This window comes from Paenibacillus lacisediminis (assembly GCF_046567315.2).
The window spans coordinates 346,028-461,370 of sequence record NZ_JBKIAX020000004.1 but is presented as its reverse complement, the minus strand read 5'-3'; the positions used below and the strand labels follow the sequence as shown (position 1 = coordinate 461,370).

Genomic DNA, 115,343 nt, shown 5'->3' with positions numbered 1-115,343 from the left:
TTGCTGGATCAGATTTTGCTTCGCCTCTGGCTGAACGAGGGAGAAACGGAGCGGCTTCCCAAGCCGGAAGGATTCGGGAGGTTTGTTGAGGACACGCTTGTGGCTGCCGCTGGGGTCCGAAAGACTTCCCAGTGCACTGACCTGATTGAGGGGGTGCTGGAAGGGGAGACGGCGATTCTGTTCGAAGGGCAGAGCTATGCGCTGCTTGCTAATTTAACAAAAATGGAGCAACGGGGCATCGAGGAACCTCCCTCCGAAAAGGTGGTGCGCGGACCGCGGGACGCTTTTACGGAAACGATCAGCGTCAACACGTCCTTGCTGCGCCGAAGAATCCACAGCTCCAAACTTAAGATGGAATCGATGTCGATCGGCCAACTGACCGGGACCGAAGTAAAGCTGATTTACATGGAGGACGTTGCCAAACCGTCGCTGGTTGAACAGGTTCGGAAACGTTTGGGCAAAATCCGTATCGATGCGCTGAATGGCTCAGGGATTTTGGAGGAGTTGATCGAAGAGCAGCCCTACTCCCCGTTTCCGGAAATCCAAAATACGGAACGGCCCGATGTGGCCGCAGGGTCGCTGCTGGAGGGCAAAGTCGTTATTTTGATGGAAAACAGCCCATTCGCCCTGATTTGTCCCATGACTTACTGGTCGGGTTTACAGTCGCCCGAAGATTATCACGAACGTTTTATCTACACCACCTTTGTCCGCTGGGTCCGTTATATTTTTGTCCATATTTCCCTGCTGCTGCCTTCCCTTTACGTCGCGCTGACGACGTTTCATCCGCAAGTACTGCCGACATCCCTGCTGGTCAGCGTAGCTTCGGCGCGGGAAGGCGTGCCGTTTCCGGCGGTATTTGAGGCGCTGCTGATGGAGTTCCTGTTCGAGGGGCTCAGGGAAGCGGGGATTCGCCTCCCCAACCAAATCGGATCGGCGGTAAGCATCGCCGGGACCTTGGTCATCGGTCAAGCGGCCGTGGAAGCGGGAATCATCTCGGCGCCGATGGTCATTATCGTGGCGACCACGGGAATCGCTTCCTTTGCGTTTCCCCGTTATAATCTGGGCACCGCCTACCGGATGCTGCGCTTCCCGCTGTTGATTGTTTCGGGGGCGTTTGGCTTCTACGGGATCGTGTTGTTTATTACCGCATTGACGATCCATTTGGTATGCCTCAATTCTTTTGGCGTCCCTTATATGACCCCGCTCGGTCCCAGCACGGTTTCCCGGGAAAGCCCCGACGATGTGCTGGTGCGGGGACCGACTTGGAAAATGCGCAAGACGCAGCAGCATTACCTAACGAGATCGAACGGGGACCCTATGCCGGACGCAAACGGTGCGGACAAGAAAGACAAGGGGTGAAACAAACATGCGTATGAAGCGGGGGATCGCTTTTTTGGCCTGCGTGTTGCTCATAACCGGCTGCTGGGACCGGCAGGAAATGAATGACCGGGCGATCATTTTGGGCTGGGGGATGGATCTGAACGGGGATGGGAGGTACGTTGCCACGGCCAATATCGTCGTTCCCGGGGCTACAAAGTCAGGAGGGACGGAGGGCGGGAAAAACCAGTATCTCATCGAGACTTCCTATGGCACTAGTGATGGCGATGCCGGTCAAAATATGCAAAAAAAGCTGCCCCGCGTCATCTTCGCCAGCCACCGGAGGAACGTGTTTATCGGCGAGGCGCTGGCCAGGCACGGGATCGCGAAAGTGCTTGACGAATATGCCCGCAATCCGCTGGTCAGGCTGCGGACGAATATTTTTGTCGTAAAGGGAGGAACGGCCCAAGAAGCCATGAACCTAAGCAGCCGGTTGGAAAAAAATCCGTCGATCAGCGTGCAAAAAATCCAGGAGGTGATGGGCGCTCCGGTGAGCCGTTCTTTGCTCGATTTTTTCATCATGGCGAATGGAGCGTCGGGAGGCAGTGTGATGCCAATCGTGGAAATCGTCTCACCCGCGCAAACGGCAAAGAAAGGCGAAAGTGAGGGCAACGCTGCCGGTTCGGAATTGGCGCTGACAGGCTCGGCGGTATTCGATCGCAATCTGAAATTGAAAGGTTATTTGGGTTATGATAACTTCTGGGTTCGTTTATGGATCACAGGAAAGCTTGACCATCGTGTGTTTACGATCCGGATGGGGGAGGAGCACGAGACGATTACGATTCCCGCAATGAGGTTCAAAAGCCGGATTGTGCCGGAGATCGCCGGCGAAAAGGTCAGCTTTAAAGTTTGGCTTAGCGGGGAGGGAGAAATCAACGAAAACAACGCAAACCTGGATCTGTCCAAGCCGGACAACGTCAAAAAGGTGGAGGATGAACTGAACCGCCGGTTGACGGAAAAGGTGGAGCAGACGGTGGACCTGGTGCAGAAGCAGTATAAGGCGGATATTTTTGAATTGGGAGAGACGCTGCATCGCAAACACCCTTATGTTTGGAAAAGGATGAAAAAGGATTGGGACAGGCAGTTCGAACACGCGGACATTGAATTTCGGGTACATATGAAAATATCTGGCACGGGGCTCACGGGAAAATCCCTGGTTCCTGGTGTGGAGGACAAGGATAACAGTGCGAATCAGCAATAGACAGCTCTTCTGGCTTGTATGGATGTTTGAATTGGGAATAAACCTGTTGATTTCTTTGAACTTTGCCATCACCGACGCCAAGCAGGATGTCTGGATTTCCATGATGATCGCCTGGTTGGCCGCGATGCTGATCGCGTATCTGGCATTTAAAGCCAGCCGGTTGTTTCCCGGCCAAACGTTGCTCCAGTTCAGCATTTCGATCTTGGGCAAATGGCCGGGCAAACTCGTCGGACTCCTGTACCTGCTTCAATGGTATTGGGTGCTGGGGATCATTTTACGCGAACAGTTTAGCTTTATCCGGCTGAGTATGCTGCAGAAAACGCCGGATTTGGTCATTGCGGTCAGTTTTCTGGCGATCGCCGTTTACGCGGTCCGCAAAGGCGGAATTGTGGGCGTCGGCCGGTTCAGCGAGCTTTGGGGTCCTGTGCTGCTGTTTGTTCTGATCCTAACCTTCGCGCTGTCGATGCGTAATTTGAACCCTAGCGCCATGCTTCCGGTTTATGCCGATACGGAGGCGCTTGCCATTCTGAAGGGCAGTCTGACGCCGATGTCCCTGCTCGGCGAAATCGCGCTCATTATGATGCTGTCCGCTTTCCTGGAAAAGCCGGACCGGAATGCCCTGCGCAGCGTATGGCTGGGGGTATCGGTCGCCTCGTTGACCTTGGCGGTTGGGGCGGTATGGGTCATTATGACCTTTGGTCCGGCATTGTCGTCCAAAATCCAGTTCCCGTTTTTTGAGATGGTCAAGCTGGTTTATCTGATGGAATTCATTCAGAATATGGATATTTTTCTAGTGGCGATCTGGCTGATCAGCGTATTTATCAAGCTGACGGTTTATTTGTTTATCGCCAGCTACGGAACGGCCCAATGGATCGGCAAACCGTCAAGCTGGAGAAACTGCATATGGTTTGTGGCCGCGGTCACGCTGGCTGTTTGTATGGCTGTCGTTCGCTTAAACCCCTCATCCAGGATGCTGCTGACCGAGGTGTGGATCAATTACGTGCTGCCGATTCATTTTTTTGCCATCCCCTTACTGCTGCTGCTTGTGGGTATGTTCAGAAAGAACAGAAAAAGGGGGGAATCGTGACCCAAACCCTCGACTCTTCCATATTAGTATGTTATCATGAGAGTCTGATAACGTATTAACGAACTAAAGCATTCAATTCGGTAGAGTTGCTAATTTATTGGGGGAGAGTCATATGAAACTGAAAAACATCGCATTAATAGGATTGGTCCTGACAGTTATGCTGACGGCGCTGGCCGGCTGCTCCGGCGCAAGCTCCGGTTCAGGCAAGGGCGGCAATACGCTGGTCATCGGGATAGACGATAAATTCGCGCCGATGGGCTTCCGCGATGAAAAGAACGAAATCGTCGGCTTCGACATTGATTACGCCAAAGCGGCTGCGGAGAAGATGGGCATGGAGGCCACCTTCCAGCCGATCGATTGGTCATCGAAGGAGTCGGAGCTGAACAGCGGCCGGATCGATCTGATCTGGAACGGCTACACCATCACCGAGGAACGGAAAGGAAAAGTGCTGTTTACGAAACCTTATCTGAAAAACAGCCAGGTGATCGTCACGCTGGCGGATTCTCCGATTGCGAGAATCGGCGATTTGGCCGGCAAAGCCGTCGGGCTCCAATCGCTGTCTTCCGCGGCGGACGCGCTGAACGCCGATCCGATTAAGTCCGAGATCAAGACGGTTACGGAGTTCCCGGACAACGTGCTGGCGCTTAGCGACTTGAAGACGAAGCGGCTTGACGCGGTCGTCATCGATGAGGTCGTGGCCAGATATTATATGGCTCAAGAAGAGGGCACTTTTAAAATTTTGGACGAGTCGCTTGCGCCGGAGGAATACGGAATCGGCGTGAAGAAAGGCAACGAAGAGCTGCTGAACAAGCTGCAGCAAGCTTTGGACGAGCTGAATCAGGACGGGACGGCCGCGCAGATTTCCGAAAAATGGTTCGGCGAAGATAAAGTGCTGAAATAAGGAACCTGAAGCGAAGAAAACGAGGGGAAACCCGGAAGCCAGAAAGCGCAAGGCGAGGACAAAACCGGATTGAACATGATCCGGTTTTTCTGATTCTTTTGGCGGTTTCTTACTTCCGTTCATGAAGGAGATGCGAGATGAGTCTGGATTATTTTATGAATATTTTAGTACCGATGCTGGAAGGCACGCGGATAACCCTGCTGTTGTTCGTGCTGGCGATTGTAACATCGATTCCGCTTGGTTTTGCGTTTACGTTTATGGTGAGAAGCCGGGTGAAGCCGGTCGCCTGGTTCGCGAACGCCTATATTTACGTCATGCGCGGAACGCCGCTGCTATTGCAGATGCTGTTTATCTGCTTTGGGCTCCCGGTCATTCCGGTTATCGGCGAATATTTGGTGATGGACCGGTTTGCGGCGGCCTGTTTGGCGTTTACTTTGAATTACGCGGCCTATTTCGCCGAGATTTTTCGCGGGGGCCTGCTCGCGATCGACAAAGGCCAATACGAAGCGGCCAAAGTGCTTGGCTTAAGCCGTTGGCAAACGACGACCCGGGTCATTTTACCGCAGATGGTGCGGATCGCGTTGCCGGCCGTTTCGAACGAATCGATCACGCTGATCAAGGATACGGCCTTGCTGTACGCCGTAGCGGTTCCGGAGCTGCTGCATTTTGCCCAAACGGCGGTGAACCGGGATTTCACGATTATGCCGTTCGTGGTCGCCGGGATCATTTATTTGCTGCTGACATTGGTGTTGACACTGCTGTTCAAGGCACTTGAACGGAAATTCAAATTCGAATAAAGGGTTGAATAAACAGGTATGAAAATCGTGGAAGTGACGAATTTGCAAAAATCGTTTGGTTCGCTGCAGGTGCTAAAGAACGTTTCCTTCACCGTGGATACGAGCGAGTTGGTGGCTGTGATCGGGCCGTCCGGCTCCGGCAAAAGCACGATGCTGCGCAGCCTGGCCCATTTGGAGGAGGCGGACGGCGGAAGCATTAGGATCGGGGACGACTACTTGGCCGAAAACGGCCGGTATGCCGGGAATGCGCAAATCAAAAAGATTACGGCGCGCATGGGCATGGTGTTCCAGCATTTCAACCTGTTCCCGCACCTGACGGTGCGCGGCAACCTGGAGCTGGCGCCGAAGCTGGTGAAACGGATGACGGGGGAGGACACGCGCCGCAGGGCTTCCGAGCTGCTGGACAAGGTCGGGTTGTTGAACAAGGCTGATGCTTACCCCGCGAATTTGTCCGGCGGCCAGAAGCAGCGGGTAGCGATCGCCCGGGCGCTGATGATGAACCCGGAAATTTTGCTGTTTGACGAACCGACCTCGGCGCTGGATCCGGAGCTGACCGGCGAGGTGCTGCAGGTGATGAAGCAGCTTGCCGAAGAGCGGATGACGATGATCGTGGTGACGCACGAGATGGGTTTTGCCCGGGAAGTGGCCGATCGCGTGATGTTCATGGCGGACGGGGAGTTCATCGAATCGGGATCGCCGGAGCAATTGTTTGGCCAGCCGCGGCATGAACGGACGCGAGCATTTTTACAGCGGGTGTTGTAGAATCATAAATGTTCGCGTACTCGCGAAATGTTGCCGAGGGGATAGAGGTGCTAGTCATGACAAAAGGGTATGCGTCAGCTACCGTAGTTTCTACGGCGGCCAACTATATTATGGACCGCGAAAAACGGTTCACGCATACGTACCGGACTTATTTTAAATTAAGGGAAAACGGCCCGCTTCAGCTCCGGTTTTGGCACAGCAATGCCGTGGACTCCACCTGGGATACCGGAACCGTGGCCAAGGGCAGCCAGCTTGGCGGAGTGTGGCGGATCGAGGCCGCTTACGTGGCCGACGGCGGCACGGAGCCGGACGGTGCGGTAGCGCCAGGTTCGCAGGTCCCTGTCACGTTTGACGGCGGAAGCGAGAAGCCGGTGGAACCGGGGGAGACGTTTTGGAGCGATCCCGTACATATCGAACTGCCGGAAGGGCATTATTTGGCATTTACCTGGACGATCACAGCGCTGGCGCCGGGAAAAACGTTCCCGTACAACGTCGAACAGATGCTGGTATCGGCTTACGATGCTCCCGGCCGCCATGCGGACGAGGAATCGGCGGAGCCGTTTGCGCGGTCCGAGAAACTGTTGGTTGCGCCCGCCTTTATCGGTTATGCCAAGCCGGTGGACAAGCAACTGATGTTTTTCGGTGATTCCATCACCCAAGGGGTCAGAACGGCGCTGGATGGTTACGAATATTGGGTGGCGCGGATCGCAAGCGGCTTAGGGGCGCAGTACGGGGTCTGGAATCTCGGCTCCGGATGGGCGAGAGCGTATGACGCCGCGGCGGATGGAGCTTGGCTGCATAAGGTAAAGCACGGACAGGTGACGCAACCGGGGTCACAGGTGATCCTGGCGCTGGGCGTGAACGACATCGACATCGGCGCCCGGACGGCCGGGCAACTGCTTCGCGACCTGGAAACGATCATATCCCTCCTGAAAAGCAACGATCCTGCCACGGAAATCATTCTTTTTACCGTACCGCCGTTTAATTTCAGCGGCGAGCGCGAGCAAGTATGGCGGAACGTCAACGCCTCGATCCGGGCCTCCTCCATCCCGGGAGTGGACCGGGTGTTCGATATGGCGGCGCTGCTGTCCCGGCTGGCCCCTGAGGAACATCGGCTGAGACCGGAATTTATGAGCCCCGGCGATGATCCGCACCCGAACGGGCTTGCCGGCAAAGTGGTGGCAGAGGCTTTTTTGAAGTGGTACCTGGGATAGGAATAAAAGCCGTCCGGTTATCGGACGGTTTTTATTTGTCGCTTAAACCGGGACGGATTTTCGCGGATTTACCGGCAAATAAGGCTTAGGCCTGGATATCGGCACATGACAATACCGGCACATGACAATACCGGCGCATGACAATACCGGCGCATGACAATACCGAAATATGGACAGCCTGCGACTGGAACGGCGAACAAGTGGCTGAGCCTGCAAAATAGCGGAACTTTTTGTGCTTATTATCCGTAGTCAGGTATGTTCATCCCCATTAGCGGCCTTTTTTGTTCTTATTCTCCTATGAAGGGCCCTAGAACGGGGGCATTTCCATGCGACCGGGGAAAATAGCGACATAAATCACCTCTATTTCTCTCAAATTGGCTGATATCGCCGAAATAACGGCCTTTTTTGTCCTTATGTTTTTCAGCTTTCTTACTTGACCCGGTATTCCCGGGGCGACAGCCCCACCTGCTTCTTGAATACTTTGCTGAAGTATTTCACGTCGTGGAATCCGACCATTTCAGCGATATCCTGCAGCTTCAGATGCGGGTTCAGCATGAGCAGCTTGGCCTTGTCGATTCGGTATTTGCCTAGGTAATCCGAAAAATTGATGCCATAGTCCTGCTTGAATTTCCGGGATACGTATTCGCGGCTTACGTAAAAACGGCTGGCGATGTCCTGCAGCGACAAATCGGATTGGTAGTTCTGCTCGATGTATTTGACGATGTCGGCGAACGTGCTTTTATCGCGCGCCTGCTGCCGGGAAAGCACTTCCGCCAGCCGGGACATGACATGCTCCGCCCAGTCGCTCCAGACATAACGCGAGAAAGTATAGCTGTCGCCAGATGGGGGAGCATGTTCGGCGTCGTCCCGCTTCAGTTCCGTCAACACACTTTCGGTCTTATCGCCAAGCGTTTCCCGGATCATTCCCGAGCGAAACGATAAAATATCGGACGTCCAAGCGGCCAGCATTTCCGGCGTTACCGTTCCCAGCCGGCACAGCTCGTCGATCCATTTCCGGCTTGCGGCGGAAATTTGTCCCGGATCCGCGCTCCTGACCGCCAGCTTCCAGTCCTCCTGTACCTTGACGAAGGTCAGGGAGGGATAGACTCCGGCAGCTGCAGCCGCAGCCGCGGCGGGAGCGTCTGCGGCCGTGCCGCGCCCGTCCATGACCATGGCGTGACCGTCCGCTTTTCCCGCGTTTAACTCATGGATATACCGGTCGGGCTCGAGCAGGTTCCGGCGTTGCAGCGCGGCGGCGGCCTCGGCATACTGCCGGGGGAGGCTTAGCGGCAGTTCCCCGGCGGACCCGAGGCCAAAATGCAGCCGGCGCTCTAGCGTGCGGTGCAGCCCTTGATTGATTTGGGCGGCACGTTCGGCAGCGCGCTCCAAATCGCCCCAGACGAGCAGCAAAATTTCCTGCGGCGCCCGCCCATGCTTAAACGCAATCCCACTGCGGCTTGGGAGCAGGAATTCATTGCAGATGTTAACCAGCGCAAAGTGCAGCAGCTCCCGATTATGGCCGAATCTTTGCTGCAGGGAAGCATCCCCGGCGTCGATCCGGGCCAGCAAAAGACGGCACAACCCCGGCTCTTCGGGGATCACGCCTTCCCGGCGCAATCGGCGCAGCGAGACGTCGGCCGAGCCCGGGTCGTCGATCAACGAGGAGAGCAGCTTTTCGTCGTAAACCGGTTTGAATTCATTAAGGCGAATGCTTTTCTGCTGCTGCTCCAACCGTTCCCGTTCTTCCCGGCGCCACTGCTCCACGGCTTTAGCGACGGCGGCGTTGATCGCTTCGGGCTCGATCGGCTTGAGGATATAATCGATACCTCCATGGCGTACGGCGCTCCGCACAAAATCGAAATCGTCATGGCCGCTGACGACGATGAATTTGATGTTTCCGGCATGCTCGCGAACCCAGGCCATCAGTTCCAGCCCGTGGCCCGATTCCATCATCATGTCCATAATGACGAGCTGCGGGCCAAAGCTTTGAATGATTCCAATTGCTTCGTTCCCTCCGCCCGCTTCTGTAATTTCCCGGATGCCGTGCTTCTCCCAATCCACCAGCAAGCGAACGGCTTTTCTGACCCGGGCTTCATCGTCGACAATTAACGCTCTCATCATTTTTCACACTCCATGTAGGGCTCATTTCCGAGATTTATTGCGGCAGAGCGAGTAGTTTTAGTATAATGCGGACTCCGGCCGGTTCCAAATTGGCCACGTTCAGATCGGCCTCACTGCCGTAAACCAGACGGAGCCGAGTCAGCACATTGATTAAGCCAATCGGCGCTACGCGGCCGTCCTGGCTCGCGGGTTCGGGACGATTTCCGTCGAGGGCTCCGGTGACTCCATCAAGCCCCTGCCGTAGATGTCTTAGCTTATCTTCCGGTATTTTCGCGCCGTTGTTCTGCACGATAATTTTGACGAAACCGTCCGGTTCCTGTACGGCCTCCAAACGGATGCATCCGTTCGCTTTCGAACGGTCGATCCCGTGCTTGAAGTAATTTTCCATGATCGGCTGCAGGATGAGCTTGGGCATTTGCACCTGGAGCAGCTCTTCCGGCACCTCGCAGTGGAAGGAAAAGCGGTTTTCGAATCGCTCTTTTTGTAGTTCGATATAAGCTTTGACGTGCTCAAGCTCGTCCTTCAAGGTCACGATCCGGTCATCGTTATGCATGCTGTAATGCATCATTTTGGCCAGCGCCGAAATCAGGGTATAGATTTGCGGGACCTTCAGCTCCAGTGCGAGCGTACCGATGATCTGCAGCGTATTGTTGAGAAAATGCGGGTTGATTTGCGCCTGCAGCGCCCGAAGCTGGTTGTTTTTGCTGGTCAACTCCAGCTTGTATTCCCTTAAGATCAAATTGTTGATCGTATCCATCATGGTGCGGAACCGCCGCATCACCGCTCCGATTTCGTCATGGCCGGCCGGCTGAATATCGACGTTCAAGTTGCCGGATTGAATCTGGTTCATATATCGGCCAAGCCGCTTGATCGGAGCGGTAATCCGCAGCGAAATAATGATCGTGGCGGCGATGATAATGATCAGCGACACTGCCAGGAGCAGCATGTTGATGCCGGCCGCGCGGTTGGCTTCCCGGGTGAGAAAGGCGACCGGGACCTGTTTGACCAGCGTCCAGTTGGCGCCGACGGTGGTAATTCGCTGATAGACAAACACGTTTCCGTCCTCTTCGAAGTTTCCGCTCGTGCTTGGCGCGGAGGCGATCCGTTCCGTATACCACTTCTCCCTGAGCGGAAGCCCCAGCTTGCCCTGCTCGTCGCTGTACACAATATCTCCGTGATCGTCGAGAATATAGATTTTCTCGCGGTTTTGTTCATACAACTGGTCGACGATATCGCTTAAGGCCGACAGTTTGACGTCGATGGAGAGATAGCCGATGATGTGGCTTGAAGGAACTTTTTCGATTTTGCGGTGGAGCGTGAATACCGGCTCGGAAGGGTACCGCGGCAATATGGCGGTAAGTCCGTACGTATGGCTCATATGGCTGCTTTGCACCCAGACGCTGGGCCGGTCGATACCCAACGCATCGCCGAAAGGCCCGATGTTGTAGTTGCGCTGCGGCGTGTTTTGGGTAACGAGCGTTGCTCTCCGGCTTTTATTTTCATAGAGATACACTTGAAAAATGTCCGGCACGGAGGTGGCAATATTGGACAATACGGCATAAACCTGCGAGTTGCTTTGCACGTCCTCATAGCCGGCCTGCAGTAAAGTTGAAATGTTATAGATATTGGAAGAGCTGCGGTTGAGATCGTCAAGCAGGCTGGTCAGGTTGCGCCCCCCCTGATACAGAAGATTGGCGTCTTCCGCGGCGACCCGTGTACGGAGCGATTGTGACGTATAGGAGTAAGTCACGACCATCGTCGCGACGATCGGGATGATCGTGGCGAGCAACATAAAGACGATCAGTCTGGTGCGGATGCTGTTCCATTTCAAGCGGATTCCCTCTCCCGATCAATAAATTACACCTGAGTGTTCACCTCAGTCGGTGTATTCGGCGATTCACCCAAGTCATAATAACAATACAACAGTTATTCGCTAGAAAGAAAGGGGGCTGCGCCATGGGTAGCAAAAGAGCGTCTGAATGGGGACTCCAGCTGTTTTTTGTGGGACCCGTGCTTTTATTTTTTGTAGTCATCATGGTGATTCCATTCTTACTCGGGATGTATTATGCATTGACCGATTGGAATGGCGTGGCGAGCACAGTCAATTGGGTAGGGCTGGATAATTTTAAAACGATATTTACGAATGACCCCGATTTTTGGTCATCCTTCTGGTTTACCTCCAAATTTACGGTGGTTGGCATCGTGCTCACCAATGTCGTCGGCTTCTTCCTTGCTTATTTTTTGACCAAAGGATTGAAGCTGCGCAACATCATGCGTACTATTTTCTTTATGCCCAACGTGATCGGCGGGCTGCTGCTGGGATTCATTTGGCAGTTTATTTTCATCAAAGGCTTTAACACCATGTATGAACTGACAGGCTGGTCCTTCTTCGGGCTTCCGTGGCTAGGGGACGAAGCAACCGGCTTCTGGGGAATTATGATCGTCTTTGTCTGGCATACGGCGGGTTACCTGATGGTCATTTACATCTCCTCGCTGACCAACGTTCCTTCGGAAGTGATCGAGGCGGCGGAGATCGACGGTGCAAACCGCTGGCAGATGCTGCGCAGCATCATTGTTCCGCTGATTATGCCTGCGGTGACCATCTGCTTGTTCCTGGCGATTTCCTGGGCGTTCAAAATGTTCGACCTCAACTTGTCGCTGACTAAAGGCGGGCCGTTCAAATCGACGGAATCCGTGGCGATGAACATTTACAACGAAGCGTTCCAGAACAACCGTTACGGGCTGGGAACGGCCAAGGCTATTCTGTTCTTCGTGATCGTGGCTGTCATTACGACGTTCCAGGTTCGCCTGACGAAGAATAAGGAGGTCGAAGCTTGATGAAAAGATACACCGGGCGCCTGCTGGCGGCGGAAATCATTACAGGCCTTGTCGCCCTGCTGTTCCTGTCGCCGTTCTATTTTCTCTTCGTCAATTCGGTCAAGCCGTTTGGCGAAATCATGTCGGATTCGGCGAGTTGGCCGCAGGTGTTTCAATGGGAGAACTATGCCAAGGCCTGGGAACTGACCAAGTTCCCGCAGGCGTTCACCAATTCGCTGATCATTACCGTGGTCAGTGTGGGGATTCTGGCGCTGATCAGCGCGATGGGCGCGTACCGGATGGTCCGCTCCAATACTTGGTTTAACCGTAGCTTGTTCATGCTGTTTATCGCTTCCATGGTCATTCCGTTCCAGACGATCATGATGCCGCTGCTGCGGGTCGTTAACGAGCTGGGAGTAAACAATACCCATTTCGGACTGGTGATGACTTATCTCGGTTTGGGGGCGCCGATGGCCGTGTTTCTGTTCCACGGGTTCGTTAAATCGATCCCGCGGGAAATTGAAGAAGCCGCCACGGTGGACGGCTGCACCGGCATCAGCGTGTTCTTCCGGATCGTGTTGCCGATGCTCAAGCCGATGCTAATGACGATCATTGTGCTGAACTGCCTGTGGGTATGGAACGACTACTTGCTGCCGTCGCTGATTTTGCAGCGGCCGGAAATGCGGACGATTCCGCTGGCCACGTTCGCTTTTTTCGGACAATATACGAAGCAGTGGGACATTGCGCTCCCGGCGCTCGTTTTGGGAATTACGCCAATCGTTATTTTCTTCTTGTTCTTGCAGCGTCACATTGTCGAGGGAATCGCAGCGGGATCGGTCAAAGGCTGACGCCGGCCGATCCGCTGTTCCAATAAATTAAACAGATTTAGGGGGAATTAGCTTATGAAGAAGGCAAAGTATTCTATCGTCTTATCCGTTCTGCTGACGATGTCGCTAATCCTGGCGGCTTGTGGCGGCGGAAATTCTGCAAACGGTACCAATAGCGGCGCCGAAGGCCAAGGCGGTGGCAAACAGGAGCAGAAGACGGTCACGATCTTCCAATTTAAAACCGAAATCGTGGAAGGGCTTAACGAGCTGAAAGTGGAATTTGAAAAAGAGTATCCGAACATCAAGCTGGATATTCAAACGGTGGGCGGAGGTGCCGATTACGACGCGGCGCTGAAAACAAAATTCGCCTCCGGCGACGCTCCGGACATCTTCTCCAACAACGGTTACGCCAAGCTGGATATGTGGCAAGAGAAGCTGGAGGACTTGTCGGATCAGCCTTGGGTGAAGGATCTGGTGCCGCTGGCCGCCGAGGCGATCACCAAAGATAGCAAAGTGTACGGCTTGCCGCTGGATCTTGAAGGCTTCGGCTACGTCTATAACAAAGATATGTTTGCCAAAGCAGGCATTACCTCCCCTCCGAAAACTTACTCGGAACTGGAGGCGGCGGCCAAAAAGTTGCAGGCTGCGGGTATCACGCCTTTTGCCAACGCTTATCAGGAATGGTGGCTGGTAGGCAGCCAAGGGATCAGCGTCGCTTTCGCGAATCAGGATGATGTCGACGGCTTTATCAAGGGCCTGAACGAAGGTACGGCTTCGATCGTCGGCAATGAGCATTTCGCCAACTGGGCGAAGCTGATGAAGCTGACGCTGGATTACGGCAACAAAAATCCGCTTACGACCGACTATAACACGCAGGTGGCGATGTTTGCGAACGGTGAGGCGGCGATGATGCAGGAAGGCAACTGGGCGCAAACGATGATCGACGGCATTAACCCGAACATGAACATCGGCGTGCTGCCGATGCCGCTCAGCGACGACGCCGCGAAAACCGGGAAAGTGACGATCGGCGTTCCGGTGAACCTGGTTGTGAACAAAGATTCCGACGCTAAGGAAGAGGCCAAAACGTTCCTGAACTGGCTGGTCACTTCCGATATCGGTAAAGAATATATCGTGAAGAAATTCAAGTTCATCCCGGCCATGACCACGATCGAAGCCACACCGGAGGATATGGGGCCGATTGCCACCGATCTGGTGAAATATGTGGAGGAAGGCAATATTTTTGCGCACCAGGCCGGCAAATACCCGGATGGCGTCGCTCAGGAATTCGGCAGTGCGATTCAGCAATATTTGGCAGGAAAAAGCGATGTCGAAACCTGGCAAAAAAATATGCAGGCCGCGTGGGACAAACTGAAGTAACGGCAGCATGAATAACGAATGAAGGAAAGCAGCCGCCTCTTAGGATTTATCCCCTTTGTGAAGGGGAAAGAGGCGGCTTTTGCCTTTTTTGGCGGAGAGGGGGAACAAACTTATGAATAAGCACCTCGATAAAGTTCAAATCGGCGTCTGCTATTATCCGGAGCAGTGGGATCCTTCCCTGTGGGAAGAGGATGTTCAGCTGATGAAGGCGACGGGCGTCCGGGTCGTCAGGCTGGCGGAGTTTGCCTGGAGCCGGCTTGAGCCGGCGGACGGCCAATTTGCCTTCGGCTGGCTGGACCAGGCGATCGATCTATTTCATAAATATCGTATCCGCGTGGTGCTGGGGACGCCGACCAATACGCCGCCGCGTTGGTTGACCGGCTTGGAGCCGGACATTTTGCCGGTGGATGCGGCGGGCAAGACCGTTCACCCGGGCGTTCGGGGGCATCGCTGCTACAACAGCGGATCGCTGCGCGCGTACGGAGCGCGGATCATTGAGGAAATGGCGAAGCGTTATGGCGGCCATCCCGCGGTGATCGGCTGGCAGACGGACAACGAGTTTTGGGTGATCGACTGCCACTGCGCCGCCTGCAACGAGCGTTTCCGGGAGTGGGTATGGGCGAAATACGGAACGCTCCAGGCCGTCAACCGGGAATGGGGAACGGTCGTATGGAGCGGGGAATACGGCGACTGGTCCCAGGTCGCCGTTCCTTACGGCGGTTCACCGCACCAGAACCCGTCGTACTTGCTCGATTTTACCCGGTTCCAATGGGATTCCATCGCCGAGTTCCAGCGCAGCCAAATCGAGATTATTCGTGAATATTGTCCGGGACACTTTGTTACCCACAACTTCCATACTTATCCGCAACGCCTGGACCTGTACCGGATCGGCGCCGACTTGGACATCGCTTCGTTCGACTATTATCCGAACACCGATCCGGACAAGCAGGCGACGGGGCCGTACAGCGGCGCCCTGGCGCTCGATGTGACGCGCGGCATTAAACGCCGCAACTTCTGGATCATGGAGCAGCTCAGCGGGTCGCCGGGCTGCTGGTTTCCGACGTGGCGGACGCCTTATCCCGGCTTTATCCGCGCGTTTGCGTGGCAGGCCATTGCCAAAGGAGCCGACACGGTGGTGCATTTCCGCTGGCGTTCGGCGTCGGCCGGCGCGGAGCAGTTCTGGCACGGCCTGATCGACCACAGCAACGTTCCCGGCCGCAGGTTTGAGGAATTTGCCAAGCTGTGCAGCGAGGTGAACGCGCTCGCCGGCAAGCTTCAAGGGACCGCGCCCCGGAATGAAGCGGCGATTTTGCTGTCGCACGAGCATTTGGAAGCATTGCGGATTCAGCCGCAGGCGGGCGGCTTTGACTATTACGAAAATGTGAAAGATTATCACCGGGCTTTGACCAAGCTTGGGATCGGGTGCGATGTGATCGAATGGACCCAGCCGCTCGCCGGGTACAAGCTGGTTGTGGCCCCGCATGTTTATCTGATGGACGAGCAGGTGGCCGAGGCGCTGGAGTCGTTTGCGGAAGCAGGCGGCACAGTGATCCTGACCAGCCGCTCCGGGGCGAAGCGGATGAACAACCAGCACGTCATGATGCCTTTGCCGGGACTTCTGGCAAAATGCGCCGGCGTGACGGTGAAGGAGTACGATCCGATCGGCCGGGCTTCGCACCGGATCGCGGACGCAAATGGGCTGCATTTTTATGGGACTGAGTGGTGCGATATCCTGAGCTTACAGGGGGCTGAAGCCATCGCCTGGTATGACGAAGACTTTTACCGCGGCGAGCCGGCGGTGACGGTAAACCGGTTCGGCCGGGGCAAAGTATACTATCTCGGCACGCATCCTGAGGAAAGTTATCTTAAGGAGTTGTTCGCCGCGCTCGCCGGGGAGCTTGAACTCGCAGCGTTTCCGGGGTTGCCGGAGGGCGTGCAGGCCGCGGTTCGAAACGGCGAATCGGGCGCCTACCTGTTTGTGCTGAACTTAAGCCGGGAACCGCACCATGTTACTTTGCCGTCAAGCTATCCCAGTGAGTTATATGGCGTCATAAGAGAGCGGACGTTTAGCCTTGCTCCGTATGAGGTGGATATTTTACGGATTTCATAGGAGCATCGCCCGCCCTTAATGGAAATACGAACCGAAATTTTTAATCCGGAAAGAACAGTGGACGCGCACCGGCATTTGGGTGTACATCTCGTGCCAAGCTGTTCTTTTCCATTCCGCATAACTCATGCTGTTGCGGACATGTTGGCCGATTCCGAGGCTGTCGGCCCCTCTTTTTTGCATGTCCTTAAGAATGCGGCCGCCTTCTTCTACGGCGTATTCGCTTAACAACTGTTCAACCTTTTTTCGCTCCGTGGTGCTGAGATCCAGATCGCCGATGTATTCATCCACCGCGCCAACGATTTTTAAATAAATATCCGCTTGATATTCTCCGTCCTTGGTTTTTGTGATTTTTATTTTGCGGTTGCTTTTTACCGAGTGGAAGGCCATGGTCTCCAGATGGGGATTGTCCGTTCTCACGTTAAACTCGCCCCGCGAAGTATTTTGATACATCACCAAAAATAAATGCAGGTCATCCGAAGTAAGCTTCCCCACCATTTGATCATTCCGGAATAAAGCGAGGCCGCTAACGGTGATATCCTTTTCCAGCTCCCTGATCATAATGGCGACCGGGTCAATGCCGTCGTCGTGATAATCCCGTACGAACTGGTGAAGCCTCGTTTGCGGGGCGCCCTGTCTGGAGAATTCCTTTTGCAGCAGTTTGTTGATATAGTTGGCCGTTTTCGTATGCCGCGGCAATTCCTGGCTAATAACGCTGCCGGCATCTCCTTCCACCACGGCTACGGTGGTTCTAAGAGAAATGGTCGGATCGCGGAAGAAGGTATCCATATGCTTCCAAATTCCCCGCCGAGCCAAAGCTTCGCCAAACATCAGCGTGCGGATCTGGCCGTTCACCATCATCCGGCTCGTTCTTAAGCTTAACGTTTTTCTTGCGTCCTTGGGACTTTTGGCGATCGTGCTCAGCAGTTCATCGGTCGTTTTCCCGTCCTTGGCGAATTGGGTGACCAGCGGAATACTGACCGTTACTTTGATATTTCCGTTAGGTACGGCATCGTAGGCGGCGGTTTCCACATAACCGATCTTTTCCAGAACCCGTTCGTCCTGGTTGCATCCGGTCAGCAGCAGGAAGGCGCACGCACACAAGCAGCCGATCCGCTTAAGCATGCTTTTTTCCCCTCCTTTGAATGAGCAGCAGCAAAATCAACAGCAGCGGAAAGCCGACGGAAAAACCGAGCTGGACTAAGGTTATATTCCGAAGCCACCCTTCCACCTCCATCAGCGTATCCGGCGTAAGACTAACCGCGATGGTAGCCGCCATAGTGAGAGCCAATAACAGCTTAGACGGAATCCGGGGGAAAACTTGCTTGACCATGCCTTTACTCGCCCAATAGTACATCGCTCCCGTGTGTACGACCGAAAACAGGAACATGCTCAATAAAAAGTTGTGAATCCGCTCGATAAACGGAAATTTTAAATAGCCGAACATGTCCAGGATAGGGAACGCCGAAAAGTTCAGTTCGCGGACATTAAAAAAGCCGAAGACCATAATCGTGATGATCAGGTAAAGCGTCAAGGAGATGGTATTCGCAAAATGAACATATTTCAGCCATCTTGTCGTTTTTTCCGCAAACGGGAACAAAAACAGCGTTAGTTCGTAGCCGAGATATGTTTGGTATACAAACAAAAAACCTTCCGCCATGTCCGTCCCCCCTTGGAACACAAACGGCGTTAATCGTACCCAATCAAAATCCGGGATGAAGAAAAAGGTTAGCGGCAATTGAACCAGAAGGATAACCACAAAAAAAATGTTGGCTTTCGACATATTGTAAATCCCCTTGGCAATATACAAAAACACCAGAATGTCCACAAACACCTTCAGCATAATGTCCGGAGTCGTCGGGAAAATCATCAGTTGGTAGATCATCGAATACTGCTTGATCACAAGACAGCCCAACATCGCAAAATTGCTTCCAATCAGCAAATAAAGCGGGTATAAAATGGCGCGCGGCAGTGAATTCCGGAGGATATCGAATACGGACGTCCCGCGCCCCAGGCGGTATACCGCCGAAATCAACATTGTGTTGAGGGCGACAAACAGGAATACGATAACGAGCGCAAGCCAACCGTTGGTCCCGAAGTGATGCGCGGTGATCCGCGGCAGCGTGAACAGGGCAATTCCGCTTTGGGTATTGAGCACCATTAACATAAGATGGAATCGATGCAGCTTTTCCTGTGCCAAGAAGGTCACCTATTTCTTCATTTTGTTGGCGTGCGCGTTAGGGGTGCGGGACTGCGTCGGACGCTTGCTCAACAACCAAAAGGGCCCGCGGATAAAAATGTCCTTCCAGTCAACGGGCTTGATCGGCGCGGCGGGAATTGTATACGGCGCCCCCAGGCTGGTCAGTTTGGAGGCGTGAATAATCATCAGAGCGATGCCGAACATAAAGCCGAAGTTGCCGTAAAGGCCGGCCAAAATAATCAGGCCAAAGCGGATGACCCGGATCGTCCCGCTCATCGTATAGCTGGGAACAACAAACGAGGCGATCGCCGACATCGCCACGGCGATAATCAGAATGTTGCTGGTAAACCCGGCTTCGACGGCGGCGGTGCCGATGACGATCCCTCCGACGATCCCGATGGTCTGTCCGATTTTGGAAGGCAGGCGGGCGCCCGCTTCCCGCAGCAGTTCAATCGTCGTTTCCATCAGCAGGGCTTCCAGAATCGGCGGAAACGGGACGCGGCTGCGCGATTCGGTTAAGGAAGCGATAAGGCTTTGCGGGATCATTTCATAATGATAGGTCGTCACCGCCACATACATGGACGTCAAGGAAAGCGTAAGCAAAAAGGCGACATACCGGAGCAACCGCAGAAACGTTCCAACCGCCCAGCGGCCATAGTAGTCGTCTGGGGAGGTGAAAAATTCGAAAATCGAAGTCGGACCGATAACGACGGTTGGGCTTTGGTCCATGAAGGCAAGAACCCGGCCTTCATTCAGTTTGGATACAGCTACGTCAGGACGCTCCGATGTCAAAAATAGCGGAAATATCGTGCTCGGAAAGTCTTCGATCGTCTGGAGGAGCATGTTGTTGTCGTATAGGCCGCTGTATTCAATGTTTTGAATTCGTTCCGCCATCCGGTTGACATGATCCATATTCGCCAATTCATCGATGTATAAAACGCATACCTTGGTTTTAAGAATTTCGCCCACTTCAAACTGTTTTACCTTCAGCCGATTGCTCTTGATCCGGCGGCGGATAATGGACAGGTTGGTGTCCAGCGATTCATTAAAAGCGTCGTGGGGTCCGACAATGACCGATTCGGTTTGCGATTGATCGACAGAGCGCGTTTCCGGCCCGTACACATGGACCAAATAAACGCCCTGCGGCACAAAAATGGCCGCATCCCCCTCGCAAATGCCCTTCACGACCGACTTGGCATCCCCCGCTTCGCTGAATTGGGATTGCCGCAGCAATGTTCCAAGCTCCTCCTGCCGGATATTTTCCAATGGCCGTAAACAATCGCGTTCAAAGACGTGCTTGTCGATCAAATGGCTGAAATAGACCAATTCCGTCTTGAGGAGCGGAAGCGAACGGCGGGTCAGATCGGAACAGCCGTTGAATTCCTCCAGCACGTTGTCGAGCGAAAGCGGTCCGGGGGCCTGAGGTTCGCTCACGTGAGGTTCTGTTTCCACCTGCTTCAGTTTTTCTTGCTGCTGGTTTGCTTTTTTCTTCAGGAATTTAAACAAGTTGAATGACACCGAAAATTCCTCCTGATGAGGCATTTTCTTCTATTGTGCCTAACCTGCGGGGGAACTATGCGAGGAGAGGGGAGGGGATTGGCGCTTTAGCGCCGGGCTTTAATCCCCAAGAAGGAGGCGGTTTATGTCTGCATAGCTGAACGCCTGCTCGTGCGGACGAAACGCCGATTCAGGTTTCGCCTGCCGATGGTTGAACCATATGGTCCGCCAGCCGGCACCGGCGGCACCTACGACGTCATTGCGCCATGAATCGCCAACATAACTGCACTGTTCCGGGGCTAAGCCAGCTTCTGCGGCAACGTGATCGAACAGCTTGCGGTCGGGTTTGGTGATGCCGATGGCTCCGGAAATATAGATCAACCCTGGCGGGATCAGGCGGTCCAGCTCCAGCGCGCGGATTTTGCGCCATTGGTGTTCCGGCGGACCGTTGGTAATTAAACCAACGAGGGTTTTGCTCGATTTTAGCTTTCCGATTAGCTCGAATGCTCCGTCAAAGGGGCGGATCCGAAACTGGAGGTCCAGATAAGCGGCCTGAACGGCGGCCGCCTGTTCCTGCGTAAGCGTGACGCCGAACTCGGCAAGCGAGCGTACGAAACGCTCCGTCCGCATCTCCTCAAGCTCCCGGCCATGGGTAGGCGTGCCGCCGGCCAGGGCGGACAGGTGGTCGCTGTAAAAGCGCATCCGGTGATAAGCGGGTTCGTAAGGAAAATCGTCCCCGGTGTTCAGCACCGCTTGCAGGGCTTCGCGAAACGGAAGCAGATGATCATAAATCGTATCGTCCAGATCGAAAAAAACGGCTGGCGTGAGTGCGGCAGATTGTACGGAATTCAAGGTTTCTCCCTCCATCATTGCTTTTATAATCTACCGTCCATTATACCGGATAACGGGGGATTCGGCAGTCGGGAACGAATTTTGCTGACGCCTGCCAGGCGGTTGGATTATATTATTGGTGGACGTTTTGCAATTTTAAGATTACAGGGAGGAGACCTTTTGAGGTGAGAAGACCGAAAAGGTGGTTCACTTTAAAAAATCAAATTTTCGTCGGCTTTATGCTTGCCATGGTCCTCGTGCTTACGCTCGCCAGCATCCTGACCTACACCCAGGGCTCCGCCCTGCTGGAGAACAACGCGGAGAAGCATATCGGCCAAACCGCACTGCAGGCCAACGGCCGGCTTGACGCTTTGCTCGCCCAGATCAAAACGCTGTCGACGCAGGTGGCGACGGATGGCAGCATTCAGCAACTGCTGCTGTCCGAAGTGGAGGGGACGAAGACGCCGTTCAGCGCGCGCCAATCCCTTCTATCGATTCTGGGAAACTACCAGTCTTACGTCACGGGGATTAAATCGCTGGAGCTGTATACGACCGATTACCGGCGGTTGTTCCCGCTGAACGATATTCCGCTGCAGGACACGATCGATCCAAAGTGGATCGCCGCAGCCGACCGGGGGAAAGGGGATCTCGTCTGGATCGGCGCCGATCCCCGCGATCCAAGCTCGGTGCTTGCGTTAAGGCGCGTCAGCCTGATTGACCGCTGGTTTTCGTCCGGGGGATATCTGATGGTGCGGATCGACCGGACCTACTTCCAGCTCCAGGAACAGATGAACGGAGGAGGCGGCGAATATATTTTGCTGGTCGACGGCAATTTGCACACGATCGCTTCCAATTTCGGCCAGTCGGCCGGAGCGCTGAATCTGTCCGAACTGCTTGCCAACGAGGGGAAAAACATTACGATCGGCGGGCAGGAATTTATTGAGGTGAAGCAAAAATCCGAGCCTACCGGCTGGACGCTTGTTTTCTTTACGCCGGTCAGCTACGTCACGAGCGGGATTTCCGCCCTGCGCACGGCCGTGCTCGTATCCGGCGCGATCGGGGTGCTGCTGTTCCTGATCATGTCGCTGCTGCTGTCGACAATGATCACCCGGCCGATTTTCAAGCTGATCAAGGCGATGCGGGGCGCGCGCTTTGGGGTGCTGCAGCCCAACCCGATGTTCTCCAACACGATGGAGATCAACGAGCTGAACAATACATACAACCAGATGGTCGACAACATGAACGAATTGATCCGCGTCGTTTACGAAAAAGAACTGCTGCAAAGCCGGACGGAGTTGAAAGCGCTTCAGGCGCAAATCAATCCGCATTTTCTGTTCAATACGCTAGAGGCCTTTTATTGGTCGCTGGAGGATAAAGGCGAAGAGGAATTGGCTGGCCTCGTCGTCAGCATGTCCAGCCTGTTCCGGTATATCATCAGCAGGCCGAATCAGGACGAATGGGTCACCGTCGAAGAAGAGCTGGAGCATGTCGAGCATTATTTACAGCTTATGGACATTCGACTGGGTGAGCGCCTGACCTGGTCGATCGAAGCCGGCTCTTTCGGGAACGTGAAAATTCCCAAGCTGCTGATCCAGCCGCTGGTGGAGAACGCGATTCTGCACGGCGTGGAGACGAAGGAAGGCCGGGGTATGGTAACGGTGAACGCATCGCCTTCCGGCCGGGAAGGTTGCGTAAAAATTACGGTTCGGGACAACGGCCCCGGCATGGACGAGGAGATGCTGCGCAAGCTGAGGCAGGCGCTGGACGGCGGTCCGGCCCTGTCGTCCAAAGGAACCGGGTTCGGCATCGTCAACGTGCAGCGCCGGCTGCGGCTTTATTTTGATAAGGAACAGGCCGCAAGGCCAGGACTGGATGTATTTAGCCGGCCGGGAGAGGGCACGGTGGTGAGCTTTGAAATTCCGAGCGAATATGGGGGAGCGGTATGATTCATTCCAAAACGATTCTGATCGTGGAAGACGAGCCGAGAACGAGGCAAGGTTTTGCCAAAACGCTGGAGGCCTGGTCCTGCGGGCGCTACCGGATCGAAGCGGCGGAGAGCGGCCAGGCGGCGCTGGCGTGGCTGGAAAACCACGCCGCCCATCTGCTGATCACGGACATCCGCATGCCGGGCATCAGCGGGCTGGAGCTCATCGAAATGCAGCAGAAGCATAAGCCGTTTAAACCGGTGGCGATCATCATTTCCGGCTACCCGGAATTCGATTATGCGCAAAAAGCGATGCAGCTTGGTGTCGTCAACTATTTGCTCAAGCCGGTGGATAAGCATAAGCTCGTGCAGGCCGTGGAGCAGGCGCTGACGATCGAGGACGACCGGCACCGGATTGAAACGCTGGAGAAGCTGGTCGACCCGCGGCTGCTGGAGACGAAGGAGACCGATACCCGGTACAATCCGTCGATCCGCGAAGCACTCAGGTTTTTGGACGGGCATTTGCACGAGCCGGTGACGTTACGTCAGATGGCCGATATGCTGCATTTGAACCCGAGTTATTTTAGCGTCTTGTTCAAGGAACAGACGGAAATGACGTTCAGCGAGTACCTCAGCCGGCTGCGAATGCTAAGGGCCAAGGAACTGCTGTTGCGCACGTCCTTACCCGTCGGCGAAATCGCCGAACGCGTCGGGTATCAAACGGACAAATATTTTATCAAGGTGTTCAAATCGTTCGAAGGCATGAGCCCAAGCAAGTACAGAAACAGCGTCAAGAACTTTTGATATATAAAGGTAGGAGAATTATATAAACTTAGCAGGAAAAGTACGGTTGTGGCAAGAAAAGCCGGAAGGGCGTTGAAAGTGTGAGGGCAGAGGAGGACGATGGGATGGGGGGCGGCAGATCAACATCCGCTATCCGGACGCTTTGCACGATTATCCCGTTTGATCAGGGAAGCAGAGAAGAAGATAAAATCAGGAGAAGAAGATAAAATCAGGAGAAAAAGATAAAATTAGGAGAAAGAGATAAAATTAGGAGAAGAAGATATATTTGTAAGAAGTAGTCATGTTCGAGATCATTAGACAGGTTTTGGCTGCAACCTGAATCCGTTTGCATCAATGCCAATATACCGTTCAAGCACTTCTATCAGGCCGCAGCCGCAAGGGGCTGATTCGGTTGGCGGGCGATCAGCCGACGGTAAGGGATCGCCGGAATCGCCACACACATGCGCAGCAACTTCTGCCGCATCGTTTCTTTCGCTCCGGGCAGGTGCAGCCGGCGGCGTCCGGTATACTCGTTGAGGTACGCCTGCAGATGCTTCGGTCCCAAGGCTATATATGTACTCTTCAGCGATTCCCACGCCTCTCTCAACACTTTCCGCAAGGGTGCATACAGACGAAAGGCTAGAGGGAACGACTGTACTGCCGATGTACGGGCATCCACATGCCCGTTGATGAACGCAGCGAGTTCGTGACGGTTTGCTCTTTGTCCGTCTCCTCTCTTATGCGGCACCAGGCGGATTTTGACCTGCTCCGGCTCACCCGACTCCGTGACCGTGCATCCCGCTATAACCGCTGTGGCATACGGATGCGAAAGCTGACACCGGGACGGATTACGCCCATACAAATCGCTGTTCACCTTCACGTCTCCGTAGAGCAGTTCCCGGGCATCGAACTCTCCGACGGCATGGCGTATTTTATGCAGCATCAACCAGGCGGTTTTGTAGGTGACCTCGATCACCTGGCTCAGCCGCAGTGCCGAGATGCCGTCCGGGAGCAGGAACAACTCCAGGGCCTCGAACCACTTGAGCAAGGGCAGATGTGTTCCTTCAAAAATCGTGCCGACCAAAGCCGACGTTTGATGCTTGCACTTTGCGCACTCGAACAAGGGGATATGCCGGGAAGTCAAACGACTGCACCGGGTGTGAGCACAGCGCGGGCAGACAAAGCCGTTCGGCCACTTCATCGCGATCAGCGCCTCCATGCAGGCCTGCTCGCTGTTAAAACGGTTGCTGAATGATTGAAGTTCTGTTCCCGCATTGACATCCATGTTCACTCGCCCTCCGAATCAAGAATTTACGAACGTGCGTTCGATTTACTTCATTATATCAAACGTACGTTCCCTTATCAAGCCGAAAATCTCACCTGAACCGCCTTATTTGTTCCTTATTAATTCCCTTACCCTAGCCCCCAAACCCTGCCCACTGAACGAAAGGGATAATGGTGCAAAGCAGCATGCAGGGACACCAAGACACGAATGCTATACATAGACAGCCACCTCAGTCTTTACATGCAGGAATATTGCTCATTTTGAACGTATTTTCATGATATGAAACAACCTAAAAAAAGTGGAATTTTAGCTAATGAGCGTGATCTTATGGGGACGAAACGAAGGTGCTAGAATTCAGGTAAAGCGGTTACATGAAACCGTAATAATGATGGGGGGATGTAACAAATGCAAATGTCCAACAAAAAGACAGCATCAATCCTTTTGATCGCGCTTTCACTGTTGCTGGTGCTCGCCGGCTGCGGCGGGAAATCAAACGGCGGTGCGGCGAGCGGCGGCGGAGGAAATGCGGGCGCCAATGCCGGCGGCGAAGCGGCCAAACCGGCGGACGGCGAGAAAGTCACCATCAAGTTCATGCATCTGTGGCCGCAGGGCAGCTCGGCCCAGCAAAATAAACTGGTCAACGAAATCATTACCCAATATCAAACCGACCATCCGAACGTGACGATTCAGCAGGAAGTGTTGGAAAACGAGCAGTACAAAAACAAGCTGAAAATTTTGTCCGCTTCCAACGAGCTTCCCGATGTCGGCGTGACCTGGGCGGCAGGGTTTATGGATCCGTACGTCAAAGGAAACCTGTTTACCCCGCTCGACGATTTGCTGGACGGTGGATTGAAGGATAAATTCGTTCCGGGCACGACAGACGCTTACGCCGTAGACGGAAAAACGTACGGTTTGCCAATCGAACTGAACATTTCGCCGATTTATTACAACAAAGCGATTTTTGATAAATACAATTTGCAAGTGCCGCAGACATACGATCAATTTTTGCAAGTCGTGAAAACGTTGTCAGATAACGGCGTGGCTCCGATTGCCCTCGGCAACAAAGACCGCTGGACCGGTTCGCTGTGGTACATGTATCTGGCGGATCGCCTCGGCGGACCGGAAACGCTCAAGAAAGCGATCGACCGCTCCGGGTCGTTTGAAGACCCTGCGCTGATCCAGGCCGCTGCGGAAATTCAAAAGCTGGTGGATATGAACGCGTTTAACAAAGGCTTTAACGGCTTATCCAACGATGAAGGCAAGTCCGAATTCATGAACGAAAAAGCGGCGATGTACCTGATGGGTACTTGGGAAATTCCGAACTTTACGTCGAATCCGGACGTGCCGCAGGAATTCAAAGACAAGGTAGGCTTCTTCAAATTCCCGACGGTAGAAGGCGGCAAAGGCGACATCAACAGTTGGGTCGGCGGTCCTGGTGTAGGCTTGTTCGTCGCCGAAAACTCCAAAGTCAAAGACGAAGCGAAAAAATTCGTGGAGTACTTCATCGGCAAATGGGGCGCGGAATCGGTCAGCACGGCGGGGGTTATTCCGGCCACGAAAGTGGACACCTCTTCCTCCGATCTTCCGCAAATGTACATCGACCTGCTGAATGAGCTGAATAATGCCAGCAACCTGACGTTGTTCGCCGACGTGCAAATGAAACCAAACGCGGCGCAAACGCACTTGAACATGATTCAGGCGCTGTTCGGCAAAGCGGTCACGCCGGAGGATTTCGCCAAGGAGCATGAAGCGGCCCTGCAAAAAGGGGAGTAAGGCATGATAAATAGAAAAGGATGATGAACCGCGGCTCGCCAAAAGAAGTTTCGAAAGTTTCGAGATGCCTAAGGCGGGCCGCTAGAAAGGAAGAAACCTTATGAACAAGGTCATGTCGAATAAATGGGTCATTGCGATGTATGTGCTGCCTTCTCTTTTGCTGATCATGGCCATGATCTATATTCCCATTGTACTGACCGGTTACTACGGGTTGATGGACTGGGACGGCATCGGAGCCATGACATTTATTGGCCTTGCCAACTACAGCACGCTCGTGAAAGATCCGATGTTTTGGCAAAGCGCCTACCATTCCTTGCTGCTGGCCGTTTTCTCCGGGTTTAGCCTGATCGGCTACCTGCTGATTGCGCTCGTCTTGTCCGGAAAGATTAAAGGAGCCAACCTGTTTCGAAAAATTTACCTGATTCCGATGCTGTTGTCCTCGGTTGCGATCGCCCAGCTGTGGCTGAAAATTTACCACCCTTCCAACGGGGTGCTCAATAGCTTCCTGACCTCGATCGGCATTACGGACGCGCCGTCCTGGCTAGCGGAGCCGTCGATGGTGCTATACGCCCTGTTCGTGCCGATCATCTGGCAGTATGCCGGCTTTTACATCCTGATCTATTACGCTGCGCTGAAGAACATCCCGGAATCGCTGGTGGAAGCGGCGCGCATCGACGGTGCGGGTGCGATGTCGATCGCTTTTCGCATCAAGCTGCCTCTGATTGTGGAAGTCATTAAAGTGACGATTGTACTCGCTATCGTAGGTTCGCTTAAATATTTCGATCTGATCTATGTCATGACCGACGGGGGACCCAACGGAGCGAGCGAAGTGATGGCCTCCTACATGTATCATCAGGCTTTCCGCGGCTTCGACTTCGGTTACGGCAGCGCGATCGGGTTCTCGCTGCTGCTGATCTGTCTGGTTGCGACCTGGCTGATCCGCAAATTAACAGCCTCGGACGACACGGTTCAATATTCCTAAGGAGGAGGGGCCACTGATGGAAATGGAAAAATCGATCCGTTTGGAACCGGCGGTGTCCGGTCCCGGTCTGCAGTTCGGCCGCAAGCTGGGGTACAGCCTGCTCTATATCGTGCTCGTCCTTGTGGCGGCGCTGCAAATTTTGCCGCTGATTTGGCTGCTGTTCTTTTCGCTAAAAAACAATCAGGAAGTTTTCAATATGCCGCCTTTCTCCATCCCGGCGCATCCCCGCTGGGAGAACTACGAAAAGGTGTGGACTCAGGGCAACATCAGCGTTTATTTCCTGAACAGCGTATGGATCACCGCCGTATCGCTTGTTTTGACCGTACTGCTGGCCAGCTTCGTCACCTTTGCCATTACCCGCATGAGATGGAAGGGCAGCTCGTTTGTCCTCGGTTTATTTATGGTTGGGATGATGATTCCCGTACACTCGACGCTGATTCCACTGTTTAGCCTGTTTTTGAAAATCGGCTTAACGGATCATCCGCTGTCGGTCATCCTTTCCTATGCCGCGTTTAACCTGCCGATTACGATTATGATTTTGCTCGGGTTTTATTACGCGCTGCCGAAGGAAGTGGAGGAGGCCGCCATTATGGACGGCTGCTCGATCCACCGGATGTTCTTCCGGATCATCCTGCCGATGACCGCTTCGGTGCTGTCGACGACGGCGATCATCAACATGATTTATAATTGGAACGAATTTATATTCGTCAACACCTTCATCAGCTCGGACCACTTCAAAACGCTGACGGTAGGCGTCCAGAACTTCATCGGCCAGTATACGACCGATTGGGGCGCGATCGGAGCGACGCTGATGATCAGCATTTTGCCGATTCTGCTCGCCTTTTTCATCATGAGCAACCGCATTGTGGAAGGAATCGCCGCGGGATCGGTCAAAGGCTGAATTCATTGCTTTATCGCGATAATGCAAAAAACAAGAGGAACTGGGAGCAAACGGGAGCATGTTTATGCCCGCTCAGCAAGTGGGCGCTTTCATGGCCCCTCTCGCTGGCATCCCCGGTCATACCGGAAGTGAAGCGGTTTTTCAGCGCACCCTCGAAACTTTTATACTTAAAAGGACTAAGCGCAAAAAGTATAAAAAGGAGTGGACAGCTTGAGTAATGGGGATGCATTTGAGCGTCGCAGCGAATTGTTGAAAAGACGGATCGGCCGAATGATTGCCAAGGAGAACCAGCACGGATTGGGGCATCAGGACACCTTCCTGCTGCAGCGGTTTATTAAGGAACTGCATCAAAACGAACAGGAACGGAACGCGAGAGCGGGCAGCTAAGAGAGATTTTTATCATATAGTTTGGATGCGATCGGCAAAATACCCCTTATTTTCGTAAGGGGTATTTTTATTTTGAATACCCTTAATTTTATATATAGATATGTCGAAATACGTAGTATAATGGCGAAAATATCACACAAAGGAGATACCACCCATCATGAAAACATTCCGCTTGAACGCTTTACGCCCCAAATTTCTCATCCTTTGTCTTTTGCTTTTGGCCGTTCCCTCACTTCTGCTTGGCTACCTGGCTTTTACTATTTCCAAGCAGCAACTGGATGTGTCGGGCCAAGCACAGTTGAAAAGCAGCGTTCGTTTGGCAATCGCCATGATCAACAATTTGGATAAAGAGGTCAAAGCGGGACATTTAACGCTTGAGCAAGCAGAGGACATGTTTCGTGAAGAGATCCTCGGACCCAAAGGCTCCGACAACAAACGGCCGATTAACCCTAAATACGTGGTTGGCCAAAGCGGTTACTTATATGCGGTCGATAAAAATGGCATCTCCGTAATGAATCCCGCCAACGAAGGAGCGGATATGAACACGGTCGTGACCAAAGATGGCGTGGAAATGGGTAAAACGATTCTCGGACTCGGTAAAGCAGGGGGAGGCTTTTATACATACATCTGGAACAATCCAATCACCGGCAAAGAGGAAACCAAAATTGCCTATGTGGAAATGGACGAAAACTGGGGGTGGATCGTAGGTTCAGGCGCTTACGCGAGCGAATTTAATCAAGGTGCCAATGAGGTGCTGCAGATTCTCATCATTACCCTGGTGATCTCTTTGGTGATCGGCGCGGTGGTCGCAGGGCTGTTCGTGAACTCGATCGTCAAGCCGATCTCCATTATGGCCGGCCAAGTGGAAAAGGTATCCAACGGCGATTTAACGATGGAGCCGCTGACGTTCAAAAATAAAGACGAAGTCGGAAGACTGGCGGAAGGTTTTAACACGATGACCGGCAACCTCAGGGAACTGATTCGTCATGTGTCGGGCAGCTCCGAGCAGGTGGCGACTTCATCCGGAGAATTAAACGAAAGCGCCCAACAAACCTCTAAAGCCACCGAACAAATTGCGCTTTCCGCCCAGGAAGTCGCGGTTGGAGCGGAGCAACAAGTCAAAACCGCAAATGATGCCAATGAGGTGGTAAGTGAAATTTCAAAAGGCATGGAGCAGGTCGCCTATTCGATTCAGGCGGTTGCCGAGGCAGCCGTAAGCGCCAACGAGGAAACCATAAAAGGCAACGAAGTGGTTAAGCAAACGGTGGAGCAGATGGGCGTGGTGCAGGAGCGGGTTGAAGCGACGGCAAACGTGATTCACTCTTTAGGGGAGAAATCCAGCGAAATCGGGGAGGTTGTTTCCCTGATTACGGAAATAGCGAACCAAACCAACCTGCTTGCCTTAAACGCGGCCATTGAGGCGGCCAGAGCCGGGGAAGAGGGCAAAGGTTTCGCCGTGGTGGCCAATGAAGTCCGTAAATTAGCCGGGCAGTCATCCGCAGCCACCGAAAAGATACGGGCGATTATTCAGGACATTCAACATGAAACACAGGGCGCGGTAATGGCCATCCAAGAGGGGACCTACGCTGTGGACGAAGGATTGAGACAGGTCCAGCAAACGGGCAACAGCTTCAAAACTATCACCAAGATGATTGAGGAAGTTTCTTCCCAGTCCCAGGAAGTTTCCGCGATCGTGCAGGAAGTAAGCGCCTCTTCCCAAAACATGGTGGCGATGATCGAAGCCGTAGCGCTGATCTCCGAACAATCCGCTGGCAACTCCCAGAGTACGGCGGCGGCTTCCGAAGAGCAACTGGCATCGATGGAGGAGATCTCGGCCTCTGCCACCACTTTGGCCAGTATGGCGGGAGAGCTGCAGAGTTTGGTCGCTAAGTTTAAAGTCTGATTTTAGTGTGAGGACGCCTGCTGGCGTCCCTTTTTTGTTCACCTTATAGAATTTATAAAATTATTCGGGCATGGTAGAAGGCGATGCGCAGGTAGAGAGGGGAGGAGAAGAGGGATGGAACTGGGGGCTAAGGGACACCAGAGCCGTTATTTTCGAAAAAACGGAGGATTGCAAAATGCAACGGACACGGAAGACCTTATTTACCTCAAATCGTCCTGGATGAACGGGTTTAGAGCGAAATAGGGTCGCCTGTGTCCGTTAGCCTGGGAAATATCCGGGAAATGGGCGGATAAGGTCGCTGGTGTCCGTTAGAGCAACGTCCAAAGTTTAGGAAGAGCCTCCAATCGCTCCAAGGTAGAAGTCAGAGATAAGTTTGCCGGAAGAAATTAATTAGTTAGTATACGTTGACATGTAAGCGCTTTTAAAATACAATAAAAACGTATTAGCAATACGTTTTAGCAAAACGATTTAGCTCTGTCTGTCTAACGTGTGCAGCGGATTTTATTGCTCTCGTCTTTAAGGGCCATGTACAATGGGGGTTAAGCTGTTTGTTTTTTCCAAGAATGATGAACGAGGTGTTATAGTCATGGCCAGTATTAAAGAAATCGCCCAACTTGCCAACGTATCGCAAGGGACGGCCTCGATGGTCCTGAACGGCAAAGGGGACAAATACCGGATATCCGCTGCAACCCAGCAGAAAATACTTGAGGCTGCCAAACAACTCAACTATCAGCCGAACATCTCGGCGCGCCGTTTGCGCAGCGGGGGGGAGACTGTCCTGCCGATCATTGCGCTGTTCTGGACGCTCGACACCCGCGCCGCTTTGGTCGGACGATTTTTGAAGGGGTTGCAGCATGCGATGAGTGAACTGGAGGATGAATACGAGCTGCTCATTCACCCTTACGTGGGCTCGAAGCTGAGCGAGGTTCAAAGCCTCGTGACCGGCACACGGTTCAACGGGGCGATTATCGCCAACTCGACGGAGGAGGACGACGAATTCCTGGAAACGGCGGATTTGAACGTGCCGGTGGTGCTGTACCAGCGGGATTCCAACAAATACGCCTCCGTCAGCGTGGACAGCTGCGAAAGCGGCGGGATGGTGGCCGAGATGCTGTATGGCCGCGGACACCGCAAGGTGGGGCTGATCGTTCCGGACGTTTCCTCCAGGGCGATCCGGCTGCGCGAGGAGGGCTTTATGGCCAAAGCCGCGGAGCTTGGGATGGATGCCGGCGAAGCATGGAGCGTTTACGGGGACTTCTCGGAACAGGGCGGTTATGAGGCGGTTAAACGCTTGAAGCCGGAGGGCGGGGCTTGGCCGTCGGCGATATTCGCCCTCAGCGACCAGATGGCCGTCGGAGCACTAAAGGCGCTGGACGAATGTGGCGTGAAGGTGCCCGAAGAGCTGGAGATCATCGGTTACGATAACGATGAGGTGACGAACTACACGATCCCAACGTTGTCGACGGTTCATCTGCCGGTTGAGGAAATGGCCGGCGAGTCTCTGAGGCTGCTGATCGAGATGATGCGGTACCAGACAAATGTAAAGGCCGCCAAACACATGGAAACACGGATCGTTATGCGCAAATCCTGCGGCGGGCCGATCGGCTAAGCAAACTTGTTCTAGAGGCAGCACCGGGGGGCGGCCCAAGGCTTCTCCCCGTTAAAAAATAAAGGTTGCAAGCCTATATATATTCAGCTCAGGAGGTGATGGCACATCCGCAACGGCACATCCGCAACGGCAAATGAGAAAGCGCTTACATTTTTAGAAACACTTATTTGCTTTGAATAGGGACGAGCAGACCGTCTACATGAAGGCTAACGGACCTAAACGACCTTATTTGCTTGAAAATTAGCCGTTTTCATTTCTAACGGACAGGAGAGCCGCTATTTGCTCGAAAAGGCTGGATATGTGCTCATAAGTGTCAAATAAGGTCTGTGGTGTCCGTTACATTTCGAAAACTGTTGATTTCACCGAAATAACGGCGCTGGTGTCCGTTAGGATTCGTTTTACGGTTGGGACATGCATACGTTATTCCCGGATCGTTCAACTAGTTAGCGATTGAATAACAATAGTTTGGATAAGGCAAACACATTGACGACGTGGAGGGAAGCACATGAATACGCAGAGTAAATCGCCGATGGCCGGTGGCGTTTGGCCGACAATGGTCACGCCATTCACGGCGGGCGGAGAAATCGACTACGAGGCGCAGGCGCGGGCCGTGGAATGGTATATCGCCCATGGCGTGGCCGGGCTGTTTGCCGTATGCCAGTCCAGCGAGATGTTCCATTTGCGTCTGGAAGAGCGGGTGAAGTTGGCCGCGTTTATCAAGCAAAAGGCGGCGGGGCGTGTACCGGTCATCGCTTCGGGACATATATCCGGCGATTTTGCCGACCAGGTCCGCGAGCTGAACGCGATGGCCGAGACGGGCATCGACGCGCTCGTGCTTATTACCAACCGGCTGGCCCGGGAAGAGGAAGGGGACGACGTGTGGCAGCACAATCTGGAGCGGCTTCTGAAGGAACTGCCGGAAGGAATACCGCTCGGCTTTTACGAATGCCCTTACCCTTACAAACGGCTCATTTCGCCCGAGTTGCTCCGCTGGAGCGCCGATACCGGCCGTTTTTGCTTCCTGAAGGACACGAGCTGCGATACGGACAATATCCGCCGCAAGCTGGAAGCCACCCAGGACAGCGACTTGAAAATATACAATGCCAACACGGCCACCTTGCTGGAAACACGGAGGCTCGGCGTGCACGGCTACAGCGGAGTCATGGCCAATTTTCAACCGGACCTGTACGTGTGGCTGCTGCAAAACTGGCGGGTACAGCCGGAGAAAGCGGAGGAACTGATCGCTTTTCTCAGTATGACTTCCCTGATCGAAAAGCAGTTGTACCCGGTGAATGCCAAGTATTATCTCATGCTGGAGACTATTTTCGACAATTACGTATGCCGGGTCAAGGACCACCGAAGCTTCACGGAAACGAACCGTTTGGAAGTCCGCCAGCTTCGTGATTTGTCCCAAAGGATGTCCGCACAACTTTTATTATAAGGAGGAGAAACAAATGAGCGTGCCCATCATAGAAAATCGCCTGGCGGGCGAGATGCCCAAAATCGGCATCCGCCCGGTTATTGACGGACGCCGGGGCGGCATCCGCGAGTCCCTGGAGGAGCCGACGATGAAGCTGGCCGAGGCCTGCGCCCGCCTGCTCTCCGGGAAGCTGCGCCACGCAAACGGGCTGCCGGTGGAATGCGTCATCGCCGACACGACGATCGGCGGTGTGGGCGAAGCGGCCAGAACGGCCGAGAAGTTCCGGCGCGAAGGGGTCGGCCTGACGATCACGGTAACGCCTTCCTGGTGTTATCCGCTGGAGACGATCGACGAAGATCCGTGGATGCCGAAAGCGATCTGGGGCTTCAACGGTACGGAGCGCCCCGGAGCGGTGTATCTGGCCGCCGCGCTGGCCGCGCATAATCAGAAGGGCCTGCCCGCGTTCAGCATTTATGGGCGCGATGTACAGGATATAGGTGACGATACCATTCCGGGTGACGTCCAGGACAAGCTGCTGCAGTTCGCGAAGGCGGGACTGGCGGTCGCTGCGATTCGCGGCAAGTCGTATTTGTCGATGGGGAGCGTTTCGATGGGGATCGCCGGCTGTATCGTTGACGAGGGCTTTTTTCAGAACTACCTTGGCATGCGTAACGAATATATCGACATGACCGAGTTCATCCGCCGGATGGAGCGGGGAATTTACGATCATGAGGAGTATGCTAGAGCTTTGGCCTGGACGAAAGCCAACTGCCGCGAGGGAGAGGATGTCAATCCCCCTGAACGGCAAAGATCGGCGGAGCAGAAGGAGAAGGATTGGGAAACCGTCGTCAAAATGTCCCTGATCGCCCGCGATCTGATGGTCGGAAATCCGCAGCTGGCGGAGATGGGTTATGGCGAGGAAGCAATAGGCCATAACGCAATCGCCGCCGGATTTCAGGGGCAGCGGGCCTGGACCGACCATCTGCCGACCGGCGATTTCATGGAAGCGGTGCTGTGCAGCTCCTTCGACTGGAACGGCATCCGCGAACCGTTTGTGCTGGCGACCGAAAACGACAACCTGAACGCGGTCACGATGCTGCTTGGACACCAGCTCAGCCAAAGCGCACAAATCTTCGCCGATGTGCGGACCTACTGGAGTCCGGAGGCGGTGGAGCGCGTCACCGGACAGCGGTTGACGGGCCGGGCGGCGGGCGGCGTGATTCATCTGATTAATTCCGGCCCGGCCGCGTTGGACGGTACGGGTGAACAGACCTTAAAAGGGCAGCCGGCGATGAAACCGTTTTGGGAGATCGGCGGGGAGGAGGTCCAGCGTTGTCTTGATGCGGTAGCCTGGTGTCCGGCGAAAGACTTTTTCCCGTCGGGCGGATTTTCCACCGATTTCACCACGCGCGGCGGCATGCCGCTGACGATCGCCCGCATTAATCTGATCCGCGGGCTGGGGCCGGTGCTGCAAATCGCCGAAGGTTATTCGGTGGAGCTGCCGCCGGAGGTGCACGAGGCGCTGGACCGCCGCTCCGACCCGACCTGGCCGACGACCTGGTTTGTCCCCAATATGACCGGTTCCGGTCCGTTCCGCGACGTTTACGCGGTGATGAGCCATTGGGGTTCCAACCATTGCGCGGCCAGCTATGGGCATATCGGGTCGGAATGGCTGACGCTTGCCGCCATGCTGCGCATCCCGGTCACCATGCACAACGTGCCCGAGGAGCGGATTTTCCGCCCGAGCGCCTGGGACGCCTTCGGCGCGAACGATCCGGTCGGCGCCGATTACCGGGCCTGCGCGGCGTTCGGTCCGCTGTACAAATAGAGAAGCGGAAAGGATGGTGATGAACATGAACAAGGAGACGGAGCCGCGTTATGTGATCGGGATTGATTTTGGCACCGCATCGGGGCGGGCGGTGCTTGTCGATGTAAGGGACGGGCGCGAGCTGGCCTGGCATGTGACCCCTTATCCGCACGGCGTGATGGAGGAGGAGCTTATCGGCTGCGGCATCCGGCTTGGCCCGGAGTGGGCGCTCCAGCATCCCGGCGATTACGTGGAGGTGCTGCGGCGATCCGTGCCGGAGGTGCTGGGAGCAGCGGGTGTTTCATCCGGGCAAGTGATCGGCATCGGTGTCGATTTCACCTCCTGCACGATGCTGCCGGTGGATGAAGCGGGAACCCCGCTGTTTTTAAAGGAAGCGTACCGCCGCGAACCGCACGCATACGTCAAGCTGTGGAAGCATCATGCCGCCCAAGGGGAAGCGGACCTAATCAACGCCGTGGCGGCTGAGCGCGGCGAAGCTTTTCTCAGCCGCTATGGCGGAAAAATCTCTTCCGAGTGGATGGTGCCCAAAGGACTGCAGGTGCTGCGTGAAGCTCCCGAAGTGTACGCTGCGGCGGATCGCTTCGTTGAAGCGGCGGACTGGGTCGTGTTTTGGATGACCGGTGAGATGAAGCGCAGCAGCGGCTGCGCCGGTTACAAAGCGCTGTGGCACTACGAGGAGGGATACCCTTCCGCCGAGTTTTACCGGGCGCTCGATCCGCGATTCGAACGTTTCGCGGAGACCAAGCTGCGCGGGGAGATCGCTCCGTTGGGCCGGGCCGCGGGCCGGTTGACGGGCGAGGCGGCCGCCGTAATGGGGCTGCACCCCGGTATCCCCGTCGCTCCGGGGATGATCGACGCCCATGCGGCGGTTCCCGGCGTTGGTGCCACCAAGCCGGGACAGATGGTCCTGTCTATGGGGACGTCGCTCTGCCACCTTCTGCTCAGCGACAAGGAGCTGGCGGTCGAAGGGATTTGCGGCGTGGCCAGGGACGGCATCATCCCCGGACTGTACGCTTATGAAGCGGGACAAGCGGCGGTCGGCGACCTGTTTGGCTGGTACGTGCAGCAGGGCGTGCCGGCGTATGTTGAACGGGCGGCTGACAACGAGGGCGTAACGGTTCACAAGTGGCTGGAGCGGCGGGCAAGCCGGCTGCGTCCGGGAGAACACGGGCTAATGGCGCTCGATTGGTGGAACGGCAACCGCTCCGTGCTCGTCAATGCCCATCTCAGCGGCCTGATCATGGGCTTGACGCTGCAAACGAAGCCCGAGGAAATTTACCGCGCGTTACTTGAAGCAACCGCCTTTGGTACCCGCAAAGTGATCGACGCGTTTGAAACAGCGGGCGTGAAGGTGCGTGAATTGTTTGCCTGCGGCGGTTTACCCGGGAAAAACCGGCTGCTGATGCAGATATTCGCCGATGTTACCGGCCGCGAGATCAAGATCGCCACCTCCGCGCAGACGCCTGCGCTTGGCGCGGCGATGCTTGGCGCGGTAGCCGCGGGCTCGCACTGCGGCGGCTATGACCGCATCGAGGAAGCGGCGGAACGAATGGCTCGCGTGCAGACGGAGACTTACCGTCCGAATCCGGCGTACAGGGCGGTGTATGACCAGCTTTACAGGGAGTATACCGAACTGCACGATCTGTTCGGGCGTGGAGGCAGCGAGGCGATGGCGCGGCTGAAGCGGCTGCAGCGGCTTTAGCGGGAGGCCGCGGCCGCAGGAGACAGCGCGATCCCGAGATGCCCGAGCAAGGCGACGGCCGCGTCAAAAGAAACGAACGCCGGTGATCGCGGGCGACATCAGGTTTTTTGAGCGGGAAAAGCAGGTGTATCCGGCGGCCGTTCGCAAGGGCTTGGAACATTTGGTTTTGGGCCGTCTCTCCGCATTGCCGGTCGGCAAGTACGAACTGGAAGGCGAGTGGATGTGTATGCGTTGGTGCAGGAAAATGTTACCCGTCCGCCCGGCTCTAGGGTGCGCATTGTTTAAAAACGCTAACGAACCGACGAGATTTAATGGGGATGCTGTACAAGAGAGTTAAGCCGTTTGCTCCCCTTAACGTTTCGCGGATTCGTTGGCGTTTTGTTTTACCCATTCTAGGAAATGGATCAACCTGGAAAAATGCCTCTTTAGAACCGTTAGATTTCCGTACTTCTTAACGCATTCGACCTCCTCTGTCAGATACCGCTTTCCAGTCCTAATCTTAGGAAATAGAGGAAAAAAAGGGAGTTATTTCTTCAGTTCAAAGGATGATGGCCAAAATAGGGGATTTTTATGGCGCTATTGTTCGGCGAGAGCGGCTTAATGGCGACTTTCCAAGGGGAGGAGGAAGAATAGACGCAAAAATTACCGCTATTGTCCGAAGAAGGGGGAAAGCGTCAAAATAGCGGAAAAAGTTACCGTTATGCAGAGCGGCATGTCCGGGTCACACCAATAAGGGCTGGCGAACGAGTACAACTCGGAGCTACTTGTGCCGTTTCCAATGGTGCAGCCGAGCGTCGCAATTGAATCATGCAGACAGCGCGCCGATCGCCCCTGTCGGGAGCAGCAAGCGCCGCGCCGATCTCCCCCGGTCGGTCGCTGCAACCGCCCGCTGCTGCCGCTGTCAGCCCACGTATTTGGTGAGCGAAATCAGCGCCGTCATCGTCACGATGTTCAACAAGGTGGAGATAAGCACGGATTGCGAGGCGAAATCGGGCTCATTGTCGTATTCCTCGGCCAGAATCGTGCTGTTCACGCCGGTCGGCATGCCGGAGGCGAGCAGCAGCGCCTGGGCGGGGATGCCTTTCAGCCCCAGCAGCAGAATTAAACCGAAGCCGACCGCCGGGCCAATCAGCAAGCGAAGAGCTACGCTGATATAGACATCGAAACGGTCAAGCCGCAGCGGGTATTTGATGATTTGCGCTCCAAGCGTCAGCAGCGCGATGGCGACCATGGAGTCGGCGATATATCCCATCGGCTTCGAGACAAAGTCCGGCAAAGGAAGATCCAGAATATGCAAAGCCATGCCCAGCACGAGGGCGTAAGGGACAGGCATTTTCAAAAATCCGATCAGGGCGGCTTTCAGGGTCCCGCCGGATTTGGCCCGCTGTACGGACATTACGCCGTAGGTAAAGGTGACCAGGCTTTGAAACGTCATCACCAACGCCTGCACCGAAACGGCGAGCGGATCGCCCTTGAACGCCAATTGATTGATCGGCAGCCCGTAGTTCCCGGAGTTGTCGAGGATGAGGCTGTTCGTAAACGCGGCCCGCATCCCGCGGCTGAACTTCAGGGTGCGGCTCGTCAGCATGCTTATACCCCATAACAGCAGTACATACAATACGTAGAAACCGGTGACGCTGCCGAGCAGCTCCGCGGACATTTGGGATTGGTACATGCTTAGAAACACCACCGCCGGGGTGATGAAATAAAAATTGATTTTGGACAATGTGTATAAATCGAGCCGGAACGCACGCTGCATCAGGCAGCCCAGCCCGATCAGCACAAAAATGGGGAGGACGACCTCCAGTATAATATCACCGATCATCGTGATGTTCTTCACTTCTTTCAGTAAGAGATGTATTCTAGTAAAAAGGCAACCGATTGTTATTATATCATGCTCCATGGTTTCGAAGGCGATCGGATTTGAAGGCTTACGAGGAGTAGGCAAGCGGAAAGGATGATGCTCACATGGATAACCCTCATGAGCAGAAGAAGCGGATTTTAAGGGATGTGGAACGGATTACCGCTTTGGAAATGAAGTTGACGGTGTTCAACAACGAGCGGTCGTTATCGCATCTTGAAACGAAACTGACGGCGGCCCGAATGGGCGGCGCAACCCTGCTGATGGACCGCCAGTCGCCCCAGTCGAGTTATTATAACCGTGTCATCGGATTCGGACCGGCCGATGTGGAACAGTTGCCGGACATCCTGCGGTATTACGGGGCGGAAAATATCGTGCCCTGCTTTGATATAACCCCGGACAAGCAAAACAGCGCAGTCGCGGGGGCTTTAGCGTCGCAGCGGTTTGTTCCGAGGCTGCAGCTCGTTTTTCTCAAGCAGGAACTGGAATCCGGAGCGGACTTCGCCCTTCCCCGGGTATCCATTCGCCGGGTCGCTACACCGGAGGAGGCAAAGCGGTTTATCGCGCTGATCGGCCGCTCGAATGGGGGCGGAGTCGAACTGGACGAGCACGGGATTGAGCGGAAATGCCGCTACTTTTGCCGGGATGACTTTCAAAATTTTGTGGCCTATGTGGATGAGGAACCGGCGGCGATGGGCTCTTTGTTTATTCGCGGCGATGAAGGGTATGTGGCCAATGATTTTACGTTTCCGGATTTCCGGGGGCAAGGCTTGCAAACGGCGCTGATCCGGCACCGTCTTCAGGTTGCTGAAGCGCTCAGCTTAAAAACGGTTTACACTGACGTGGAATTCGGTACGGCCAGTCATCAAAACATGCTGAAAGCCGGTTTTGAACAGGTGTATATGAACACGTTTTGGATGAAGTCGGTGATTGAGGAGTAATGGTCTGAGTGTGATGTTTGTCTCATCCTCCCGCGAAAATCCTTGCTACAATTCGGGTTAAAGGATGGCAGGGAGGTGAGCTTGGATGGCGGTATGGAAATGCGAAGCTTGCGGGGAAACGAAGGAAGGACGCTGCAAACCGCAGAAATGCCCTAAATGCGAAGCGAAAGGCCAATTCGTCAAAGCGGACGCCCAGTAATCTCTAAAACATCATAGAAATGTTGGACAGGCCCTGTTTACGTTTCCGGATGAATGCCGGCCGCGTAAGCAGGGCCTATTTGCCTCTCATGCGATGCGGATACCTGATCAGCAGTTGGCCGAGCACTTCGGACAGCACCAGCCCGATGGCGATCGAGCCTGAGATCAGAAAAGCCTGGGCGGCCAACTGGACAGCGAGGTTGTACTCGTTCTCCACGAATTTGCGCATGGCGTCATAGGCCAGGCCGCCGGGGACGAGCGGGATGATTCCCGCGACGCTGAAGATGATGACGGGCTTTTTATAATATCTGGCAAACAGGAGGCTGATCACGCCGACGATAAACGTGGCCGTGACGGTGGCGAAAATGGCGTCCGCCCTCTGCTCAAGCAGCACATAGGCGGCCCAGCCGATCATGCCGGAAATGCCGCATTGAAGCAGCGTACGCTTAGGAGCGTTAAACAAAATGCCGAAGGCCGCAGAAGCGATAAAGCTGGTAAATAGTTGAACGATAAGACCGATGACAGAGTTCATAACGTCCACAGATCTCCTTTAAGTCATTAAAACAACGTAAACATCACCGCGATGCCCGCACCGATGGCGAAGGCGGTAAGAAAAGCCTCGGCCCCGCGGGACAAGCCGGATACGAGATGACCGGCCATTAAATCCCGGACCGCGTTTGTGATCAGCAGACCGGGGACAAGCGGCATGACGGAGCCGATGATGATTTTGTCGAGCTCGCGGCCCAAGCCAAGCGTCACGAGGAGCGCCGCCAGCAATCCGATCAGCAGCGAGGCCGTGAATTCAGCAAAAAATTTAACTTTGACCAGGCGGTGAAAAAGGAGGAAAGCCGCAAATCCGGCGCCTCCGCACAGTACCCCGGGAATGAAATCGGGCAGCCCTCCCCGGAACATCAAGGTGAAGCAGCCGCTGGAAAGCGCGGCAGCCGCGATTTGCAGCGCCACCGGGTAGGCGTTTGTGCCAACCTCGATTTCCAGGAGCCGGGCGCGGGCCTCGGCACAGGTCAGCGCTCCGCCGGCCAGCTTTCGCGATACATCATTGACATCGGCGACCTTTTGCAGATCGGTCGTGCGCTCGACGATCCGGATCAACTTGGCCGATTCCGTTTCACCGGATTGAAAAACGATTCCCGTCGGCGTTACATAGCTATGCGATCTAGGCAGTCCCAGTGCGCTGGCCATCCGGTTCATCGTATCTTCCACGCGATAGGTCTCCGCGCCGCTTTGCAGCATGATCTTTCCTGCCAAGAGGCATACCTGGACAGGCTCCTGCGGTAAATCCGCAGCCTCGTTCATATCCGCACCCTCATTCAGATCCGCGGCCCCATTCATCCCTTTTCACCCTCTCATTGATCTCAGAGCCATTATAACACGCAGGCCATCAAGCCGGAACACGGAGCATCAATGTCGAATTATGACGAAATATAGGAGGAGAGATGATCTTTTTCATCTATTTCTGTGCTATGCTAGCATTATGAACCATCGTTTTGCCTGCACTTCCTTCAGAGAGGTACGTTCATGATGCTGCACACTTTACTTGCCAACTTTGCTTTGCTTACGGCTTTTATATATTTCGGCTATATGACTCGAAGCAGGTTTTTGTCCAAACAACAAAACACGCCGTGGACCCGCATGTTGCTCGGATTGATGCTGGGGTTGTTCGGCGTCGTTTTGATGTATTATAACTTTCCGATAGGAACGCAAACGGTTGCCGATTTCCGGCAGCTGCCTATTCTGATCGCCGTTTACGCGGGAGGAGGGATCAGCGGCGGCATTTCCACGCTGATTATTGCGGTGTACCGCCTGTTTTTTTTGCATGGGTTTAGTTCCCATTCTATCGTCGGCGCCGCTAATGTGCTGATTACGCTGTTGATAGCCTTGCTTTTTCTCCGCGTCCGAAAGCTTTCGCTAAAAAGCTGGATGCCGGCCTTGCTGTTATCCGCCGCGAATACTATGGTTATCTTTTTGCTGGTGTTAAACATAAATTCATGGGTTGAAATAGTAACATATACGCTATTATTTATTGTCGCAGGGTTGTTTACGTATTCTATGCTTCAGCATTTACGGGAAGCGAACGAGTCCCTGAAAATGATGAGGGAGGCCGCTACTCGCGATTATTTAACCAGTCTGCACAACTCGCGGGCGTTTGAGGCCATGATGGCGCAAAAAATCACCTCCTCCAACCGAAACGGGACGCCTTTCACCCTGTTGTTTGTCGACATTGATTTTTTCAAACAGGTCAACGACAGCTATGGCCATCCGGCGGGTGACGCCATTTTATTGCAATTCGCCGATGTGCTTCGGGATACGTTCCGGCCGGGCGATCATATTTTTCGCAAGGGTGGCGAAGAGTTCGTCATCCTCGTCGACCAGTGCGATGCGAAGCAGATCGAAAAGATCGGCGAACGGCTGCGCCAAAACGTGGCGTCGCATCTGTTTCTCCTGCCGGGTGGCGGGGAGCTCAAGCTAACGATCTCCGCCGGCAGCGCAACGTACCCGGACGTTCATCAGGAAGAGCTGATCAGCAAAGCGGACCAGGCGCTGTATGAGGCGAAAAAAACGGGCCGCAACCGGCTGTGCCGGGCGATCTAACTAATCATGCGGCGCATTATCGGCACTGTCATTGGATATATCCAATAGAATTGGAAATTAGGTGGAAAATACAACGATTAGATTGGATATTTTCCAATAGATGACACTCAGCAGGGGGCCAAACGCATGATTAGAGAGAAATCTATTGGAATTTTTCCAACGAGGGTTCAATATGACGTGCGATTTCCGTCAATCTATTGGATTTTTTCCAATCAAAACTGCTCTCCCCAGCTAAGGCGTGGTTCTGCACATCAAAGAACTGCCGGAGCAAACTGTTCCGGCGGTTCTTCTTGGACCTTATGAGGCGGCCAATGGCAACGGCGCGCTATTCCTCATCCCCATCGTACCCGTTTAACAAATCGGTGCCGTGCATGGCGTTCGGATCGGGCGAAACCGGATCGACCGGGCTGTCCTTCTGGATGGCGTCGGCGTCAGGCACGTCGGGCAGCTCCCCGAACAGCAGGTCGGGGGGGTTGGTGATATTGCTTTGGTCGTCTTCGTCCGCATTTTCGCTGATGCCCTGGGCTACACGCGTATCGTGGTGCAGCAGATCATCGTCGGGAATATCATTTTCCGGGCGGTTCTCAGCTAACAGTCCGTATCTTTCATATACAAAATCCGCTGCGGTTTTGTCGTCGGTTGGATTCATGGACAAGTCCCTCCTTTTTAATTCGCGATTATTTTGAAGTTTGCCCCAAAATCCGGTGTTCCTCTCGCTTTTATGGCAACTTTCACTTGAAAAATTTGGAACTTATTTTTGCTTTAAATGAGAACATATGTTTGGTATACTAAGGTTAACGAAATGGTAAAAATGAATGGCATAAATGAGGATCAACCTAGAAATCGGTGCCTTGATAGCCGGCTACTGGAACAACCGACTGTAGGCTGACCGTCAGCCTACAGAATAGCGGCACTTTATGTGCTTATTATCCGGATCCAGGATGTTCATGCTCATTAGTGGAATTTTATGTACTTATTTTCCTATGAATGGTCCGGAATGCGGGTATTTCCTTGTGATTCGAGAAAATAGCGACATAGATGTCCTTTATTTTCTCAAATGAACGGAGATCGCTGGAATAACGCCATTTCTTGCCCTTATGTTTTTCGCAGGAGATTAATCAAGGAGGGAAGGGTATGCCCGAAACCCGGTATGAACATATTCAGACGAAAGCGACGTTAAACCGTGTCAAGGAGGAAGCGATGCCTTTCGAATGGTCGATCAATCCGTACCGCGGCTGCGGCCATGGTTGCAGCTTCTGTTATGCCAGGGCGTTCCAGACGTTTCTCGGGAGAAGCGCGGAGGACGAATTCCAATATCATATCTCGGTCAAGGAAAATGCGGCGGAGGCGCTGGAGCGGCAGCTGTCGGGTTTGGCCCGAAAGTTCGCATACGACATTGAGGCCGTTAGCCGGCATGTCGGGCAGGTGGCGATCGGCACGGCCACCGACCCGTATCAGCCCGTCGAAGCTAAAGAGCAGATCACCCGGGAATGCCTGAAAGTGTTGGCCAAATACCGGATTCATACCAGTGTGACGACACGTTCTCCGCTGGTGATGCGGGACCTCGACATTTTGCGCAAAATCCCCGGCGTTTCGGTGAACATCAGCGTCAATACGCTCGATGCCGAGCTGATCCGCAAGCTGGAGCCGGCCTCGCCCCATCCCGGCAAGCGTCTCGCTACCGTGAAATACTTGGCGGAGCACGGTATTCCCGTCGGCATATTCGCCGCCCCGGTTCTTCCGTTTTTGACCGATTCGGAGGAAGGCTTGGACAACCTGCTCCGGTCGGCCAAGGAGCACGGCGCCGGCTTTGCCATGATTTCATTGCTTAGGCTATCGCCGGACGTGAAAGCCTGGTATTTCCGGACGCTGCAGCAGCATGCTCCCCAGCTAGTGCCCCGCTACCGGGCGCTTTATGCCGGAGCTTATGCGGAGCAATGGTACACGGACCGCTTTAAGAAGATGGCACGCGCTCTTTTGGCCAAACACGGATTAGGCGGTACGGAAACTCCCGGGGCCCAGGCTTCATCCGGCACTGGCACGGAGGCTCCGGCCTGGCAGTCGGGGGCCGTCCCGCAGCCAGCCTGCACTGTATCCGAGCGGGAAATTACCCCGGAGGTGGAGCAACTTTCTTTTCCGTTTTAAGTCAGCGAAGCTTTTAGGTGCTATTATTTTTACAAGGAGACATTCCTGAGGAAAAATTGAAGGAGGTCATCAGCATGGACCAATTGGTAAAACGTGCCGACCAGAAACTTTCGTTTTTAAGTGCAGACGAGGAAGTTCGCCGGATGGCTGAATTGCGTGAAAAAGGGATTGCCGATCAAATCGCAAGAGAAGAACTTGCCGAAGAAAGAGGCAGAACATTAGGAAAAGTTGAAACAGCTAAGAATTTGCTGAAGATAGGTCTTCCCATTGAACAAATATCGGCTGTAACAGGGTTGCCAATAAATGAACTTGTAAAATTGCTTGATCAATAATTTCCATGCCCTATCCGTTATGAATATTCGGCCAGACCCTTACCGCAGGTGCCGCCTGCGGTTTTTCGCATTGCAGCGATTGCTCCTATAGTTCACGGCATTAATTCCTTGTTCCAAGGTATCCATTAAACGCCGACTTCTAAGTTGAGCCCCAAATTTGGTTCAACCTAATCATCAGTGCTTGACAGTCAAGCCGGAAATAGACCGTGGCCTGGAGCGAGACTCGCTATCCGGCGGCTTTGCACGATTATCCCGTTTGATCATGTGACTTGGCTTTCTGAACCAAGGGGATAATCGTGCAAAGTGGTTTGGAGAGACCCCCCATCTCCGTCATCATTTATTTTGTCAAGCACTGATTTTGGTCTTGAGCCCAAAATTTTTCTTTCAGTTTTTTTATAACTATTCATAGCTAAAACTTCATATAAACGTTAAAATATCTGTGGTGCAAAAAACTTAAAAAATTTTCTCTACATTTCCATATTATTGGAGGTTTTGATAGGGATTGTAGCGAAATGTATTAGGTAGCTCGTTTTATATTAAGTGCAGAGGTGCTGTAATGAAGTCTTGGATCAAAGGCGTGGCTGTTTTTTTCGTGCTGCTTCTGGCGGCTTTTTGTGTTTTTCTATTTAAAGGTCCAAGCGGCCCGGGTTCGGACGTTACCCAAATCGATCACTGGCAAATCACCTGGACAGACCGGTTGGATCCACAGATAAGCAAGGAGAAGCTTGAGGCCCTGGATGGCTGGATTGATGTGAAGGCTGACGGAGAGATTCCGGAAAAATCGAAACCGGGGATGTCGCAGTGGATCAAGATACAGCTTCCAGAAGTAACCGATAATTCTCAGGTTATGTTTATCGAAAAAATAAATGCTAGGCACATTGTAGTTAATATGGATGGAGCTCAAGTCTACGAATCGCGGCGACAATTCAATTACAGTATCAACAATGTCGTGATTCCGATCACTGCGGAAAATTCCAAGCAAACGGTTTATATTGGAGTATCATCGAAGACCTACAAAATTGGTCTTTTCGCTCCAATCAAAATCGGCGATTATCAGGGATTGATGAAAAAAATTGTCAGAGACAACATACCAGATTTAGTTTTGGGCAGCACGCTTGTATTTATCGCCGCAATTATGCTCATCTGCTCGCTTTTTTTGAAATATGTAAACATCCCGATGTGGTTTTCGCTATGTGCGGTCATTTTTTCCGGTGGGCTGCTCGTGCTCACATATACATCGTTTGTATTTTGGTTGTTCGACTATACGATAGCGGGTAGATTGTTGATGGTATTGTTTGACTTAGGGTTGTTTACTTTGCTTCCTTCGCTTACCTATTTTTTTGAACAAGTATTCGGTCCCGGATACTATGCTCTGATTCGGCGGTCGCGAAAATTTCTGGTCGCGTATTCTATGCTTTGTTTCCTTGTGCTAATTCTCAATGAGATATCGGACAATCTATTTTACACACTCTATACGGTGGTTACTGTTCAACTCATGGGATTAATCATGATTGCCCAGTTTCTTATTCTGGCCAGCAACTTAACGATCAATGTCATCAAGGGGAACAAAGAGGCGGTCATTTTATTGGCCGGATTTTTGATTTTCGCGTTGCTCTGTGTCAGCGAACTGGTTGGGTTTTACTTTAGCGCAGGGTATTATACATTGTTTTTATGGAAATTGGGAGTCATCTGCTTCCTTGGGTCATTGATCATTATTTTAAGTAGAAGATTTGCTGCAAACCATGAGCAAGTGGTGGAGTACTCAAAAAAGTTGGAGATGTTTAACAATGAACTGCAGCGTTCGGAGAAGATGGAAATTATCAGTGAACTGGCCGCTTCCGTAGCCCATGAGGTTCGCAACCCGCTGCAAGTTACTCGCGGATTTCTGCAACTGCTGGCCGAAAAGCAGCAAAACTCCGATAAAGTTTATTTAAACATGGCTTTGGAGGAATTGGACCGGGCATCGGGGATTATTACGGACTTCCTGACTTTTGCCAAGCCTGAAGCCGGAAAGGTAACGGCCCTGAATGTGCTTGATGAATTTGTCCATATCGAAGGAATATTAATTCCGCTCGCCAATCTTCAGGGAGGCAAAATCTCCGTTCATATTCCCAAGAATCTCTTCGTTCGGGGAAACTCCTCAAAATTCAAGCAGGCGTTCATCAATATTATTAAAAATAGTATAGAAGCGCTTAATGGCGAAGGCGAGATTCTAATTTGGGGTTATGAAGAAGAGGATAACATCGTGATTCATATTAAGGACAACGGGGAAGGGATGGACAAAGAGGTGCTAGCCCGGCTAGGAGAACCTTATTTCTCCAATAAAACCAAAGGCACCGGGTTGGGTCTAATGGTTACATTCCGGATTATAGAAATAATGAACGGTGAAATTCACTTTACCAGCGAAAAAGGGGCAGGGACGGAAGTCGTTATCCGGTTTCCCTCCGTAAATCAAGAGAAACAATCTGCAGGATAAACGCTTTTCGATCCCTGCCCGTTTGGCGTTAACCGGTTGGCGATGTTGAGTCTGGCTTATTTTGAAGTTAGTGCCACGCTGCGTTTGGTTTTATCACGTTATTCACCATATTCGCCGGGTTTGGCGGCAGCACCACGTAAAATTCGTCAGATTTTTCTTCGACGGTTTTAATTTTGATGTGATCCGGGAGAATTACGCCGAGCGCCTCCTGAATAGCGACTTTTGGATCGGCGAGCAGCTTCGCTTTAAAGTTGGGGTCTTGCCATGCTTTCTCAATAACTTGCGATTGAAGGAGAGCTCCTGTTGTCATAAGATCACCCTTTCGTAAAAAAATAGGTTAATATTTCCTCATTACTATACCATGGAACTCGACAAAGTGCTAGCTAAGTGTCTTATTTTTCGACAGCCAATACTCCAATCCGCCACGAATCAACAAATTCCGCTGTTCCCGGAGATCTTGCGCCCCTTGCTTGAGGCTTTGCCGGAGATGTTCGTGAAACTCCTGCAAATGCGCAAGATCAGGGGCGGAGGCGGCCAGAGCGGCGGCGTTATGATCCGTCCGTTCCGCATAGGTGAACAGAATGTCCCGCACGTACAGAGCCTCTCTGATCTCCTCCGGAGTTGGCCGACGGTCTTTCGGGATTTGCAGCTCCCGCTGGATGGCGGAGATCAGGCAATTGTAGCTGCCTTCCCTTATATCCTTCTCCCAATCCTCCCAATCGTCCAGCATTTGCAGCGTGACCAACACCGTGTCCACCGCCGCTTCAAAAGCGGGAATCCGTGCTTCCCGCCCGCTCAGCAGCAGCGTCCCCGCTACGGATAGTTTGACCGGGGCGGCCTTGTGAGCCACCCGTACCGGGTCCTCCTGAAAAAAATCGCTCCCGTTCTCAAACGCGACCGCTTCGGCCCACTCCGCCGCGTATTTACGGTAATAACCCCAGAATGGAGAAGCGGCGGGAAAATAGCCGCCGTAAAGTTGCAAAAATTCGAATTGAAGCAAATTTGCCAGCGGCAGCTTTCGTTTATCCTTGTCCTCCGGATCGTCCATCACTTCGTCGATCAAATGGTAATACATCATGACGAAAATCATCGCCACAGTAAAGCGCCGGCTGTCCTCCGGTTTGGTGCCGGCGGCCTCCTGCAGCCAAAACGGCAGCAGGTAGCATATGTAATTTTGGGAACCGTCCCTTTTTATTGCGTGAAACCTGTCAAGGTAGGCGACAGCTTGTCCCCGGAAGGTTTCTGGCATTCCCGACAAAATCTCTTCCGCGTCGCTGAAAGCCATCTCCAGCTCTTTTTCAAAACTAGTAAACCAGATCAAGGATACGACCTCCCCTATAAATAGGAAACATATAAACATTATATAATGACAAGCCGTGCTTGTTCCAATTAGCCAGAGACAGCGCCTGTCCCCCGCGGAACAAAAAAAGAGACCGTATGCCTGCGCATACGGTCTTCAAATTTCATTGAATTTTTTCCGGTTCGGGATATTCCTTCCCAAGTGTGTCCACCATGACTTTTTTCATCACCGGAGGATTCTTCGGCTTGTCCTCCGCCTCACGCGGCAGGTTCACGATTTCATTCACAACGTCCATTCCCTCGATGACTTTGCCGAAGGCAGCATAGTTGCCGTCAAGGTGTGGGGCATCCGCAACCGTGATGAAGAACTGGGAGCCGGCCGAATCAGGATCTTCCAAACGGGCCATGGACAGCACCCCGGTTGTATGCTTAAGATTGTTCTCTGCGCCGTTTGAGTTGAATTCGCCCTTAATGCTGTAGCCCGGACCGTCGGTACCGATGTCGTTCGGGTCGCCGCCCTGGATCATGAAGTCCGGAATGACGCGGTGGAAGGTGGTTCCGTCATAAAAACCGCTTTTCACCAGCGAAATAAAGTTGTTCACGGTATTCGGAGCCACCTCCGGGTACAGCTCGAGCTTGAACTTCTTGCCGCTGTCCATTTCGATGGTTACGATGGGATGCGAGGCGGCTCCGCTCATATCCACATTTCCGGTTGTGTCTGCAGGTTTCGCACCGCATCCGGCCACTGCGATTAGAAGCAGAGAAAACAAGCTCAGCAGCAGCGGACGCTGCATCATTTTTTTCATCATAACTATGGCCTCCGGTTCGATTAAGCTGAGAATTTTACATGTCCTTTTTCTATCTATAACATTTGATGAATTCCGATTAAAATCAGCAGCAATCCGGAAATGACGGTGGCGCGGGTGCCGAATTTCTCCGCCGCGTACTTTTGGCTTAATCCGGCGCATAACGAGAGTAGAACGAGACTGAAAACGCCGACGGCCAGTGAGGTGTACCATATGTTGAGTTGGGTAATTCCGGCGTTAAATCCGCCAGCCAGGGCATTCATGGCCAAGGCGATGCCCAGCAGGACCGATTCCCCCAGGCTGAGCGATTTCGAGCTATCCTTGTCGGCTTCTTCAGGATAACGCAGCAGCCGGGTCAGCGGGTTCGCTTCGCCGGACGGCGGCAACGGTTTTTTTTCTATGTACGGCTGCAGCAGCACCCATACTCCGACCCCAACGATGACGACCGTGCCGATCAATTGCCCCACCCAAGGGTGAATCCACGAGGAAATCCAGCTTCCGAACAACCCCGACACCAGAGTGGCCAAAAAAGAAATAAGGGCAATGGTCAAATTGGAATACCAAGGAATGCGGATTTTCCGGACTCCATAAGCGATGCCTACACCCGCATTATCCAGGTTGGAGGCAATACCGATGGCGATGACAGCGAGCAGACCGTTTAAACTCATGATGTTCGCTCCTTTGCGTTACGTGATGACACAGCATATGCCCAGAAGCGGTTTTTGGTTTCTTAATAGAGGTAGTTCAAAAAAGTCATCTTTTGATCGCGAATAAAACGGTTTCCTTTGGGTGTCAGAAAGTAGTATAATTACCACAAAGATAACCCTTAGGAGTGATAAATGTGCTTGAAAATTTGTTGCGTCCGTCTCATCTGCTGCTTTTGGTGATTGCGGCGCTTCTGTTGTTTGGTCCCAGCAAACTACCGGAACTTGGGCGCAGCTTTGGCACGATGTTGAAGGAGTTTAAGCGGGGCGCGCGCGGAGATGTGGTGGAGGAAGAGAAGCCCCAAGCTCAAGAGATTCAGGCCACCTCGGGGGAGACGAACAAAACTTCATAATAGAGATAAATGGGCAGGGCACCTTCCGGTGCCTTTTTTTGTTGCTCTAGAAGGTGTGGGAAATATTGACTTTCGTTTTAGGCAAGTGTATAACATCGTTATAGGCAATTGTCTAAAAGGAGATGGATAGCGAATGAGTCGCTTCAAGAAACTGCCTGATACCGAATTTGAAATCATGAAGGTCGCTTGGGCCAATGAACCGCCGATTACGACAGGCATGGTCATGGAACAACTGGGCAACGAACGCGAGTGGAAAGCGCCTACCGTTATTTCGCTGATGATGCGCCTGGTGGAAAAAGGGTTCCTGAGAACGGAGAAAAACGGCAAGGAACGCACCTATTTTCCGCTTATAGCCAAGGAGGATTATCTGAAATTTGAAACCGGAAAGTTTATGAAGCTTTATCACGAAAATTCCTTTCTTAGCTTTGTAAATGCGCTGTATGACGGAAAACGGCTCAGTGACCGCGATATTGAAGAATTGCTAAACTGGGCAAGAAAACGGGGGAAATAAGATGCGGGAATTTCTAAGTGCATTGATCGAATGCTCCATTTCCATGACCGTCCTTATACTTGGCTTTACGGCCATCACTCCGTGGCTGTCAATCGTTTTCTTAAGCTGGTCAAACGATGGAGACAACCCGCAGATACGCAAATTTATGAAATATTGTTGAACATTAAAAACGATATCGGCATAACGAAACAGGTCGGATTGCATATCGCCCCCTGTGTAACCAGCCCGATGATCACCGGTTTCGTAAACCCGACTTTATTACTGCCCGCACAGCAGTTCTCCGCCGATGAATTACCGTATATCCTCAAGCATGAGCTTATTCATTTTAAACGAAAAGATCTTTGGTATAAAAGCCTGATATTTGTTGCGGCGGCGATGCACTGGTTTAACCCCGCAGTGTATCTGATGGCCAAGTCGATTGCCAAGCAATGCGAGATTTCCTGTGATGCGGAAGTGGTGAGAGGGGCGGATTATGCCGCAAGGCAGCAATACAGCGAAACGATCCTTCGAGTAAGGCGTTATCAATTTAGAGGCTGTGCGAAATGCCGACAATGAACTGATCGGTCTATCGCCTGTCAGCCGGGAAAAATACGATGAAGCATTTTCCTCCGGAGACCCTGATGATGAGGAGGATAGTATGTTAAGCCCATACCTGGAATATGGGGTTTCTTACGATGAAGCAAATGGTCAATGGAAATTCGGCAATAAACCGATTCACTATCTTAGCGACGGGGATTATCTAACCTATGTAAACAACAGCGTGTACGCCATAAAAAATGGCCTATCCCTCGAAGTGATCAGAAATGCCGATGGTCAGATCGAAAAATTGGTTGAAATCTCGGAGGGCAATTTGTATTGAACGATGCCTTGAAGAAGAAATAACAGACGGCCGGCTTCCGAACGCAATTTTCGGAGACCGGCCGCCTGTTTTTGTCCGCACGCCGTTATGTTTGCAGCAGCAGCAATATAATCGAGGACAACCCCAGGCAGGTGCTGACCAAATAAAGCACCACGACCGCCTGTTTCTGACTGAGGCCGGCGCGGAGCAGCCGGTAATGGACCTGGCTGGCGTCGGCCTGATACGGTGATTTGCCCTGCAGCATCCGTTTGATGACGACGAACAGATTGTCGAAAATCGGTACGCCGAGCGCCAGGACCGGGATAAACAGAGACAGCACCGTCGCTTGCTTAAATGCACCGTCCAGCGCGATTACGGCCAGCATAAAGCCGAGAAAAGTCGCCCCGGCATCGCCCATGAACACTTTGGCCGGAGGTTTGTTATAACGCAAATAAGCGAGCGTAACCCCGATCAACGTGATCGACAGCATGGCGGAGTTCGTTTGTCCTTTCGTTATGGCCACCACAAACAACGTAACGGCCGATATCGCCGACAACCCCCCGGCCAGCCCATCGAGCCCGTCCGAGAAATTGATCACCGTCGTTACGCCGAAAATCCACAAAATCGTCAGGATAAACTGCAGCCATTCGGGGAGAAAAACGTAATGGCCGCTCAGCGGATTCACGAACCCGTTGAATTGAATGCCCGCAAAATAGACCAGCACGGCAGCCGATACCTGCACGATCAGCTTCGGCAGCGCCGGAAAATCACGGCCTTTCGTTTTGTACCAGTCGTCGACGGTGCCGATCGCCAGCAGCAGCAGGCCTCCGCCAAATAACGCCCCGGTTTCCCAGGAGAAGTCCCGCGTAAACAGCAGATACGAAACAAAAAAACCGGTAAAGATGGCGTAGCTCGCCGTCAGCGGGATCGGCTGCCGGTGGACTTTCCGCTCATTGTCGGCACGAGGCTTGTCCACAAAATCGAGACGAAAGGCCAGCTTGCCCAGCGGCGGAATGAGAAAATAAACGATCAAAAACGATAGCAAAAAAGAAAGTACGTATAAAATCTTGCTCACCACCAGATGAATAGACTGATTTGCATTTACTCCCCATATTATAAAAAGAATCTTAAAACTTGTCGAATACATGCTACAATAGCAACATACAGTACACAAGCGAAAGATGAACCGAAGCCTGGAACTGTGGTACATTATAGGAAAAGGCAAGAACCGTACGGAGGGATAATAAGAATGCAAGACGATTACTCGCGTAAACTTGAAGACCAGAAAGGTCTGTTCAAACAGCTTGGCATCAAGCTGGATGCGCTCTCCATTCACGAAAAGGAATTTGACGTCAAAATGCGCGGTTACGACAAGGAGGACGTGGATCGCTTCCTTGACGAAATCATCGTCGACTATGAGCGCTTTTACGATATCATCACCGATTTACTGGACAAATATAAGGAAATTCAGCGCCGCCAGGCCTATTGGGAAGAAGAGAAAAAGGCGTTCGCCGCCCGCAAGCCGCAGCTTGAGCTGGAAAACGCCGTGGACCGCCGCCTCGTCGAAGACGGGATCCGCCAGTTGGAGCGCAGTCTGGAACAATTAAAATTACAAGTTCGCAAGGACAAATAAATAGGAAACAGGGAAAAGTAAGTGAACATTCGAAGAACCGACGCGAAAGGCGCCGGTTTTTTTGACATATCAGAAAGTATAAAATTTCGGGCTGGTAGAGGGCGATGGATAGGAAGAGAGAGGGAGGGAGAAGAGGAATCAGGGCGCTAAGGGACAACAGAGCCGTTATTTGCGGAAAAACGGAGGTTAGCAAAATGTAAACGGACACAGAAGACGTTATTTACCTCAAATCGGCCTGGATGAACGGGTTTCGAGCCAAATAAAGTCATGTGTGTCCGTTAGGCTGGGAAATACTCGGGAAATGAGCGGATAAGGTCGCAGGTGTCCGTTAGACTCTCCTGCGCATCCAAGGTATGGAATTGCGCGGGCAAAGGGCCTCGCCAGCGGCGAGGTTTTTTTGCATATTGGCCTCCGTTTGGGCGCAGAATAATCTTGTTCAATATTCACGGGATGTTCATGTTTCCAAGACTTGCATCTTGGGAGGTTAAGTGGTAATATATAAACAAGATTTAGATTTAGTCTAAATTTAAGATTTTAAAAAGCATAAGTCGAAGCAAAAAGGGCATTAAAATTTTTGAACATAGGAGGAATTTGAAATGGCAAATCAAACGATGACTCAAGTTGACCAACAGCTGCAAAAACAATTGAACCTGCAAATCGCGAACTGGACCTTGATGTACACGAAGCTCCATAATTTCCACTGGTTTGTAAAAGGTTCGAATTTCTTTACTTTGCATGAAAAATTCGAATCCTTGTACGACGAAGCCGCCGGGTACATCGACGACATAGCGGAGCGCCTGCTCGCCATCGGCGGAACTCCGGTCGCCACGTTACGTGAATCGTTAGCGATCGCCACTTTGAAGGAAGCAAGCGGCAAAGAGACGGCCGACGAAATGGTAGCCGCCATCATCGCTGACTTCGAGACGCTGTCCAGCGATCTGAAAGATGCCATGGAAACGGCTGCCCATGTCGAAGATGAAGCAACCGGCGATTTGCTGCTTGGCGTGCTTTCCGCCTTGGACAAACATCGTTGGATGCTGAACGCTTACCTGGGCAAATAAGCTGGCGGATTAAACACCGCCGCAAACGAAAGACCTGCCTTGGCAGCCGAACCGCTGCCGGGGCAGGTCTTTTTTGCAAGGCTTAAATCACCTTGAAGCGGTCGATGAGCCCGTGAAGCTTCTCCGACAAGGAAGACAGGAGGCTGGCCAAAGCATCGATTTCTTGCATCGCGGCGAGCTGTTCCTCAGAAGCGGCGGACATGCTTTGTGCGTTCTCCGCGGTTTCGCTTGCGAATTTGACAATGTCCTCAAGCGAATGAACCAGCCTTTGCGAACTGTCGGAGAGCGTCTGCACGTTTCCGCTGACATCGGCTATAGCCTGGGCGGTAAATTCCGCCGAATTGCCGATATCGGCAAGCGAACGCCCGGCACTGCGGACCAGCTCCGCGCCGCGCTTAACTTCCAGGACGGTCTCGTCCATCGTCCGGCCGGTTGCTTCGATTTGCTTCACGATATGTTCGATCAGCGCGGCGATTTGCCGGGCGGAATCTGCCGACCGCTCCGCAAGCTTGCGGACGGAGGCGGCCACCACGGCAAAACCGCTGCCGTGTTCCCCGGCCCGGGCAGCTTCGATCGAAGCGTTTAACGCGAGCAGGTTGGTTTCGGCGGCAATTTCGGCGATGATGTCCAGAATGCTTTGAACCTCTTTGGAATCATCCCCAAGCCCCTGAATCAGCGCGGAGAGCTGCACGATTTTGAGCTCCATCGTTGCCATTTGCTCGCTGCCGAGGCGGATCGATTCCCCGCCTTGCCGCGACGCCTCGGAAGACTGCAGCGCCGCCTGCGATACGTTTTCGGCCCGGCTTGCGATTCTAGCGATCGTACCGGACATTTCGCGCAGCGCCTTGGAATTTGCCTCCAAATTGCGGAGCTGCGTCTCCGCGCCTTCCGCCAGCTTTTGCGAAATGTCCACGGTTTGCTCTCCCGCCCGTCCCGTCTGTTCAGCGCTGGCCGAAAGCTCCTGCGAAGAGGAGGCCACCTGCATGGACGTATCGTTCACCTCGGTAATCAGCCGGCGCAAGCTGACGATCATTTCTCCGAAACCACTCGTCAGCTTCCCGACTTCATCCCGGCTGCTCAGCAGCAGCGGCTCCACGGTCAAATCGCCTTGCGCCACGCGGTCAACTTGCCCTGACAAAGTTTCCAGCGGACGGATCATGCGGTGGATGAAAAAGTAAATGAACGCCACGGCGGCCAAAAATATGGCCCCGCCGATAGCGAACGGCAGCGCGATGATATCCCAGGTACGCTCCCCGATAATGGAGGCATCGAAGTTAATGACCATCAGGCCGATGATCTCCTGGTTCGGATCGTGGTTTCTGTATATCGGTCCGTAACCGCTGAGCAGTTTGACCCCATCGTAGTCATAAACCTTCGTGTAGACGGAATGCTTCATGGTCATGATCATATCCCGGTCCTGCGGGCTGAAGTAGAACGAATCCCCAGCCCGATACCCGCGTTTTTGCAAATTTTCGTCGGCGGCGAGGATTTGGCCGTCCAGGGACATGAGGAATACTTCCTTGAACAGCGGCTTATGAGCCACCGTCCAGTTCAGTCGTTTCTCCAGTTCCGCCAGGCCGGTCCGGCCCCCCTGGGCCAGAGCTTCGATATCCTTCGGGTCGACCAGGCCGGTCGTAATGTTGGCGCAGCCGACGGTTTCAATGCCAACGGACTGTTCGACCTGGGCGTACGTCATCCGGTAACCGAAAAAACCGAGCAAGAGCCCGACGATGACGAGCAGTCCGATTAATACGGAAGTTATTTTTTGTGCGAATCCCATCGTTTTTCCCCTATCTTTTTTGCGGAATGATGTCTGAATATGTAGAATGGTCTAAGACACATTATAATGAGAAACTATTTACAAAAAATAAACAACATCACTAAAAATAAATTGTTGGGAAAAAAATTATCAGAGGTGACATGGCATGACAGAAAACGGGGAGAAATGGCGTTTGTTCGTGGCGGTCCCCATTCCGGCCGAGGTGAAGCGGAAACTGGATGACTGGTGCCGCCAGCGGCGGGATCGGCTGCTGTTCCGAAAGTGGGTGCACGCGGAGGATTATCATATTACGGTGCAATTTTTGGGAGACATGCCGCCCGAGCGGCTGGGGGAGCTGGAAGCTTCCCTCAGGAAAGCGGTCCTTGGCGTGGCACCTTTTCCGCTGGAAGCCGGCGGCTGCGGCACCTTTGGCCGCCCGGTCAGTCCAAGCGTGCTGTGGGCGGGGGTAAAAGGGGATCTGCCGGCGCTGGGCCGGATTCACCGCCAGGTTACCGAGGCCAACCGGGAGCTGGGTTTTGTCCCGGAAGAGCGGCGCTACAGTCCGCATATTACGCTGGCCCGCAAATACCGCGAAGACGCGGCGGCAATAAATGCGGAGGTGCTGAAGGAGGATGCCGCATTCGGTTCCTGGACGGCGGACCGCCTGGTGGTCTACCGAACGCATATGCATGAGCGGCCCATGTACGAGACAGTGGCGACCGTCAGCTTCAGCCAATGAAAAAAGGCCCTGACGGGCCTGGCGGTTTTGCCGGATAACTCCGGGCTGCGGCATTTTTTCCCTCGCTCTGCTAGTTGGCACGCTGCTCGGCAAGGCTTTCGGCGGGGAGATGGGCCATGGCGGACAAACTATCCGCCGCTTCCAGCAAATTCAGCACGCTAGAAGCGCATTGGTCCGGCCGGTAATGCGAGGAGAGGGCGTTCTGCTTGCCCCGCGTCGGAATGGGGGCGGAGAGCCTCTTGCTGCCGCGGATAAAGGCCAGCCAATCGTCCAGAACGTCCAGCGAAGTCAATTCGGAGCCATAGCCGCGGCTGACAAAAAACTCGCGGTTCTTCTCCTCCTGCCCCGGAATCGATTCGAAAAACAGCATCGGAAGGCCTTTGGCCAGGCCTTCGGTGCAGGTCATGCCGCCGGCCTTTGTGATCAAAAGATCGGCGGCGTCCATCCATTTGCTCACCTCGCGGGTGAAGCCGAGAACTTTCATGTGGGGATGCTGCAGGGCCGGGTGGCTGCGCAGCTTTTCGGCCAGCTTGTCGTTGCTCCCCATGCAGCACACGAACTGAACTTTATCCAGCCAGCCCGCTAATCCGGCGATCAGATCCTCGTCAAACAAAAGCCCCCATCCGCCGCCCATCACCAGCACGGTAGGCATATTTTTCAGCCCCAGCTCGGCTCTGGCCTGCACGGGGTTCTGCTTGACCCAGAAATCCGGATGGACGGGAATGCCGGTCGCCTGGATTTTGGCCGGGCTTACGCCGCGGTTTTGCAGCAGTTCCTTGACCTCGTGCGCGGATACGAGAAACCGGTCCACGCCGGGGCTGATCCAGGAACCGTGAGCGTCGTAATCGGTAATGATCGTACATAACGGGATATCGATCCCGGACGCCTTTAGCCGTGAAACGATGGCAGCCGGAATCGGATGCGTACAAACGATAAGATCGGGATCCAATTGATTGATCACCTCCGCGGCATGCTGGTAAAACATTTTATGAAGCGCCAGGCGCGTCAGCTTGCTCACGGGTTTTTCGTAATTTTTGCGGTAAAGCTTGCCGACCAGAGCCGGACTCGTGCTTACGGTCATCCGGTAAGCGGATATAATCCACGGAGCTACCGTCGGATGCAAAAACGACCCGAGCTCCATCACCTTCGTCTGGATATCCGGAGCGAGCTTTCTAAGCCCGGCGGCCAGAGCGTGTCCGGCCTGGGTGTGGCCGCTTCCGAATCCTTCCGATAAGATCAGCACTCTTTTTTTACGCATGTCGTTCACCTGCTCCAAAGTTTAATCCGGATTCTCTCTTTTCCTCATGGCTATTTTATTGCTTTTTCGCACCGGTTTAAAGAGGCTCGGGACGGGTACGGAGCTGGACCTTGGACGGGGGGCTTTCGCGGGCAGGGGATCCGGGGATGCCCCAAAAAAGATGATTAAATACCTTGCGGCCGGTACTTAATAATGATAGAGTGAAAATTGACTTAATGACCAAAAATGATTTTTAGTCTGATTTTTTAAGAGTTTATTTCTTAAGTATATCATGTACTTTGTACAAGGAGGTGTCCCTCATGGCGCTGGTGGACCGCCGCAAGCAGGTCGTCGAAGCCGCGGAAAAATCGTTTTCGCTGTTCGGGTATAAAGCGACGACGATGGACCATGTGGCCAAAATTGCGAATGTGGCTAAGGGAACGATTTATACTTTTTTTAAGAACAAGGAAGAGCTGTTTGACGAAATCCTGCGCTCCGTGATTGTTGATATGCGCCGGATCGTTGAGCATGAAGTGGATGAGAACAAGGGTTTTTTCGATAATTTGCACCGGGTGATGGATGCGATCTTGGAGTACCGGAGCGAACACGAACTGCTCATCAAGCTGTCGCAGGAAGTGCGGGAAATCGGCACGCCCAAGGCTCGTGAAGGCCTGGAACAGGTCGAAAATAACATTTTGGATTACCTGGAGCGGCAGATCGCCCGCTCGGCGGGGCGGAAAGAGATTCGCGATTTCGACCCGAAGCTCGTTTCGTTCGTGGTGTTCAAGCTGTATATCACGCTTACATCGGATTGGAACAAAGCGCATAAGCCGCTCAGCAAAGACCAGATCAAAAATTTCATCCGCGACTTTTTGGCAAGCGGGCTTTCGCCGGTAAAGTAAGACAGGCAAGCTCGTTATAATCGCCGATCGCCATCCGTTCCCGGGACGTCACCGGGGGCGGATTTTTTTTGGCTGATTTTCACACCGGATGAATATCCTGCATACGTAAGAACGCTTTCGCGGAAAGCAGCGGATAAATTCCCTGAAAAATATAATCAATAGTGCAAAAGAAATAGAATATAGTGCAAAAACAGACGTGACATTTTCCGTTAGAATAAAAGAAAGATTATTCCGGGCTTATCCGGCCAAGGGAAGGTTATCAGGCTCCTAAAATGTTTCGTTAATTATCGCTTATTTTAACTATAGAAAGGTTGCGTCAGATGATGAAACACACCGTTACACCAGTCAAGCAGGGACTGTATGATCCCGCTTTTGAAAAAGACGCTTGCGGCATGGGGTTTGTCGCTCATATCAAAGGCCGGGCCTCCCATGATATCGTCAGCAAGGCTTTGACGATGCTGGCGAATATGGAGCACCGGGGTGGTCAAGGCAGCGAACCGAATTCGGGGGACGGCGCAGGTATTTTACTGCAAATTCCGCATCGTTTTTTTGCCGCGGAAGCGCAGAGTCTCGGATTCGCTTTGCCTGAGCCGGGTCATTATGGCGTCGGCATGCTGTTTTTGCCGCATGATGAGGAGTTGCGCAGCAAGCAGGAGGCGCTGCTGACGCAAATCGTTGAGGAGGAAGGCCAAAAGCTGATCGGCTTCCGTACCGTGCCTACCCGGGACGATATGCTTGGCAAATCGGCCAAAGCGGCCAAGCCGTTCGTTCGCCAGGTCTTTATCGGGCGGGCCGAAGGGGTGCGGGATGAGCTGGCCTTCGAACGCAAGCTTTACGTGATCCGCCGCCGGGCCGAATTGGCGATCCGGTACAGCGGGGCGGAAGGCGGGGACGCTTTTTACGTATCCAGCCTTTCCTGCCGTAAAGTAGTCTACAAAGGGATGCTGACGACGGAACAGGTCGGCCAGTTTTACCTGGATTTGCGTGACGAACGCCTGGAATCCGCGATCGCGATGATCCACTCCCGGTTCAGCACGAACACGTTTCCGAGCTGGGAACGGGCGCATCCGTACCGCTTTATGATCCACAACGGCGAGATCAACACCCTGCGCGGCAACGTGAACTGGATGCACGCCCGCCAGTCGATGCTCGAAACCGATGCCTTCGGCGCTGATCTGGAGAAGGTCAAACCGCTCATCAATCCGGACGGCTCCGATACGGCGATGTTCGACAACACCTTTGAATTTCTGTACCTGAGCGGCCGTTCCCTGCCGCATGTGGCGATGATGATGGTTCCTGAACCATGGGTTGGGCTGAGCGATATGGATGACGATAAAAAAGCGTTTTACGAGTATCACAGCTCGCTGATGGAACCTTGGGACGGACCGGCGGCGATGGGCTTTACCGACGGCGTCCAGATCGGCGCGATCCTTGACCGGAACGGTCTGCGTCCGTCGCGTTATTATGTGACGAAAAACGATCTGATCGTGTTGTCATCGGAGGTCGGGGTGCTCGATATTCCGGCGGAGGACGTGCTTTATAAGGACCGGCTGCGTCCGGGGCGGATGCTGCTGGTGGACACGCGGGAAGGGCGGATCATTTCCGACGAGGAAGTGAAATCGGCGATCGCCAAAGAGCACCCGTACCGCGAATGGCTAAGCGAGCATTTGATCACGCTTGAGGACCTGCCGGAGGCGCTGGAGCTCCCTGCGGAAAGCCATGAAGATATTTCGTTGCGTCAAATGGCATTCGGCTATACGTACGAAGATTTGCGCAAAGTATTCGAGCCGATGGCCTTGACCGGGGCGGAAAATATCGCTTCGATGGGGTACGATGCGCCGCTGGCCGTGCTGTCGGATCAGCCGCAGCGGTTGTACAACTACTTCAAGCAGATGTTTGCGCAGGTAACCAATCCGCCGATCGACGCGATCCGCGAGGAGTTGGTTACGTCGACGGTAACGACGATCGGGCCGGAGCGCAATTTGCTGAAGCCGGAGCCGGAAAGCTGCCGGCAAATCCGCCTCGATTCGCCGATTTTGTCCAACGAGGATTTTGCCAAGCTGCGCCATGTGCATCGTCCGGGATTCAAGGCGATTACGATTCCGATCCTGTTCCCGGCCGCCGAAGGAGCCGAAGGGCTGCGCAAGGCGCTTGACACGCTGTGCGAAGCGGCGGACCGCGTCATTGCCAAAGGCCATAATATCCTGATTTTGTCCGATCGCGACGTGGACGCGGAAAACGCGGCGATTCCCGCACTGCTGGCCGTCTCCTGCCTGCATCACCATTTGATCCGCGAGGAGACGCGGACGAAGGTGAGCATCCTGCTGGAGTCCGGAGAGCCGCGCGAGGTTCATCATTTTGCGCTGCTGCTTGGCTACGGGGTCAGCGCCGTGAACCCTTATCTCGCGTTCGAAACGCTGAAGGATATGATCGGCCAAGGCATGTTGAAAGATGTGTCGTACGAAAAAGCGGTATACAACTTCATTAAGGCCGCGACCAAAGGTGTGGTCAAAACGTTGTCCAAAATGGGCATCTCGACGATTCAATCCTACCGTGGGGCGCAAATTTTCGAAGCGGTCGGTTTGGAGGCGCCGTTTGTCGACCGGTACTTTACGTGGACGCCTTCCCGGATCGGCGGGATTGGGCTAAGCGAAGTGGCCAAGGAAACGCTCCACCATCACTTCCGGGCGTTTACCGACAAGGACGGTAAAGACAAGGTGCTGGATTCCATCGGGGAATACCAGTGGCGCGACGGCGGGGAAGAACATCTGTTCAATCCGCAGACGGTGCATTTGCTTCAACAGTCGGTGCGCACGGGCGACTATAAGGTGTATAAAAAGTTTACCGAACTCGTTCAAGGGGAGAACGAAAAATATCTCACGCTGCGTTCCCTGCTGCAGCTGAAGCCGGTTGGACCGAAGGTGCCGCTGGAGGAAGTCGAAGCTGCGGAATCGATCATGCGCCGGTTCAAGACGGGTGCGATGTCCTTCGGCTCGATCAGCAAAGAGGCGCACGAGACGATCGCGATCGCGATGAACCGCATCGGCGGCAAGAGCAACACCGGCGAAGGCGGCGAGGACCCGGCGCGTTACGTGCCGGACGCCAACGGCGATTTGCGCCGCAGCGCGATCAAGCAGGTGGCCTCGGGCCGGTTTGGCGTCACTTCGCATTATTTGGTTAATGCGGACGAAATTCAGATCAAGATGGCTCAAGGGGCAAAACCGGGCGAAGGCGGACAGCTGCCGGGCCGCAAGGTGTACCCGTGGGTTGCGGAGGTGCGCGGATCGACGCCGGGCGTAGGCCTGATCTCACCGCCCCCGCACCATGACATCTATTCGATCGAGGATTTGGCGGAGCTGATTTACGACCTGAAGAACGCCAACCCGCAAGCCCGTATCAACGTCAAGCTGGTGTCCGAAGCCGGCGTCGGCACGATCGCGGCCGGGGTGGCCAAAGGGCGGGCGGACGTGATCCTGGTCAGCGGCTATGACGGAGGAACAGGGGCCTCGCCGCAAAGCTCGATCCGCCATGCGGGTCTGCCTTGGGAACTGGGCCTTGCCGAAACCCATCAAACGCTGATGCTGAACAATCTGCGCGACCGCGTGGTGCTGGAAACCGACGGCAAGATGCTGACCGGACGCGACCTGGCCGTCGCCGCTCTGCTGGGCGCTGAGGAGTACGGCTTCTCGACGGCGCCGCTCGTGGCCGTCGGCTGCATCATGATGCGCGTCTGCCAGCTCGACACCTGCCCGGTTGGGGTGGCGACGCAAAATCCGGAGCTGCGGAAAAACTTCACCGGCGATCCGCAGCATGTAGTGAACCTGATGAAGTTTGTTGCCGAAGACCTGCGCGAATGGATGGCCGAACTTGGTTTCCGCACGCTGGACGAAATGATCGGCCGCACCGATTGCCTGGACACCGCCAAGGCGGTCGGTCATTGGAAGAAGAAAGGCGTAGACCTGAACGCACTGCTGCATATGCCGGAGCTGCCTGAAGGCGGCAGCCGTTACTGCACGCAGCGGCAGAACCACGGGATCGAGGAGACGCTGGATGTGACGAAGCTGCTTCAAATCGCCGCGCCGGCGCTCGAACGCGGGGAAGCGGTCAGCGCTCGCCTGCCGATCTGCAACGTCAACCGGGCGACCGGCACCGTATTGGGCAGCGAGGTGACACGCCGCTACGGAGCCGAAGGGCTGCCGGAGGACACGATCACGCTGTACTTCGAAGGCTCGGCGGGCCAAAGCCTTGGCGCCTTCATTCCAAAGGGCATGACGTTAACCGTGGAAGGCGACGCCAACGACTACACCGGCAAAGGACTGTCCGGCGGCAAAGTGATCGTGAAGCCTTCGCCGCGGGCGACGTTCGTGCCTGAGGAGAACATCATCATCGGCAACACTTCGTTCTACGGCGCCACGAGCGGCGAAGCATACATTCGCGGCATCGCCGGCGAACGGTTCGCGGTCCGCAACTCCGGCGCGAATGTGGTCGTCGAAGGGGTGGGCGACCACGGCTGCGAGTACATGACCGGCGGGCGCGTCGTCGTCCTGGGTGGAACGGGCCGCAACTTTGCGGCCGGGATGTCCGGCGGGATCGCATACGTGCTCGACGAGAGCGGCGACTTCGCCGGCCGCTGCAACCTGGAGATGGTGCTGCTCGAAGTGGTCGAGGATCCGGCCGAAGCGGATCAGCTCCGCACGATGATCAGCCGCCATGTCCTGTACACGGACAGCGCGGTGGGACGGCGGGTGCTGGACAATTGGAACGAATCTTTGCCGAAGTTCGTCCGCGTCATCCCGAAAGACTACAAACGGATGCTGGAGCAAATCCGCAAAGTGGAGAACGAAGGCCTCAAAGGCGAAGCCGCGCTGCTCGCCGCCTTCGAAGCCAACACGCGCGAATTGGCCAGAGCCGGCAAAAACTAACGGGGTATCGGCATATCGGGAGCGAATATACGAGCTGAAAACCGGAAAACCCGGAGGACCTGAGTTGAGTTGATCTCAGGCCTCCGGTTTTTTTCATAGGTGCGTGTTCAAAAAGTCGGGTTTTAGTATTGAAACGTATGCCCACCTCCTGTTGAATACAAGTTTGACGTCGAATCCACTTCATAACTTGCTTCAGATCTGATGGTGATTGGAAATATCCAATAGATTAGCCCGAGTAACGGCAATTTTGGCGGCTTGATTGGAAAAAATCCAATAGATTTGCTTCAATCAGGCTTTTTTATCGGTTTTGGGGTGAATCTATTGGAAAAAATCCAATCACACTTGTTATATTGGAAGTGATTTTCCATATCTATTGGATATTTTCCAATGTGAGCTGAGCAACCTATAGCGTGACTAAGCTTTTTCAGGTGTACATTGGTCCAACTGGGTTCTAGTCTGGCTTGCATCGGACTTGGCTTTCCGTCGAGGTTTGATTTAGTCCGGCTTGCTCCTTCACTTCACGTAACGATGCTCTTCACTCGGTTGTGCTCTCTCATCCAGCTTTGCCTATCAAATTGATCACGTGCTATACTAGTCTCAGACGAAGAACGTCCCTTTACGCATCTGTATTTGCATGGTGCGGCGCTGGGGCGTTCTTTTATTTTTTGTGACGATGGGGGGATAAAGGTATGGAGTTTGAGGAAGCGCATCAGGCGTTTATGGAATACCACTTGTCCCGCAGGACGGGGGAAAGGAAAGGCAGGTTGCTTCGCGGTCATCAATATGCCGAAAAACTGTTGCTGCAAAATGTATGGTGGCCGCTATTCGGCTCATTGGAACACCTGCATCCGGAGTACGAAGTTTACGATTGGAACCGAAAGTCACAGTTTCTCGATTTTGCCTTTTTGCCGGCCTTCGGTCGGTTTGGGCTGGAATGCGACGGTTATCAAAGCCATGTCAAGGACATGGATCGCGAGAAGTTCAGCTATGCGCTGAACAGGGACACGTTTTTAACCGGGATTGGCTGGAAGATGATTCATTTTTCCTTTGATGATATTCAAAGGCGCCCCGAGGTGTGCCAAATGCTGCTGCAAATGGTGATTAGTCCTCGTCTTCTACGGAAAGGCAGTGATCGGCCATTACCCGTCACGGAAAAGGAGATTCTCCTCTTAGCCTGGAGACTGGGACGGCATGTTCGCCCCAAGGACGTGACCGATGCGTTTGATATCGATTTCAGAACCGCCCGCAATCGGCTGCGTTCCCTTACGGCCAAAGGATTGCTGGCCCCTATCGAAACGGGACGTGGGGTTCGCGGATACGAGCTCCGGGAACTGGCATTAAACTATCTTCACTAGGCTTAAAAGATCAGCACAGCAAAAAGGAGCTGGGGAGCAGAAGGAGCGGGTTGGATTGCCATGCTAGGCGTGCAAGAAACTTGCAGGAGGTTCGCAACTTATGTTTGACTATAATCGTCTATTTTCTATATAGGTGTGGCCTGGAACCAAGTGGTTTAGGGGAATATCCTTCTGTGGTAGAATATAGAAATATTGCTTGATTAGAATGGTGATGTTCGGCGACACTGTGTAAACAATTTGTTATGCATTTAGTGTTGTTTTGGCTGGGCATTATTTCCGCTGTGGATTTTGAAGGATAAGAAATTGCGAAGCAAGGAACTAGGTTGCGAAGTAAAGAACTATCTATGAACAAGATAAACAAGAAGCAAAGGGGGAGCAACATGACGGTGGCGGAGGAGCCTGTTGTGCGGGTTCAGGGTGTGAGCAAGACGATCGGCTCCAAGACGTTGATCGATGCTTTGACGTTGGACATTCCGGCGGGGCAGGTTTACGGGTTTTTGGGGCCGAACGGGGCCGGGAAAACGACGACGATTCGCATGATGGTCGGGCTGATGTCGATCTCGAAGGGTGATATTTTCATTCAAGGGGCCAGCATCAAACATCATTTCGAGCAGGCGATTTCGCATGTGGGGGCGATCGTGGAAAATCCGGAGATGTACAAGTTCCTGACCGGGTACCAAAATTTGCTGCACTATGCCCGGATGTCGCCGGGGGTGACGAAGCAGCGGATATGGGAAGCGGTTGAACTGGTGGGCCTGGATCGCCGAATCCACGACAAGGTGAAAACCTATTCGCTGGGGATGCGCCAGCGGCTTGGCGTCGCTCAAGCGATCCTGCACCGGCCCAAGCTGCTGGTGCTGGACGAGCCGACCAACGGCCTTGACCCGCAGGGGATTCGCGAGCTCCGCGATTATTTGCGGACGCTGGCCCGCGAGGAAGGCACGACCGTGTTTGTATCCAGCCATTTGCTTGCGGAAATGGAGTTGATGTGCGATACGGTGGCCGTGATTCAGCAGGGGCGGCTCGTCGACGTCAAACCGCTGCGTACGGAAGGGGAAGCGGAACAAGGACGGGAAATGGCCTTCGAGGTCAGCGACGCGGAGCGGGCCGCCGAGATTATCGGTGCCGGTCGCGCCCAAGGCGGCCGCTTTATCGTCACGGCGGACCGCACCAAGGCCGCGGAGATCAATGCCAAGCTGGTCACGGCGGGCATCTCCGTTTATGAAATCCAGGCGTTGACGCGTTCGCTGGAGGATCAATTTCTGGAGCTTACGGGAGGTGGGCGCATTGAGTAATTTTTGGAGGCTCGTCCAGAACGAGAATATGAAAATATACCGCCGTTTGCGCACCTGGATCATGGCCGGGCTGCTGGTTCTGCTGACGTTCCTGTTTGGGATTTTGTATACGCTGGATGGAGGAACGTCCACGCTCAGCGCCTGGGACGTCGTGGATCAGCTCACATTCCTGTATTATCTGGTCGGCATTTTCTCCGCCATCGCCGCCGCTGATGTGGTGGCCGGAGAATTTACGTGGGGAACGATCAAGCTGCTGCTGATCCGTCCTTGGACCCGCACGAAGGTGCTGGCTTCCAAACTGTTGGCCGTGTTGCTGTTTACGCTGGCGATGTCGGCGGTATTTTTTGCCGCGGCGCTGGCGGTCTCTTTTCTCATCTATCCGAACATGCCTTCGGCCTTGTTTCCTGAAGGGAAAAGCCCGGCCTTGTCCATCCTGGAAAATTGGCTGTACGACTACATAAAATTTCTCGTGATCACGATTTTTTCATTCATGCTGTCCACCGTTTTTCGCTCCAGCGGCCTGGCCATCGGTTTATCGATTTTCATTTTGTTTGCCGGTGACCTTTTCGCGATGCTGTTTAATCCGGTGCGTTTTCCGTGGGCCAAATACATCCTGTTCACGAACATGAATTTAAGCCAATACTACGGCGGGCGGATAGGTCCTGCCGGGATGACCCTGGGCTTTTCGGCGGCGGTTCTGGCTGCGTATGTCGTGCTGTTTCTTCTTATTTCCTGGCTAGTGTTCAAAAAAAGGGACGTTGCGGCATAACCCTAAAAAGTAAAGTTCCCATTTGCTTCTTCATGCCGGCGGGAGTATTCTCGCATGCTCGGGCTGGGTTCCCAGACTTGGGGCCCGCCTAGGGATTATCCCGCTTCCGGCTCCACTGATTTTTTACGATTCTCTTTAGCGCTCATGGGAGCGGGAGCAGGAGCAGGAGCAGGAATAGGGGCGGGGGCAGTCGGTTCCATTTTGCTCGAGCCGTTGAGCTGCCCGCCTTCGAGAATGATCAGCTTGGCAACATCGACATTTCCTTCGACCTGGCCGTTGCTCGTAATCGTCAGCTTCCCCCCGGTTAAAATATCACCGACCACCTTGCCGGCCACGATCACTTCGCCGCCTTGAATATTCGAGTGGGCTTCTCCGGTCTCGCCGATCACGATCTGCCCGAGGCACTCGATTTCACCGCTGAATTTTCCTTCCAGGCGCAGGTTGGACTTGCACTCCAGCTTGCCTTCGATGCTGCTGCCCTGGCCGATTAACGTGTCGGTGAGTCCTGCTGGATTTTTCCTGTCTTTTAACATGGTTCACTTCAGCCTCCATCACTTAGAATAGTTACCTCAAATAGGGTAGGGGATCGATGGTTTTTCCGGCCTTCACGATTTCAAAATGAAGATGCGGCCCGGTGCTGCGCCCGCTGCTGCCCAGCTTGCCGATTTGCTGTCCTTTGTCCACCGTATCCCCTTCAGAAACGCCGATCTCGTTCAAATGCAAATACCGGCTTTGCAGGCCCCCGGGATGTTCGATCACGATATATCTCCCGTGCGAGCTGTCTTTGTCGGTCGTGGTGACTTTGCCGGCTCCGGCGGCGTAAACGGGATCACCGAGCTTGCCGCCGATATCGATGCCGGCATGAAAAGCGGCCCGGCCGGAAAAAGGATCCGTCCGGTACCCGAAGTTCGAAGTCAGCCGCGTGGAAAGCGTGGGCCATTCCGAAGGGGTGCCGGAAATGGTGTATTGCGTTTGCCTTGCTTTTTTGAGCGTAACCGGGACGTTTTTCTCCATTTCATCAAGCATGTCGCTCATCATCGCAAAATCGTCGCCCGTCTCCCGGGCAAGGGCTTCGATTTCATTGTCGTGTACCGCGATAAATTCGCCGCCGATTCCGCTGGCCGCAAGCGAATCCTGCGAATCGTCCCGGGATAGGGAAGACAGTTTGCCCAGTTCCTTTGAATCGCCGTACTTATCGATAAATTTCTGCAGCTGGGCCTCCAGCTCCGCTACGCGTTCCATGCGTTCCATCATCTCCTGGGACTGTCCGGAAAGCGCGATCACTTCATTTTGCAAGCGCTGAATCGCTTCGTTTTTGTCGGTAACGACTGCTTCAAAAGTGATGGTTTGCGATTTTAATTGTTTTTCCAACCTGGAAACATGATGGTTCGATTGAATTTGCAGGCTGACGATCAGACCGGAAATCGACAGCAGCGCCAGCAGCGGGACGGCAACAACGAGCGGCTTGGAAACTTGAACCTGCTTGACGGGCTGGTTGGCGTCCCGAAGGACAAGCAGCGTCATCCGGTTAGGGTTCGGCAAGCTTACACTCCTCATGGCATCTCCTTCCCTACTTCTCGAGTTGGTTCTATATCTTATCTATTCCTATGACTCTTAAATCATGTCAAAAATGTAATCCCTGTCTGATATAAATCATGTCTTCCGCACAAGCTGTTCTCATGGTACGCGATGAATAAACCAGCGGCCGAATGGTTAATGCTGATGGCTAGGGGAGGCTGCATCTATGATCTGGTTGCTTGTAATTTTACTTATGTACATCGCTCAAATTGCTATGATTCTCATTTTGGAGTTCAGGAACCCTAGCAAGGCCGTGGCGTGGATGTTTATTTTGCTCCTCTTTCCGTTTGTCGGCTTCATTACCTATTATTTTGTGGCGAAGGATTACACTAAACGTCAATGGCTGCGGCTCCGCGCTCAGCCACCGTTTCCCGATGCCCAAGCGAAGCTGCGGAAGCGGATCTCCATCGTGAGAACGGCCGAAGAGGCGCATAATCCGGCTTTCCAATACCACAAAAGATTGTTTGGGCTGCTGACCCATTGGCCGAAAAATCCCATCACAGGGCGCAATCTAACGCAGGTGTACTCGGACGGCGAGACGGCTTTTTCCGCCATGCTGGAGGAAATGGAAAAAGCGAAGGATCACATCCATTTGCAATTTTACATTTTTCGGGCCGACGGCATTGGCGCGAAATTTCAAGAGGTCATGATCCGGAAAGCGAAGGACGGGGTAAAAGTACGGCTGCTTTGCGACGGTTTGGGCAGTTACCTGCTGCGGGCTTCTTTTGTCCGAAGGCTGCGCGCGGAGGGGGTGGAGGTTTATTTTTTCCTCCCGCCGCTGATCGCTTTGCAAAGCCGCCGGTTGAATTACCGCAATCATCGCAAAATTATCGTTGTGGACGGAACCGTTGGCTTTGTGGGCGGTCTGAATGTCGGGGACGATTATTTGGGGCTGTACGAAAAAACCGGATACTGGCGAGATACGCATTTGCAGCTGCGCGGCGATGCCGTTTATTTTTTGCAAATGACGTTTTTGCACGACTGGCGGCTGGCTTCCGGCAAGCGGATCGATGAACGGGGCTTGTTTCCCGACCACTGCTGCGAGGGCAGGGAGCAGGTGCAAATTTTAACGAGCGGCCCGGGTCAGCCGAGGAACAACATCCGGGAGATGTGCTTTGGCGCGATGTCGGTGGCAACCCGGAGAATTTGGATCACATCCCCTTATTTCATTCCGGACGAGGCAGTTTATACGGCATTAAAAACGGCGGCTCTCAGCGGAGTGGAAGTGATCGTGATTTTGCCGTATCACGCTGATCACCGGCTGGTCAAGCTGGCCTCGCTGTCGTACGTTGAGGAACTGCTGGCCGCCGGGGTAAAGTTTTATCAGTATACAAAAGGTTTTATCCATGCCAAAGTCCTGTTGGTCGATGACCTGCTGGCTTCCGTCGGAACGGCGAATATGGATATGCGCAGTTTTTTCTATAACTTTGAAATGACCGCGCTGCTGTTCGATCAAGGACCGATCGCCAGACTGGTGAGTGATTTCGAACGGGATATCGCCGACTCAGTCCCCATTCGTCTTACGGAATTTGCCCGGCGTTCGCGGTGGCAAAAAGGGAAGGAACTGCTGGCGCGTTTGCTGTCGCCTTTAATGTAGCGGTTGGTTAGGCCTTCACCGGACTACGCAAATGCTGCAAAATCATCTTGACGGACTGGGGCGGGACGGCCGCGAGCAAATCCCCGCGCTCCTTCAGGCGCCCGCCGATGTTCAGCAGGTTGAAGTCGGACGGCTTGGGATCCTTGCGCACCTCCTCCCAGGTCAGAGGCGTCGAAACGCTGGCCGCGGCGCGGGCTCTCGGCGTGTAGGGCGCGGCCAGGGTTTTGCCGCCATAATGCTGCAGGTAGTCGAAATAGATTTTGTCGCCCCGGTCCTTTTTTAACCGTTCGATGGTGAACAGGACCGGATGTTTTTCGGTGACGTAACGGGCGACAAAATGGCCGATGGAGCGCAGTTCATCGAAGGTGACACCGTACTCGACGGGGACGATGATCTGCACGCCGGTGGCGCCCGACGTTTTGGGCACGGAGGCAAGCCCCAGGGAAGCCAAAACATCGCCGACGATGGCGGCCGCCTCCATAATCCGCGGCTCCTCCTCCCGGGACGGATCGAGGTCGATCATCCATTCGCAGGGCAGGCTTTCGCCGACGTAATGCAGCGAAGGGTGAAATTCGATGCAGGCCAAATTGCCGAGCCAGAGCAGGACGGGCAAGCTGTCCATCACGATGTACCGGATGTTTTCGTGCAGCTCCGTGCGCACAAATGGCGGGAGCGGTTCGGGGGCGTTTTTCTGGTAAAAAAATTTGCCGTGGATCCCGCCGGGATAACGGATCGTTGTCAGCAACCGGTTTCTGCAGTATTTCAGCAGGTAAGGCGACAGCTCGGCGAGCTTCTCCAAATAAATCCGTTTGGTGATGCCGGCTTCCGGCCAGAGCAGCTTGTCGGGATTGGAAACGGACACCTCTTGGCCATCGACACGGATCGTTCCTTTGATCGTTTTTGGCATACGCTTGCGGATAGCTCCTTTCAAACGGGGCGGCCGGGGATGCATCATCCAGGCATACGGGCCACAGGCCACAGGCCGGGTTCCCCCGCAGATTGTTACCTCTAGGCTTGCCTGGGGGAGCGGAAACTATGAGCCGGCAGGAGAATGGAGCTTGACGGCCAAGGGTAAACTTGGAAACGTAAAGCTGCACACATCTTTGTGACGGATGGAGGCAAACATTCATGGATCTAACACCGGTCGCGCCGTTTGAGCCGATTCGCAGCGAAACGATCCCGCAGGGGGAAAACTGGGTGGCCCAGGTAAAATGGGATGGCGTACGGATACTGACCTACTATGACGGGCGGGAAACGCGCCTTATCAACCGCAAAGGCAACGACCGGACGGCGCAATATCCGGAATTCACCGACATCTCTTCGTACTGCCGGGCAAACTCGGTCATCCTTGACGGGGAGATGATCGCTTTATCCGGGGGCAAGCCCTCTTTTCATGAAATCATGCGGCGCGACAGCCTGCGGCGGGAACGGGAAATCCGCTTTGCGAGCGGACGGATTCAGGCCATTTACATGATTTTTGATGTTTTATACTACGGCGGCGACTGGGTGACCGGGCGTACGTTGGCCGAACGCCAGCTGCTGCTGCAGGAGATCATCATTCCCGGCGACCGGGTGCAGCTCGTACCCAATACCCGGGACGGGCAGCTTCTGTTTAACCTGATGAAAGAGCGGGGCTGGGAAGGCATCGTCTGCAAAAAGCTCGACAGCCCCTACCAGATCGGCGGCAAAGACGGCAGATGGGTCAAACGGAAGCTGGCCCGGGACCTGTATGCGGCGATCGGGGGCGTTACGTACCGGGATGGCATCGTTAACGCGATATTGCTCGGCTTGTATGATGCCGAGGGGCGGTTTCTGTACATCGGACATGCAGGGACGGGAAAATGGACGGTTGAGACATGGCGTGAGTTAACCGCCAAGATCCCGGGACTGGCCGTGCCGGACCGGCCGTTTTACAACGTTCCCGAACGCATCAAAGGGGCCGTTTGGATTCAGCCGGCCCTGACCGTAAAAGTGCAATTTCTGGAATGGACGCCCGGCGGAACGATGCGTCATCCGATCATCCAGGGATGGGGGGGCGTCCCGGCGGAGGAATGCAGCGTTTCGCAAAGCATGTAGCATCGGTGTATCCGGGAGCGGGACTTCGCTTTAAGCAAGGCTCCTTCAGCGGCAACCGTAGTCCCTGCATGCCCAGCTGACCGGTCAGCCATCGGCGGCAGTCCTTGGGACGCCCAGCTGACAGGTCAGCCATTGGCGGCAGTCCTCGGAACGTTGGCTCCCCTAGCGGCAGTGACTTTCCCGGGGCGTTGCCGACTGGCCGGTTATTCGGCTTTCGGTTTGGCGGGGCTTTTGCGCTTTGGCTTCGGTTTAACCGCAACGGTTGGCCTTCCTCCTGTTTCCGCTTTTCCCGTTGCTGTGCCTCTCGCTGCAGTGTCCCCCACTGCTGCCCCTCCCGTTACCGCGCCTTCCTCCAGCTGGGCTTTGGCTTTTTTGGCGGCGGGCTTGCGTGTCCGTTTGGCCGGGGCGGGACCGGGGTCGGTCGCGACCGGTTTGACCGCCTCGATGCTGGCCTGCAGCGCGGCCATCAGGTCGATGACGTTGGTCTCCGGTTTCGCCGGAGCCAGACTGATCTCCTCGCCGGACACCTTATGCTCGATCAGCTCCAGCAGCGCCTCACGGTAGTCGTCCGTATATTTTTCCGGCTCAAACGGGGTGGACAGCTGCTCGATCAGCATTTTGGCCATCGTCAGCTCTTTGTCGTTGACTTGAACCGTTTCCGGGAGGTTGGGGACTTGGGAGAGCGGCCGGATTTCATCGGGATAAAAAATCGTCTCCACCGCCAGGCATCCCTCCAATACCCGAATCGCCGCCAGGCTGCTTTTGGAGCGGATGGCGATTTTGGCGATGCCGATTTTCCCCGACTGCTTCATCGCTTCGAGCAGCAGCTGGTAGGCGTTCGAGCCCGCCTGATCGGGCGAGAGGTAATACGTTTTTTGAAAATAGATCGGATCGATCTCCTCCAAATCGACGAAATCGAGAATGGTGATCGTTTTTTCGACGTGATCGTTCAACTGCTCGAGCTCCTCTTTTTCAAACAGGACAAATTTCCCTTTTTCATATTCATAACTGCGGGAAATTTCCTCCCAGTTGACATCGACATCGCATGTCGGGCAGCGCCGGACGTAGGAGATCGGACTGCCGCAAACTTTGTGGATATATTTCATGGAGATGTCCTTATCCTCGGTGGCGGAAAACATTTTGACGGGAACATGGACCAGCCCGAAGCTGATCGCCCCTTTCCAGACGGTATGCATGAGGAGATTGCTCCTTTCTTTATCGGCGTTAGGCGATTTATACACGTTTATGTGGTTAATGCGGCTGAATTGGTTACTCGGTTGGGCATGAAACGCTCGTAGGTCTTATTATGGTTTTAAAATATTTTTCTATTAGCGGGGGTTGCGACCAGGGCGACCGCTCATTTTCATGAAATAAAGCACGGCGCCGGGAACCGGAGTGTCGGGAGTCATTCACTTGGGAATTTTGGACTTCAGGAGCAGGTTTATGGAACAATGTACCCTCATGAGGCGATCCGTCAGTGCGTTGCGGAGGATAATTGCAAAAGATGCAGGTACTTTCCCGAGCTGAGTTGCTTTTTTCGAAATAACTGCAAAAGGTACAGCTACTTACGGCTTAAGCCGGTATATTTATCAAACTCGCAAATATTAACTGTACTTTTTGCAGCTATTGAGGCATTTGCCAAAGGAATCGGACGAGATAACTGCAGCTTTTGCAGCTAATCACATCCGAATGGTATTAGGCTTGTTGCTCGCCGCTCATCAGACCACTAGCGTTTCATAAACTCTTGCACAATTTGTAGCCCTGATACTGATACTTTCCAGTACTTTCCGGATTTCCGCAATGGCTCAGGTTCTGAATCGAAACTATCGTCCGCCAGAGATCTAACGGTTGTAGCAGTGGCTATTTTACGAAAAAAGGCCTTTTCTAAATTTTAACGGTTGTGAGCGCCGTTATTTGCCTAAATCTAAGCAAAATTGCCTGGGTTTAAGTGAAATAAGCGCCATGGCAACCGTTACAATTTGAAATCAACGTTTTTGGAACAAATAACGGTTGTGGCAACCGTTAGAATAGTTGTGTGGTTAGAAATGTAGCTTGTCAGACACCTCACACTGAAAAAAATCCGGTAGAATACGCTCAAATCGCCCACTTTGCATACTACCGTGCCTCATCTATTGGAAATATCCAATCAGGCTACGGTATTTACCATTAATTTTATGATTCTATTGGAGATTTCCAAACATAACAACTGTATTGGACAGCATGCTTCATGGTTGCGGGGGCTTCGGCGGACCGATATAATGGGGACATACGTTTTTTTGCGATCGTTTCATCCGGCGGAGTGTAAGGAGCGGCTTCTTAAAGGGACACCGCACCTTGCTAACTCGCTTAAAGGTGGTTGACATGGTGGAGTTTGATGACAAGCCTTTCGCTTCGTATGTTTATGAAGCCGAGGATCTGCACGGAACGGAAAAACTGGCTGCTTACTTGGCCCGGCAAGCGCTGCCGGGAACGGTGATTGCCCTGGACGGGGATTTGGGGGCGGGGAAGACGGCGTTTTCCCAATTGTTTGCGAGACACCTTAGGGTTTCGGATACAGTCAACAGTCCGACGTTTACGTTGATCAAAGAGTACGAGGGCCGGTTGCCGTTTTATCATATGGACGTATATCGGTTGTCGCTGGAAGAGGCCGAGGAGTTGGGGCTCGACGAGTATTTCTATGGGGCGGGCGTTTCTCTGGTGGAGTGGGCCAGCCTGATTGAGGAGCTGCTTCCGGCGAATTTGCTGCAAATCTATATCGAAACCGTGTCGGCCACGGCGCGGAAAATGCATATTAAAGGGCGGGGCGAACCCTATGAAGCGTGGGTATCCGCCCTGAAAGAGAATGGGGTTTCCTGAACATGAACAACAATTACGAACAGCGGCCGCAGCAGCGGCTTTTGGCGTTTGACACCTCGACGTCGTCGCTTGCGGTAGCGGTCATGGAGGATGGCCGGCTGCTGGCGGAGCGGAGCATGCACGCCGAACGGGATCATTCGTCGCTTTTGGTTACGGCGATCGGGGAATGTTTGGACGCGGCGGGGCTGTCCAAACGGGATTTGACCGGGATCGCCGTCGGGGTCGGGCCAGGCTCGTACACCGGAATCCGGATTGCCGTCACAACGGCCAAAACTTTGGCCTGGGCGCTCCGGATTCCAGTTTATGGCGTCTCGAGCCTGGAGGCGCTGGCGCTGGGCGGCTGGGCCGGCGCCAGCGACGCCGCTAACAGCAAAGCCGGCGCACTTGCCGGAGCCGCCGGCGTAGCCGCCGCTCCCGCCGCCGCGGACCGCGGCTACGCCGGCGGCCACTGGATCGTGCCGCTGGTGGACGCGCGGCGCGGCCAAGCCTATACGGCGCTGTTCGCCGTGCCAGCGGCCGGCGGGTGGCCGCAGCGGCTCGCACCCGACGCCATCCGGCTCACGGACGGCTGGGCCGGCGAGCTGTCGCAGCGCCTGACCGCACTGGAGCCGGATGAAAGACCGGCCGCCGTGTGGTTTGTGGGTGAAACCGCAAAACACGAGGCGGCGCTCGGCCAACTGCGTTCCGCCGCCATGCCGCAGGTCCATCTGGTTCCCTACGAGCTGGAAGGCGTATGGATGGGAATGGCCGGCGTGAAGCGGCTGCGGACGCATCCGGCAGACGAAGTTCATTCGCTTGAGCCGAATTATACCCAGTTAGCCGAAGCGGAAGCCAAGCGGCTGCGCAACGGGTAAAGGGGGAAGCGGACATGATCTCAAGGAAAACGGAGCATCTCCAGCCCGAAAACATCGGCTTCCGCACCATGAAACTGGAGGACATCCCGGATATTATGGTCATTGAGCATGAAGCGTTTACGTTGCCCTGGAGTGAAGAAGCGTTTCGCAACGAATTGACTCAAAATCAGTTTGCCCGCTATTTGGTGCTGGAACATAACGGCAAGCCGATCGGCTATGCCGGCATGTGGACGATCGTGGATGAAGCCCATGTGACGAATATTGCGGTAAGAACCGCGTACCGCGGTTTGCATTTGGGGGAAAAGCTGCTCCGCCGTATGATGAAATGGGCGATCGAGCTAGGCATGGTAAGGATGACGCTGGAGGTCCGCGTTTCCAACGAGGTGGCGCGGTCGCTTTACGGCAAAATGGGTTTTTCCCCCGCAGGGGTAAGAAGAGGGTATTATTCCGATAATCATGAGGATGCGCTCATCATGTGGTGCGAGTTGCCGAAGCGGCCGCACCGAGCAGGCACGGAAGGAAGCGGATGGTATTGATTCACGAACAGGATTGCTATATTTTGGCGGTGGAAACGAGCTGTGACGAAACTTCCGCCGCCGTTGTCAAAAACGGGACCGAGGTGCTGTCCAATTTGATCGCCAGCCAAATCGAAACGCACCGCGCCTTCGGCGGCGTGGTGCCGGAGGTGGCCTCGCGCAAGCACGTGGAGAGCATTACGCGCATCCTTGAAGAAGCGGTTCGGGAGGCGGGAATCCCGCCGGAGTCGCTGTCCGCGATTGCCGTTACCGAGGGACCGGGACTTGTGGGCGCGCTGCTCGTCGGCATTATGGCGGCGAAAAGCCTGGCTTTTGCCCTCGATAAACCGCTGATCGGCGTGCATCATATCGCCGGGCATATCTACGCCAACCGCTTGATGGAGGACATTTTGTATCCGTCCATGGCGCTTGTCGTTTCCGGCGGACATACCGAGCTGGTGCTGATGGAACGCGAGGGCAGCTTTAAGCTGCTGGGCCATACCCGCGATGATGCCGTAGGGGAAGCGTATGACAAAGTGGCCCGGGCGCTTGGTTTTCCGTATCCGGGCGGGCCTTATGTGGACAAGCTGGCCGGCGAAGCGGCCGAGGCGGAGGCCGAGGAGCTTCCGCGGGCGTGGCTGGAGCCGGATTCCTACGATTTCAGCCTGAGCGGGTTAAAATCCGCCGTGCTGAACGCGGTGAACCAGCACCGGATGCGCGGGGAGGACGGCTATCAGCCGGCCATCGCCCGCGGCTTTCAGGAATCAGTGATCGAAGTGCTGGTGGAGAAGGCCGTGCGCGCGGTACGGGCGACCGGTTCGCGCCAGCTCCTGCTTTGCGGCGGAGTTGCCGCGAACCGCGGCCTGCGTTCCGCGCTAAGCGAGCGCTGCGCCAGCGAGGGGATTTCCCTGCTCATTCCACCGCTGGCCTATTGCACGGACAACGCGGCGATGATCGGCGCTGCCGCTTACTTGAAATGGAAAAGCGGGGAATTTTCCAGCCTTGGGCTGAAGGCCGAGCCTTCATTGTCGCTGGAGGGCTGGTCTGTTCAAGCGGATAACTAAATCAATATAAAAAAAACAGCTGTGCCATAGACCGTTCCCAGGAATTCTATGGTACAGCTGTTTTTGCGTAGTGCCCATCGGCAAAGATCCTAGCGGTTTTCCCCTGCATCCGCCGCTTCGGCCGCGGCCGCGGTTTCTTTGATGCCGGGGGTAAGGACCGCTGCCGAAGCTGCGGAGGCGCCGCCGCTCATTTTGCTCGTTCCTTCAAAAATACTGCCTTCTTCAATGGACAGTGCCGTCGCTACGATATTTCCGTATAGCTTGCCTTTGGACGTAATCGACAGCTTGCTTTTGGCTTGCACGTTGCCGTAGACTTCTCCGGCGATAATGATATTCCTGGCCAGAATGTTGGAGTGGACCATTCCTTTTTCCCCAACCGTAACGTCCCCTTCGCATTCGATGTCGCCGGTAATTTGCCCCTCGACGCGGATGCTGGCATCCGACTTGATTTTTCCTTCAAAAACGCTGCCTTCGCCAATTAATGTATCGGTTGTGTTCGGGTCGAGCCTCTCGGGCTGCCTATTGCCTCTTAATTTCATTTAGAATCTTCCTCCCTGGATTTTCTTAAATACAGCTCAGGATCAACCGTAGATCCGTTTTTCTCAACTTGAAAATGCAAATGCGGCCCCGTGCTTCTGCCGGTCGATCCCATTTCCGCGATCTTTTCGCTTTGTTTGACGGAATCTCCTTTTTCCACTTCAATTTTGCTTAGGTGCATATAAATCGTGGTGAGCCCTGAAGGATGGGAGACCGTTATGTAATTACCGCGCCCGCTGTTATATCCCGCATCCGTCACTTTGCCGTCCGCGGCGGCATATACTGGGTCCCCAACCCCGCCGCCAATATCGAGGCCTTTGTGCAGCTCATGGCTGCCGCCGTCAAAAGGGTTGTCCCGCTCGCCGAATCTCGACGTAACACGGACTGATTCCGTCGGCCAAAAAGTCGGCAAAATGACCATCATTTTTTTGTACTGCTGCAGCGATGATTTGGTCTGTTCCAGGCGCTGCTGCAATTTTGGCATTTCATTTAACGAGGTGGTGATGCTTTCCTTGGTTTCCTCCACTAGAGAAGCGATGTCCCGTTCCGATAAAGGGATCGCATCGCCGCCCACGCCGCCTGCTGCCAGAGCTTCCGTTTCGATGTTTTGGGTTAAAGAAGCGGAATTGGTCTTGGTTTTCTGAATGACGCCGTCTTCGGTAATCGACTTCAGTTCTGTCTCCAATTGCTCCAATTCGCTCATTTTTGATTCGATCGTTTTGGATTTTTCGGAAAGCTCCATCAGCTCGGACAGCAGCCGGTCAATCTCCTTCTCCTTATCGACGACCGTGCTTTGGAACTGGTCCGACGAATCGGAAAGCTCCGCTTCCAGCGAGCCGATGCGGCTTGTGTGGCTGCGGTTGACGACAAATAAGACCAAAACTGAGCAGAGCAGCACGGCTGCGGCGATCAGAACGGCCAGTAAATGAGTAAAATGAAATTTAAAGCGGAATACGGGATTTGTCCCTTCGGGTACGACCAGCATAGTATATCGCCGGGTTAAGCTTTTTTTGAATCTTCCCCTCATGTTATCCTCCTGTCATTCTAACGCCAATATATCTAATAGGACAAAAGTCATTATTTGAACTTGCCTCTACAATTATTTCGGCAAAATGTTCCAAATCCCTCTACTGTTAAAAAATTGTTCGTTTTTTCACCATTTAAGCAGGAATTTGTCGAAGACGGGGAATGAGCGAAATTCTACCGGTCATTTTTTTGCCCGGGAAAACGCCGGTTTGCCTGTAAAACACTCGCGCAGCTGGTGTATAATGATGGAAATAAGAACAGACTTCGGGCATCCTGCCGAGATGGGGGAGCATGATGAAACCGTTAAAAAGGTCGAAATTGCGGATCTGCTTAGGGACTTGCTACTATCGAACGCGGCGTTACTTAGAATGGTGGCTCGGTCCGGACAAGCCGGCTAAGCTGCGGGAAGCTGCGCTTTTTCCGCATCGTATTTTTCGGCATGAAACGATTTTGCTCAGGCAGCTCAAGGACGTCGATATGCAGCTACAGTACAACAAGATAATTAACCTTAAGTTGGCCGTAAAGAACATTGACGGGCTGATTATCCGGCCGGGGGAGACTTTTTCGTTTTGGAGAGCGGTGGGCAAGCCGACCCGGAGAAGAGGGTATGTGAACGGTATGGTGCTGCACTACGGGAAATTCAAGCAGGGAGTAGTACGTCACGGAAAACCACGCGCTGATGATGTATGAACCGCTGCTGGAATCTGGAAATGGAAAAGAAGACGGAAGGAGTCTGGCCTAATGAGCTACAAAAACACGTTTATTCGGGTTTCACCCGATTGTCCTGCAGACAAGGCCATTGTTCCTGAAGCAGGGAAAAAGGGAAAGCCGATTCATATGATCCAGTATGAGCTGCTGTTGGAGGCGCCTTACCGATACAATCATGAGGAACTGATTTTCGAGGTGCATGTCCGCCACAAGGGCATTCCCGAGGAAGCGCTTCGCGAACGCAGGCAGGAGCTTTGGGACGAATTGTTCAGCAAACCTCATGCTTGTATGCGGGCTTCGGCTCTTCCGAAAAAGTACGGGTGGGGTGTTCATTACGATGATCAAGGAAAAATCGCCCTCTATGGCGTGGATTCCCCCGAATACCGCAAGTTCTGCGAACCGCAGGACGGCCGGGTCAAACTGATTGACGGGATGCGCAGCAGCCGGAAGTAATTAGCAACAAGCAGCAAGTAACAAGTAGCAAGTAGCAAGTAACAAGTAGCAAGTAGCAAGTAGCAAGTAACAAGTAGCAAGCAACAAGTAACAAGCAGCAAGTAACAAGCAACAAGCAACAAGCAGGAGTAAGCAGCTTGACCGGCCAATGAACCCTGCTTCGCAAACCTAACGGACTACAGCGCCTTTATTTCGGCGAAATCCGGAGTTTTCGAAACGTAACGGACACCACAGACCTTATTTGGCGTTTAGGCGTGCGAATTTGGCCTATTTCGAGTAAATAAGAGCCCCTCAGTCCGTTAGAAAATGAAACTCCGTTTTTTGCGGCCGATAAAGGCTCTCGTGTCCGTTAGCCGCATCGGCCGGCCTGCTGCCGCCTTATTATGAAGTGTTCGTAGGCCAAGAGGAGAAGGAGAAACGAAATATGGAAGAGATCAAAGGCACATTAATTACGGTGGAAACGCTGCGTTCGGATTTGGTACGCCTGGGCGTGCGGGAGGGAGCGACGCTGCTCGTTCATTCCTCTTTTAAATCGTTAGGGGAATGGGTATGCGGAGGGCCTGCCGCCGTCGTCCTTGCCCTGGAGGAAGCGGTGGGGGAAACGGGCACGATCGTGATGCCGACCCACAGCGGCGATTTGACCGATCCGTCCGGCTGGGGGAATCCGCCGGTGCCTGAGGCGTGGTGGAAGACGATCCGCGAGCAAATGCCCGCGTACGATTCTTCGCTGACGCTCCCGCTCAAGATGGGCGTCATTCCGGAAACGTTCCGCAAGCAAAACGGAACCCTGCGCAGCGAGCATCCGCTTTATTCCTTTGCCGCCCGTGGCGCTCACGCGGATCGCATTGTCATGGAGCATTCCCTCGCGTACGGGCTTGGGGACGAGTCGCCTCTGGGCCGAGTGTATGATCTGCACGGAGACGTGCTGCTGCTCGGCGTCGGGCACGGCAACAACACCTCCATCCATTTGGCGGAATGCCGGTCCGACTACCCGGGCAAAACGAAGCTCATCAACAAGGCCCCGATGAAGGTTAACGGCGTAAGACGTTGGGCCGAATTCCCGGACGTCGCCTACGATTCTGACGATTTTGAACGGCTGGGGGCGGATTTTGCGCAGGCTACAGGATTGGTGAAAAAGGGGAAAATCGCCGGGGCCGAGGCGATGCTCATGCCCCAGCGCGAATTGGTCGACTATGCCGTCCACTGGCTTACGCGCCATCGAACGGAGCCGGGAGTGTAAAGCTAGACATGTTTGGTTGCCGGTGAGATCATTCGGCCGCAGGCCCGGATTCCACTTCGCCGTCCCAACTCAGCATGCCGCCGCTGTAGTTGTGAACCCGCTCAAACCCGTTATGCCGGAGGAAACGAGCTACCTCAAAACTGCGGCTGCCGCTGCGGCAAATCAATACATAGTCCTTGCCGGGATCAAATTCCTCCAGCCGGTTCGGGATCTCGCCCATCGGGATCAACGGGACGCCGGGAATGTGGCCGGCTTCGTATTCGAAAGGTTCCCGGACATCGATAATGACCGTTTGGTCATCCGGGTTTTGCAGTAAAGCTTGCAGTTCATCTTTGTTGATATGGGAAATGCCGTCGATGATTTCGCTCATGGGAAGCGCCTCTTTTCTAGTAGAATGTTCATGCCTGGTCCGGAACTAATGAAAAACGTCCATGCTTAGATAACGTTCACCGTTATCTGGGGCGATGCACAAAATGCGTTTGCCGGTCCCAAGCTTTTTGGCAAACTGCAGCGCCGTCCACACCGAAGCCCCGCTGGAGGGACCGACGAGAATGCCTTCCAGGGCCGCCAGACGCCGGACGGTGTCCAACGCGTCTTCATCGCTGACCTGGACGATTTCGTCATATACTTCGGTGTTCAGGATCGGCGGGATGAAGCCCGGGCTTGTTCCCACCAGTTTATGCGGTCCCGGCCGGCCTCCGGACAGCACGGGAGAGCCTTGGGGTTCGGCGACAACGATGGAGATGCCGGGAATATGTTCGCGCAAATATTCCCCTGTGCCCGTGATCGTCCCGCCGGTTCCCGCGGTGGCGATGAACAGGTCCAATCGGCCGTCCATTTGCTGTACGATTTCCGGACCGGTCGTCAGCCGGTGGATTTCCGGGTTGGCCGCGTTTTGGAACTGCTGCGGCATAAAGCTGCCCGGGATTTGAGCGTGAAGCTCCCGGGCTTTTTCGATCGCCCCGGGCATGCGGTTTGCTGCCGGTGTCAGAACGACTTCGGCGCCATACGCCTGCAAGATGGCGATCCGCTCCTTGGTCATGTTATCCGGCATGACCAGAATCGCCTTATAGCCTTTGGCCGCCGCATTCATCGCCAGACCGATGCCGGTGTTGCCGCTGGTCGGCTCGATGATCGTGGCCCCCGGCTCCAGCAGGCCGGCTTGTTCCGCGGCCGCGATCATATGGAAGGCGGCGCGGTCTTTGACGCTGCGGCTCGGATTGAAATATTCCAGCTTTACAAAAACCTCGGCATCTTGCTCTCCCGCCAGCCGCCCCAATTTAACGGCCGGGGTGTCCCCGATCAGCTCGGTAATATGATTTACTGCTTTACTGGTCATGTCGTGGCGGCACCTGCTTTCCGATAACCATTATTTTTTAAATCCATCTTTAGCTGTAGCTGTCTTTGTTTATTTTATCGGGTTTCGGGGCAATTGGGCAACTCGAAGTAACAAAAGTCACTGCGCAAAAAGATCCTCTGTGTTAATGTACACGCACAGCGTAGAAGGGTTCAGCGAGAACTCTTCTTTTTTTTTACACTCATGGACGAAAAAAGGGGGGGCTTTAGTTGGCGAGGTTTCAGACGGCAAATGAGGAGATAAAGAGCGGGCATAAGGCATGGCGCTTTCCGTAAGGCTGCCTCTGCCCGCCCGCTAATTTTCCGGCATATCCAGGATCGGATACCTTGACAAGGTTACCAGCTGGATAAGGCGGAGCGTTTCCACGTATCCTTGGCGACGCAAACGTAAACATAATTTTCATCCCAGGCGATCTCCCCCGGGTTGCCCGGCGCATTGGCGGAGGCGGGAGTCTGGGATTGCTGGACCCGGATGCTGTCTCCGTTTACGTCGAGTGCGGCTTGCGGATCGTTGGTCCCGATCCCGACATGGGCGTCGTCGCGTTTGATCGTCAGGGCGCTGTCGATAGCCTCTCCCTGATCGGAATAGCGGACGATATTCAGATCGGCCCCGGAGTTGTTGCCTTTTTGCTCCACGCTGTTGGCTTTGACGCTCCAAAGCGGCGTCGTTGCGTTATCCTTCCCGTTTTTGGCAAACTCCAGAACCCGGTTTCCTTCCCCGGCAACCCGCAAAATCCCGTCCATCACGTTGAAATTCGAGGAATGGGTGCGAATCTCCGCGACATCGGTATCATAAGGAATTTCTAAGCGGGTGAACAGCTGGTCTTTATTTTCCCCATCAGGGGACATCGTCGTTTCGATCGATATATGCTTATGATCGTGCTGCTCCGGGTTGTTGGCCTTGTCGTGCGAGATGATAGCGGTCTTGTCCTTCCCTTCCTCATCGGCCCAAGCGATCGCCGGTTTGGCCCGATCCGCCGTCCATTGCAGCCGGATCAAATCGGACAGATGCCCTTCCTCTTTGACCCATTTCTGATCCGTCGACAAATGAATCCGCTCGTTTTGCGGAAAAGCGAGCCCTCCGCCCGGGAGCTTGGATTCCGTAAAGGCTGGAGCTGTGGATGAAGCGTCTTGCGTCGCGCCAAACACTTGGCAGCCTCCCAGAAAAGCAAGGCCGGCTCCCAATGCGGCCAGTGAAGCGGCTTTGACAAGTTTCATTCATTTCTCTCCTTTTCGGCAATCTTTTACAGCTTTTTCTATTTTTCGCTCTATTCGATCATAAAGAGTTTAAAACCAGGAGGGCAATAGGCATTTCGGATGGTTTGCAGGCGGGAGGCGAGCGGCGAAGCGGCTTAACGGAAAAGCGGGAAAAAAGAATCAGTAACTTGACAGGAGGAAATGGCATGAAAACGAAGTCCGAGGCATCAAAATTCACAAAATACGTCATTTTGCTTACGTTGAATCCCGGGAAAAGCCTTGACGAGGGGCTGATCCGCGGACATGTGGCCCATTTAAGGGAACTGGACAGGCTGGGACATTTGGTCATGTGCGGTCCGTTTACCGACTATAAAGGCGGGATGATCGTCATCGAAGCGGACACGATCGAGCAGGCTCGGCAAATCGCCGAACGCGATCCGTTCGTGAAATCGGGAGCCGAGAACTATGAGCTTCGAACCTGGGAAATATCGTGCGAAGAAAACCGGCATTTGGGAATGGGATAATGGAAGGGGAAGAAAAAAGTCTGATTTTGTCAAGATGTGGACAAGGTTATCCACAGATTGTTGGCTAAATTTATGAAAAAATAATGAAAGCTTGCCTGTCAGCTTATGATTACGTTTGCGGAAATAACCTGCGTTTGTTTTCTGAAAACTGTGGATAATGTGAATAAGTTGGTGGATAATTAGGCGTTTTTGTGAAAAAACCTAGTTTACCCGCAAAAAAACGGCCCTGAAGGCCGTTTTAATGTAAAAATGATTCAGGATAATGTGGATAAGTTTGTGCATAATTTGCTTTATTGTTTTCGTTTTGTAAAATAAAAAAATTTTGTGAAGGTGTCGTAAAATCCATCTTACGCTTCGGCTAAAGCTTCCCATTCCTCATAAGCGGAAGACAACTGCTCCTTGTGCCGTTCGATGGCCGATTGACGTTCCTGAACCGCCATGTAATCCTGGTAAACCTCAGGCAGCGCAAGCTCGCTCTCCAAGGCGGCGATGTCGCCTTCCAGCTTGGCGATCGTTTCCTCCAGTTGCTCCAGCCTCCGCTGCCGGTTGCGTTCTTCGCGTTTGGCCTGCTTGTCGGCTTCATAGGAAGCGGCTCCTGATTTCTGGGCGGCGGACGCCTGGTCCGCCGCAGGAACAGCCCGGTTGGCCGCGCCTGCTTTAACCTCGCCGGCTCCGGCTTTTTCCGCGGCAAGCTCCGCAAGTTCCTGCTTCTTCGCCAAATAATCGTCGTAATTGCCCAGGAAATGCTCCGCTCCGTTTGGATGCAGCTCCACGATGCGCTCCGCGATTTTGTTCAGGAAATAACGGTCATGGGATATGAACAGCAGCGTGCCGTCATATTCAAGCAAAGCGGACTCCAGAACCTCTTTACTGAACAAATCCAAGTGGTTGGTCGGCTCGTCGAGAATTAGGACGTTTGCTTTTTGCAGCATCAGCTTGGCGAGCGCGACCCGGGCTTTTTCGCCGCCGCTTAACGCCGCTACCTTCTTCAGCACGTCTTCGCCGCTGAACAGGAAGTTGCCGAGCACGGTGCGAATGCGCGCCTCCTCCATATGGGGGAAGGCGCTCCACAATTCTTCAAGCACCGTATTGCCCGGATTCAGGTTGGTCTGTTCTTGATCGTAAAAGCCGATTTTTACCTTGGCGCCCCAAGTGATTTTTCCGGCGGCAGGCTTCAGATCCCCGGTCAACATTTTAAGCAGTGTCGATTTCCCGATGCCGTTGGGTCCGATCAGAGCGACCGTCTCTCCGCGCTGGAGTGAAAAGGAGACGTTTTGGAACAACGGCTTCTGCTTGTTTTCGAACGAATATACAAGATGATCGGCCTGCAGCACGTCCTTGCCGCTCATGACCTCGGCTTCAAAGGAGAAGTTGGCTCTTTTCAAATCGCCCTGCGGGCGGTCGATGACGTCCATCTTTTCCAGCATCTTGCGCCGGCTTTGGGCCCGTTTGGTCGTAGAGGCTCTAACGATGTTCCGTTGAATAAAAGCTTCCATCCGGGCGATTTCGTCCTGCTGTTTTTCATATTGCTTCATTTGGCTCTCGTATTCCGCCGCCTTAAGTTCGATAAACCGGCTGTAGTTCCCGGTGTATTTGCGCGATTGATGACGTTCGATTTCGACGATGGAGGTGACCAGCCGGTCCAAAAAATAGCGGTCATGGGACACGACCAGCAGGGCCCCGGAATAATTCCGCAAATAATCCTCCAGCCAGGTCAGCGTTTCGATGTCCAAATGGTTGGTGGGCTCGTCAAGCATCAGCAAATCGGGCGCCTGGAGCAAAATCCGCGCCAGCGCCAACCGGGTCCGTTGTCCGCCGCTTAAGGTAGAGATGACGGTGTCCGGCGGGAAAGCTCCGAAACCCATACCGTGCAGAACGCTGCGGATGCGGGTTTCGATCTCGTAGCCGCCATGATCCTTAAACCAGTCCGATTTGAGCGCATAACGGTCGAGCAAATCCTGATGCGCTTTCTCGTCCCGGGCCAGCCCGGGATCGGCAATCTGCTCTTCCATCCGCCGCAGCTCGCGCTCCGTCTCGATCAGCGGAGCAAAGACGGCGAGCATTTCCTCCCAAATGGTGCGGTCCGACTGCAGCCCGCTGTTTTGCGCCAGGTAACCGATCGTTGTTTCCTTCGCTTTGAAGATTTGACCGCCATCATAGGATAATTCACCGGCTAAAATTTGCAGAAATGTCGATTTGCCGGCACCATTGACACCAACGAGACCAATGCGGTCCCGTTCCAGCACTTGCAGGCTGATACCTTCCAGTACGGGGGTAACTCCGTATAATATTGTGATGTTCGTAGCTTGAAGCAGCATATCCGATTCTATCCTCCAAAAACATTATCATTAGAACATGATCATTATATTTAGTGTACATGAAACGAACGTTAAATGCACCGCTCATTGAGGGAACATACGGCCGGTTTGCCTTTTACGGTCAGTTTTCATTTTCATATAACAATGATAAACTAGTTCATAGAGATAACTCGACTTTTTTTGCATAATCAATGATGATATGCGCACTTATGCCGCGTACGGAAGGAGACGAGGGATGGAGCTTGCGGAAGCGAAACAAGAGCTGCGCCGGCGGATGGCCCAAGTTCGGGCAAGCATCCCTGAAGCCGCGCGAGCGGAGCAGTCGGCGGCTGCGGCAGTCTGGGCCGAGCGGGACGTGCTGAATCCGCTGCGCCAAAAACGGGGCGGCCGGCTTAACGTGATGAGTTACGTGTCTTTCCGGGACGAACCCGATACACGTCCGCTGATCCGCAGTTGCCTTGCGCAGGGAGACCGGATACTCGTTCCCAAAATCCGCGAGAATCGCCTGCTCTCCCTGCACGAAATAAGCACGGAAGCGGATTTGGTTCCTGGCACCTGGGGCATTCCCGAACCGGGGGATGAATCGCCGGTTTGGCCGCCTGCCCGGTATCCGGAGCTCGATTTCATCCTTGTGCCGGGGCTGGCCTTTGATCGCAGCGGAGGTCGGATCGGCTTTGGGGCGGGTTATTACGATCGGCTGATCGGGGAATTGGCGGAGTACAGCGGAGGAACGGGCCGGGTGGTCCTGACCGCGCTGGCGCTGCAGGAGCTGATCGTTCCCGGCAAGGTTCCGATGGAGCGGCATGATTTTAGGCTGGACCTGCTGTTTGCGGCAACCGGAACGATATATATGAAGGAAAGTAGTGATAAGCTTGATGAACTCGGAATCGGGACAAGGGATGACTCACTTTAATGAGCAAGGCAGAGCCCGTATGGTGGACATTTCCGGCAAGACGGCGACCGTCCGCGTCGCCGTGGCCGAATCGAAGATTTCGATGCTTCCCTCTACGCTTGAAGCGATAAAACAAGGCCGGGTTGGCAAAGGGGACGTTCTCGCCGTCGCCCAGGTGGCCGGGATTCAAGGCGCGAAACGGACGTCCGACTGGATACCGATGTGCCATCCCCTGCCGCTTACGGGCGTGGATATCACGTTCACCGATAATGGACGGGACGAGCTGTATGTGGCGGCCACGGTGAAAACGGAAGGGAAAACCGGCGTCGAAATGGAGGCGCTCACAGCGGTTTCCGCCGCAGCGCTTACCGTGTACGACATGTGCAAAGCGCTGCAAAAAGACATGGTGATCGGCCCAACGCTGCTTCGTTCGAAAACGGGCGGAAAAAGCGGAGATTACGTCCGGCCGTAAGGCTCGGCAGGGCTTAAGAATACGGAACTCAGCATTGATGATCCCAGCATGACCACTGAATTTGGAGTTCCTACAATGGATAAGGAGGGTGACTTCATGGTTTGGAAAACAGCGATCCTTACAGCGAGCGATAAAGGAGCCCGAGGCGAACGTGAAGATACGAGCGCCCAGGTTATCCGCGAACTGGTGGAAGAGGAATTGGGCGGCGAAATCGTGGAATACCGGATCGTTCCCGATGAGCCGGATGAAATTATTGCGGCTTTGATTGAAATGACCGATTATTTTCATGCGGATTTGGTATTCACTACCGGAGGAACGGAGCTGGCGATCCGCGACGTCACCCCGGAAGCGACGAGACGGGTCATCGAACGCGAGGTTCCGGGCATGGCGGAAGCGATGCGATATGCGGCGATGCAAAAAAATCCGGCGGCGATGTTGTTCCGCGGGATTGTCGGCATTCGCGGCCGCACGCTGATCGTCAATTTGCCGGGTACGCCGAAAGGCGTGCATGAAAATTTGGCGGCCATTATGGAACAATTGCCGGAAGCCCTGCTGATGGTAACCGGTCAATTCCGCTTGTAATCACTGCACTTTTACCGTCTTTTTTTGCCGGAATGTAAAATAAATGGACTGTAACTGTGACATTCGTTATGGTATGATGTGGGCGTGTGGTTAGAACCGTGTCATATCCCTGCCTATTTATTGGATATAGCGAAAGGAGACTGGTGCGATGAGCGCAGGCGGATTTTTATTGATTGTCATTGCGGCGTTGCTGCTGTTTGGACCGAATAAATTGCCGGATTTGGGACGGGCCGTAGGCCGAACGTTCCGGGAATTCAAAGAGGCGACGCGGGACATTGTTGACGATGTGCCGGAAGTGAAGCGGACGGAACCAGCCCCTGCCCGCGCCGAAAGCCCTAAACCGGAGGACCGCCGGCTCCCGGAATGAGCTCATGGCGGGAAGAGGAGGACGGTTGATGGCTGAAGAGCAGGAACTGCAGAGTATCGTCGACCATCTGTCGGAGCTGCGGCGGCGGTTGATGCTGGTCTGCATCGTTTTTGTCATCGTGCTGGTCGGCGCTTTTTTTGTGGTCGATCCGATTTATCATTATTTGACGACAAATGCCATTTCCGGCGTGAAAATCGAACTGAACGCCTTTTCGTTTTGGGATGGTGTCGGCGTCTACATGAAAATCGCCATGCTGGTGTCGCTGGGGATTACGCTCCCGTTTACGCTGTACCAGGTCTGGGCGTTTGTCAGCCCGGGGCTGAAGCCGGCGGAACGCAGGGCGACCGTGAAATATATTCCGTTCGTATTTATCTGTTTTTTGGTGGGGCTCGCCTTCGGTTATTATGTCGTATTTCCGTTGGCGATGTCGTTTACGGGGTCGCTCAACAAGCAGCTTGGTTTGGTCGAAACGTACGGCATGGCGGACTATTTCAAATTTATGATGAGTCTCGTGTTGCCGATTTCGCTGCTGTTCGAGCTGCCGCTGATCATTTTGTTTTTGACCCAGCTTAGGATCGTGACGCCAAAACTGCTGCGGAAAATGCGCCGGGTCGCTTATTTCGCGCTGGTCGTCATTTCGGTGATGATCACTCCCGCCGATTTATTGTCTGCCTTTATGGTGCTGATTCCGCTCGTTATTTTGTATGAACTGAGCGTGCTTTTGTCGCAGCGGGTGTATAACAAGATCGTGGCGGCGGATGCGGAGTTGGCGGAGAAATATAAATAAGGAAACGCGCCTTTGAGATGGGGCGTGTTTTTTTGTGCATGCTGGTGTTCAGGAATATTTTTCCAACCTAGAGGATACAATGGGAAGGGCGTCTTCACGCCTATAAAATATAGAAAAAAATTGCACAAAGAAACTTGAAATCTGTCCGCAAGTTGAGTAATATAAAAGTGGTTGTTAGCACTTGAGTAGATCGAGTGCTAATACATATGATCTTACAAAACCCTAACCCAACATATTTAAAGGAGGCTGTTTTTTCATGATCAAACCTTTAGGTGAACGCGTTCTGGTACAACCGATCGAACAAGAGGAGACAACGGCATTTGGCATTGTGCTTCCGGATACGGCCAAGGAAAAACCGCAGGAAGGCAAAGTAATCGCTGTAGGCAGCGGAACTTTGAAGGATGGGGTGCGTGTTCCGCTTGAAGTTAAAGAAGGCGACCGCGTGCTGTTCTCCAAATACGCAGGCACCGAAGTGAAATACGAAGGCAAAGAATATTTGATTATGAAAGAAAGCGACATTCACGCGATCATCGGCTAAGAACTGCCGGTAGGCGAACTTTAAGTGCGAGTTCAAAAAGTCAGGTTTTCAGCACCGAGAAGGTTGGATGAAGCCAGGGACTGAGTAGCGAAGCGTAGGTAAGGCTACGTGAGCAACGGAAGGCCCGGCTGAATTCAAGATTCGATGTCGAGTCCACCTCGTGACTTGCTTCGTGATCAAAAGATGACTTTTTGAACAACTTCTTTAAGCCGAAATATACGAATGAATTTTCATCCAACATTATCAGGGAGGTAATATAATCATGGCAAAAGAGATCAGATTCAGTGAAGACGCCCGCCACGCAATGCTTCGTGGGGTTGACGCGTTGGCGAATGCAGTAAAAGTAACGCTTGGACCGAAAGGCCGCAACGTGGTGCTGGAGAAAAAATTCGGCAGCCCGCTGATCACGAATGACGGTGTTACGATCGCTAAAGAAATCGAACTGGAAAACGCTTTTGAAAACATGGGCGCCCAACTCGTTAAAGAAGTAGCTACCAAAACGAACGACGTTGCCGGTGACGGTACGACGACCGCTACGGTTCTGGCGCAAGCGCTGATCCGCGAAGGTTTGAAAAACGTTACGGCTGGTGCCAGCCCAATCGGCCTGCGCAAAGGGATCGACAAAGCGGTTCGCGCGGCTGTTGAAGAATTGAAGAACATCTCCAAAACGATCGAAGGCAAACAATCGATCGCCCAAGTTGCCGCTATCTCCGCCGCTGACGAAGAAGTTGGCGAATTGATCGCCGAAGCGATGGAAAAAGTAGGCAAAGACGGCGTTATCACTGTGGAAGAATCCCGCGGTTTCGCCACCGAACTTGAAGTGGTTGAAGGGATGCAGTTCGATCGCGGTTATGTATCTCCTTACATGATCACTGATACGGACAAAATGGAAGCCGTACTTGACAATCCGTACATCCTGATCACCGATAAGAAAATCAGCAGCACGCAAGAAATCCTGCCGCTGCTGGAAAAGATCGTTCAACAATCCAGACCGCTGTTGATCATCGCTGAAGATATCGAAGGCGAAGCTCAAGCGATGCTGATCGTGAACAAACTGCGTGGCACGTTCAACGCGGTAGCCGTTAAAGCTCCTGGCTTCGGTGACCGCCGTGAAGCAATGCTGCAAGACATCGCCGCTCTGACAGGCGGTCAAGTGATCACCGAAAAACTCGGCCTTGATCTGAAGAGCACGGCTGTGGATCAACTCGGTAACGCACGTCAAGTTATCGTTACGAAAGAAAACACGACGATTGTGGACGGCAGCGGCGATAAAGCTGACATCCAAGCTCGCGTGAACCAAATCCGTGCGCAACTGGAAGAAACAACTTCCGAGTTCGACAAAGAAAAACTGCAAGAACGTCTGGCTAAACTGGCCGGCGGCGTAGCGGTTGTTAAGGTCGGCGCAGCTACGGAAACCGAGCTGAAGGAACGCAAACTGCGCATCGAAGACGCTCTGAACGCAACTCGCGCAGCCGTTGAAGAAGGCATCGTATCCGGCGGCGGCGTGGCACTCGTGAACGTATATGGCGCGGTAGCAGCCGTTAATGCTGAAGGAGACGAAAAAACCGGCGTGAACATCGTGCTTCGTGCTCTGGAAGAACCAGTTCGTACGATTGCCGCAAACGCTGGCGAAGAAGGCTCCGTAATCGTGGACCGTCTGAAGAAAGAAAAAGTGGGCATCGGCTACAACGCTGCTACTGGCGAATGGGTGAACATGATCGAAGCCGGTATCGTGGACCCTGCTAAAGTAACTCGTTCCGCGCTGCAGCACGCAGCTTCCGTAGCCGGTCTGTTCCTGACGACCGAAGCGGTGATCGCCGACAAACCGGAACCGGAAAAACCAGCCGCTCCGGACATGGGCGGAATGGGCGGCATGGGCATGATGTAATAAGGGCCACCCGCCCTTATGCATCAAAAGTTTCCGTGAGCGGAAACGCCGTTTAACCACATAAAATATTAAAAAGCTTCTCCGGGCATATGCCCGTGAGAAGCTTTTTTGCGTAGATTATAGAATTTACAACTCAACTTTCGCAGAGCAAAAATCAGCTTGAGGATAGGGAAGACCGGTGGGTTGGGCGGCAGATCAACACTCGCTGTCCGGAGACTTTGCACGATTATCTCCTTTGATCAGGTTGCAGAGAAACAGACAAGCTCGGGAGAAGAAAATATTTGGGAGAAGCAGATTTCGAGATAATTTAGACGGGCTTAGGAGAAGGAATCAGGTTTAGGGGCACCGGGTGTGAGCGCAGCGCGGACAGACGAAGCCGTGCGGCCACTTCATCGCGATCAGCGCCTCCAAGCAGGCCTGCTCGCTGAACGAAAGGGATAATCGTGCAAAGGCTGCAGGCAGGGACACCAAGACACCGAGGCACCCAGACGCCAAGACACGAACCCTTTAGACAGCCCCTTCACCTGGCGTCGATTTGTGACACTGCTCGAGGGCGGCTACGGTGCAAAAGGTAGCTGCGCTGACCTCGGCGAATCGTGACGCCTCTTCATCGTTGACAAATTGTCATAGAAAAGACATAAAACAACGGATTTTTATGAATTTTATCACTCAAATGGGCTATATAAAGAATCAAAAGTTATAGCTTATGATGCTATTGGGATATTTTGTAGAGGGGAGTGTCCGAATCGGGAGAAAATGCTGAATATCAAAAGTAAATGGATCATTTTTATTCTGTCCGGTGTGTTTCTGCTAGGTCATTCATTTGGGGATGCGTCCGCTGTATATGCTTCTGAGAGCGACAATGGACCATTAAATGAATCCGCCTCTTCTCTGCAGGATATCGTTAATAAGGCAAAACCGGGAGACCGCATTGTGTTGCCGGAAGGGAATTATTCCGGGCCGGTCCTTATTAATAAGCAATTAATCATACAGGGTTCGGGCAAAGTGTCGTTGTTAAACGAGGAGCCTGTATCGGGGATAACGATCCAAGCTGACGGGGTCGTCGTTCAGGGGATCAACATTTTTCAGAAACAAGCCGGGGAAGAACTGGCGGCTGTCAATGTACGGGCTGACAACGTAACCGTACAAGATTTGCGGATGACCACCCGCGGATTCGGAATTATCATGCGCGATTCCAACGGCGGCGTGGTCACAGGCAACTTCATTTCTTGGGATAGAAACTTGGGAACCGCCAAGATGGGGCAAAAAGGCAATGGGATCGATCTGTACAATTCGGATAATACCGTCATTGAACGAAATAAAATCCTGAGTATGAGGGACGGTATATATCTGGAGAACAGCAAGAACTTGGACATTATGGGCAACCAGATTCTTGGATCACGCTACGGTATTCATTGCATGTACATCGATGGAACGAAAATCGTGGAAAATCGGGGCGAGTACAACATCACAGGGGCCATGATTATGGGGGTTAAGGATGTGCTGGTCTCGGGCAACTCCTTCGCTAAACAAAGCAATAACGTCAATTCGCAAGGGATTTTGCTTTATGATGTGCAAACGTCCCTGGTTGAGAAAAATGTGGTGGACGGAAACCGGGTGGGATTATATCTTGAGTTGTCCAGCCGCAATGAAATAAGAAACAATTCGATATACCGAAATTTCGTAGGTATCCAGTTTGTTGATGCGGAAAACAACCTCATTCATGAAAACGATTTTGTGGCTAATGTGATTGAGGCGGAAGCAACGGACAGCAAAATAAACCAAATTGAACGGAATTTCTGGGATTCGTCCCGCGTTTTGGACTTGAACAATGACGGGATTAGCGAAATTACATATTCGATCAATCCGTTTTACCGGGAGTTAACCGCCAAAGATTCCGCCTTCCAGCTTTTTTTTCAATCACCCGGGATCAGCTTTTTAAGCGGCATGTATGAGAATGATCAAAAAAGCTGGACCACGGACAGTTCGCCGCGCATGAATCTGAATACGCCGGTCATCGCCGCGGATTCATCAATGGATAGGGAGTATATTTCGAGTAAAACCTTTATGCTCATCGTGGCTTCTTTGCTGTTTTTAACATCGGTAATAACAATAATCTATGCGGGGGTAAACAAATCATGAAAAAGGGATTATCTGCTTTGAGTTTAATTTTGATCGCCTTGCTTACGCTTGCCGGCTGTGGAACGAAAACGTATACTGCGCAGCCTATCAATGAGGATGTTGATATTTGCGTCATTTGCAATATGCAGGTCAAGGATGACGCCTATGCCACTCAGATCGTTACGAAAGAAGGCAAGAGTTTAAAATTCGATGACATTGGATGTATGAACGAATGGAAAAAGCAAAACGGTACGGACGATATCGGAATGGATTTTGTTCGTGATTACAACGACAAAGCATGGATTGAGTTCGCCAAGGCAACATACGTCTATGACCCTTCCCTTCGTACGCCCATGGCTTACGGGATCATTAGTTTTAAAGACAAGGCATCCGCGGAGGAATTTATCAAGGAGCAGGGCGTAGGGCAATTGTTAAGCGCGGCGGATCTGAATAATCACACCTGGGAGCAAAGCAAAGGAATGATGGACATGGACATGCATATGCATAGCGAAGGGGAAGCTCAGGGTCATTAATTTTAAAAGATGAGGTTATAGCCATGTCAGATATGCTGCAGGTTGCGAAGAAAGAAATCAAGGTTGGACTGCGAAACCCGTGGGCTTACTCATTTTTAGCTTTATTTTCCGTGTTTAGCCTTTGTTTGCTGCTGGTAAATTCGCAAAATGAGATTAGCGGGTATTCCGGGGTAACCGGCTCGATGTTAAGTTTAATATTGTACTTGCTCCCATTGATGGCGCTTTTTCTAGGGTCGTTTTCATTAACCGCAGAAAAAGAAGAAGGCAGCTGGCAGCTGTTATCGACATTTCCTTTGGGAACGATTCCTTTTCTGCTGGGGAAATACTTCGGCTTATCCATCGTCTTGTTGACCATTATCTCATTTGGTTATGGCTTAATGGGCTTGATCACCGCCCTTTTTGGGATCGTTTTCGAAGTAAATACGTATTTGCTCTTTTTTCTGTTTTCTTGCGGGCTAGTGCTGCTTTTTTTGACGCTAGCGTTATTGATCGGGTCATTGTCCAAAAATCGCTGGCAGGCCATGACCATTTCGGTGATGATCTGGTTTTTTGCGGTGATCGGCTGGCCGACGATATTAATCGCTGTCCTTGGATTCCTGCCATATTTATGGACAAAACCTCTGCTCATTTTTCTGACGTTCTTAAACCCGGCGGAATTTGTCAGGCTGTTTGTGGTGATTAAGCTTGGAGGCGGTTCCGTGCTTGGGCCGGAATATTACCAATGGGTAAGCTGGATTCAACGTCCTAGTGGCAGTGTTATGTTTTTGCTCTTGTTTGTGGCTTGGCTGTTGATCTCCTTGTCGGTTGTCTGCTGGATTTGGGAAAGGGGGAGACGGCGTGGCTGAAGCTTTTGTGGTTGCCGCGAATGTAAACAAAACGATAAAAGGGCAGCGGATCGTCCAGGATGTTTCTTTCCGGCTAGAACCCGGCAGCATTGTTGGTCTATGCGGTGGAAACGGAGCGGGGAAAAGTACGGTGCTGCGTATGGTTGCAGGCATCCTTAAGCCTACATCGGGTGAAATTTACGTCAACCGGTTGCAGTGGAAACAGGACAGAAAGAAATTCGCCGAACAGATGAGTTATATGCCCGATGATTTTCAGTTCCCGCAGGGAATGGCGGCGGCAGAAATATTGTCTTTTTGGGCCGCGTTGCGCAAGGTGCCTGAACAAAGAGTGCAGGAAGTTTTAAGCCTTGTTGGACTGGAAGAAAAGAAAAACAAACTGGTCAGCACTTTTTCAAAAGGGATGCGGCAGCGCGTTCTTTTTGCCCAGGCGATGTTGTCGAAACCTCCCTTGGTCATCATGGATGAGCCGACCAATGGCCTGGATCCTTACTGGATGAAACAATTTGTAAACCTGGTGAAGGACGTAAAACTTGAAGGCCAAACGGTTCTCTTCTCGACCCATCAATTGGATATTGCCGAAGAATTGGCGGACTACGTCATCTTTCTGAATACAGGACGCATTTGCGGCGAAGGCTCAGTACGGCACTTTCGTGAAATATACGGCTCTTTTCCGCTTCATAAAGCTTTTCAACAGAGTCTGGAATTGGATTCGCGAGGCGAGCAAGAGGATGAATAGAAAATTAACATTTTTGATCGCTTTTTTATGCGCCGGTGCCGTACTTTGGGTTGTTTTATCCAATCGTCATCATAGCGGGGTTCATCCTGCCCATGAGAGATTAAGTATCGGAAGCCCCGCTCCCGTATTCCAGGCGGTAAATACTTACGGCGAGAAGCTGTCGCTTGACGAATATCGTGGCAAAGTCATCGTGCTTAATTTTTGGGCATCCTGGTGCGGACCTTGCGTCAAGGAAATGCCGCTCATCCATCGAATCTCCCATGACAATGACTCGGATGTCGTAACCCTGTTTGTGAATGTGGGGGAGTCGAAAGGAACCGTAAATGAATTTTTGTCCGGCCATCAATTTGACTTCCCCGTCATGATCGACGCAACCGGCAAAATATCGGGCTTATACAAGGTTTCTGCCCTGCCGACTACCTATGTGATCGATCAGGCTGGGAACATCGCCCACCCGATCATCGGGGAAATTAGCAGTGAGGAGCAGCTTCAAACTTATATAAATTCAGTAAATTAAACGTACAGCGCGGATTCCGGGATTCTCGGGGCCGCGTTTTTTTGTCTGAAAAATGCTTATTCCTTGTTGACAGTGATTTTGTGAATAAACTATAATAGTCAAATCATACTATTGAGTTTAAAAATAAACTTAAAAGTCTATTTTCTAGGGAGGGAAGAGAATCTTGCTAAAACGTGGTTTGCAACTCACACTGATCGGCACTTTGCTTGTTACGAGTTCGGCCTGTTCTTCAGCAGATTCGGAAGAAGCTGGCGCAAGCGTGCAAAAGGTTACCACCATGAAAGTGGAGATGGTGCCGGTTGCCGGTTCATTAAACCTTTCGGGTACGCTTGAGGCGTACAAAGACGTTTCCGTTGCTTTTGAATTATCGGGAATTGTAGAAATGGCCAATGTTGAAGTAGGGGATTCGGTTGTGGAAAATCAACTATTATCCCAATTGGATAGTTCCTCTTATCAACTGCAGCTTGAAAAAGCCAACACATCTCTTTCACAGGCAGCAGCGGGGATCAAAAATGCGAAAGCCGTCCTGTCGTCGGCAGGAGCTTCCATAACCTCGGCCGAAGCGCAAATGTCCTCGGCTACGGCATCCTTAAACCAACTGCTTAAAGGTGCTCGCCAGCAACAAATAGCCCAGGCGCAAACTCAGGTTGATCGGGCGCAGGCGGCACTGGCCAAAGCACAGACGGACGCAGATCGCATTCAGTCGCTGTATACTGAGGGATTGGCTTCATTAAATGAATGGGAACAAGCCCAATTGGCTTCAACCAATGCATCCAAAAACTTTGATGACGCCCAGAACGCTTTGTCTCTTCTGGAAGAGGGAGCGACGGAAGAAGAGCTTGAATCGGCGCAGGCGGCCGTACGGCAAGCCCAGTCAGCCAAGCAGTCTGCCGTTGCTGCCAGAGAGCAGGCGCAAGCGGCGCTTGAACAGGCTTCTTCCCAGCGGGAGCAAGCTCTGGTGGCTAAAAAGGAGGCGGAACTTGCCTTGGCCAAAACGGCATTGAAGTCCCCCATTTCAGGGACGGTCCTGGCCAAAAACGTGACAGCGGAAGAACTGGCTGCAGCCGGTCAACCGGCTTATACGATTGGTCAAATTGACAAATTGAAAATATTGCTTCCCGTTCCGGATCACGACATTGAAAATTGGGAAACGGGCCAGAAAGTCAAGCTCAGCCAGTATAATCAGACCCGGGAAGGGATGGTTCATCGTATCTATCCAACTACAAACACGAATACGGGTTCCATCAATGTTGAAGTTATTGTTGATAACGCCGATCGAGACTGGACACCCGGGCAAGTGGTCAAAGCCGGGCTGCTCACTGAACAAAGCAAGCAAATTGTTATTCCCGCGCAAGCCGTGCTTAGCAACGGAAATGAGACCTACGTATTCAAAGTAGTGAATCAAAAAGCGGTGAAGACCGCCGTCAAAGTCGGCGATTTGATTGAGAACCAACTGGAAATTATCGACGGCCTCTCGGTCGGAGATCAAATCGTTACGATTGGCGCCAATTTAATCTATGATGGATTAAACCTCCAGTATGTGGAGGAGGAAACCAAGTGATAGAATATTTTATCCGCAAAAAGAAGCTGACCATTTTTATTTTTGCCATGGCTCTGGTCTTCGGCGTCTTTGAGCTCAGCCAGCTTCCCAGACAGGAAATGCCGCGGATTATCCAGAAAACAGCGATCGTCACGACGGTTTATCCCGGGGCCGGACCTGAGAAGGTGGAGCAGGATATCACCATCCTATTGGAGCAGAAATTTAGAGAAGTTGAACATATTAAAACTTTGGAATCCACCTCGGAATACGGGTTGTCCACCATTACGGTAGAGACGGAAGGCGCGGTGAACGCGGAGGAGATTTGGCAAAAAATACGGCAAAAAATTGATGATCTGGAAGCCTCATTGCCGAAAAATGCGCAGAAACCCGTAATCAATGAAAATTTGAACAAAACCTTGATCCATTCCTATGCCATCACTGCCGATTCGCCCGAACAATTGTACGCATTAAATGATCTGGTTACCGACTGGAAAAATCAAATCAGCACCGTTTCCGGCGTAGCACAGGTCATTGTTCAGGGACTTCCTGACCAGGAAGTGCGGATTCAAATGGATGCCGACAAACTGCGGCAGTACCAAATCACCTGGGAGCAGTTGATGCAGGCGGTGCAGCATGAAAACGAACGGACTCCGCTCGGCAACCTGGATTACGACGAGATGACCTACCAGCTTCATGTGGAGCAGTCGCGGAATGTATCCGATTTGAACCGCATCATGATTTCAAAAACGGCGGAAGGGGTTCCCGTTTATTTGGAAGATGTCAGCACCGTGCTGCTTGCCCATAGTCAATCCAGTTACATGGCCTATTACAATGGCGAGCAGGCCATCGTCCTGACGGTGATGGGGAATACGGGAGCCGATGTCGAGCGCATGTATGAGAAAGTGAATCGGGAAGTGCTTGCTTTAAAAGACACCCTGCCGAAGGATTATCGGCTGCATACCTTGTTTTCCCAAAGCGATCGGATTGATGATATTTTCCATCATCTCTCGCGGGAAATGCTGTTTGCCATTGCCTCCGTCATCTTGGTATGTACTTTAGGGCTTAATTTGGTGACTTCATTCGTTGTGGCGCTGGCCATCCCCATTTCCATAGCCATCGGATTAATTATTTTGCCCATGATCGGCGTAACTTTAAATCAAATTACGGTAATCGGGCTTATTATTGTGATGGGGATCTTGGTGGACGATGCGGTTGTAGTTAACGATAACATTGAACGAAGATTATTAACCTTTGGAGAATCTCCCAAAGAGGCTGCTCTAAGGGGGACAAAAGAAGTTGCCATTTCTATTCTGACAGCGACTTTAGCTTTGGTGGCCGCCTTTGGCCCGTTGCTCTTTATGACGGGGGACGCGGGATCGTTGGCCAAACCGCTTCCATACGCGGTCATCTTCACCCTGCTTGCATCCATGTTGATGTCATTGACGATAATTCCTATTTTTCGGGAGTGGTATGGAAATCGGGCAAACGCAAAGAAGGAGGAGCGGCCGCTGAAACCTCCGGGGCTGCTGGGAAAACAAATTGACCAATTGCGTGATATATACGCCGGAAAGCTGGTTCCCCAAGCCATTCAACGTCCCGGGTTGTATGCGGCAGGCGGGTTGTTGATCAGTACCTTGTTATACGGCCTGGTGCTAATCACTTCGTTGGATCTTTTTCCGGGAACGGACGATCCGCAGTTAAGCATCAATGTGCGTATGCCGGTAGGCACTTCCCTTGAGGAAACCCGGGAAATAACAGCAGAGATTGCCGAATGGGTGCGTCAGCAGCCCCATGTCAAGACGGTTACCTATGCTGCCGGGGGCAATGCCCCGATGTTATTCCAGGATATGACTGCAGATGACAGAACAGGTCCGACCATTGGTCAGGTTGCCGTTATGGGCGAGGAAGAGATGTTTGATGCAGAGGGGATGGTGAAGAAATGGTCGGCCGAATTGCCGGATCGATATCCGGGACAAACGATTACCCTGAAAATTCCCAAATTGGGCTTGCCCTTGGGCAAGCCGGTTTCGATTCGCATCTCCGGAAACGATCTGAATCAACTGCAGAACCTGTCCCAAACCGTAAAAAAAGAAATAATGAATACGGAAGGCACACTGGATGTCCATGACAATATGGAAAATGAACGTTATCTTTTGGACTTTCAAATCACTAAACAAGCCATGGACCACTATCAGGTAAGCTACAGCAATTTAACCAATACTTTGTTATTGCTGGGGAACGGGCTGCAATTCAGTGAGTTTGATACCGGCAGCGATTTGGTGCAAATAAAATTAAGCCTGGACAAGGCGGATCAAAACCCGCAAGACTTATTTCAGCAGCTGAACGTAACCAATGCGGCAGGTTTGCAGATTCCGCTCACGCAGCTGGTTGAAATGAAACCGTCCTTTGCAACGCAAAAAATAAATCATTATAATTTAAAACGTACAATAAGCATCGATGCGGATGTATATGGACGTACGGCTAATGAGGTTGTTCACGAGGTTAAAGGCAAGATGAATCACATGGTTCTCCCCCCGGGATATACCTGGGAAGTTGACGGAGAAATCTCCGGACAAAACGAAATTTTGCTTGAATTGGGCAAACTTTTTATTGTGGTGATTTTCCTGATTTTCTTTTTGATTTTTTTACAGTTTTATTCTTTTTCGGCGCCGCTTATTATTTTGACAACGGTCTTCCTGGCCGTCGCTGGCGGATTGCTTGGTCTGTTTTTAATGAATATGCCCGTAAGCTTCATGGGTGTATTGGGAGTGATGGCATTAGCCGGAATTGTCGTCAGGAACGGAATTGTCTTGCTGGAATTTATTGAGGATGCCCGGAGGGAAGGTGCGGAACTTAACGAAGCCATTCTTTCGGCGACCCGTGCTAGATTTCGGCCCATTTTGCTGACGTCCGTTACCGCGATTGTTGGCATGATCCCGATTGCCGCCATGGGCGAAATCCTGTTTAAACCGCTGGCATTCACCATTATATTCGGGCTAATCTATTCAACCTTGTTAACTTTGTTTGTTGTTCCTTCGCTGTATTTGATCATTGCAAAATTTAAATTAAAAAGACAAAATAAAAACGCGGCACTAAGTTTGGATGAAAGTCATTCGTTATAAAAAATTGCTGGTGATGAAAAGTGAGGGAAAATGAAAAAGATAACCAATGAAGAGATTGTTCAAACAGCGCTTTCTTTGTTCTCCGAAAAAGGTTACGAAGCTACCTCCGTCGATGAAATTGCCCGCAGCTGCGGCATGGTGAAAGCCTCATTTTATAAATATTTTAAGAGTAAAGAAGAGCTTTTGCTGAGTGCCATTATGTGGATAGATGAGGAATTGGAGAGAGAATACGAGAAACTGCAGCTTAATTCCCACCTTTCCCCCAGGGAAAGATTGGCTAATTATTATTTGATCGCGCTTGAGCGTGTCTACAAAAGCAAATTGCATATGGTCTTTTTGCCATTTCCCACGATTGAATCGAACGATGTTAAAATTGCCCAGGTCACGGAACGCGTTGAGTCGAGGATAACGATCCGGCTGTTGGACTTGATGAGCGATCTGTATGGAACCGAGTGGAATGCCTATTATTATGATGTGATTTTTGCGATCAAAAGCATGGCTATAAGCTACATCCGGTCCAGCGATTGGGAATTGTACGATGCCGAGTACAAATCATTGGTTCGGTTTATTACCAGTATCAGTGATATTCTGATGCGAGGGATGACGAACCCTGATAACCATTACGAGATCATGTGGAAGCATAACGTGAGTATTTATGAAGCCTTGGGGAAGCCCTGGACCAGATGGAAACAGATTACATCGCTCATGCAAAAAATGCAGTCCTCCCTTGACCAGCTTGATCTGAACGAAACGGACAAATCCGAATGCCAACAAATTTTAGACCGGCTGCAGCAAGAACTGTCGGAGGAAGCCGCCGAAACAGCCACCATTAAAGCATTACTGCTCTTCCTGGAACAGATTCCACAGCTGCGGGAGAACTGTACCCGGATGAGAGAGGTTCTAAGGGCTTAGGCGCATACCGATAAATAATTGCCAACAAATTAAGCTTAGCGCGGCTTCCGAAATTCTCGGGGCCGCGTTTTTTGCCGCCTCCGAAAAAAGTGTCAAATTGTATAAATAAGTAAAACCGTTTGCCGTTAAAACAAATTCATTTCCTGCATTGGAAAAAATAAACTTGACCCGCGCCATTATCGTGATTTTTTGTTTGACAGATACGGAGGAGTGGTTCATAATACTTTTCATACTAAATTCATAGGAATTATTAGTTAAGGAGGGGCAGCTGTGTTAAAGTACAAAACGTCTTTAAAGAAATCGTTAGGGTTAGGCCTATCAGCCATTTTATTATTGGTGTTGGTTGCCGGATGCTCCGGAGCTAAAAATGCTGCGGATCAAAATAATGGAACACAGCAAAACACCAATCAAAGCGCGGAGCAAAGCGGAAATTCGAAAGAGCCTGCGGCGGGAGGAACCTTCGTCTATGGACGGCCCGCATCGGTGACCTCGTTTGATCTGCATAATCAGATTACGGCGAACAATGCTTTTGCGATTGACAAAGTATTTGAATCTCTGGTTTCGTTCGATAGCAACGGCAAAATTATCGATTGGCTGGCCAAGTCCCATAACGTTAGTGATGATGGATTGACCTATACGTTTGTGCTGCGGGACGGCTTGAAATTTTCCAACGGCACGGATGTAACGGCGGAGGATGCTGTATTTTCGCTGAAACGGCATTTGGAGGTTGGCGGTCCGCTTGCGATCGCGGCCAAGGTTGATTCCGTTAAAGCGCAGGATGACCACACGCTCGTCATTACGCTCAAAGAGCCGTACACTCCGTTTATTTCGGAGCTGTCCAACTTCTCCAACGGCATTATTCCGAACAATTTCGGCGGGGTTTCCGAAGAAGAGTTCCTCAAACATCCGGTAGGTACAGGTCCGTTTGTTGTTGAAAAGTTGGATCCGGCAGGCGATGTGACCTTTACGAAGAACCCTTACTATTGGCAGGAAGGAAAGCCTTATATCGACAAGCTTGTCTACAAGCTGATTCAAGATGACAGTCAGGCGATCAACCAGCTTAAGGCCGGGGAAGTGGACGCGATCGAGTCCCTGGCGCTGCAAAATGCCAATGAGATCAAGCAAGGCCCCGACACTGCCGTATTAACCAATGGCAGCTGGGTGACGGAGCAGCTGTTCTTCAATACGCTGGATAAGCATTTTTCCGATGTCCACGTCCGCCGGGCTTTGGCTTTGGCTCTTGACCGCGAAGGTTTGACCAATGCGCTGACCTTTGGCTATGCCAAACCTGCGAATTCCTTGCTGCCGACGGCGATTCCTTATAACGCCAACGATACGATCAAACCGCTGAATTTCGATTTAACCGCCGCCAAGAAGGAGCTGGCCAAATCGGCCTTCCCTAACGGCTTCACCACCAAACTCTTGGTGGCGTCCGGCAACAGCACAAGAGCGCAGGAAGCACAAATTATTCAAGCGGCAGGCAAGGAAATCGGGATTAACATCGAAATCGAGTCCATTGAGTTGGCGACCTTCCGCGAGCGGTTTTTCGCTTATGATTTCTCGGCCATGCTGAACAGCGGGCAAGCCGATTCGCCCGACGCGAATTCGATTATTGCGTTCCAAACCGATCCGGAGGGCTTCAGCAAATCCTACTGGACGCATTACACAAACGATGAAGTAACCAAGCTTCTGCATGAAGGCCAAACAACGTCGGATGGCGAAGGCCGGGCCGAAGTTTACTCCAAACTGCTGCAAACGCTGGCGGATGAAGTACCGTATATTCCGCTTTATTATCCGGATATTCTGAAAGGCGTCCGTTCTTCCGTGGAAGGCCTTGTGGTTTTGCCTAATGGAAGCCTCCGCTTTGAAGATGTGCGTATCCAAAAATGATGAAACGGAGTAAAACGTTAAATCAACCGGCAGGGACCCAGGCCTCGTACAGGTGGCTGGTGACGGCTGTCGTAAGAGCCATCGCCGTGATCCTCTGCGTGATGACCGCCGTTTTTTTCCTGATCAGAATCGTGCCGGGGGACCCTGCAAAAATGATCCTGGGAGAGTACAGTACGCCTGAAGCCATCGAGAGTATGCATCATACTCTCGGGCTGGACCTCCCCTTAGGGGAGCAGTTCGTCCGGTTTGTGAAGACGCTCTTCACCCAAGGAGACACCGGCAATTCCATCATTGCCGGTACCTCTACAAGAGAGTTGATTGCCGAGCGGGCTCCGGTTACCTTGCTTCTGATCGGGATGGCTTGTTTTGCGGCGATCGTGATCGCCCTTTTGCTGGCTGTACTGGCCGCTACGCAGAAGGATAAACTGCCGGATCATTTGATCCGTATCTTTCCTACCGTAACCTTGGGCATGCCAATCTTTTGGGTTGGCTTGCTTTTGATTTTGGCGTTTAGCGTTCGTCTGGGCTGGTTCCCGGTTGGCGGGGTACGCGAAGGCTGGATCGGGACTTTGCACAGTCTTACACTTCCGGCGATTACCGTTGCGTTCTCGCAGATTCCCACCCTCGTCCGCTCGTTAAGAGTGCAGATGCTTGAAGTGTTGGAGGCGGATTTTGTCGTCACCTTGAAAGCTGCGGGAATACCAAGCAGCGTGATTTTGTTCAAGCATGTGGTGCGGAATGCGGCTCTGCCGACGCTGATGCTGCTTGGCGTCAACATTTCGTATCTGATCGGCGGCACGCTGGTCGTGGAGCAGGTGTTTGGCATCAAGGGGATCGGCAGCCTACTGTTCACTTCCATTTCTAATCGGGATTTCCCGGTCATTCAAGGCATTGCGCTATATTGTGCGATTGGTGTTGTGATGATTAGTCTTCTGGTTGAGATCATCTCCTGGTGGCTTGATCCCAGAACGAAAGGAAAACAATGAGAACTATAACCATAAACCCCGAGTTGCAGGAGGGTGGTAAAAAGCCGGGCGTCATCAGCCGAATCCGGCGTACTCCTTCGCTTCTGGCGGGGAGTATAATGCTTGCGGCGCTTGTTCTGCTGGCGGTGTTCATCCCGTTGATTAGCCCCTATGATCCTTCCGGGCAAAATTTGAGCGCATTTTTGCAGCCCCCGTCTGCCGAACATTGGCTGGGGACCGACCAATTGGGCCGCGATTTGTTTACGAGATTGATATATGCGGCGCGGACGGATTTGACCATTATGGTGCTGGCTGAAATTGTTCCGTTTTGTACCGGTGTATTTCTCGGCATGGTCGCGGGGTATTACGGAAAATGGGTGGATTCCGTCATTTCGCTGATTACCGATACGTTTATCGCTTTTCCGTTCTATTTGATTGTAATTATCGTCGCTTTTGCCAGCGGAGCCGGGCAGCGGGGGATTTATATCACCTTTATCTTGGTCGGCTGGATTGTGTTTGCCCGAGTGACTAGGGGATTGACCGCTTCGTTTCGCCGCCAGGAATGGGTAGCCTCCGCTCAAACCTTGGGACTGCCTGGTGTAAAAATCATTTTGCGCCATATTTTGCCCAATGTGCTCCCTCAAGCGATTGTCGTCCTCATGACAGATATGGTTGGGCTGCTTGTTGCCATTGTTACGCTCGGGTATCTGGGCATCGGCATTACCCCGCCAACCCCGGATTGGGGGACGATGATATCCGACGGCCAGCCGTTTATCACCACAGCCTGGTGGCTCTCGGCGGTTCCGGGCTTGGCCGTAGTGTATACGGGAATTGCCTTGTCTCTTGTGGGTGACGGGTTGGCGGACCTATGGAGGAAAAAATGATGTCAACAACTCCGGTTTTGGAAGTAGAATCCCTATCGCTGGCGGCCAAATCAAACCCCAAATTGGTCGATAACGTCAGCTTTACGTTAAACAGGGGAGAAACGTTGGGGTTAGTCGGGGAATCAGGCTCGGGAAAATCGCTTACACTCCGTGCGATTCTGGGACTGCTTCCGCGCGGTGTCGAGCAGGCCGGCGGAGTGATTAAGAGCGATGCCGGAAGCGCGATGGTTTTTCAGGACCCCAGAGGGGCGCTGGATCCGCTTTGTCCGGTTGTACAGCAGTTGACGGAAGTCGTGTATTACCGGCAGCGATTAAGCCGAAGGGCTTCCCGCAGAGCAGCGTTGGAACTGCTGGAAATGCTTGGACTGCCGGATTCCTTGAAGATATCCGACCGCTATCCGAGCCAGTTGTCGGGCGGCCAGTGCCAGCGCGTCGTCATCGCCATCGCCCTGGCGTGCAAACCCGGGATTCTGCTCTGTGACGAACCTACAACCGCGCTCGACGTAACCGTGCAGCGGCAAATTATTGAAACGATTTCGGCTTTGCAGCAGGAGTTGGGTTTTGCCATGGTGTTTGTTACGCATAATTTGGCCATTGCGGCGGCGTTGTGTTCCAAGCTGTGCGTCATGAAGGAAGGGAAAATTGTGGAGCAGGGAGAGACGTATGGTCTTTTGCAAAACCCTCAAGACCCTTATACCCAAATGCTGATGGACTCGGTGCTTCCTGTGCCTGAGCTTGAAGGGAGCGTTTGAAGATGGAATTAGCCCTGCAAGTCAAAAATATCAAGGTGCGTTACGGCGGGTTTATGGCGCTGGACGGCATCGATTTGCATGTGCGGCAGCATGCCACGCTTGGGCTTGTTGGAGAGTCGGGTTCAGGAAAATCCACATTGGCGCGGGTGATTGCCGGGTTGATTGTGCCTGATGAGGGGCAGATCGTGCTGGAGTCGGAGCCTTTGAAGAAGAGGAGAAGCCGTGAGCAGCGCAAAAAGATCCAGATGATCTTTCAGAACCCTGATGCGTCGCTGAATCCCAAGCATTCGATCCGGCAGATTTTGTCCGAGGCGTTGTTGTTTCATCGTATTGTGGACCGCGCTCAAGTCGAGAAACGCTGCAAGGAGCTGCTGGCCCGCGTTCACATTGCCGAAAGCGCTTTGGACAGATTTCCTCATGAATTCTCCGGCGGCCAGCGGCAGCGGATTGCCATTGCCCGCGCATTAAGCGTGGAACCAAGCGTTTTGATCGCGGATGAACCGACGAGCGCATTGGATGTTTCCGTCCAACGGAGCGTGCTTGACCTGTTTAACACGTTGAAGGATGAGCTTGACCTCACGATGCTGTTCATATCCCACGATTTAGGGGTCATCCATGAAATCAGCGATACAGTGGCGGTAATGAAGCAGGGAAGGCTGGTGGAGATCAATGCCAAGGAGCGGTTTTTCGCCCGCCCTGAAACGGCATATAGCCGCGAGTTGTTGTCCGCTGTTCCGAGAATGCCGAAATTAAGTACAACAGGAGGTTTACATCAGCATGAGCCGAGCACCTAAAGGATATGTACCGCTTTTCCGATCCGAGTATGATACACTTACACATCAGCTCTCTAAGTTATTGTTTACGAAGCATTCTCCGGTCATCATCCCCGGGGAGGCGATCCTGGGCATTGAAGCGGTGGCCGCCGGGATCTCCGCGCCAGGCCGGACGATTTTGAATGTCGTGACCGGTCCCTATGGAAGCTTGTTCGGAAAGTGGCTGGAACGCGGCGGCGCCACGGTCGCCCAAGTTGCCGTCCCCTTTGATGAGGTGGTTACTGCGGAAGCGATCTTGGCGGCAATTGAAAAATTTAAGCCGTGCGCGCTCTCTTTTGTACAGGCTGAAGTAGTGACGGGTGGATCCAATCCGGCTCGTGAAATATTGAAAATTGCGCGCGACTTCAATCTTATCACGGTGATGGATTCCGTGTCGGCGGTGGGGGGAGAAGCCTTGCCGGTGGATGAATGGGGAGTTGATTTCGCAGCTATCGGTGCACAAAAAGCATTGGCCGGCCCTAACGGAGTCAGCGCCGTAAGCGTTTCGCCGCGTGGCTGGGAATTCCTTGAATCGAACCCGCATGCCCCGCGCAATTCGATCTTGTCTCTGCTGGATTTGAAGCCAAACGGGGATGGCACGGCACCGCTGCGGGTTCCGCCCAACATTCCGGCTCTGGAGGCCAGGGCTTTGATCTCCGGCTTGACGCTTGTGGAAGAGGAGGGATTGGAGCGTGTGATCCGGCGCCATGAATTGGCCGCGGCATCTGCGATTTCTGGAATTAAAGCCTTGGGGCTTGAGCCTTGGCAAAAGGATAGCCGATTTTATTCCACGCTGACGACAACGGTGCGGACTTCCGGGGAACCGGGTTTACTGATCGATCAGCCTGTAGGGATTGTTGCTCCGGGAGATGGAGAATTGTTTGGGCAACTCTTGCGGATCAACCATTTTGGAGCGAACGCCTGCCGGCCAAGCGTAGAAGAGGCTATCAGAACGCTCGCCCGGTTGTTAGGCCAAAAGCCGGAACACGCCATAGCGGCCGTTTCGCAGGTTTGGGGGGAATGAACTTGATCAATAAAAACTCACAACCGCAAAACTTGAATCAAGTACACATAGCAGGGGTTAACGGAAAACGTTTTGATATCACGATTCAGGATGGCCGGTTCTCCTCGATCGTCGAAGCAAATCCGCACCGCGACGTGACGGATCGTCCAGGCGAAGATTTATGGATTAGCCCGGGGGTCATCGATCTGCACACCCATCTGGCTTGGACGGATTTTGACCATGCCGATCAATTGAAACGCGACCCGCATGAGATTGAAGTGCTGCAAGCGCAGGCTTTTGCAGCCACCCTTCGCACCGGCGTGACGACGGCAAGGGATGCGGGTGGCATTTTGCCCAGCACCGTGCGGCATATCGTGCAGCACTACGGACATCCTTTAAGGGTACAAGCCAGCAGCGATATGATTGGGGCCGCCGATGCCCGCCGTGGCCTGGGGCATCTGGAGCAGCGTCTGCAGCCGATTTTTGACACCGGTGCAGGCTGGATCAAGATTATGGCCACAGGCGGCCTTGGAGCCCCCACGGAAAAGGTGCTTGATCCGATATTTTCAAAAGAAGAATTCACCTTCATCGTTCGCCATGCGCATGCTCATCACAAAAAAGTCTTGGTTCATACCTGGGGAGGAGTGACCATAGACTGGTCTATTGCTGCGGGGGTGGAATCTATAGAGCACGGCATGTTTCTGACGGAGGATCAGGCCGGGCGGCTTGCCGCGTCCGGAGTCGCTTTTGTGCCCACGACATCGATTTACCGCATTGCCGCCGACCCTAAAGGCGTGTTGGCTTTGAACCCGGTGATTTGCGACCGCGCAGCCCGGGCGGCCGAAGCCCATCCCAAGGCGATCGCATACGCCCAAAGGGCGGGAGTCCGGATCGGATTCGGGACGGATTACGCCACACCTCAACTTCACGGACACAATCTCCAAGAGTTGGATACTTTGACGGAGTACGGGCTGTCTTGGGCAGAGGCGTGGCAGGCTGCCACAACGACCGCAGCCGAGATTCTTGGCAGCGGCCATGAATTGGGAAGGGTTGCGGAAGGTTACCTGGCGGATGCGATTCTCTTTAATGCCGATCCCTATCAGGCGGGGAATGCGGAGCAATTGCGAAAGAGCATCGTTTCCGTTATAACCGGAGCGTCTTAACACTATCCTCTCGGCCTTCAAAATAACGGAACTTTATGTACCTATTATCCGGAGCCAGGCCTGTTTATCCCCAATAGCGGCATTTTTGGTACTTATTTTCCTATGAAGTGCCCAGAACGAGAGCATTCCTACCGCGACTCGAGAAAATAGCGACATAAATCGTCTCTATTTCTCTCAAATTGACGGATATCACCGGAGTAGCGACGTTTTTTGTCCTTATGTTTCGCTGGAACAAGCGACCGCCAGAGTAAATTCCCTGGCGGTTCGCATTACCGGTTTTTTAATTTTTCGACTTCCATTTCGAGATCGGCGATCCGATGGTTAAGGAACCGGACATCCCCCCGAAGTTCGGACTCGTTTTCGTCCAGCTTTTGCTCAATCCGGACCAGATCGCCGTGCATATGCTTCACGTCCATGCTTAACGCTTCAAGTTTGGCGTCGGTTTCTTCCTGCCGGTCGCGAATCGCGCTAGTGATCAGCCGCAGCTCTTCTTGTCCTGTCTTCAGCAGTTGGATTTCATCCTTTACCGAGCGAATGTCATCCTTTACCGGCTGTAAGGACTCGTTTATCACAGATTGTAGCAATTCTTTTAACTCCGCGTTGCTCATCGTACAAAACTCCTCATCGGGTTCCTCATCGGCTGAGGGAATTGCTTAATAACCCAATTATACTTTCCCTTCGGCCCTTTGAAAATAAAAGAGGACAAAACTTCACAATTTTCGCAAGAAATTGAACAATACGTCATTATATTGGCGCAATGGCACGGCTCTGTTTTGACGGTTTTATGATGGCAACATTTCCCTCACTTTGTTCGTTATAAAAAAGTGATGACTCACATTTAGCACAGGAGGGAATTTAAGAAATATGAAGAAATGGAGATCCATCGCAGCAACCGTCGCAGTTCTGTCTCTTATGTTTACCGCGGTCCCGATTCACGCGGAGCAGCCGTCTGATCAGTCGTCCCAGGCGGTGGAGCAAGACGCGCAGACCGCGCCGAACATCGATCAGGCCGTCTCGGATAAACTTACGGATGCACTAAACAAGCTGGCCCCAAATTCGAAAATTACGTTTACCAGCGTAGACGAGAATCTTTGGATCTTTGAGGGGACGCTGAACGGGAAGGCCAACGCAACTTTCAGCCAACTCTATAACCCGGAGAAAAACCGGGTAGAGTCCACGTCGATTATTTATAAGGCCGACGATAGGGATAAAGTGATGGACAAAACTTTGCGTTCCCGTGTAGCGTCCTTTCTGAAAACTTTTGACACCGACAAAAAATTTAAACCTGAAGCGCTCTGGCGGGTCTATTCCCCGTACCAGGAGGATAAACAGCTGCGCAATTACTGGGTATTTTTCGGCAATGCTCAAAATCTGTACATCGACTTGGATAATAACAACAGTATTAGAGCAAGCATCTCCTATTCTTTAGGCAGCACCAAACCACAGTTGAACAACAAAGCTTCCCGCGCCCTGAAAGCGCTGGGAATCAGCACCACCAAACCTTTCGACTTCGTCATTCGCGAGAAGGAAGGGGATAAAAATTTCGTATGGAATTATCAGGACGAAAACGATTTTAACCATGTTTTGATCGGGGCGAAGACCGGCAAAGTCTGGGAAGTTTATAATATGACAGGAGAAGATTGGAACGATGAGCAGGATTTTGCCAAGTCATTTGCCAAGCCGAAGCTGAGCAAGACCAAAGCCCTGTCCGTGGCCAAACCGGCGGTTCAATCGGTCTTTTCGATCAATCTGAAAGGCTATTCGGTATCGATCAAAGCTAATGAATATACGTTCACCAAAAAAGGAGCTCCCACACTGGTTGGCAAAATCAACAAAAAAGGCAAATTTTATTCGTGGCAACAACTCCCGGCGAACGGCGTTATATCCTAGGCTGAATAACCTTAGTCAAAAAAACGAAAAACCGTCCGACTTCATCATCGGACGGTTTTTTGCGCCTATACTCTAATATCCAAATGTCTGCCCCGGTTGGGATCCAACTGACTTTGTTCTAACATTTTCACCAGGTTCTGACCTTGGACTTCAGCCTGGTTTTTGGCCATGCTCAGTACTTGGATGCTGACAGCCTGGGAAAGTTTGGCTTGGCTCATAGCGGTTGATGCTGCTGCGATATCCATTTTCTCACCTCCTACCGGTTGTATCGGCATTCACGAGCAAATCGATTAGGTTTGCAATTAACCATTTATAATTTAAGAGGTAGTTCAAAAAGTCATCTTTTGATCACGAAGTAGAATCATGGAGCTTATTCGGCGTCAAATCTTGAATTCAGCCGGGCCTTCTTGGTGCTGAAAAGCCGACTTTTTGAAACACGTAATTTAAGGTAATTTTCAGCTTTTTGTAAGGTTCCTTTAAGCAAGGGCTGCTATATTTTAAGTACTCCCTCTTCTTAATTGATATATATGAAGAAGCCGTCCCGAATAGGGGCGGCTTCTTCCGTTCTCTTGAGGCTTATTTCAAATCTTCAATCGAATTGATATCGACATAGCTTGGAACAACAAGCCCTGTTTTGACGCCGGTCATGTTTGGACCAAGGTCCTCCAATTTATCGCCGTATTTATCCCAGTAGTCTGCGTGGGTCAGCGGCAGCCAAGCGGCCGCGGTCGCATCCGCGTCGCCTTCGGCAACCCCGGTCCACATCGGGCCGGCTTCCACCTGCAACGCTTCTACCTTATAGCCAAGCTTGTTCTCGAGAATGTATTGCAGCAAATTCGTGCTGGCGATTTCCGAGTCCCAAGCGACATAGCTCAGTTTGAGCTTGTCGCCGTTCACCGGCGTCAAGCCTTCTATCCAACTGTTCACACGGTCCTCGTGGCTGTCCGCCCAAGCCTTAGCCGCTTCGGCCGGGTCTTGGCCGTCCTGGATGGCGGTCATCATTTCGCCCATTTCGTCCGAAGTCCACTCGAAGCGATCCAGGAACTCATAGGCTGTTGGCTGATCCTCTTTCAAGCCTTTGCGCACCAGGGTGTGAATTTCTTCGGCTTCCCCGTACACTTTTTTCGGATCATCCAAGTATTTCAGATCGTATTTGGCAAACATCCAGTGGGGCGTCCAGCCCGTAATGACAATCGGTTTTTTGGCTTTGACCGCTTTATCCAGCATCGCAGTCATCGCCGCGCCCGAGCCTTCGATCAGCTTCCAATCGCTAAGGCCGTATTGGTCGATTGCGCTGGCCGTCGCTTTCATGATGCCCGCACCGGGATCGATGCCGATGATTTCGTAGTTCACTTGTTTGCCGATGGAGTCGCCCGCCGCATTTCCGCCGGTATTGCTTCCGGCGCTGGTGCCCGTTTGACCGCAGGCGGAAAGCAGCAGTGTTCCGGCCAATCCTACCAGCATCATCAGGTTCCTCGTTTTTTTCATCTTATTCTCCCCTTTTTTTGGATTTCAACAAATTTTGCGTAAAGCGGTCCAGCACGATCGCGAGTACGACGACGGCCAGACCGGCTTCGAAGCCTTGACCAATTTTAAGCTGGGTCACAGCCCGGTACACGGTGGCCCCGATCCCCTGTGCGCCGATCATGGACGCGATGACGACCATGGACAGCGACAGCATGATCGTTTGGTTCACCCCGGCCATCAGTGTCGGCATCGCCAAAGGCAGCTCGACCTTAAACAGCTTCTGCCAGGACGTGGAGCCGAAAGCGTTGGCCGCTTCGGTTAATTCGCCGGACACCTGTTTGATGCCCAGATAAGTCAGCCGAATCGTCGGCGGAATCGCAAAAATGACCGAAGCGATGACGCCCGGA

At 53.0% G+C, this 115,343-nt stretch carries 104 protein-coding genes and 2 pseudogenes (2 of these 106 running past the window's edge); 73 read left to right on the top strand and 33 right to left on the bottom strand.

The genetic code is table 11. The features are described from left to right. The 7 genes from ACLD72_RS10885 to ACLD72_RS10855 all read left to right on the top strand — a co-directional run. Positions 1–1,359: the 3' portion of a spore germination protein gene (locus ACLD72_RS10885; protein WP_410997095.1), read on the top strand. Its footprint begins 198 nt before the window's first position; the window shows 1,359 of its 1,557 coding nt (coding positions 199–1,557); its start codon lies off the left edge, out of view; its stop codon occupies positions 1,357–1,359. A 7-nt stretch (positions 1,360–1,366) separates the two neighbouring features. Continuing rightward, positions 1,367–2,578 carry a Ger(x)C family spore germination protein gene (locus tag ACLD72_RS10880; protein WP_410997102.1) on the top strand — a complete coding sequence of 404 codons (1,212 nt, stop codon included), beginning with the start codon at positions 1,367–1,369 and terminating at the stop codon, positions 2,576–2,578. Next, on the top strand, positions 2,562–3,665 hold the full coding sequence (locus ACLD72_RS10875) for a GerAB/ArcD/ProY family transporter (RefSeq protein WP_410997104.1): 1,104 nt from the start codon (positions 2,562–2,564) through the stop codon (positions 3,663–3,665). Before ACLD72_RS10880 ends, ACLD72_RS10875 begins: the two co-directional genes overlap by 17 nt. A gap of 112 nt (positions 3,666–3,777) precedes the next feature. Beyond that, positions 3,778–4,566 (top strand): amino acid ABC transporter substrate-binding protein, encoded by a 789-nt coding sequence (locus ACLD72_RS10870; protein WP_410997106.1) that lies wholly within the window; start codon positions 3,778–3,780, stop codon positions 4,564–4,566. Positions 4,567–4,703: 137 nt separating this feature from the next. After that, positions 4,704–5,363, top strand: coding sequence for an amino acid ABC transporter permease (locus tag ACLD72_RS10865; RefSeq protein WP_251590617.1), 660 nt, complete (start codon positions 4,704–4,706; stop codon positions 5,361–5,363). A gap of 18 nt (positions 5,364–5,381) precedes the next feature. Then, positions 5,382–6,125, top strand: coding sequence for an amino acid ABC transporter ATP-binding protein (locus ACLD72_RS10860; protein WP_410997108.1), 744 nt, complete (start codon positions 5,382–5,384; stop codon positions 6,123–6,125). Between the two features lie 56 nt (positions 6,126–6,181). After that, entirely contained in the window at positions 6,182–7,339 is a 1,158-nt protein-coding gene (locus ACLD72_RS10855) for an SGNH/GDSL hydrolase family protein (protein WP_410997398.1), read from the top strand. A gap of 429 nt (positions 7,340–7,768) precedes the next feature. On the opposite strand, the gene ACLD72_RS10850 is transcribed toward ACLD72_RS10855, so the two are convergent. Together ACLD72_RS10850 and ACLD72_RS10845 are read right to left on the bottom strand one after the other, a co-directional pair. Continuing rightward, positions 7,769–9,457 (bottom strand): response regulator transcription factor, encoded by a 1,689-nt coding sequence (locus tag ACLD72_RS10850; RefSeq protein WP_458475753.1) that lies wholly within the window; start codon positions 9,455–9,457, stop codon positions 7,769–7,771. A 37-nt stretch (positions 9,458–9,494) separates the two neighbouring features. After that, positions 9,495–11,291 (bottom strand): cache domain-containing sensor histidine kinase, encoded by a 1,797-nt coding sequence (locus tag ACLD72_RS10845; RefSeq protein ID WP_458475752.1) that lies wholly within the window; start codon positions 11,289–11,291, stop codon positions 9,495–9,497. Positions 11,292–11,416: 125 nt separating this feature from the next. Here ACLD72_RS10845 and ACLD72_RS10840 point away from each other — a divergent pair, with 125 nt between their 5' ends. The 4 genes from ACLD72_RS10840 to ACLD72_RS10825 all read left to right on the top strand — a co-directional run bounded on the left by ACLD72_RS10840 (position 11,417) and on the right by ACLD72_RS10825 (position 16,591). Beyond that, complete coding sequence (locus ACLD72_RS10840) at positions 11,417–12,298, top strand: carbohydrate ABC transporter permease (RefSeq protein ID WP_410997114.1); 882 nt, start codon at positions 11,417–11,419, stop codon at positions 12,296–12,298. Further along, entirely contained in the window at positions 12,298–13,125 is an 828-nt protein-coding gene (locus ACLD72_RS10835; protein ID WP_410997400.1) for a carbohydrate ABC transporter permease, read from the top strand. Before ACLD72_RS10840 ends, ACLD72_RS10835 begins: the two co-directional genes overlap by 1 nt. Before the next feature lie 54 nt (positions 13,126–13,179). Beyond that, on the top strand, positions 13,180–14,481 hold the full coding sequence (locus ACLD72_RS10830) for an ABC transporter substrate-binding protein (RefSeq protein ID WP_410997116.1): 1,302 nt from the start codon (positions 13,180–13,182) through the stop codon (positions 14,479–14,481). A 112-nt stretch (positions 14,482–14,593) separates the two neighbouring features. Beyond that, positions 14,594–16,591: a beta-galactosidase gene (locus tag ACLD72_RS10825; RefSeq protein WP_410997118.1), complete on the top strand. Its 1,998-nt coding sequence runs from the start codon at positions 14,594–14,596 to the stop codon at positions 16,589–16,591. A gap of 15 nt (positions 16,592–16,606) precedes the next feature. Here the strand turns inward: ACLD72_RS10825 and ACLD72_RS10820 are convergent, their stop codons facing one another. From ACLD72_RS10820 to ACLD72_RS10805, 4 genes are all read right to left on the bottom strand, one after another. Then, on the bottom strand, positions 16,607–17,713 hold the full coding sequence (locus tag ACLD72_RS10820) for a Ger(x)C family spore germination protein (RefSeq protein WP_410997120.1): 1,107 nt from the start codon (positions 17,711–17,713) through the stop codon (positions 16,607–16,609). Further along, positions 17,706–18,797, bottom strand: a complete 1,092-nt coding sequence (locus tag ACLD72_RS10815; RefSeq protein ID WP_458475751.1) for a GerAB/ArcD/ProY family transporter — start codon at positions 18,795–18,797, stop codon at positions 17,706–17,708. Before ACLD72_RS10815 ends, ACLD72_RS10820 begins: the two co-directional genes overlap by 8 nt. Next, entirely contained in the window at positions 18,798–20,306 is a 1,509-nt protein-coding gene (locus ACLD72_RS10810; RefSeq protein WP_458475750.1) for a spore germination protein, read from the bottom strand. A 99-nt stretch (positions 20,307–20,405) separates the two neighbouring features. Further along, positions 20,406–21,137, bottom strand: a complete 732-nt coding sequence (locus ACLD72_RS10805; protein WP_410997126.1) for an HAD family hydrolase — start codon at positions 21,135–21,137, stop codon at positions 20,406–20,408. Positions 21,138–21,301: 164 nt separating this feature from the next. On the opposite strand from ACLD72_RS10805, the gene ACLD72_RS10800 reads away from it, so the two are divergent. Beyond that, on the top strand, positions 21,302–23,062 hold the full coding sequence (locus ACLD72_RS10800) for a sensor histidine kinase (RefSeq protein WP_410997128.1): 1,761 nt from the start codon (positions 21,302–21,304) through the stop codon (positions 23,060–23,062). Further along, the gene (locus ACLD72_RS10795) at positions 23,059–23,844 is read left to right on the top strand and encodes a response regulator (protein WP_410997130.1); all 786 of its coding nucleotides are present in this window, start codon (positions 23,059–23,061) and stop codon (positions 23,842–23,844) included. The genes ACLD72_RS10800 and ACLD72_RS10795 overlap by 4 nt, the downstream gene beginning before the upstream one ends. Before the next feature lie 361 nt (positions 23,845–24,205). On the opposite strand, the gene ACLD72_RS10790 is transcribed toward ACLD72_RS10795, so the two are convergent. Further along, positions 24,206–25,108, bottom strand: a complete 903-nt coding sequence (locus ACLD72_RS10790) for a transposase (RefSeq protein ID WP_458475749.1) — start codon at positions 25,106–25,108, stop codon at positions 24,206–24,208. A gap of 411 nt (positions 25,109–25,519) precedes the next feature. Here ACLD72_RS10790 and ACLD72_RS10785 point away from each other — a divergent pair, with 411 nt between their 5' ends. The 9 genes from ACLD72_RS10785 to ACLD72_RS10745 all read left to right on the top strand — a co-directional run bounded on the left by ACLD72_RS10785 (position 25,520) and on the right by ACLD72_RS10745 (position 37,613). Then, entirely contained in the window at positions 25,520–26,881 is a 1,362-nt protein-coding gene (locus ACLD72_RS10785) for an extracellular solute-binding protein (protein WP_410997412.1), read from the top strand. Positions 26,882–26,981: 100 nt separating this feature from the next. Then, the gene (locus tag ACLD72_RS10780; RefSeq protein WP_410997134.1) at positions 26,982–27,863 is read left to right on the top strand and encodes a carbohydrate ABC transporter permease; all 882 of its coding nucleotides are present in this window, start codon (positions 26,982–26,984) and stop codon (positions 27,861–27,863) included. A 22-nt stretch (positions 27,864–27,885) separates the two neighbouring features. Further along, a complete protein-coding gene (locus ACLD72_RS10775; protein WP_251590984.1) occupies positions 27,886–28,764 on the top strand; it encodes a carbohydrate ABC transporter permease in 879 nt (292 codons plus the stop codon). Positions 28,765–28,974: 210 nt separating this feature from the next. After that, on the top strand, positions 28,975–29,151 hold the full coding sequence (locus ACLD72_RS10770; protein WP_178075870.1) for a hypothetical protein: 177 nt from the start codon (positions 28,975–28,977) through the stop codon (positions 29,149–29,151). Between the two features lie 157 nt (positions 29,152–29,308). Continuing rightward, the gene (locus ACLD72_RS10765; RefSeq protein ID WP_410997136.1) at positions 29,309–31,054 is read left to right on the top strand and encodes a methyl-accepting chemotaxis protein; all 1,746 of its coding nucleotides are present in this window, start codon (positions 29,309–29,311) and stop codon (positions 31,052–31,054) included. Positions 31,055–31,640: 586 nt separating this feature from the next. Next, positions 31,641–32,663, top strand: coding sequence for a LacI family DNA-binding transcriptional regulator (locus tag ACLD72_RS10760; protein WP_410997140.1), 1,023 nt, complete (start codon positions 31,641–31,643; stop codon positions 32,661–32,663). 505 nt (positions 32,664–33,168) lie between these two features. Then, complete coding sequence (locus ACLD72_RS10755; protein WP_410997142.1) at positions 33,169–34,104, top strand: dihydrodipicolinate synthase family protein; 936 nt, start codon at positions 33,169–33,171, stop codon at positions 34,102–34,104. A gap of 13 nt (positions 34,105–34,117) precedes the next feature. Next, entirely contained in the window at positions 34,118–35,911 is a 1,794-nt protein-coding gene (locus ACLD72_RS10750; RefSeq protein ID WP_410997144.1) for an L-fucose isomerase, read from the top strand. Positions 35,912–35,936: 25 nt separating this feature from the next. Beyond that, a complete protein-coding gene (locus tag ACLD72_RS10745; RefSeq protein ID WP_458475748.1) occupies positions 35,937–37,613 on the top strand; it encodes a ribulokinase in 1,677 nt (558 codons plus the stop codon). A gap of 901 nt (positions 37,614–38,514) precedes the next feature. Here the strand turns inward: ACLD72_RS10745 and ACLD72_RS10740 are convergent. Continuing rightward, positions 38,515–39,438: an AEC family transporter gene (locus tag ACLD72_RS10740; protein WP_410997416.1), complete on the bottom strand. Its 924-nt coding sequence runs from the start codon at positions 39,436–39,438 to the stop codon at positions 38,515–38,517. A gap of 143 nt (positions 39,439–39,581) precedes the next feature. Between ACLD72_RS10740 and ACLD72_RS10735 the strand changes: the two genes are divergently transcribed. Together ACLD72_RS10735 and ACLD72_RS10730 are read left to right on the top strand one after the other, a co-directional pair. Beyond that, positions 39,582–40,415 carry a GNAT family N-acetyltransferase gene (locus tag ACLD72_RS10735; protein ID WP_410997146.1) on the top strand — a complete coding sequence of 278 codons (834 nt, stop codon included), beginning with the start codon at positions 39,582–39,584 and terminating at the stop codon, positions 40,413–40,415. Positions 40,416–40,500: 85 nt separating this feature from the next. Then, a complete protein-coding gene (locus ACLD72_RS10730) occupies positions 40,501–40,614 on the top strand; it encodes an RCKP-type rubredoxin-like domain-containing protein (protein ID WP_128632030.1) in 114 nt (37 codons plus the stop codon). A 75-nt stretch (positions 40,615–40,689) separates the two neighbouring features. Here the strand turns inward: ACLD72_RS10730 and ACLD72_RS10725 are convergent, their stop codons facing one another. Both ACLD72_RS10725 and ACLD72_RS10720 read right to left on the bottom strand, forming a co-directional pair. Next, positions 40,690–41,145 (bottom strand): threonine/serine exporter family protein, encoded by a 456-nt coding sequence (locus ACLD72_RS10725; protein WP_251590586.1) that lies wholly within the window; start codon positions 41,143–41,145, stop codon positions 40,690–40,692. Positions 41,146–41,171: 26 nt separating this feature from the next. Further along, a complete protein-coding gene (locus ACLD72_RS10720) occupies positions 41,172–41,927 on the bottom strand; it encodes a threonine/serine exporter family protein (RefSeq protein ID WP_410997148.1) in 756 nt (251 codons plus the stop codon). Between the two features lie 225 nt (positions 41,928–42,152). Between ACLD72_RS10720 and ACLD72_RS10715 the strand changes: the two genes are divergently transcribed. Next, on the top strand, positions 42,153–43,223 hold the full coding sequence (locus ACLD72_RS10715; RefSeq protein ID WP_458475747.1) for a GGDEF domain-containing protein: 1,071 nt from the start codon (positions 42,153–42,155) through the stop codon (positions 43,221–43,223). 325 nt (positions 43,224–43,548) lie between these two features. Here the strand turns inward: ACLD72_RS10715 and ACLD72_RS10710 are convergent, their stop codons facing one another. Continuing rightward, positions 43,549–43,872 (bottom strand): hypothetical protein, encoded by a 324-nt coding sequence (locus ACLD72_RS10710; protein ID WP_410997152.1) that lies wholly within the window; start codon positions 43,870–43,872, stop codon positions 43,549–43,551. A 485-nt stretch (positions 43,873–44,357) separates the two neighbouring features. Between ACLD72_RS10710 and ACLD72_RS10705 the strand changes: the two genes are divergently transcribed. From ACLD72_RS10705 to ACLD72_RS10695, 3 genes are all read left to right on the top strand, one after another. Then, positions 44,358–45,368, top strand: a complete 1,011-nt coding sequence (locus ACLD72_RS10705; protein WP_410997154.1) for an SPL family radical SAM protein — start codon at positions 44,358–44,360, stop codon at positions 45,366–45,368. A 74-nt stretch (positions 45,369–45,442) separates the two neighbouring features. Beyond that, entirely contained in the window at positions 45,443–45,700 is a 258-nt protein-coding gene (locus ACLD72_RS10700; protein WP_410997156.1) for a hypothetical protein, read from the top strand. A gap of 556 nt (positions 45,701–46,256) precedes the next feature. Continuing rightward, entirely contained in the window at positions 46,257–48,176 is a 1,920-nt protein-coding gene (locus ACLD72_RS10695) for an ATP-binding protein (RefSeq protein ID WP_410997158.1), read from the top strand. A gap of 67 nt (positions 48,177–48,243) precedes the next feature. On the opposite strand, the gene ACLD72_RS10690 is transcribed toward ACLD72_RS10695, so the two are convergent. The 4 genes from ACLD72_RS10690 to ytaF form a co-directional block, all read right to left on the bottom strand. Beyond that, positions 48,244–48,486, bottom strand: coding sequence for an NHLP leader peptide family RiPP precursor (locus tag ACLD72_RS10690; RefSeq protein WP_410997160.1), 243 nt, complete (start codon positions 48,484–48,486; stop codon positions 48,244–48,246). Between the two features lie 69 nt (positions 48,487–48,555). Beyond that, positions 48,556–49,497, bottom strand: coding sequence for a hypothetical protein (locus tag ACLD72_RS10685; protein ID WP_410997162.1), 942 nt, complete (start codon positions 49,495–49,497; stop codon positions 48,556–48,558). A 142-nt stretch (positions 49,498–49,639) separates the two neighbouring features. Continuing rightward, on the bottom strand, positions 49,640–50,284 hold the full coding sequence (locus tag ACLD72_RS10680; RefSeq protein WP_410997164.1) for a peptidylprolyl isomerase: 645 nt from the start codon (positions 50,282–50,284) through the stop codon (positions 49,640–49,642). A gap of 53 nt (positions 50,285–50,337) precedes the next feature. Further along, entirely contained in the window at positions 50,338–50,949 is a 612-nt protein-coding gene (gene ytaF / locus ACLD72_RS10675; protein ID WP_251590576.1) for a sporulation membrane protein YtaF, read from the bottom strand. A 173-nt stretch (positions 50,950–51,122) separates the two neighbouring features. On the opposite strand from ytaF, the gene ACLD72_RS10670 reads away from it, so the two are divergent. The 4 genes from ACLD72_RS10670 (at position 51,123) to ACLD72_RS10655 (ending at position 52,708) form a co-directional block, all read left to right on the top strand. Then, positions 51,123–51,338: a twin-arginine translocase TatA/TatE family subunit gene (locus tag ACLD72_RS10670; RefSeq protein ID WP_128632039.1), complete on the top strand. Its 216-nt coding sequence runs from the start codon at positions 51,123–51,125 to the stop codon at positions 51,336–51,338. A gap of 133 nt (positions 51,339–51,471) precedes the next feature. Further along, the gene (locus tag ACLD72_RS10665) at positions 51,472–51,849 is read left to right on the top strand and encodes a BlaI/MecI/CopY family transcriptional regulator (RefSeq protein ID WP_410997166.1); all 378 of its coding nucleotides are present in this window, start codon (positions 51,472–51,474) and stop codon (positions 51,847–51,849) included. 30 nt (positions 51,850–51,879) lie between these two features. Next, entirely contained in the window at positions 51,880–52,404 is a 525-nt protein-coding gene (locus ACLD72_RS10660; protein WP_458475746.1) for a M56 family metallopeptidase, read from the top strand. Continuing rightward, positions 52,385–52,708 (top strand): hypothetical protein, encoded by a 324-nt coding sequence (locus tag ACLD72_RS10655; RefSeq protein WP_410997170.1) that lies wholly within the window; start codon positions 52,385–52,387, stop codon positions 52,706–52,708. Before ACLD72_RS10660 ends, ACLD72_RS10655 begins: the two co-directional genes overlap by 20 nt. Positions 52,709–52,793: 85 nt before the next feature. On the opposite strand, the gene ACLD72_RS10650 is transcribed toward ACLD72_RS10655, so the two are convergent. Further along, a complete protein-coding gene (locus ACLD72_RS10650) occupies positions 52,794–53,753 on the bottom strand; it encodes an MraY family glycosyltransferase (RefSeq protein WP_410997417.1) in 960 nt (319 codons plus the stop codon). Between the two features lie 183 nt (positions 53,754–53,936). On the opposite strand from ACLD72_RS10650, the gene ACLD72_RS10645 reads away from it, so the two are divergent. Next, entirely contained in the window at positions 53,937–54,320 is a 384-nt protein-coding gene (locus ACLD72_RS10645) for a DivIVA domain-containing protein (protein WP_036625317.1), read from the top strand. 596 nt (positions 54,321–54,916) lie between these two features. Further along, positions 54,917–55,381 (top strand): Dps family protein, encoded by a 465-nt coding sequence (locus ACLD72_RS10640; protein WP_251590566.1) that lies wholly within the window; start codon positions 54,917–54,919, stop codon positions 55,379–55,381. 82 nt (positions 55,382–55,463) lie between these two features. On the opposite strand, the gene ACLD72_RS10635 is transcribed toward ACLD72_RS10640, so the two are convergent. Next, on the bottom strand, positions 55,464–57,161 hold the full coding sequence (locus ACLD72_RS10635; RefSeq protein ID WP_410997172.1) for a methyl-accepting chemotaxis protein: 1,698 nt from the start codon (positions 57,159–57,161) through the stop codon (positions 55,464–55,466). 145 nt (positions 57,162–57,306) lie between these two features. Between ACLD72_RS10635 and thpR the strand changes: the two genes are divergently transcribed. Next, complete coding sequence (gene thpR / locus ACLD72_RS10630; protein ID WP_410997174.1) at positions 57,307–57,879, top strand: RNA 2',3'-cyclic phosphodiesterase; 573 nt, start codon at positions 57,307–57,309, stop codon at positions 57,877–57,879. Between the two features lie 70 nt (positions 57,880–57,949). On the opposite strand, the gene ACLD72_RS10625 is transcribed toward thpR, so the two are convergent. Then, the gene (locus ACLD72_RS10625) at positions 57,950–59,137 is read right to left on the bottom strand and encodes an MGDG synthase family glycosyltransferase (RefSeq protein ID WP_410997176.1); all 1,188 of its coding nucleotides are present in this window, start codon (positions 59,135–59,137) and stop codon (positions 57,950–57,952) included. Positions 59,138–59,436: 299 nt separating this feature from the next. Between ACLD72_RS10625 and ACLD72_RS10620 the strand changes: the two genes are divergently transcribed. The 5 genes from ACLD72_RS10620 (at position 59,437) to ACLD72_RS10600 (ending at position 68,359) form a co-directional block, all read left to right on the top strand. Then, on the top strand, positions 59,437–60,018 hold the full coding sequence (locus tag ACLD72_RS10620) for a TetR/AcrR family transcriptional regulator (RefSeq protein WP_251590559.1): 582 nt from the start codon (positions 59,437–59,439) through the stop codon (positions 60,016–60,018). Between the two features lie 323 nt (positions 60,019–60,341). Then, a complete protein-coding gene (gene gltB / locus ACLD72_RS10615; protein ID WP_410997418.1) occupies positions 60,342–64,940 on the top strand; it encodes a glutamate synthase large subunit in 4,599 nt (1,532 codons plus the stop codon). A 689-nt stretch (positions 64,941–65,629) separates the two neighbouring features. Then, positions 65,630–66,295, top strand: a complete 666-nt coding sequence (locus ACLD72_RS10610) for a hypothetical protein (RefSeq protein ID WP_410997178.1) — start codon at positions 65,630–65,632, stop codon at positions 66,293–66,295. A 380-nt stretch (positions 66,296–66,675) separates the two neighbouring features. Then, complete coding sequence (locus ACLD72_RS10605; protein ID WP_410997180.1) at positions 66,676–67,590, top strand: ABC transporter ATP-binding protein; 915 nt, start codon at positions 66,676–66,678, stop codon at positions 67,588–67,590. After that, the gene (locus ACLD72_RS10600; RefSeq protein ID WP_458475745.1) at positions 67,583–68,359 is read left to right on the top strand and encodes an ABC transporter permease; all 777 of its coding nucleotides are present in this window, start codon (positions 67,583–67,585) and stop codon (positions 68,357–68,359) included. Before ACLD72_RS10605 ends, ACLD72_RS10600 begins: the two co-directional genes overlap by 8 nt. Before the next feature lie 95 nt (positions 68,360–68,454). On the opposite strand, the gene ACLD72_RS10595 is transcribed toward ACLD72_RS10600, so the two are convergent. Further along, entirely contained in the window at positions 68,455–68,892 is a 438-nt protein-coding gene (locus tag ACLD72_RS10595) for a bactofilin family protein (RefSeq protein WP_410997184.1), read from the bottom strand. 31 nt (positions 68,893–68,923) lie between these two features. Continuing rightward, entirely contained in the window at positions 68,924–69,916 is a 993-nt protein-coding gene (locus ACLD72_RS10590; RefSeq protein WP_410997186.1) for a peptidoglycan DD-metalloendopeptidase family protein, read from the bottom strand. Between the two features lie 187 nt (positions 69,917–70,103). On the opposite strand from ACLD72_RS10590, the gene cls reads away from it, so the two are divergent. Then, positions 70,104–71,534: a cardiolipin synthase gene (cls, locus tag ACLD72_RS10585; protein ID WP_410997188.1), complete on the top strand. Its 1,431-nt coding sequence runs from the start codon at positions 70,104–70,106 to the stop codon at positions 71,532–71,534. Between the two features lie 7 nt (positions 71,535–71,541). On the opposite strand, the gene ligD is transcribed toward cls, so the two are convergent. Continuing rightward, positions 71,542–72,441: a non-homologous end-joining DNA ligase gene (gene ligD, locus ACLD72_RS10580; RefSeq protein WP_410997190.1), complete on the bottom strand. Its 900-nt coding sequence runs from the start codon at positions 72,439–72,441 to the stop codon at positions 71,542–71,544. Positions 72,442–72,662: 221 nt separating this feature from the next. Between ligD and ACLD72_RS10575 the strand changes: the two genes are divergently transcribed. Then, positions 72,663–73,610, top strand: coding sequence for an ATP-dependent DNA ligase (locus ACLD72_RS10575; protein WP_410997192.1), 948 nt, complete (start codon positions 72,663–72,665; stop codon positions 73,608–73,610). A gap of 203 nt (positions 73,611–73,813) precedes the next feature. Here the strand turns inward: ACLD72_RS10575 and ku are convergent, their stop codons facing one another. After that, positions 73,814–74,806: a non-homologous end joining protein Ku gene (gene ku / locus ACLD72_RS10570; protein WP_410997194.1), complete on the bottom strand. Its 993-nt coding sequence runs from the start codon at positions 74,804–74,806 to the stop codon at positions 73,814–73,816. Positions 74,807–75,974: 1,168 nt separating this feature from the next. Between ku and tsaE the strand changes: the two genes are divergently transcribed. Genes tsaE through tsaD form a run of 4 tightly spaced genes read left to right on the top strand, consistent with a single transcriptional unit; the run spans position 75,975 to position 78,899 of the window. Continuing rightward, positions 75,975–76,466 carry a tRNA (adenosine(37)-N6)-threonylcarbamoyltransferase complex ATPase subunit type 1 TsaE gene (tsaE, locus tag ACLD72_RS10565; protein ID WP_458475744.1) on the top strand — a complete coding sequence of 164 codons (492 nt, stop codon included), beginning with the start codon at positions 75,975–75,977 and terminating at the stop codon, positions 76,464–76,466. Between the two features lie 2 nt (positions 76,467–76,468). Then, positions 76,469–77,320 carry a tRNA (adenosine(37)-N6)-threonylcarbamoyltransferase complex dimerization subunit type 1 TsaB gene (gene tsaB, locus ACLD72_RS10560; RefSeq protein ID WP_410997198.1) on the top strand — a complete coding sequence of 284 codons (852 nt, stop codon included), beginning with the start codon at positions 76,469–76,471 and terminating at the stop codon, positions 77,318–77,320. Positions 77,321–77,334: 14 nt separating this feature from the next. Then, the gene (rimI, locus tag ACLD72_RS10555) at positions 77,335–77,856 is read left to right on the top strand and encodes a ribosomal protein S18-alanine N-acetyltransferase (protein WP_410997200.1); all 522 of its coding nucleotides are present in this window, start codon (positions 77,335–77,337) and stop codon (positions 77,854–77,856) included. Beyond that, positions 77,847–78,899, top strand: a complete 1,053-nt coding sequence (gene tsaD / locus ACLD72_RS10550; protein WP_458475743.1) for a tRNA (adenosine(37)-N6)-threonylcarbamoyltransferase complex transferase subunit TsaD — start codon at positions 77,847–77,849, stop codon at positions 78,897–78,899. Before rimI ends, tsaD begins: the two co-directional genes overlap by 10 nt. 89 nt (positions 78,900–78,988) lie before the next feature. Here tsaD and ACLD72_RS10545 read toward each other — a convergent pair whose 3' ends face one another. Both ACLD72_RS10545 and ACLD72_RS10540 read right to left on the bottom strand, forming a co-directional pair. After that, a complete protein-coding gene (locus ACLD72_RS10545) occupies positions 78,989–79,438 on the bottom strand; it encodes a bactofilin family protein (RefSeq protein WP_410997203.1) in 450 nt (149 codons plus the stop codon). Continuing rightward, the gene (locus ACLD72_RS10540; protein WP_410997205.1) at positions 79,435–80,463 is read right to left on the bottom strand and encodes a peptidoglycan DD-metalloendopeptidase family protein; all 1,029 of its coding nucleotides are present in this window, start codon (positions 80,461–80,463) and stop codon (positions 79,435–79,437) included. The genes ACLD72_RS10545 and ACLD72_RS10540 overlap by 4 nt, the downstream gene beginning before the upstream one ends. A gap of 290 nt (positions 80,464–80,753) precedes the next feature. Here ACLD72_RS10540 and ACLD72_RS10535 point away from each other — a divergent pair. The 3 genes and pseudogenes from ACLD72_RS10535 to ACLD72_RS10525 all read left to right on the top strand — a co-directional run. Then, positions 80,754–81,116: pseudogene (locus tag ACLD72_RS10535) on the top strand (VanW family protein); the annotation flags it as partial. A gap of 87 nt (positions 81,117–81,203) precedes the next feature. Next, the gene (locus tag ACLD72_RS10530; RefSeq protein WP_410997206.1) at positions 81,204–81,623 is read left to right on the top strand and encodes a DUF6157 family protein; all 420 of its coding nucleotides are present in this window, start codon (positions 81,204–81,206) and stop codon (positions 81,621–81,623) included. A gap of 424 nt (positions 81,624–82,047) precedes the next feature. Beyond that, a complete protein-coding gene (locus tag ACLD72_RS10525; protein WP_410997420.1) occupies positions 82,048–82,863 on the top strand; it encodes an aminoglycoside N(3)-acetyltransferase in 816 nt (271 codons plus the stop codon). Positions 82,864–82,891: 28 nt separating this feature from the next. On the opposite strand, the gene ACLD72_RS10520 is transcribed toward ACLD72_RS10525, so the two are convergent. The 3 genes from ACLD72_RS10520 to ACLD72_RS10510 all read right to left on the bottom strand — a co-directional run bounded on the left by ACLD72_RS10520 (position 82,892) and on the right by ACLD72_RS10510 (position 85,437). Beyond that, the gene (locus ACLD72_RS10520) at positions 82,892–83,233 is read right to left on the bottom strand and encodes a rhodanese-like domain-containing protein (RefSeq protein ID WP_410997208.1); all 342 of its coding nucleotides are present in this window, start codon (positions 83,231–83,233) and stop codon (positions 82,892–82,894) included. Positions 83,234–83,278: 45 nt separating this feature from the next. Beyond that, positions 83,279–84,202 carry a cysteine synthase A gene (cysK, locus tag ACLD72_RS10515; protein WP_410997210.1) on the bottom strand — a complete coding sequence of 308 codons (924 nt, stop codon included), beginning with the start codon at positions 84,200–84,202 and terminating at the stop codon, positions 83,279–83,281. Between the two features lie 353 nt (positions 84,203–84,555). Then, on the bottom strand, positions 84,556–85,437 hold the full coding sequence (locus ACLD72_RS10510) for a hypothetical protein (RefSeq protein ID WP_410997212.1): 882 nt from the start codon (positions 85,435–85,437) through the stop codon (positions 84,556–84,558). Positions 85,438–85,622: 185 nt separating this feature from the next. Here ACLD72_RS10510 and ACLD72_RS10505 point away from each other — a divergent pair, with 185 nt between their 5' ends. After that, positions 85,623–85,940 (top strand): YciI family protein, encoded by a 318-nt coding sequence (locus tag ACLD72_RS10505; protein ID WP_410997214.1) that lies wholly within the window; start codon positions 85,623–85,625, stop codon positions 85,938–85,940. 347 nt (positions 85,941–86,287) lie between these two features. Here the strand turns inward: ACLD72_RS10505 and ACLD72_RS10500 are convergent, their stop codons facing one another. After that, positions 86,288–88,258, bottom strand: a complete 1,971-nt coding sequence (locus tag ACLD72_RS10500; protein WP_410997216.1) for an ABC-F family ATP-binding cassette domain-containing protein — start codon at positions 88,256–88,258, stop codon at positions 86,288–86,290. Between the two features lie 235 nt (positions 88,259–88,493). Here ACLD72_RS10500 and ACLD72_RS10495 point away from each other — a divergent pair, with 235 nt between their 5' ends. The 7 genes from ACLD72_RS10495 to groL all read left to right on the top strand — a co-directional run bounded on the left by ACLD72_RS10495 (position 88,494) and on the right by groL (position 93,784). After that, positions 88,494–89,171 carry a 5-formyltetrahydrofolate cyclo-ligase gene (locus ACLD72_RS10495; protein WP_410997218.1) on the top strand — a complete coding sequence of 226 codons (678 nt, stop codon included), beginning with the start codon at positions 88,494–88,496 and terminating at the stop codon, positions 89,169–89,171. Next, positions 89,158–89,622 carry a cyclic pyranopterin monophosphate synthase MoaC gene (gene moaC / locus ACLD72_RS10490; protein ID WP_458475742.1) on the top strand — a complete coding sequence of 155 codons (465 nt, stop codon included), beginning with the start codon at positions 89,158–89,160 and terminating at the stop codon, positions 89,620–89,622. Before ACLD72_RS10495 ends, moaC begins: the two co-directional genes overlap by 14 nt. A gap of 96 nt (positions 89,623–89,718) precedes the next feature. Beyond that, the gene (locus ACLD72_RS10485) at positions 89,719–90,204 is read left to right on the top strand and encodes a MogA/MoaB family molybdenum cofactor biosynthesis protein (protein WP_036625245.1); all 486 of its coding nucleotides are present in this window, start codon (positions 89,719–89,721) and stop codon (positions 90,202–90,204) included. 148 nt (positions 90,205–90,352) lie between these two features. After that, complete coding sequence (locus ACLD72_RS10480) at positions 90,353–90,571, top strand: twin-arginine translocase TatA/TatE family subunit (RefSeq protein WP_251590525.1); 219 nt, start codon at positions 90,353–90,355, stop codon at positions 90,569–90,571. A gap of 28 nt (positions 90,572–90,599) precedes the next feature. Next, positions 90,600–91,358: a twin-arginine translocase subunit TatC gene (tatC, locus tag ACLD72_RS10475; RefSeq protein ID WP_251590523.1), complete on the top strand. Its 759-nt coding sequence runs from the start codon at positions 90,600–90,602 to the stop codon at positions 91,356–91,358. A 256-nt stretch (positions 91,359–91,614) separates the two neighbouring features. Next, entirely contained in the window at positions 91,615–91,896 is a 282-nt protein-coding gene (groES, locus tag ACLD72_RS10470; protein WP_036625239.1) for a co-chaperone GroES, read from the top strand. Positions 91,897–92,158: 262 nt separating this feature from the next. Beyond that, positions 92,159–93,784, top strand: coding sequence for a chaperonin GroEL (gene groL, locus ACLD72_RS10465; protein WP_128632075.1), 1,626 nt, complete (start codon positions 92,159–92,161; stop codon positions 93,782–93,784). A gap of 342 nt (positions 93,785–94,126) precedes the next feature. Here the strand turns inward: groL and ACLD72_RS10460 are convergent. Continuing rightward, a pseudogene (locus ACLD72_RS10460) lies at positions 94,127–94,255 on the bottom strand (transposase); the annotation flags it as partial. 285 nt (positions 94,256–94,540) lie between these two features. On the opposite strand from ACLD72_RS10460, the gene ACLD72_RS10455 reads away from it, so the two are divergent. The 15 genes from ACLD72_RS10455 to ACLD72_RS10385 all read left to right on the top strand — a co-directional run bounded on the left by ACLD72_RS10455 (position 94,541) and on the right by ACLD72_RS10385 (position 111,579). Next, positions 94,541–95,926, top strand: a complete 1,386-nt coding sequence (locus tag ACLD72_RS10455) for a nitrous oxide reductase family maturation protein NosD (protein WP_410997223.1) — start codon at positions 94,541–94,543, stop codon at positions 95,924–95,926. After that, entirely contained in the window at positions 95,923–96,438 is a 516-nt protein-coding gene (locus ACLD72_RS10450; RefSeq protein ID WP_410997225.1) for a nitrous oxide reductase accessory protein NosL, read from the top strand. Before ACLD72_RS10455 ends, ACLD72_RS10450 begins: the two co-directional genes overlap by 4 nt. Before the next feature lie 23 nt (positions 96,439–96,461). Then, positions 96,462–97,283, top strand: a complete 822-nt coding sequence (locus ACLD72_RS10445) for an ABC transporter permease (RefSeq protein ID WP_410997227.1) — start codon at positions 96,462–96,464, stop codon at positions 97,281–97,283. After that, positions 97,276–98,019, top strand: coding sequence for an ABC transporter ATP-binding protein (locus tag ACLD72_RS10440; RefSeq protein ID WP_410997229.1), 744 nt, complete (start codon positions 97,276–97,278; stop codon positions 98,017–98,019). Before ACLD72_RS10445 ends, ACLD72_RS10440 begins: the two co-directional genes overlap by 8 nt. Beyond that, on the top strand, positions 98,012–98,536 hold the full coding sequence (locus tag ACLD72_RS10435; RefSeq protein WP_410997231.1) for a TlpA family protein disulfide reductase: 525 nt from the start codon (positions 98,012–98,014) through the stop codon (positions 98,534–98,536). Before ACLD72_RS10440 ends, ACLD72_RS10435 begins: the two co-directional genes overlap by 8 nt. A 163-nt stretch (positions 98,537–98,699) precedes the next feature. Further along, complete coding sequence (locus tag ACLD72_RS10430; RefSeq protein WP_410997233.1) at positions 98,700–100,097, top strand: efflux RND transporter periplasmic adaptor subunit; 1,398 nt, start codon at positions 98,700–98,702, stop codon at positions 100,095–100,097. Then, positions 100,094–103,198 carry an efflux RND transporter permease subunit gene (locus ACLD72_RS10425; protein ID WP_410997235.1) on the top strand — a complete coding sequence of 1,035 codons (3,105 nt, stop codon included), beginning with the start codon at positions 100,094–100,096 and terminating at the stop codon, positions 103,196–103,198. The genes ACLD72_RS10430 and ACLD72_RS10425 overlap by 4 nt, the downstream gene beginning before the upstream one ends. Positions 103,199–103,228: 30 nt before the next feature. Continuing rightward, positions 103,229–104,110 (top strand): TetR family transcriptional regulator, encoded by an 882-nt coding sequence (locus tag ACLD72_RS10420; protein WP_410997236.1) that lies wholly within the window; start codon positions 103,229–103,231, stop codon positions 104,108–104,110. Positions 104,111–104,380: 270 nt separating this feature from the next. After that, entirely contained in the window at positions 104,381–106,000 is a 1,620-nt protein-coding gene (locus ACLD72_RS10415; RefSeq protein WP_410997238.1) for an ABC transporter substrate-binding protein, read from the top strand. After that, positions 106,000–106,986 carry an ABC transporter permease gene (locus ACLD72_RS10410; RefSeq protein ID WP_410997423.1) on the top strand — a complete coding sequence of 329 codons (987 nt, stop codon included), beginning with the start codon at positions 106,000–106,002 and terminating at the stop codon, positions 106,984–106,986. Before ACLD72_RS10415 ends, ACLD72_RS10410 begins: the two co-directional genes overlap by 1 nt. Beyond that, positions 106,983–107,849, top strand: coding sequence for an ABC transporter permease (locus ACLD72_RS10405; RefSeq protein WP_410997240.1), 867 nt, complete (start codon positions 106,983–106,985; stop codon positions 107,847–107,849). Before ACLD72_RS10410 ends, ACLD72_RS10405 begins: the two co-directional genes overlap by 4 nt. Continuing rightward, positions 107,849–108,601 carry an ABC transporter ATP-binding protein gene (locus tag ACLD72_RS10400; protein WP_458475741.1) on the top strand — a complete coding sequence of 251 codons (753 nt, stop codon included), beginning with the start codon at positions 107,849–107,851 and terminating at the stop codon, positions 108,599–108,601. Before ACLD72_RS10405 ends, ACLD72_RS10400 begins: the two co-directional genes overlap by 1 nt. A 2-nt stretch (positions 108,602–108,603) precedes the next feature. After that, entirely contained in the window at positions 108,604–109,395 is a 792-nt protein-coding gene (locus ACLD72_RS10395; RefSeq protein ID WP_410997244.1) for an ABC transporter ATP-binding protein, read from the top strand. Next, on the top strand, positions 109,379–110,437 hold the full coding sequence (locus ACLD72_RS10390; RefSeq protein WP_410997246.1) for a pyridoxal-phosphate-dependent aminotransferase family protein: 1,059 nt from the start codon (positions 109,379–109,381) through the stop codon (positions 110,435–110,437). Before ACLD72_RS10395 ends, ACLD72_RS10390 begins: the two co-directional genes overlap by 17 nt. A 32-nt stretch (positions 110,438–110,469) precedes the next feature. Beyond that, positions 110,470–111,579 carry an amidohydrolase family protein gene (locus ACLD72_RS10385; RefSeq protein ID WP_458475740.1) on the top strand — a complete coding sequence of 370 codons (1,110 nt, stop codon included), beginning with the start codon at positions 110,470–110,472 and terminating at the stop codon, positions 111,577–111,579. 269 nt (positions 111,580–111,848) lie between these two features. Here ACLD72_RS10385 and ACLD72_RS10380 read toward each other — a convergent pair whose 3' ends face one another. Continuing rightward, on the bottom strand, positions 111,849–112,187 hold the full coding sequence (locus tag ACLD72_RS10380; RefSeq protein ID WP_410997250.1) for a hypothetical protein: 339 nt from the start codon (positions 112,185–112,187) through the stop codon (positions 111,849–111,851). Positions 112,188–112,443: 256 nt separating this feature from the next. Here ACLD72_RS10380 and ACLD72_RS10375 point away from each other — a divergent pair, with 256 nt between their 5' ends. Further along, positions 112,444–113,469 carry a hypothetical protein gene (locus ACLD72_RS10375; protein WP_410997252.1) on the top strand — a complete coding sequence of 342 codons (1,026 nt, stop codon included), beginning with the start codon at positions 112,444–112,446 and terminating at the stop codon, positions 113,467–113,469. Positions 113,470–113,534: 65 nt separating this feature from the next. Here the strand turns inward: ACLD72_RS10375 and ACLD72_RS10370 are convergent, their stop codons facing one another. The 3 genes from ACLD72_RS10370 to ACLD72_RS10360 all read right to left on the bottom strand — a co-directional run. Further along, positions 113,535–113,714, bottom strand: a complete 180-nt coding sequence (locus ACLD72_RS10370; protein ID WP_410997254.1) for a YjfB family protein — start codon at positions 113,712–113,714, stop codon at positions 113,535–113,537. A 331-nt stretch (positions 113,715–114,045) separates the two neighbouring features. Continuing rightward, positions 114,046–114,957, bottom strand: coding sequence for a glycine betaine ABC transporter substrate-binding protein (locus tag ACLD72_RS10365; protein ID WP_410997256.1), 912 nt, complete (start codon positions 114,955–114,957; stop codon positions 114,046–114,048). A 1-nt stretch (position 114,958) separates the two neighbouring features. Continuing rightward, positions 114,959–115,343 carry the final stretch of an ABC transporter permease gene (locus ACLD72_RS10360; protein ID WP_410997258.1) on the bottom strand. The gene runs 458 nt beyond the window's last position, so the window shows 385 of its 843 coding nt (coding positions 459–843); its start codon lies off the right edge, out of view; its stop codon occupies positions 114,959–114,961.

Coding starts and splice junctions, on each gene's coding strand:
- ACLD72_RS10700 (WP_410997156.1), top strand. CDS start 45,443: ATGGACCAATTGGTAAAACGTGCCGACCAGAAACTTTCGTTTTTAAGT.
- tsaB (WP_410997198.1), top strand. CDS start 76,469: ATGAACAACAATTACGAACAGCGGCCGCAGCAGCGGCTTTTGGCGTTT.
- ACLD72_RS10410 (WP_410997423.1), top strand. CDS start 106,000: ATGAAACGGAGTAAAACGTTAAATCAACCGGCAGGGACCCAGGCCTCG.
- ACLD72_RS10420 (WP_410997236.1), top strand. CDS start 103,229: ATGAAAAAGATAACCAATGAAGAGATTGTTCAAACAGCGCTTTCTTTG.
- ACLD72_RS10870 (WP_410997106.1), top strand. CDS start 3,778: ATGAAACTGAAAAACATCGCATTAATAGGATTGGTCCTGACAGTTATG.
- ACLD72_RS10375 (WP_410997252.1), top strand. CDS start 112,444: ATGAAGAAATGGAGATCCATCGCAGCAACCGTCGCAGTTCTGTCTCTT.
- ACLD72_RS10595 (WP_410997184.1), bottom strand. CDS start 68,892: ATGTTAAAAGACAGGAAAAATCCAGCAGGACTCACCGACACGTTAATC.
- ACLD72_RS10575 (WP_410997192.1), top strand. CDS start 72,663: ATGGATCTAACACCGGTCGCGCCGTTTGAGCCGATTCGCAGCGAAACG.
- ACLD72_RS10850 (WP_458475753.1), bottom strand. CDS start 9,457: ATGAGAGCGTTAATTGTCGACGATGAAGCCCGGGTCAGAAAAGCCGTT.
- ACLD72_RS10785 (WP_410997412.1), top strand. CDS start 25,520: ATGTCCAACAAAAAGACAGCATCAATCCTTTTGATCGCGCTTTCACTG.
- thpR (WP_410997174.1), top strand. CDS start 57,307: ATGACAGAAAACGGGGAGAAATGGCGTTTGTTCGTGGCGGTCCCCATT.
- ACLD72_RS10725 (WP_251590586.1), bottom strand. CDS start 41,145: ATGAACTCTGTCATCGGTCTTATCGTTCAACTATTTACCAGCTTTATC.
- ACLD72_RS10690 (WP_410997160.1), bottom strand. CDS start 48,486: ATGACAACAGGAGCTCTCCTTCAATCGCAAGTTATTGAGAAAGCATGG.
- ACLD72_RS10455 (WP_410997223.1), top strand. CDS start 94,541: ATGCTGAATATCAAAAGTAAATGGATCATTTTTATTCTGTCCGGTGTG.
- ACLD72_RS10445 (WP_410997227.1), top strand. CDS start 96,462: ATGTCAGATATGCTGCAGGTTGCGAAGAAAGAAATCAAGGTTGGACTG.
- ACLD72_RS10620 (WP_251590559.1), top strand. CDS start 59,437: ATGGCGCTGGTGGACCGCCGCAAGCAGGTCGTCGAAGCCGCGGAAAAA.
- cysK (WP_410997210.1), bottom strand. CDS start 84,202: ATGACCAGTAAAGCAGTAAATCATATTACCGAGCTGATCGGGGACACC.
- ACLD72_RS10715 (WP_458475747.1), top strand. CDS start 42,153: ATGCTGCACACTTTACTTGCCAACTTTGCTTTGCTTACGGCTTTTATA.
- ACLD72_RS10795 (WP_410997130.1), top strand. CDS start 23,059: ATGATTCATTCCAAAACGATTCTGATCGTGGAAGACGAGCCGAGAACG.
- groES (WP_036625239.1), top strand. CDS start 91,615: ATGATCAAACCTTTAGGTGAACGCGTTCTGGTACAACCGATCGAACAA.
- ACLD72_RS10545 (WP_410997203.1), bottom strand. CDS start 79,438: ATGAAATTAAGAGGCAATAGGCAGCCCGAGAGGCTCGACCCGAACACA.
- ACLD72_RS10590 (WP_410997186.1), bottom strand. CDS start 69,916: ATGAGGAGTGTAAGCTTGCCGAACCCTAACCGGATGACGCTGCTTGTC.
- ACLD72_RS10365 (WP_410997256.1), bottom strand. CDS start 114,957: ATGAAAAAAACGAGGAACCTGATGATGCTGGTAGGATTGGCCGGAACA.
- ACLD72_RS10840 (WP_410997114.1), top strand. CDS start 11,417: ATGGGTAGCAAAAGAGCGTCTGAATGGGGACTCCAGCTGTTTTTTGTG.
- ACLD72_RS10880 (WP_410997102.1), top strand. CDS start 1,367: ATGCGTATGAAGCGGGGGATCGCTTTTTTGGCCTGCGTGTTGCTCATA.
- ACLD72_RS10790 (WP_458475749.1), bottom strand. CDS start 25,108: ATGGATGTCAATGCGGGAACAGAACTTCAATCATTCAGCAACCGTTTT.
- ACLD72_RS10370 (WP_410997254.1), bottom strand. CDS start 113,714: ATGGATATCGCAGCAGCATCAACCGCTATGAGCCAAGCCAAACTTTCC.
- ACLD72_RS10485 (WP_036625245.1), top strand. CDS start 89,719: ATGGTTTGGAAAACAGCGATCCTTACAGCGAGCGATAAAGGAGCCCGA.
- ACLD72_RS10625 (WP_410997176.1), bottom strand. CDS start 59,137: ATGCGTAAAAAAAGAGTGCTGATCTTATCGGAAGGATTCGGAAGCGGC.
- ACLD72_RS10835 (WP_410997400.1), top strand. CDS start 12,298: ATGAAAAGATACACCGGGCGCCTGCTGGCGGCGGAAATCATTACAGGC.
- ACLD72_RS10730 (WP_128632030.1), top strand. CDS start 40,501: ATGGCGGTATGGAAATGCGAAGCTTGCGGGGAAACGAAGGAAGGACGC.
- ku (WP_410997194.1), bottom strand. CDS start 74,806: ATGCATACCGTCTGGAAAGGGGCGATCAGCTTCGGGCTGGTCCATGTT.
- ytaF (WP_251590576.1), bottom strand. CDS start 50,949: ATGAGTTTAAACGGTCTGCTCGCTGTCATCGCCATCGGTATTGCCTCC.
- ACLD72_RS10510 (WP_410997212.1), bottom strand. CDS start 85,437: ATGAAACTTGTCAAAGCCGCTTCACTGGCCGCATTGGGAGCCGGCCTT.
- groL (WP_128632075.1), top strand. CDS start 92,159: ATGGCAAAAGAGATCAGATTCAGTGAAGACGCCCGCCACGCAATGCTT.
- ACLD72_RS10775 (WP_251590984.1), top strand. CDS start 27,886: ATGGAAAAATCGATCCGTTTGGAACCGGCGGTGTCCGGTCCCGGTCTG.
- ACLD72_RS10695 (WP_410997158.1), top strand. CDS start 46,257: ATGAAGTCTTGGATCAAAGGCGTGGCTGTTTTTTTCGTGCTGCTTCTG.
- ACLD72_RS10825 (WP_410997118.1), top strand. CDS start 14,594: ATGAATAAGCACCTCGATAAAGTTCAAATCGGCGTCTGCTATTATCCG.
- ACLD72_RS10680 (WP_410997164.1), bottom strand. CDS start 50,284: ATGATGAAAAAAATGATGCAGCGTCCGCTGCTGCTGAGCTTGTTTTCT.
- tsaD (WP_458475743.1), top strand. CDS start 77,847: ATGGTATTGATTCACGAACAGGATTGCTATATTTTGGCGGTGGAAACG.
- ACLD72_RS10495 (WP_410997218.1), top strand. CDS start 88,494: ATGGAGCTTGCGGAAGCGAAACAAGAGCTGCGCCGGCGGATGGCCCAA.
- ACLD72_RS10380 (WP_410997250.1), bottom strand. CDS start 112,187: ATGAGCAACGCGGAGTTAAAAGAATTGCTACAATCTGTGATAAACGAG.
- moaC (WP_458475742.1), top strand. CDS start 89,158: ATGACTCACTTTAATGAGCAAGGCAGAGCCCGTATGGTGGACATTTCC.
- ACLD72_RS10640 (WP_251590566.1), top strand. CDS start 54,917: ATGGCAAATCAAACGATGACTCAAGTTGACCAACAGCTGCAAAAACAA.
- ACLD72_RS10740 (WP_410997416.1), bottom strand. CDS start 39,438: ATGATCGGTGATATTATACTGGAGGTCGTCCTCCCCATTTTTGTGCTG.
- ACLD72_RS10750 (WP_410997144.1), top strand. CDS start 34,118: ATGAGCGTGCCCATCATAGAAAATCGCCTGGCGGGCGAGATGCCCAAA.
- ACLD72_RS10780 (WP_410997134.1), top strand. CDS start 26,982: ATGAACAAGGTCATGTCGAATAAATGGGTCATTGCGATGTATGTGCTG.
- ACLD72_RS10660 (WP_458475746.1), top strand. CDS start 51,880: ATGCTCCATTTCCATGACCGTCCTTATACTTGGCTTTACGGCCATCAC.
- ACLD72_RS10390 (WP_410997246.1), top strand. CDS start 109,379: ATGAGCCGAGCACCTAAAGGATATGTACCGCTTTTCCGATCCGAGTAT.
- ACLD72_RS10710 (WP_410997152.1), bottom strand. CDS start 43,872: ATGAATCCAACCGACGACAAAACCGCAGCGGATTTTGTATATGAAAGA.
- ACLD72_RS10505 (WP_410997214.1), top strand. CDS start 85,623: ATGAAAACGAAGTCCGAGGCATCAAAATTCACAAAATACGTCATTTTG.
- ACLD72_RS10635 (WP_410997172.1), bottom strand. CDS start 57,161: ATGGGATTCGCACAAAAAATAACTTCCGTATTAATCGGACTGCTCGTC.
- ACLD72_RS10755 (WP_410997142.1), top strand. CDS start 33,169: ATGAATACGCAGAGTAAATCGCCGATGGCCGGTGGCGTTTGGCCGACA.
- ACLD72_RS10645 (WP_036625317.1), top strand. CDS start 53,937: ATGCAAGACGATTACTCGCGTAAACTTGAAGACCAGAAAGGTCTGTTC.
- ACLD72_RS10450 (WP_410997225.1), top strand. CDS start 95,923: ATGAAAAAGGGATTATCTGCTTTGAGTTTAATTTTGATCGCCTTGCTT.
- ACLD72_RS10855 (WP_410997398.1), top strand. CDS start 6,182: ATGACAAAAGGGTATGCGTCAGCTACCGTAGTTTCTACGGCGGCCAAC.
- ACLD72_RS10405 (WP_410997240.1), top strand. CDS start 106,983: ATGAGAACTATAACCATAAACCCCGAGTTGCAGGAGGGTGGTAAAAAG.
- gltB (WP_410997418.1), top strand. CDS start 60,342: ATGAAACACACCGTTACACCAGTCAAGCAGGGACTGTATGATCCCGCT.
- ACLD72_RS10735 (WP_410997146.1), top strand. CDS start 39,582: ATGGATAACCCTCATGAGCAGAAGAAGCGGATTTTAAGGGATGTGGAA.
- ACLD72_RS10525 (WP_410997420.1), top strand. CDS start 82,048: ATGGAAGAGATCAAAGGCACATTAATTACGGTGGAAACGCTGCGTTCG.
- ACLD72_RS10860 (WP_410997108.1), top strand. CDS start 5,382: ATGAAAATCGTGGAAGTGACGAATTTGCAAAAATCGTTTGGTTCGCTG.
- ACLD72_RS10540 (WP_410997205.1), bottom strand. CDS start 80,463: ATGAGGGGAAGATTCAAAAAAAGCTTAACCCGGCGATATACTATGCTG.
- ACLD72_RS10665 (WP_410997166.1), top strand. CDS start 51,472: ATGAGTCGCTTCAAGAAACTGCCTGATACCGAATTTGAAATCATGAAG.
- ACLD72_RS10605 (WP_410997180.1), top strand. CDS start 66,676: ATGACGGTGGCGGAGGAGCCTGTTGTGCGGGTTCAGGGTGTGAGCAAG.
- ACLD72_RS10610 (WP_410997178.1), top strand. CDS start 65,630: ATGGAGTTTGAGGAAGCGCATCAGGCGTTTATGGAATACCACTTGTCC.
- tatC (WP_251590523.1), top strand. CDS start 90,600: ATGGCTGAAGAGCAGGAACTGCAGAGTATCGTCGACCATCTGTCGGAG.
- ACLD72_RS10520 (WP_410997208.1), bottom strand. CDS start 83,233: ATGAGCGAAATCATCGACGGCATTTCCCATATCAACAAAGATGAACTG.
- ligD (WP_410997190.1), bottom strand. CDS start 72,441: ATGCCAAAAACGATCAAAGGAACGATCCGTGTCGATGGCCAAGAGGTG.
- ACLD72_RS10865 (WP_251590617.1), top strand. CDS start 4,704: ATGAGTCTGGATTATTTTATGAATATTTTAGTACCGATGCTGGAAGGC.
- ACLD72_RS10720 (WP_410997148.1), bottom strand. CDS start 41,927: ATGAACGAGGCTGCGGATTTACCGCAGGAGCCTGTCCAGGTATGCCTC.
- rimI (WP_410997200.1), top strand. CDS start 77,335: ATGATCTCAAGGAAAACGGAGCATCTCCAGCCCGAAAACATCGGCTTC.
- ACLD72_RS10435 (WP_410997231.1), top strand. CDS start 98,012: ATGAATAGAAAATTAACATTTTTGATCGCTTTTTTATGCGCCGGTGCC.
- ACLD72_RS10400 (WP_458475741.1), top strand. CDS start 107,849: ATGTCAACAACTCCGGTTTTGGAAGTAGAATCCCTATCGCTGGCGGCC.
- ACLD72_RS10760 (WP_410997140.1), top strand. CDS start 31,641: ATGGCCAGTATTAAAGAAATCGCCCAACTTGCCAACGTATCGCAAGGG.
- ACLD72_RS10500 (WP_410997216.1), bottom strand. CDS start 88,258: ATGCTGCTTCAAGCTACGAACATCACAATATTATACGGAGTTACCCCC.
- cls (WP_410997188.1), top strand. CDS start 70,104: ATGATCTGGTTGCTTGTAATTTTACTTATGTACATCGCTCAAATTGCT.
- ACLD72_RS10705 (WP_410997154.1), top strand. CDS start 44,358: ATGCCCGAAACCCGGTATGAACATATTCAGACGAAAGCGACGTTAAAC.
- ACLD72_RS10765 (WP_410997136.1), top strand. CDS start 29,309: ATGAAAACATTCCGCTTGAACGCTTTACGCCCCAAATTTCTCATCCTT.
- ACLD72_RS10530 (WP_410997206.1), top strand. CDS start 81,204: ATGAGCTACAAAAACACGTTTATTCGGGTTTCACCCGATTGTCCTGCA.
- ACLD72_RS10480 (WP_251590525.1), top strand. CDS start 90,353: ATGAGCGCAGGCGGATTTTTATTGATTGTCATTGCGGCGTTGCTGCTG.
- ACLD72_RS10830 (WP_410997116.1), top strand. CDS start 13,180: ATGAAGAAGGCAAAGTATTCTATCGTCTTATCCGTTCTGCTGACGATG.
- ACLD72_RS10745 (WP_458475748.1), top strand. CDS start 35,937: ATGAACAAGGAGACGGAGCCGCGTTATGTGATCGGGATTGATTTTGGC.
- ACLD72_RS10395 (WP_410997244.1), top strand. CDS start 108,604: ATGGAATTAGCCCTGCAAGTCAAAAATATCAAGGTGCGTTACGGCGGG.
- ACLD72_RS10820 (WP_410997120.1), bottom strand. CDS start 17,713: ATGCTTAAGCGGATCGGCTGCTTGTGTGCGTGCGCCTTCCTGCTGCTG.